The organism is Algicola sagamiensis DSM 14643, from assembly GCF_000374485.1.
Classification (GTDB): Bacteria; Pseudomonadota; Gammaproteobacteria; order Enterobacterales; family Alteromonadaceae; genus Algicola; species Algicola sagamiensis.
The window spans coordinates 1-115343 of record NZ_KB894501.1; the positions used below are offsets into that span (position 1 = coordinate 1).

The 115343-nt window shown below is 43.3% G+C and carries 104 protein-coding genes, 1 tRNA gene, 1 rRNA gene, 1 other RNA gene and 1 riboswitch (1 of these 108 running past the window's edge); of the genes, 86 read left to right on the forward strand and 21 right to left on the reverse strand.

Going from position 1 to position 115343, the window contains the following annotated elements; all coding sequences use genetic code 11:
- Positions 1–27: 27 nt before the first annotated feature.
- Positions 28–143, forward strand: a 5S ribosomal RNA gene (gene rrf, locus C505_RS0114755).
- A 210-nt stretch (positions 144–353) separates the two neighbouring features.
- Here rrf and C505_RS24970 read toward each other — a convergent pair.
- Positions 354–476, reverse strand: a complete 123-nt coding sequence (locus C505_RS24970; protein ID WP_407636617.1) for a Mor transcription activator family protein — start codon at positions 474–476, stop codon at positions 354–356.
- 269 nt (positions 477–745) lie between these two features.
- Between C505_RS24970 and C505_RS24400 the strand changes: the two genes are divergently transcribed.
- Positions 746–898 (forward strand): hypothetical protein, encoded by a 153-nt coding sequence (locus tag C505_RS24400; protein ID WP_018693403.1) that lies wholly within the window; start codon positions 746–748, stop codon positions 896–898.
- A 103-nt stretch (positions 899–1001) separates the two neighbouring features.
- Here the strand turns inward: C505_RS24400 and C505_RS0114765 are convergent, their stop codons facing one another.
- The 5 genes from C505_RS0114765 to pepA form a co-directional block, all read right to left on the reverse strand.
- Positions 1002–1805 carry a substrate-binding periplasmic protein gene (locus C505_RS0114765; RefSeq protein WP_018693404.1) on the reverse strand — a complete coding sequence of 268 codons (804 nt, stop codon included), beginning with the start codon at positions 1803–1805 and terminating at the stop codon, positions 1002–1004.
- 23 nt (positions 1806–1828) lie between these two features.
- The gene (locus C505_RS0114770; protein WP_169337050.1) at positions 1829–2557 is read right to left on the reverse strand and encodes a substrate-binding periplasmic protein; all 729 of its coding nucleotides are present in this window, start codon (positions 2555–2557) and stop codon (positions 1829–1831) included.
- A gap of 167 nt (positions 2558–2724) precedes the next feature.
- Positions 2725–5568 (reverse strand): valine--tRNA ligase, encoded by a 2844-nt coding sequence (locus C505_RS0114775; protein WP_018693406.1) that lies wholly within the window; start codon positions 5566–5568, stop codon positions 2725–2727.
- A gap of 24 nt (positions 5569–5592) precedes the next feature.
- Positions 5593–6033 (reverse strand): DNA polymerase III subunit chi, encoded by a 441-nt coding sequence (locus tag C505_RS0114780; RefSeq protein ID WP_018693407.1) that lies wholly within the window; start codon positions 6031–6033, stop codon positions 5593–5595.
- Positions 6030–7535 (reverse strand): leucyl aminopeptidase, encoded by a 1506-nt coding sequence (gene pepA, locus C505_RS0114785; RefSeq protein WP_018693408.1) that lies wholly within the window; start codon positions 7533–7535, stop codon positions 6030–6032. The genes C505_RS0114780 and pepA overlap by 4 nt, the downstream gene beginning before the upstream one ends.
- Before the next feature lie 248 nt (positions 7536–7783).
- On the opposite strand from pepA, the gene lptF reads away from it, so the two are divergent.
- Complete coding sequence (lptF, locus tag C505_RS0114790) at positions 7784–8887, forward strand: LPS export ABC transporter permease LptF (RefSeq protein ID WP_018693409.1); 1104 nt, start codon at positions 7784–7786, stop codon at positions 8885–8887.
- A gap of 5 nt (positions 8888–8892) precedes the next feature.
- Positions 8893–9963 carry an LPS export ABC transporter permease LptG gene (gene lptG, locus C505_RS0114795; protein WP_026317993.1) on the forward strand — a complete coding sequence of 357 codons (1071 nt, stop codon included), beginning with the start codon at positions 8893–8895 and terminating at the stop codon, positions 9961–9963.
- 89 nt (positions 9964–10052) lie between these two features.
- Here the strand turns inward: lptG and C505_RS0114800 are convergent, their stop codons facing one another.
- Complete coding sequence (locus C505_RS0114800; RefSeq protein ID WP_018693411.1) at positions 10053–10535, reverse strand: RDD family protein; 483 nt, start codon at positions 10533–10535, stop codon at positions 10053–10055.
- Between the two features lie 196 nt (positions 10536–10731).
- Between C505_RS0114800 and C505_RS0114805 the strand changes: the two genes are divergently transcribed.
- Together C505_RS0114805 and C505_RS24405 are read left to right on the forward strand one after the other, a co-directional pair.
- Positions 10732–10818: transfer RNA gene (locus C505_RS0114805), tRNA-Leu, on the forward strand.
- Positions 10819–11005: 187 nt separating this feature from the next.
- Positions 11006–11155 (forward strand): hypothetical protein, encoded by a 150-nt coding sequence (locus tag C505_RS24405; RefSeq protein WP_018693412.1) that lies wholly within the window; start codon positions 11006–11008, stop codon positions 11153–11155.
- 60 nt (positions 11156–11215) lie between these two features.
- Here the strand turns inward: C505_RS24405 and C505_RS0114815 are convergent, their stop codons facing one another.
- Positions 11216–11947 (reverse strand): hypothetical protein, encoded by a 732-nt coding sequence (locus C505_RS0114815; RefSeq protein ID WP_018693413.1) that lies wholly within the window; start codon positions 11945–11947, stop codon positions 11216–11218.
- Positions 11948–12217: 270 nt separating this feature from the next.
- On the opposite strand from C505_RS0114815, the gene C505_RS0114820 reads away from it, so the two are divergent.
- Complete coding sequence (locus C505_RS0114820) at positions 12218–12715, forward strand: cupin domain-containing protein (protein ID WP_018693414.1); 498 nt, start codon at positions 12218–12220, stop codon at positions 12713–12715.
- Positions 12716–12845: 130 nt separating this feature from the next.
- Complete coding sequence (locus C505_RS0114825; protein WP_169337051.1) at positions 12846–13616, forward strand: substrate-binding periplasmic protein; 771 nt, start codon at positions 12846–12848, stop codon at positions 13614–13616.
- 3 nt (positions 13617–13619) lie between these two features.
- Here the strand turns inward: C505_RS0114825 and C505_RS0114830 are convergent, their stop codons facing one another.
- The 3 genes from C505_RS0114830 to C505_RS0114845 form a co-directional block, all read right to left on the reverse strand.
- Complete coding sequence (locus tag C505_RS0114830) at positions 13620–14450, reverse strand: putative porin (protein WP_018693416.1); 831 nt, start codon at positions 14448–14450, stop codon at positions 13620–13622.
- Between the two features lie 142 nt (positions 14451–14592).
- Complete coding sequence (locus C505_RS0114835) at positions 14593–16395, reverse strand: TonB-dependent receptor domain-containing protein (protein WP_018693417.1); 1803 nt, start codon at positions 16393–16395, stop codon at positions 14593–14595.
- Positions 16396–16431: 36 nt separating this feature from the next.
- A riboswitch (cobalamin riboswitch) is annotated at positions 16432–16704 on the reverse strand.
- An 88-nt stretch (positions 16705–16792) separates the two neighbouring features.
- A complete protein-coding gene (locus C505_RS0114845) occupies positions 16793–17275 on the reverse strand; it encodes a YajQ family cyclic di-GMP-binding protein (protein WP_018693419.1) in 483 nt (160 codons plus the stop codon).
- 76 nt (positions 17276–17351) lie between these two features.
- Between C505_RS0114845 and C505_RS22530 the strand changes: the two genes are divergently transcribed.
- The 6 genes from C505_RS22530 (at position 17352) to C505_RS22540 (ending at position 24070) form a co-directional block, all read left to right on the forward strand.
- Positions 17352–17720, forward strand: a complete 369-nt coding sequence (locus C505_RS22530) for a VanZ family protein (RefSeq protein WP_018693420.1) — start codon at positions 17352–17354, stop codon at positions 17718–17720.
- Positions 17721–17726: 6 nt separating this feature from the next.
- Positions 17727–18626, forward strand: coding sequence for a ketopantoate reductase family protein (locus C505_RS22535; protein WP_018693421.1), 900 nt, complete (start codon positions 17727–17729; stop codon positions 18624–18626).
- 57 nt (positions 18627–18683) lie between these two features.
- Complete coding sequence (locus tag C505_RS0114860; protein WP_018693422.1) at positions 18684–19487, forward strand: substrate-binding periplasmic protein; 804 nt, start codon at positions 18684–18686, stop codon at positions 19485–19487.
- A 98-nt stretch (positions 19488–19585) separates the two neighbouring features.
- Entirely contained in the window at positions 19586–20230 is a 645-nt protein-coding gene (locus C505_RS0114865; protein ID WP_018693423.1) for a hypothetical protein, read from the forward strand.
- Positions 20231–20241: 11 nt separating this feature from the next.
- Positions 20242–21555: a glutathionylspermidine synthase family protein gene (locus C505_RS0114870; RefSeq protein ID WP_169337052.1), complete on the forward strand. Its 1314-nt coding sequence runs from the start codon at positions 20242–20244 to the stop codon at positions 21553–21555.
- A 136-nt stretch (positions 21556–21691) separates the two neighbouring features.
- A complete protein-coding gene (locus C505_RS22540; RefSeq protein WP_083938355.1) occupies positions 21692–24070 on the forward strand; it encodes a S9 family peptidase in 2379 nt (792 codons plus the stop codon).
- 3 nt (positions 24071–24073) lie between these two features.
- Here the strand turns inward: C505_RS22540 and rrtA are convergent, their stop codons facing one another.
- Entirely contained in the window at positions 24074–24682 is a 609-nt protein-coding gene (gene rrtA / locus C505_RS0114880) for a rhombosortase (RefSeq protein WP_018693426.1), read from the reverse strand.
- 178 nt (positions 24683–24860) lie between these two features.
- Here rrtA and C505_RS22545 point away from each other — a divergent pair, with 178 nt between their 5' ends.
- The 15 genes from C505_RS22545 (at position 24861) to C505_RS0114955 (ending at position 40576) form a co-directional block, all read left to right on the forward strand.
- Positions 24861–25622, forward strand: coding sequence for a thioesterase II family protein (locus tag C505_RS22545; RefSeq protein ID WP_018693427.1), 762 nt, complete (start codon positions 24861–24863; stop codon positions 25620–25622).
- A 411-nt stretch (positions 25623–26033) separates the two neighbouring features.
- Entirely contained in the window at positions 26034–28025 is a 1992-nt protein-coding gene (locus C505_RS0114890; protein WP_018693428.1) for a leukocidin family pore-forming toxin, read from the forward strand.
- Between the two features lie 392 nt (positions 28026–28417).
- The gene (locus C505_RS0114895; protein ID WP_018693429.1) at positions 28418–29311 is read left to right on the forward strand and encodes a LysR family transcriptional regulator; all 894 of its coding nucleotides are present in this window, start codon (positions 28418–28420) and stop codon (positions 29309–29311) included.
- Positions 29312–29629: 318 nt separating this feature from the next.
- Positions 29630–30043, forward strand: coding sequence for a DUF2000 domain-containing protein (locus C505_RS0114900; protein WP_018693430.1), 414 nt, complete (start codon positions 29630–29632; stop codon positions 30041–30043).
- Positions 30044–30093: 50 nt separating this feature from the next.
- On the forward strand, positions 30094–30879 hold the full coding sequence (locus C505_RS0114905; RefSeq protein ID WP_018693431.1) for an iron-containing redox enzyme family protein: 786 nt from the start codon (positions 30094–30096) through the stop codon (positions 30877–30879).
- Positions 30880–30898: 19 nt separating this feature from the next.
- A complete protein-coding gene (locus C505_RS0114910) occupies positions 30899–32140 on the forward strand; it encodes an ATP-grasp domain-containing protein (RefSeq protein ID WP_018693432.1) in 1242 nt (413 codons plus the stop codon).
- Positions 32140–33417, forward strand: a complete 1278-nt coding sequence (locus C505_RS0114915; protein ID WP_018693433.1) for an MFS transporter — start codon at positions 32140–32142, stop codon at positions 33415–33417. Before C505_RS0114910 ends, C505_RS0114915 begins: the two co-directional genes overlap by 1 nt.
- A gap of 2 nt (positions 33418–33419) precedes the next feature.
- Complete coding sequence (locus C505_RS0114920; RefSeq protein WP_026317996.1) at positions 33420–34202, forward strand: 2OG-Fe(II)-dependent halogenase WelO5 family protein; 783 nt, start codon at positions 33420–33422, stop codon at positions 34200–34202.
- Positions 34203–34234: 32 nt separating this feature from the next.
- Positions 34235–35884 (forward strand): ABC transporter substrate-binding protein, encoded by a 1650-nt coding sequence (locus tag C505_RS0114925; RefSeq protein WP_018693435.1) that lies wholly within the window; start codon positions 34235–34237, stop codon positions 35882–35884.
- A gap of 7 nt (positions 35885–35891) precedes the next feature.
- Positions 35892–36911, forward strand: a complete 1020-nt coding sequence (locus C505_RS0114930) for an ABC transporter permease (RefSeq protein ID WP_018693436.1) — start codon at positions 35892–35894, stop codon at positions 36909–36911.
- Positions 36908–37762, forward strand: a complete 855-nt coding sequence (locus tag C505_RS0114935) for an ABC transporter permease (protein ID WP_018693437.1) — start codon at positions 36908–36910, stop codon at positions 37760–37762. The genes C505_RS0114930 and C505_RS0114935 overlap by 4 nt, the downstream gene beginning before the upstream one ends.
- Positions 37763–37764: 2 nt before the next feature.
- The gene (locus tag C505_RS22550) at positions 37765–38730 is read left to right on the forward strand and encodes an ABC transporter ATP-binding protein (RefSeq protein ID WP_018693438.1); all 966 of its coding nucleotides are present in this window, start codon (positions 37765–37767) and stop codon (positions 38728–38730) included.
- Positions 38730–39602, forward strand: coding sequence for an ATP-binding cassette domain-containing protein (locus C505_RS22555; RefSeq protein WP_018693439.1), 873 nt, complete (start codon positions 38730–38732; stop codon positions 39600–39602). The genes C505_RS22550 and C505_RS22555 overlap by 1 nt, the downstream gene beginning before the upstream one ends.
- A gap of 10 nt (positions 39603–39612) precedes the next feature.
- Positions 39613–39885 carry a 2Fe-2S iron-sulfur cluster-binding protein gene (locus C505_RS0114950; protein ID WP_018693440.1) on the forward strand — a complete coding sequence of 91 codons (273 nt, stop codon included), beginning with the start codon at positions 39613–39615 and terminating at the stop codon, positions 39883–39885.
- 91 nt (positions 39886–39976) lie between these two features.
- A complete protein-coding gene (locus C505_RS0114955) occupies positions 39977–40576 on the forward strand; it encodes a LysE family translocator (protein ID WP_018693441.1) in 600 nt (199 codons plus the stop codon).
- A 60-nt stretch (positions 40577–40636) separates the two neighbouring features.
- Here C505_RS0114955 and C505_RS0114960 read toward each other — a convergent pair whose 3' ends face one another.
- Positions 40637–41131, reverse strand: coding sequence for a GNAT family N-acetyltransferase (locus C505_RS0114960; protein ID WP_018693442.1), 495 nt, complete (start codon positions 41129–41131; stop codon positions 40637–40639).
- A gap of 61 nt (positions 41132–41192) precedes the next feature.
- On the opposite strand from C505_RS0114960, the gene C505_RS0114965 reads away from it, so the two are divergent.
- From C505_RS0114965 to acpS, 8 genes are all read left to right on the forward strand, one after another.
- Positions 41193–41528, forward strand: a complete 336-nt coding sequence (locus C505_RS0114965) for a hypothetical protein (protein ID WP_018693443.1) — start codon at positions 41193–41195, stop codon at positions 41526–41528.
- Between the two features lie 203 nt (positions 41529–41731).
- Complete coding sequence (lepA, locus tag C505_RS0114970) at positions 41732–43534, forward strand: translation elongation factor 4 (RefSeq protein WP_018693444.1); 1803 nt, start codon at positions 41732–41734, stop codon at positions 43532–43534.
- A 15-nt stretch (positions 43535–43549) separates the two neighbouring features.
- Positions 43550–44485, forward strand: a complete 936-nt coding sequence (gene lepB / locus C505_RS0114975; protein ID WP_018693445.1) for a signal peptidase I — start codon at positions 43550–43552, stop codon at positions 44483–44485.
- A 10-nt stretch (positions 44486–44495) separates the two neighbouring features.
- The gene (gene rnc, locus C505_RS0114980; protein ID WP_018693446.1) at positions 44496–45167 is read left to right on the forward strand and encodes a ribonuclease III; all 672 of its coding nucleotides are present in this window, start codon (positions 44496–44498) and stop codon (positions 45165–45167) included.
- Positions 45167–46066, forward strand: a complete 900-nt coding sequence (era, locus tag C505_RS0114985; protein ID WP_018693447.1) for a GTPase Era — start codon at positions 45167–45169, stop codon at positions 46064–46066. Before rnc ends, era begins: the two co-directional genes overlap by 1 nt.
- Before the next feature lie 53 nt (positions 46067–46119).
- Positions 46120–46809, forward strand: coding sequence for a DNA repair protein RecO (gene recO / locus C505_RS0114990; RefSeq protein ID WP_018693448.1), 690 nt, complete (start codon positions 46120–46122; stop codon positions 46807–46809).
- 17 nt (positions 46810–46826) lie between these two features.
- A complete protein-coding gene (gene pdxJ / locus C505_RS0114995) occupies positions 46827–47558 on the forward strand; it encodes a pyridoxine 5'-phosphate synthase (RefSeq protein ID WP_018693449.1) in 732 nt (243 codons plus the stop codon).
- The gene (gene acpS / locus C505_RS0115000; RefSeq protein WP_018693450.1) at positions 47558–47935 is read left to right on the forward strand and encodes a holo-ACP synthase; all 378 of its coding nucleotides are present in this window, start codon (positions 47558–47560) and stop codon (positions 47933–47935) included. The genes pdxJ and acpS overlap by 1 nt, the downstream gene beginning before the upstream one ends.
- A 7-nt stretch (positions 47936–47942) precedes the next feature.
- Here acpS and C505_RS0115005 read toward each other — a convergent pair whose 3' ends face one another.
- Positions 47943–48422 (reverse strand): CreA family protein, encoded by a 480-nt coding sequence (locus C505_RS0115005; protein WP_018693451.1) that lies wholly within the window; start codon positions 48420–48422, stop codon positions 47943–47945.
- 144 nt (positions 48423–48566) lie between these two features.
- Between C505_RS0115005 and ndk the strand changes: the two genes are divergently transcribed.
- The 16 genes from ndk to C505_RS0115090 all read left to right on the forward strand — a co-directional run bounded on the left by ndk (position 48567) and on the right by C505_RS0115090 (position 68508).
- Complete coding sequence (gene ndk / locus C505_RS0115010; RefSeq protein ID WP_018693452.1) at positions 48567–48998, forward strand: nucleoside-diphosphate kinase; 432 nt, start codon at positions 48567–48569, stop codon at positions 48996–48998.
- Positions 48999–49100: 102 nt separating this feature from the next.
- Positions 49101–50222, forward strand: coding sequence for a bifunctional tRNA (adenosine(37)-C2)-methyltransferase TrmG/ribosomal RNA large subunit methyltransferase RlmN (locus tag C505_RS0115015; RefSeq protein WP_018693453.1), 1122 nt, complete (start codon positions 49101–49103; stop codon positions 50220–50222).
- A 26-nt stretch (positions 50223–50248) separates the two neighbouring features.
- Positions 50249–52093, forward strand: a complete 1845-nt coding sequence (gene pilW, locus C505_RS0115020) for a type IV pilus biogenesis/stability protein PilW (protein ID WP_083938357.1) — start codon at positions 50249–50251, stop codon at positions 52091–52093.
- A complete protein-coding gene (locus C505_RS0115025; protein ID WP_018693455.1) occupies positions 52086–53066 on the forward strand; it encodes a RodZ domain-containing protein in 981 nt (326 codons plus the stop codon). The genes pilW and C505_RS0115025 overlap by 8 nt, the downstream gene beginning before the upstream one ends.
- Before the next feature lie 8 nt (positions 53067–53074).
- Entirely contained in the window at positions 53075–54190 is a 1116-nt protein-coding gene (ispG, locus tag C505_RS0115030) for a flavodoxin-dependent (E)-4-hydroxy-3-methylbut-2-enyl-diphosphate synthase (RefSeq protein WP_018693456.1), read from the forward strand.
- A 123-nt stretch (positions 54191–54313) separates the two neighbouring features.
- Positions 54314–55582 carry a histidine--tRNA ligase gene (gene hisS / locus C505_RS0115035; RefSeq protein ID WP_018693457.1) on the forward strand — a complete coding sequence of 423 codons (1269 nt, stop codon included), beginning with the start codon at positions 54314–54316 and terminating at the stop codon, positions 55580–55582.
- Positions 55583–55593: 11 nt separating this feature from the next.
- Positions 55594–56226, forward strand: coding sequence for a YfgM family protein (locus tag C505_RS0115040; RefSeq protein ID WP_018693458.1), 633 nt, complete (start codon positions 55594–55596; stop codon positions 56224–56226).
- Between the two features lie 98 nt (positions 56227–56324).
- The gene (bamB, locus tag C505_RS0115045; protein ID WP_018693459.1) at positions 56325–57500 is read left to right on the forward strand and encodes an outer membrane protein assembly factor BamB; all 1176 of its coding nucleotides are present in this window, start codon (positions 56325–56327) and stop codon (positions 57498–57500) included.
- A 97-nt stretch (positions 57501–57597) separates the two neighbouring features.
- On the forward strand, positions 57598–59043 hold the full coding sequence (der, locus tag C505_RS0115050) for a ribosome biogenesis GTPase Der (RefSeq protein WP_018693460.1): 1446 nt from the start codon (positions 57598–57600) through the stop codon (positions 59041–59043).
- A 593-nt stretch (positions 59044–59636) separates the two neighbouring features.
- Complete coding sequence (locus C505_RS0115060) at positions 59637–61871, forward strand: M36 family metallopeptidase (RefSeq protein WP_018693462.1); 2235 nt, start codon at positions 59637–59639, stop codon at positions 61869–61871.
- Between the two features lie 126 nt (positions 61872–61997).
- A complete protein-coding gene (locus C505_RS0115065) occupies positions 61998–63464 on the forward strand; it encodes an NAD-dependent succinate-semialdehyde dehydrogenase (protein WP_018693463.1) in 1467 nt (488 codons plus the stop codon).
- 111 nt (positions 63465–63575) lie between these two features.
- Positions 63576–65213, forward strand: coding sequence for a CTP synthase (locus C505_RS0115070; RefSeq protein ID WP_018693464.1), 1638 nt, complete (start codon positions 63576–63578; stop codon positions 65211–65213).
- A 55-nt stretch (positions 65214–65268) separates the two neighbouring features.
- Complete coding sequence (gene eno, locus C505_RS0115075) at positions 65269–66558, forward strand: phosphopyruvate hydratase (RefSeq protein ID WP_018693465.1); 1290 nt, start codon at positions 65269–65271, stop codon at positions 66556–66558.
- A 121-nt stretch (positions 66559–66679) separates the two neighbouring features.
- The gene (locus C505_RS0115080) at positions 66680–67336 is read left to right on the forward strand and encodes a hypothetical protein (RefSeq protein WP_018693466.1); all 657 of its coding nucleotides are present in this window, start codon (positions 66680–66682) and stop codon (positions 67334–67336) included.
- A gap of 70 nt (positions 67337–67406) precedes the next feature.
- The gene (locus C505_RS0115085) at positions 67407–67841 is read left to right on the forward strand and encodes a hypothetical protein (RefSeq protein WP_018693467.1); all 435 of its coding nucleotides are present in this window, start codon (positions 67407–67409) and stop codon (positions 67839–67841) included.
- A gap of 205 nt (positions 67842–68046) precedes the next feature.
- The gene (locus tag C505_RS0115090) at positions 68047–68508 is read left to right on the forward strand and encodes a hypothetical protein (protein ID WP_018693468.1); all 462 of its coding nucleotides are present in this window, start codon (positions 68047–68049) and stop codon (positions 68506–68508) included.
- Between the two features lie 418 nt (positions 68509–68926).
- On the opposite strand, the gene C505_RS0115095 is transcribed toward C505_RS0115090, so the two are convergent.
- Entirely contained in the window at positions 68927–69670 is a 744-nt protein-coding gene (locus C505_RS0115095) for a YciK family oxidoreductase (protein WP_018693469.1), read from the reverse strand.
- A gap of 354 nt (positions 69671–70024) precedes the next feature.
- Here C505_RS0115095 and C505_RS0115100 point away from each other — a divergent pair, with 354 nt between their 5' ends.
- The 5 genes from C505_RS0115100 to C505_RS0115120 all read left to right on the forward strand — a co-directional run bounded on the left by C505_RS0115100 (position 70025) and on the right by C505_RS0115120 (position 78314).
- Entirely contained in the window at positions 70025–72748 is a 2724-nt protein-coding gene (locus tag C505_RS0115100) for a VolA/Pla-1 family phospholipase (RefSeq protein WP_018693470.1), read from the forward strand.
- Positions 72749–73028: 280 nt separating this feature from the next.
- Positions 73029–74795, forward strand: coding sequence for an NADase-type glycan-binding domain-containing protein (locus tag C505_RS23780; RefSeq protein ID WP_018693471.1), 1767 nt, complete (start codon positions 73029–73031; stop codon positions 74793–74795).
- A gap of 17 nt (positions 74796–74812) precedes the next feature.
- Positions 74813–75916: a polysaccharide deacetylase family protein gene (locus C505_RS0115110; RefSeq protein WP_211215083.1), complete on the forward strand. Its 1104-nt coding sequence runs from the start codon at positions 74813–74815 to the stop codon at positions 75914–75916.
- Between the two features lie 294 nt (positions 75917–76210).
- Positions 76211–77272 carry a bifunctional transcriptional activator/DNA repair enzyme AdaA gene (locus C505_RS0115115; RefSeq protein WP_018693473.1) on the forward strand — a complete coding sequence of 354 codons (1062 nt, stop codon included), beginning with the start codon at positions 76211–76213 and terminating at the stop codon, positions 77270–77272.
- 100 nt (positions 77273–77372) lie between these two features.
- Positions 77373–78314 carry a universal stress protein gene (locus tag C505_RS0115120; RefSeq protein ID WP_018693474.1) on the forward strand — a complete coding sequence of 314 codons (942 nt, stop codon included), beginning with the start codon at positions 77373–77375 and terminating at the stop codon, positions 78312–78314.
- Between the two features lie 46 nt (positions 78315–78360).
- Here the strand turns inward: C505_RS0115120 and C505_RS0115125 are convergent, their stop codons facing one another.
- The 4 genes from C505_RS0115125 to C505_RS0115140 are packed head-to-tail and all read right to left on the reverse strand — an operon-like array spanning position 78361 to position 81715.
- A complete protein-coding gene (locus C505_RS0115125) occupies positions 78361–78930 on the reverse strand; it encodes a BON domain-containing protein (RefSeq protein WP_018693475.1) in 570 nt (189 codons plus the stop codon).
- Positions 78927–79514: an SIS domain-containing protein gene (locus tag C505_RS0115130; protein ID WP_018693476.1), complete on the reverse strand. Its 588-nt coding sequence runs from the start codon at positions 79512–79514 to the stop codon at positions 78927–78929. The genes C505_RS0115125 and C505_RS0115130 overlap by 4 nt, the downstream gene beginning before the upstream one ends.
- 4 nt (positions 79515–79518) lie before the next feature.
- The gene (locus C505_RS0115135; protein ID WP_018693477.1) at positions 79519–79896 is read right to left on the reverse strand and encodes a YraN family protein; all 378 of its coding nucleotides are present in this window, start codon (positions 79894–79896) and stop codon (positions 79519–79521) included.
- On the reverse strand, positions 79853–81715 hold the full coding sequence (locus C505_RS0115140) for a penicillin-binding protein activator (RefSeq protein WP_018693478.1): 1863 nt from the start codon (positions 81713–81715) through the stop codon (positions 79853–79855). Before C505_RS0115140 ends, C505_RS0115135 begins: the two co-directional genes overlap by 44 nt.
- Before the next feature lie 87 nt (positions 81716–81802).
- Here C505_RS0115140 and rsmI point away from each other — a divergent pair, with 87 nt between their 5' ends.
- The 18 genes from rsmI (at position 81803) to lpxC (ending at position 100909) form a co-directional block, all read left to right on the forward strand.
- Positions 81803–82648: a 16S rRNA (cytidine(1402)-2'-O)-methyltransferase gene (rsmI, locus tag C505_RS0115145; RefSeq protein ID WP_018693479.1), complete on the forward strand. Its 846-nt coding sequence runs from the start codon at positions 81803–81805 to the stop codon at positions 82646–82648.
- 33 nt (positions 82649–82681) lie between these two features.
- An RNA gene (gene rnpB, locus C505_RS23810) (RNase P RNA component class A) lies at positions 82682–83033 on the forward strand.
- Positions 83034–83321: 288 nt separating this feature from the next.
- Positions 83322–83780, forward strand: a complete 459-nt coding sequence (gene mraZ / locus C505_RS0115150) for a division/cell wall cluster transcriptional repressor MraZ (protein ID WP_026318000.1) — start codon at positions 83322–83324, stop codon at positions 83778–83780.
- A complete protein-coding gene (gene rsmH, locus C505_RS0115155; RefSeq protein WP_018693481.1) occupies positions 83780–84715 on the forward strand; it encodes a 16S rRNA (cytosine(1402)-N(4))-methyltransferase RsmH in 936 nt (311 codons plus the stop codon). Before mraZ ends, rsmH begins: the two co-directional genes overlap by 1 nt.
- An 80-nt stretch (positions 84716–84795) precedes the next feature.
- Positions 84796–85047, forward strand: coding sequence for a cell division protein FtsL (gene ftsL, locus C505_RS0115160; protein WP_245556372.1), 252 nt, complete (start codon positions 84796–84798; stop codon positions 85045–85047).
- Positions 85038–86774: a penicillin-binding transpeptidase domain-containing protein gene (locus C505_RS0115165; RefSeq protein WP_018693483.1), complete on the forward strand. Its 1737-nt coding sequence runs from the start codon at positions 85038–85040 to the stop codon at positions 86772–86774. The genes ftsL and C505_RS0115165 overlap by 10 nt, the downstream gene beginning before the upstream one ends.
- Positions 86764–88269, forward strand: coding sequence for a UDP-N-acetylmuramoyl-L-alanyl-D-glutamate--2,6-diaminopimelate ligase (locus C505_RS0115170; RefSeq protein WP_018693484.1), 1506 nt, complete (start codon positions 86764–86766; stop codon positions 88267–88269). Before C505_RS0115165 ends, C505_RS0115170 begins: the two co-directional genes overlap by 11 nt.
- The gene (locus tag C505_RS0115175) at positions 88262–89656 is read left to right on the forward strand and encodes a UDP-N-acetylmuramoyl-tripeptide--D-alanyl-D-alanine ligase (protein WP_018693485.1); all 1395 of its coding nucleotides are present in this window, start codon (positions 88262–88264) and stop codon (positions 89654–89656) included. Before C505_RS0115170 ends, C505_RS0115175 begins: the two co-directional genes overlap by 8 nt.
- The gene (gene mraY, locus C505_RS0115180) at positions 89653–90735 is read left to right on the forward strand and encodes a phospho-N-acetylmuramoyl-pentapeptide-transferase (RefSeq protein WP_018693486.1); all 1083 of its coding nucleotides are present in this window, start codon (positions 89653–89655) and stop codon (positions 90733–90735) included. The genes C505_RS0115175 and mraY overlap by 4 nt, the downstream gene beginning before the upstream one ends.
- Positions 90732–92063, forward strand: coding sequence for a UDP-N-acetylmuramoyl-L-alanine--D-glutamate ligase (murD, locus tag C505_RS0115185; protein ID WP_018693487.1), 1332 nt, complete (start codon positions 90732–90734; stop codon positions 92061–92063). The genes mraY and murD overlap by 4 nt, the downstream gene beginning before the upstream one ends.
- On the forward strand, positions 92060–93253 hold the full coding sequence (gene ftsW / locus C505_RS0115190; protein ID WP_018693488.1) for a putative lipid II flippase FtsW: 1194 nt from the start codon (positions 92060–92062) through the stop codon (positions 93251–93253). The genes murD and ftsW overlap by 4 nt, the downstream gene beginning before the upstream one ends.
- Positions 93250–94320, forward strand: a complete 1071-nt coding sequence (gene murG / locus C505_RS0115195) for an undecaprenyldiphospho-muramoylpentapeptide beta-N-acetylglucosaminyltransferase (protein WP_026318003.1) — start codon at positions 93250–93252, stop codon at positions 94318–94320. Before ftsW ends, murG begins: the two co-directional genes overlap by 4 nt.
- Complete coding sequence (gene murC, locus C505_RS0115200) at positions 94317–95774, forward strand: UDP-N-acetylmuramate--L-alanine ligase (protein WP_018693490.1); 1458 nt, start codon at positions 94317–94319, stop codon at positions 95772–95774. Before murG ends, murC begins: the two co-directional genes overlap by 4 nt.
- Complete coding sequence (locus tag C505_RS0115205) at positions 95767–96687, forward strand: D-alanine--D-alanine ligase (protein ID WP_018693491.1); 921 nt, start codon at positions 95767–95769, stop codon at positions 96685–96687. The genes murC and C505_RS0115205 overlap by 8 nt, the downstream gene beginning before the upstream one ends.
- The gene (locus C505_RS0115210) at positions 96687–97457 is read left to right on the forward strand and encodes a cell division protein FtsQ/DivIB (RefSeq protein ID WP_018693492.1); all 771 of its coding nucleotides are present in this window, start codon (positions 96687–96689) and stop codon (positions 97455–97457) included. Before C505_RS0115205 ends, C505_RS0115210 begins: the two co-directional genes overlap by 1 nt.
- Positions 97454–98692, forward strand: coding sequence for a cell division protein FtsA (ftsA, locus tag C505_RS0115215; RefSeq protein ID WP_018693493.1), 1239 nt, complete (start codon positions 97454–97456; stop codon positions 98690–98692). Before C505_RS0115210 ends, ftsA begins: the two co-directional genes overlap by 4 nt.
- A 31-nt stretch (positions 98693–98723) precedes the next feature.
- Positions 98724–99899 carry a cell division protein FtsZ gene (gene ftsZ, locus C505_RS0115220; RefSeq protein ID WP_018693494.1) on the forward strand — a complete coding sequence of 392 codons (1176 nt, stop codon included), beginning with the start codon at positions 98724–98726 and terminating at the stop codon, positions 99897–99899.
- Between the two features lie 92 nt (positions 99900–99991).
- Positions 99992–100909 carry a UDP-3-O-acyl-N-acetylglucosamine deacetylase gene (gene lpxC / locus C505_RS0115225; RefSeq protein WP_018693495.1) on the forward strand — a complete coding sequence of 306 codons (918 nt, stop codon included), beginning with the start codon at positions 99992–99994 and terminating at the stop codon, positions 100907–100909.
- A gap of 67 nt (positions 100910–100976) precedes the next feature.
- Here the strand turns inward: lpxC and C505_RS23785 are convergent, their stop codons facing one another.
- Positions 100977–101426 carry a DUF721 domain-containing protein gene (locus tag C505_RS23785; RefSeq protein WP_211215084.1) on the reverse strand — a complete coding sequence of 150 codons (450 nt, stop codon included), beginning with the start codon at positions 101424–101426 and terminating at the stop codon, positions 100977–100979.
- Positions 101427–101471: 45 nt separating this feature from the next.
- On the opposite strand from C505_RS23785, the gene C505_RS0115235 reads away from it, so the two are divergent.
- The 3 genes from C505_RS0115235 to mutT all read left to right on the forward strand — a co-directional run bounded on the left by C505_RS0115235 (position 101472) and on the right by mutT (position 105835).
- Positions 101472–102488 carry a M23 family metallopeptidase gene (locus C505_RS0115235; RefSeq protein ID WP_018693497.1) on the forward strand — a complete coding sequence of 339 codons (1017 nt, stop codon included), beginning with the start codon at positions 101472–101474 and terminating at the stop codon, positions 102486–102488.
- Between the two features lie 178 nt (positions 102489–102666).
- Entirely contained in the window at positions 102667–105360 is a 2694-nt protein-coding gene (gene secA, locus C505_RS0115240) for a preprotein translocase subunit SecA (RefSeq protein WP_018693498.1), read from the forward strand.
- Between the two features lie 85 nt (positions 105361–105445).
- Positions 105446–105835: an 8-oxo-dGTP diphosphatase MutT gene (gene mutT / locus C505_RS0115245; RefSeq protein WP_018693499.1), complete on the forward strand. Its 390-nt coding sequence runs from the start codon at positions 105446–105448 to the stop codon at positions 105833–105835.
- An 84-nt stretch (positions 105836–105919) separates the two neighbouring features.
- Here mutT and C505_RS0115250 read toward each other — a convergent pair whose 3' ends face one another.
- Positions 105920–106543 carry an OmpA family protein gene (locus C505_RS0115250; protein ID WP_018693500.1) on the reverse strand — a complete coding sequence of 208 codons (624 nt, stop codon included), beginning with the start codon at positions 106541–106543 and terminating at the stop codon, positions 105920–105922.
- Between the two features lie 394 nt (positions 106544–106937).
- Between C505_RS0115250 and C505_RS22570 the strand changes: the two genes are divergently transcribed.
- The 7 genes from C505_RS22570 to C505_RS0115285 form a co-directional block, all read left to right on the forward strand.
- Positions 106938–108305, forward strand: coding sequence for an imelysin family protein (locus C505_RS22570; protein WP_018693501.1), 1368 nt, complete (start codon positions 106938–106940; stop codon positions 108303–108305).
- An 81-nt stretch (positions 108306–108386) separates the two neighbouring features.
- On the forward strand, positions 108387–109985 hold the full coding sequence (locus C505_RS0115260) for a di-heme oxidoreductase family protein (RefSeq protein WP_018693502.1): 1599 nt from the start codon (positions 108387–108389) through the stop codon (positions 109983–109985).
- Positions 109985–111394, forward strand: coding sequence for a di-heme oxidoreductase family protein (locus tag C505_RS0115265; RefSeq protein WP_018693503.1), 1410 nt, complete (start codon positions 109985–109987; stop codon positions 111392–111394). The genes C505_RS0115260 and C505_RS0115265 overlap by 1 nt, the downstream gene beginning before the upstream one ends.
- Before the next feature lie 11 nt (positions 111395–111405).
- Positions 111406–112506, forward strand: coding sequence for an imelysin family protein (locus C505_RS0115270; protein ID WP_018693504.1), 1101 nt, complete (start codon positions 111406–111408; stop codon positions 112504–112506).
- Between the two features lie 3 nt (positions 112507–112509).
- Positions 112510–113619 carry a DUF1513 domain-containing protein gene (locus C505_RS0115275; protein ID WP_018693505.1) on the forward strand — a complete coding sequence of 370 codons (1110 nt, stop codon included), beginning with the start codon at positions 112510–112512 and terminating at the stop codon, positions 113617–113619.
- A gap of 555 nt (positions 113620–114174) precedes the next feature.
- Positions 114175–114576, forward strand: a complete 402-nt coding sequence (zntR, locus tag C505_RS0115280) for a Zn(2+)-responsive transcriptional regulator (RefSeq protein ID WP_051090616.1) — start codon at positions 114175–114177, stop codon at positions 114574–114576.
- A gap of 2 nt (positions 114577–114578) precedes the next feature.
- Positions 114579–115343: the 5' portion of an SO_0444 family Cu/Zn efflux transporter gene (locus C505_RS0115285; protein WP_018693507.1), read on the forward strand. Its footprint extends 285 nt past the window's final position; 765 of the gene's 1050 nt are visible here — the first part of the coding sequence; the start codon lies at positions 114579–114581; its stop codon lies off the right edge, out of view.

Sequence of the window (115343 nt, forward strand, 5' to 3'; positions counted from 1 at the left end):
AGAACGAACGACAAAGCAACGAATTTGCCTGGTGGCAATAGCATTGTGGCACCACCTGAATCCATTCCGAACTCAGCAGTGAAACGCAATAGCGCCGATGGTAGTGTGGGGTTTCCCCATGTGAGAGTAGGACACCGCCAGGCTCCCAATTGAGAACCCAGCCCGAAAGGCTGGGTTTTTTTATTTGTGGTGTATGAATTTTACCAAGAGACTGCGTTGTCAGTTCCTCACATGGTCGTACTATGCTGCGTCACTTCCGCCTGTCTCTCGTAAAATCTCCGCCAAAACTTATCTGTATCTGTCTCTGTATCAGCTTTATTCACTTCTGAGAAAGCTTCATTCAGTACTCGCAGTTATGCTGCTTGTAGAGGTCTCAGGCGGTGTTTGGTGCTAACAACTTTACATCTCCACTGCACGGAGCAGTTGTATTTTTTGGATAGTTCCAGATGATTGTCTTCGTGAAAGTCATGCCAGATTTAGTTGCTTTGAATGATTCAATCAATCATACAATTTGTCACTTTAGATCATTATTTTAGGTCGATTGGTATGAAGCGTGCCGCAAGATCCATGTGAAGTTCTCGGCATATGAATTACCGATCATCTTTTTAACGGTACGAAATCAGAACCAGGATCTGTTGATGTATTCGATGTTGGCGGTAACGACTATTTAAGTAAGCCATTCTTCAAATATGAACTGATCTTTCGAGTACGGATACAGGTTGACTTGACGATCCAGCGTCATCGTATGGCGAAATTTAGACAGTTTGCCAATAATATCAGCACTTATGAATCCCACGAAGATATGGCCAAAGCGGCTTATGAGCTGATTATTCCAGATCCATTCATTCGTGAGGCTGCGGTGCTTTTTGATGGTGATGTACTTGTATTTTTGTTCTAAAGTTTTTAGGTTACGCCCTGATGAGACGAATGATAGGTAACTTAATGAAAGATTTAAATCAGTTTGGGATGAAGTTGATGTTTTTGTGATAACGCCCAGCAAATCATAAAGGTGTGCACTGACGGATATAGTCTTCTTGATATCCTGGTTCTTTCATGATGAGCTCAAACCGCTTATCGAAAGTTTTCTTGAGTTGTTCTCCTTGAGCGTTTTTATGGAAAAGAAGGTATCCCTTAGTGGCATAAAGTGGGGTTGGGTGTTTGCGGAGTCGTTTGCGTGTGAAGGCTTTCAGTTGATTGAGAATATGTTCGGCGGGTTTTTCAGAAAGTACAGTGAGATCAGCCAAGCCCAAAATCAAAAGCTGGAGATTTTGGTCATGATGAGAAACAAACGTATGGTTTACTTTGTGCTTTTGGAGCGCATCTAAAAAGTCTTTTCGATAGGTATATCCCTCATTGAGAACTAAATTTCGTCCTGCAATATCATCGAAACTTTGCCATTCAAATAAAACGTATTTTGGATAGAAAAAATAGAGCGATTCCATGGTAAGGTGAGCAGCAGAATAAAGCATTTCTTCTCGGCGAATTGGACTGTCGAACCAGTATGCTGTAATTGGATACGCTCCTGTTTTTGCTTTTTGGTAGGCTTTTGCCCAGGTCATAAAGTGAAAAGTGACATCTTTGTTCTCCCGTTCGAAAACTTCGCGGATCAATTTTGCGACACAGCCTTGATTGTCTAATGATTTTCCGATGTATGGTGGCCATTCTCCGGCCGTGATTTGAATTTTAGCGATTTCATTTTCTTCGCTAGATATTACTTGTCCTGAACAGAGTATCAGTGTAATTCTAATGAAAAAGCTGCAAATGTGTCGAATAGTGATCGAACGGTTATTGATTGAGTATCGCATATTCGATAATCACGGCCATCGAACTACAGTGGGCTACATTCTTGAGTGTATTTTTCTCGGTATTTTTTGTCTGACATGACTTCGATATATCCACGATTAAATGCAGAACGGATCTTTTCTTTCACTTTTGTTGATTGAGATATCAGTAAGAACCCTTTTGAGACGATCGGTGGTTTTGGATGTTGGACAATTTGGTTTCTTTCTTCAGATGTAAGTTGCTCTAAATATACTCGGGATGTTTTTTCTCCCATAATTGTTAAGTTTGCACGGTTCGTAATGAGCATTTGAAAATTTTGCTCATTTTTTGTCACGACAATTTGTTCGACACCGTAAGTGACCAATGCTTCATTAAATGCATCTGAGTATGTATAACCCTGATTGATGACGATGGTACGTCCGCGCATGTCTGCATATTCATTCCAATCAAAAGGCACTTTTTTAGGATAATAGAAAAAGTTACGCTCTATCGTGACATATTGATCGGGAAACATAAAGTCTGCACGTCTTTCATCGCTGTCAAACCAGTAGGAACTTGCTTGAAAATTACCTTTTTTTGCTTCAATGTATGCACGCTTCCAAGGCATAAAAATGAACTTTACTTGGAGCCCTTGAGTCGCGTAGATATCACTGATGAGTTGATTGACACAACCTTGGCCGGGGAATTCTTTTGCGGTATAAGGCGGGTACTCGCCTGTTGAAATATAGATTTTTCCAGCAGCATGCACGGGAAGACTAAACAGCCAGCAACTCATGACTATCAGGAGTACAAAATAACATTTTTTTCCGAGTTTAACCTTTGACCGCTGAAGGATAACCATAATGCTTTCGTTATTGTCGAAAGATAACTTTCAGCCTAGCACACGGGGACCATTTGGGGGAGAAGAGAAGCGCAGAGAAGAGGGGTCTCTACGCTTGAGGATTATAATGCAGCAATCGTTTCGATTTGCTCTTTGAGCTTATTGACGGTGTCGTTTAGCTCAGATTGTTTGGCTTTTTCCTTTGCAATTACTTGTTCAGGCGCTTTGCCAACAAAATTTTCGTTACTCAGTTTACCTGTGACGCGCTCAAGATCTTTACTGACTTTTTCTAATTGCTTATTTAAGCGAGCAAGCTCAGCATCTTTATCGATGAGACCCGCCATTGGGATCAATATTTCCATTTTACCGACAAGTGCAGTTGCAGATGCTGGTGCTTCTTCTTGCTCCGTCAGAACTTGGATTGCTTCCAGCTTTGCCAGAGATTGTAAGAAGCTTTGGTTCTCCGTTAAGCGGCGCTTGTCATCTTGGGATGGGTTGCGAAGAAGGACAGAGAGTGACTTATTCGGGGAAATGTCCATTTCACCACGGATATTGCGAATACCAAGAATAAACTGCTTCAACCATTCGGTATCTTGGCTGGCCACTTGATCTTCATGGGCACTATCTACCTCTGGGAAAGATTGCGTCATGATGGTTTCACCTTCAACACCTGCAAGCGGTGCAGCACGTTGCCAGATCTCTTCAGTGATAAATGGCATAATTGGGTGCATCAGACGTAATAATGTTTCTAGAACGTTGACCAAAGTTTGGCGAGTTGCACGCTGTTGCGCTTCAGTGCCTTGAGATAATGCAGGCTTGGTTAGTTCTAGATACCAATCACAGAACTGGTTCCAAGTGAATTCATACAATACATTGGCTGCCATATCCAAGCGATAGGTGTCCATTGCCTGTCTGAACTCACGAACAGTTTCGTTGAGTTGAGACTTTATCCAACGATCGGCAATGGAATAGTCCATTTCGCCGCCATCTTGCCCACAATCATGAGACTCTGTATTCATCAATACATAACGGCTGGCATTCCAAAGCTTGTTGCAGAAATTGCGGTAACCTTCTAGGCGTTTCATATCCCAGTTGATATCACGGCCTGTTGATGCAAGTGCAGCGAGCGTAAAGCGAAGCGCGTCAGTACCATTCGCTTCAATACCATCCTCGAACTGCTTGCGCGTACGGTTGGCGATCTTCTCTGCTTGTTGTGGTTGCATCATATTTGATGTGCGTTTTTCAACAAGATCATCTGCAGAAATCCCATTGATCATATCGAGTGGATCAAGGACGTTGCCTTTTGATTTCGACATCTTTTGACCTTCTTCATCCCGGATCAAACCAGTGACATAGACGGTTTTGAATGGCACTTGCGGTTTACCATTTTCATCTTTGATGAAGTGCATGGTCATCATGATCATCCGGGCAACCCAGAAGAAAATGATATCGAACCCTGTTACAAGTACATCTGTTGGGTGGAATGTTTTTAGATCTTCTGTATTTTCTGGCCAGCCTAAGGTTGAGAATGTCCATAGTGCAGATGAGAACCAAGTATCCAAGACATCTTCATCTTGAGATAATTGAACGTCGCCCAAATGATGTTTTTGGCGAACTTCTTCTTCAGTAAGGCCAACGTAGACATTCCCGTCTTCGTCATACCATGCCGGAATGCGGTGACCCCACCAAAGCTGACGAGAGATACACCAGTCCTGAATATCACGCATCCAAGAGTAATACATGTTTTCGTATTGCTTCGGAACGAATTCGATATCGCCGTCTTCAACCGCTTTTGTGGCGACTTCTGCCATCGGCGCAACACGAACGTACCATTGGTCTGTCAGCATGGGTTCAATCACAACACCAGAACGGTCTCCCATCGGAACTTTGAGTGCGTGTGGATCGATTTTTTCGAGGTGACCTGCTTCTTCAAATAAGCGAATGATTTCTTTACGGGCAGCAAAACGCTCTAAACCTTGTAGTGCTGCTGGCAAGGAACCATCAATATCATGGTTTAATGAGCTGTCTGTATTATATACTTCAGCTTGCGCAAGAACGAAACCTGTTGGAGACAGGATATTGATCATTGGTAACAAGTGACGTTTTCCAAGCTCGTAGTCATTGAAGTCATGTGCAGGGGTGATTTTCACAACACCCGTTCCGAATTCCATGTCGACATAATCGTCTGCAACGATTGGGATACGACGATCGACTAATGGGAGGATCACTTCTTTACCAATCAGGGCTTGGTAGCGCTCATCTTTTGGATTGACTGCAACGGCAGTGTCACCCAGCATCGTCTCTGGACGTGTTGTTGCGACGACAACATGATCTTTACCTTCAGATGTGGTTTGGCCATCAGCAAGTGGATAACGGAAGTACCAAAGGTTGCCTTGCTTATCTTTGTTTTCTACTTCAAGGTCGGAAATTGCTGTTTGGAGTTTTGGGTCCCAGTTGACTAGGCGTTTACCACGGTAAATCAGGCCTTCTTCGTGAAGGCGAACGAAAACTTCTTGCACTGCGTTTGATAAGCCTTCATCCATCGTAAAGCGCTCGCGCTCCCAATCAACAGAGTTACCAAGGCAACGCATTTGGGAAGTGATGGTGCCGCCAGACTCTGCTTTCCAATCCCAAATTTTATCGATAAACGCTTCGCGACCAAGTTCATGACGGGAAATATCTTGTGCAGCGAGACGTCGCTCAACGACCATCTGTGTTGCGATCCCCGCGTGATCAGTACCAACCTGCCACAACGTATTGTAGTTGTCCATCCGCTTGTAGCGCGTCAATGCATCCATGATGGTTTGCTGAAATGCATGTCCCATATGCAGGCTGCCTGTGACATTCGGGGGGGGGATCATAATACAGTACGGCGTCCCTTTTCCGGATGGTTTAAATAAGCCTTTTTCCTCCCAGGCTTGGTACATGGCCTGCTCAATTGCAGATGGATTAAAGGTCTTTTCCATTGTCACAGTTAACCTCAAAAGATTTTATTCGGTGTCTATAGTTTGCATCGTATATCCCAAACCACGGTAGTGCTTAAATCGCTCACGGGCGAGTTGTTTTAACGCTTCTTGTGTTGGGACAAAGTCAATAATTTGTTTGTAATTCGAAGCAAAAGCAGGTGCGTTTTCTGCAAGATTCACAAGAATCTCTCTTTTGCTCTTTGTTTGCGTCCAGGCGATTTCGACTGGTGCGCCATAGCGCGGCCCTTCATTTTCCAAATTGTGTGGAATAAAACTATCGGATTCGAAAGTCCATAGGATTTCGTCGACCAGGCAGGCATCTTCCTGAGACGACGTCCAGACTTGAATGCGCTTTCCTTGTCGATACAAGGCAGCAATTTGTTGGCAGGCGAAAGTAAAATGAGCCGGATTCATGGAATCCGGCTCATCTTGTTTGTTCACTATGTAAAATAATGCTTGCTTCAAGATTCGTCTGCTAAGTCTGTCTTATTTAACAGATATTGTGTCAGCATTGGAACTGGGCGGCCTGTTGAGCCTTTGTTTTTCCCACTGCGCCAAGCTGTGCCTGCAATATCCAAATGGGCCCAATTATACTTCTTAGTGAACCGAGAAAGGAAGCATGCAGCGGTAATTGTTCCAGCTTCTCTGCCGCCTAAGTTCGAAAAATCAGCAAATGGACTGTCCAACTGGTCTTGATATTCTTCCCAAAGTGGCATGCGCCATGCACGATCGCCACTTTGTTCAGAAGCATTGAGCAGTTCATGTGCGAGTGGATTATGAGAACTCAGAAGACCTGTTGCATGACGGCCTAAAGCAATGACACATGCGCCAGTCAATGTGGCGAGATCAATCACAACATCTGGATTGAAGCGCTCGACATAAGATAACGCATCACAAAGCACGAGTCGGCCTTCTGCATCTGTATTTAATACTTCAACCGTTTGGCCTGACATCGTTGTGAGAATATCGCCTGGCCGATAAGCTCTGCTACCTGGCATGTTTTCGCATCCAGCAAGCACACCAACGATATTCATCGGCAGTTGGAGTTCAGCGATGCTTTTCATCAATCCAAGGACACCCGCTGCGCCACCCATATCGTATTTCATTTCATCCATGCCATCGGCTGGTTTGATTGAAATACCGCCACTGTCAAACGTCAAACCTTTACCAACAAAGACAATAGGAGCGTCACCAGACTTGCCGCCTTGGTAGTTGATGACAGACATGATGGACTCATTTTCAGAGCCACGGCCAACGGCAAGATAGGAGTTCATGCCAAGCTCTTTCATTTTGGCTTCGTCAACAATATCTACGGATACATTCTTATGGTCGTTTGCCAGCTTCTTTGCTTCTTCAGCAAGGTAGGCTGGGTTGCAGATATTTGGTGGCATATTGGCAACATCTTTACACAAAGACATACCAGATGAAATCGCTAAGCCGTGGCGGATCGCGTCTTCACCGACAGATAATTCACGACGTGTTGGAACATTGAATACAATTTTACGCAGTGGACGTCGTGTTTCACCTTTACGGCTTTTCAGCTGATCGAAATTATAAAGACCATCTTGTGTGGTTTCGACCGCATGACGGACTTTCCAATATGTGTCGCGCCCTTTTACATGAAGCTCAGTTAAAAAGCAGACGGCTTCCATGGAGCCTGTTTCATTCAGAGTTTTGATTGTTTTATCGATAATTTGTCGATATTGACGTTCGTTGAGCTCACGCTCTTTACCACAACCAACGAGCAGAACACGTTCGCTAAGGATATTTGGAACATGGTGGAGCAAAAGCATTTGACCAGGCTTGCCTTCTAAATCACCACGACGGAGCAGGCTGCTAATATAGCCTTCGCTGATTTCGTCAAGTTGCTCGGCAACAGGTGATAGACGGCGTGGCTCATAGACTCCAACCACGATGCAAGCGCTGCGTTGTTTTTCTGGGCTTCCGCTTTTAACGCTGAATTCCATTGCGTCTCCTATCGAGTTAAAAAAAGAATTCAAGTAAGAAGGATACGATTTTAGCGTGTTGACATTTCAGCAGTGACATTCCAACAATAGTGTGAATGATCGAAACCTCATCACGCGATTACCGCGATGAATAGGAACTAATTTGACGTTTCCTGCTCCAAGGCGTTTGTATATAATTGTAAAAAATAACAGGTTTGCTGAAAACTTCATAGCACTCCAGTAAAAATAATAGTTTTTAAGGCCCGACTTTGATTATTTTTCGATATTTAACCAAAGAATTTTTAAAAGCGCAGATTGCAGTATTTGTCATTATCATGACTATTTTTGTGAGCCAGCGTTTTGTAAAAGTCATTGCTGATGCATCCGAAGGGGAGATCCCAGGCCAACTTGTTGTCTCAATTATCGGCCTCAAGCTTCCACAGTTAGCAGCAATTATTCTTCCCTTAAGTATATTCCTGGGGACACTTGGGGCATTAGGGCGAATATACGCTGATAGTGAGATGTCAGTGATGAAGGCGTGTGGTGTCAGTGAGTGGTATGTTGTCCGTGTTGGACTGTTTTTATCATTGATTATGGCCTTGTTCAGTGCATCGATTACTTTATTTCTTTCCCCTTGGGCGTATGAGAAAGAGTATCAAGTGCTTGAAAAAGCGGAAGCAGAAGCAGGACTCACGACTTTAATGCCAGGACAGTTTCAAAAAACGGATAATGAGAAAGCGGTTGTATTTGTCCATGACATTGGCAATAGTGGAAAAGAACTGGATGGTGTTTTTCTTGCTCAGCTTCCGGATTTGGAAAAAGGAAAAAAACACTCAGTCATTGTTTATGCGAAAAAAGGGAGGGTTGTTGAAGGCGAATCTGGAGAGCAAACACTCGTTTTACAAGATGGAAAACAATACAGCGGCGAGACAATGAAGCAGGATTTCGAAGTCATCGACTTTGGACGTTACGAAGTCCTGATCCAGGAGCAAGAAGTTGAGCGTCGCCGTAGAAAACTACGAGCCAAATCCACCGAAGCGCTCATACAGGCACAAGATTTAGCCTCTAGAGCAGAGCTACAATGGCGAATTGCTTTACCATTATCGATCCCTCTATTGACTTTAATTGCTATACCACTCAGTTCAGTCAGCCCGAGGCAAGGTCGTTTTGCTAAACTCATGCCTGCATTAATTCTCTATATTGGTTACTTCGTTGCACTTATCTCTGCAAAATCTGCGCTGGAGGATGGGAAAATACCCGAAGAAATTGGATTGTGGTGGACGCATGCAGTGATTGTCATCATTGGTAGTTTATTGATATTCAAAGACCGACCTTTAGGGTTAAAGATCCGTTCGATGTTTGTGAAAAGGTAATGCTCATGTGGAAATTAATTGATGGTTACATCGGACGCAATATTTTAGGAATGACAATACTCACGCTGGGTATTCTCTCTTCGATTAGCTCTCTTTTTCGGTTTATTGAGCAGTTAAAATCAGTTGGTAAAGGCAACTATGATATGGTGCATGCTGCACTGTATACTTTATTTTCCATTCCACGTGATCTGGAAATATTCTTCCCAATGGCAGCATTGATTGGTGGTCTGCTGGCGCTAGGCATGATGGCGAGTCATAGTGAGCTGGTTGTTCTACAGGCATCTGGGTTTTCAAAATTAAATATTTTCTTTTCGATGATGAAAACCGCAATCATCTTGATGCTGATCGTTTTTGCTGTCGGTGAATGGTTAGCGCCTGTCGCAGAAAGTGCTGCCAAGGAATTACGCGCAAAAGCGATTTCCGGGGGAAGTGTTATATCGTCCCAGCAAGGGGTGTGGACGAAAGATAAAAAAGCGTTTATCAGTATTGGAGAAGTGGAAGAGAAGGGCACATTGAATGATGTTCGAATCTATCAATTCGGTGATACATTTGATGAACTGGAACAAGTCACAACGGCTACACGAGCGCGATTCGTGCAAAATTACTGGCGTATGTTTGATGTCACGCATTTAAAGTTCGAAAAGAATTTCGTTGAAAAGCAGTTTGAAGCGGAATATCTATGGAAGTCAGATATCACACCGGACACACTTGGGGTTGTGAGTACCAAGCCTGAAGAGCTTTCTCTCACCGGATTAATGGAATATGTGGATTATCTTGAGAAGAATAACCAGAACGCCGCCCGCTTTGAATTGGCAATGTGGCGAAAAATATTCCAGCCTATTTCGATTGGTGTCATGTTGCTGGTGGCATTGTCATTCATTTTTGGGCCATTACGCAGTATGACGATGGCTGCACGTGTGTTGATGGGGATTGTGACGGGGTTCTTATTTTATATTGCCGATCAGATCTTTGGACCTGTAAGTGTGGTTTATCAACTCCCACCGATGGTTGGGGCTATTATTCCAAGTATGGGATTTGCGATGATGGCGCTGTACTTGTTGAATCGACGAACTTAGGGGCATTTGCCCCCATTTTATTTCGGCTAAAAAAATCACTCTTCGTTGTGCGTCCCTGAGTCGCTGATTTGGAATAACCAAACTTCTCGCTAACGGATATCTTTATAGGCTGAGTCTTCTTTTTTCAGTACAATCATTTCACTGTGGGACAAGTAGTCTTGCACAGACTTCTTCTGCTTGCGATTGACAATGAGGATCACATTCCCTAATCCACCGAAAGCAAAGACCAAACGTGTGATTCCTTGTGCCGCACTGATCAATGTTCCATCTTCATTTTGTACTCTTAAACGCCAGGCGCGCATACCGATGGTTTGACCACCATGCGTCCAAAACCAAATAAAGAAATAACAAACAGCAAGAAACAGTACTGCTTTATGCCAACGTGCTTGTGTCAGGTAAGCACCAACATCAGCATATTCTCCAATAATCGTAGGGTTAATCACATATGCAACGGCCACGATTGCAAAGACAATAAAATGGGTGACCGCAAAGACGGAAATTGCCACGAGTGAGTCATAGATCAATGCAGCAAATCGGCGGCGAAAGCCCGCTCGTGGGTATGGGATGGTCATCAATTGCAGTTTTTCTCAGAGTTGGACAGGGCGGGGATCTTAACAAAACTCACTTAAAATGAGAAATATGGCCAAACATTCATCGGTTAAACGGAAAAATGAAAAAAATGCTTGCTCCTAAGGCCTGTCTCCGTATAATTCATCGCGTACTCCAGTTAGAGTCTTGTGAAGCAATTCACAAAAAATAAAAAATAGTGCCAGCGTGATGAAATTGGTAGACATAGGGGATTCAAAATCCCCCGCCTTAACGGGCGTGGCGGTTCGAGTCCGCCCGCTGGTACCATCTCTCCTAAGGAGATTATCAAACCGACAATTGTCGGTTTTTTTGTATCTGCACCCTCCTTGTTCTTCTATCCTCACTATCTAAATCTTCAAAAGGAGCATCGAAGAAATGGATTTACAACCCGACGACTATTTCATTATCGATAAAGGCAACATGCTGTGATAAAGGCAACTTGCTTAGAGATGAAATGGAGATTATAGAAATCGGTGTTGTGGTGGTTGAGCGCAAAACGCTTCAGACTGTTGACGAATTTTGTACTTTTATCCAAGCCGTGTTTTCAAACGCGCAGAATGCCAAAAAGCGACAGAGGATGGCTGGTGCTTTGAAACAGATCTAGTCGTAGAACCCTGATTTTTTGTTTTTGCGAAAAGTCCCTTTTTCGCACTGAATAATTACATTAGTTGCAGCTATAAGTTGCAATAACTTCAGAGACTTTCTGGTCAACACCTGCAAAGTCGTTGTAGTTCACTTTTACTGTCACACAGTTTTTCGCTGGAGAGTCAATGATTTGATACTTGAGCGTGTAGATGTAGTGCAGGCCATCGTTGAATGAAATTGCACTTGAAATATCAATTACATACCCATCGCTGCCAACGATCTGTTGTACTTCTTCATTATCGAGTACAGATTGGATCGCATTGATCGAATCAGATGGAACAACTCGGTCATTTGTCAGTAGTTGTAATGAATCAATGATCGTATAGCCATTTGCAGCGCTGAGCAATCCATCGACTTCGACGATGATAGAATCAACAGTCGCATTGACTGGTGCAGTGAGGCGAGCCGTTGGGTTTTCTGGATATTTACAAACCGATTTAAAGTCATCGCCACATACATTCTTTAAGTAATTTAGGTATTGCTTCGAACCAAGTAGTCTCCCTTTTTCGCCGTTGTTATTTTCATAAACACGGATTTCTGTAGGTCGCTTCTGCCACCAGTCTGTTACGACGCCAACTGATGTAACTAATTTTGCAGAGTCTAAAGTCATTGTATGGCTGAAGTGTGTACTTGCATCTGGTTGTAGGCGCTGGTTAATCGAATCTTCCATGAGAACGCTGTCAGCAGCGAATGTGCTTGTTGCAATAAACAGTGAGGATAAAGCGAATGCAGTGTTTTTGATCAAATTCATGAAAAATACCTCTTTATATTTGTTATTGAATGATTTCAATGCGTTAATCTCATTAAGATCGGGAGCATAGTAAACGCAGCTTTATGTAAATGTAATAGGTACAAATGCTTATTTATTGCAGTTAATTTCAGTATTTAGACTGGAAAATTCTCATCATTTTTCTTTATATTGCGCTGGCGCAAACGCAATGAAAATTCAACTTTTTTTCTGATTTATCTCTATGTAAAACTCGCTATCTTTCTTCGTTTTTTCAACATATTCGAGGATAGAATGAATAAAGAACAACTAATTCAGCATTTATCATTAGTACGCCATGATGAAGGTGGTTATTACTCGGAAACTTTCCGGGCAGAGGATAAGATACAGACACAGCGAGAAGGGCTCAGTGGTATGCGAAGCCTTGCAACCTGTATTTATTACATGCTCACGCAGGACAATCCAATTGGCTATTTTCATCAGAATACTTCGCCAATCATCCACTTTTTCCATTCCGGATCACCACTCACTTATCGGCTGATTCATCAAGACGGCTCAGTTGAAGAGTACATTTTGGGTCCTGATTTAGATAAAGGCCATCAGTTGCAGCTTTTTGTGCCTGGTGGATGTTGGAAGTCGACAGAACTACAGGCAGGTGGAGATTATGGTTTGCTCAGTGAAATTGTTACGCCGGGATTCGAGTTTATTGATGCAGAAATTGCGAATCAAACTCAGTTACTGAAAGAATTTCCACAGCACGAATCCTGGATCCGTCAGTTCACTTATCAATAAGGGGTTCTAGCTCGACAAGGAACCCTCTATCTCCTTAACTTAGATAAGTTGAAACGATACGGTTCTATTTGTCTTGCGTGTTTTAGTAAATATCAAGTCTTTCTATTACTTCATATTGATGGCTTTGGCGATGAATATAGGGGCTGTGCATGCGAAAAATAGACTTGACCGTGTGACCCTAGGGCTAGGTGAGTATCCTCCGTATCATTCTTCCGATTTGCCACATTACGGTGCTGCAACCCGAATTATGACGATGATTTTCGAGCGGGCTGGTATCCAAGTTCGCTATGTGTTTTTTCCTTGGCAGCGTGCCTACGTGGAAACCAGAAAAGGGACCATTGATGGGACAGGGTTATGGGAGCGTGACTCCGAGACAATTGATAAATTTCTCATTAGTAAGGCTGTATTTGAATATCGCACCTATTTCTTCCATAAAAAATCGCTAAAGTTCGATTGGAAAACCATTGATGATCTGCGTGGTTATCAAATCGGTGGCCTGATCGGATATTACTATGGTGATGCTTTTCAAAAAGCTGAAGAGAACGGTACTTTATCTTTACATCGTGTTCCCCATGAGAGCCAAAATATGAAGAAGTTATTGCTTGGTCGGGTACAACTTATTCCCATTTCAATTGAGTCAGCGAAAGCTTTTTTGAGTGCTACAGGCAAACTCCGAGAATGGCAGAATTTAGCTTATCACCCAAAGCCATTGTATCGTGCAACATCACACTTACTCTTATCTCTGGTTGTGAAGGAGAACCAAGAACGAATGCGGCGGTTTGACCAAGCACTCGTAGAGATGAAGTCGGAAGGACTGATTGAAAAGTTATTACACAATATTGAACTGAGAGAAAAATCAACGGCTGAAGAATCAGCCGCTGATGCATTGACAATAAAGTAGGGCTTAGAAGCGGACTTGAGCGCCTAGACCAAACGTATTTTCATTGTCGCCGTCTTCAATGTGACCTGTTGAGAAGTCTGCTGTTAATGCAAACTGGGAGTTGAAGTAGTATGTTGATGCTAACTGATATTCCTCAGAATCAGTTGAGAACTCATCTTCGCCAGCAAACTCAACACCTAAAGCGACGGAAAAGTCACGGTTTAGGAAGTATTCAGCGTTGACATCAAAAGAATGGGTATCATCAATTGAGCCACCTGTGTTTAGGTTCGCATATTCAGTATTGAACGCGATCCACTGACTATCTGATACAGGAAGTACAGCTTTTAGACCAAAGATCCAGCTTGTGTCGTGCTCTTGTTTTTCGTAGTTTGCTTCAACTAAAGTGATGTAGGCAGCCCAGTTATCATTGATATAGTGACCTGCTGTGAATGAGAAATGTTCCACATCAGTTTCTGCTGATTGTCCAGCTACTTTTTTCTCATAATTGTGATTTGCATATCCTGCTGCCAAGTAGAAAGGCGCATCAAAATGATATGTGAACTCAGTTGCGTAGGTATCACGGTTGAGTTCTTCTTGAACAGCATCTTGTCTGCTGATGTTCGCCAGGATTTCAACACTGGAAGAACGAGACAGAAACGCAGCTTCTTTACGAGGTCCTTTTGATGTATCAAGGCCTTTAAAGAAGTAAGTTGCATCAAGCTTTACTGAATCCGTGTTATCAATAGACTTATCGTGCTCAGCTTTGCTGATGTGTCCGTTGATTTCTACGTGTTGTGCTGCTTGTGCGCCAAAAGAAAGGATGGTTGGGATAAGAATCGCTAGTGTTTTTTTCATTACAAGTTTTCCATTTATACAACTTAAACTGGGATAAGAAACCCAAAAGGAAATTTTAATGAAAAACGCTGAGGTAAAAAAGGAAAAATAGACAAAAGCCTGCACTTTGGTGGATATGCAGGCAGTTTGTTCGAAATATCATCTAAAAAGTATATTTTAAAGAAACAATCACTTCTCGGCCAAGGGACCGGTAACCTTTATTGGATTGGTATTCTTTATCGAATAGGTTATTCGCTGTGAGTTTCAACGTCAGCTGCTCTGATGCATAAAACGCATAGCTGGTAGACCAGGTTTGATAAGAAGGCAGCATGGTGTCGTTATTTCCCGTTGGGCGTTTGTCTGAATAATGGAACGTAATAGATAACTGGTGCTGTTGCCAATCTCGATAGGTGATCCAGTTCAGGGTTCTTCTCGCCCGGTTTGCTAAGGGTTTATTGGTTGTTTTATTTTCGGTATCGAGCCAAGTGTAGTTAAATTCATTATGCCATAAGTCCCACTTTCCTTTTAAGCGCCACTCCAATCCGTCAATTTGTGCTTTGTAGATATTTTGAGGTGTCCATACACTACTATTTTCATCCTGAGTCCAAGAGATTAAATTGTCGATCTCTTGTCTGAAAACTGTGATATCCGTGGTTAATACTTGGTGCTCAAAACGAAAACTGCCTTCAATCTGTTGGCTTTCTTCTGATTTGAGTGACGGATTTCCTGTCGTAGGGGAGTACAAGTCATTAAATGAGGGCTGCTTAAAAGCGGTTTGATAGCCAAGACGAATATGACGTTGGTTAGGGAGCGCTTGAGAAATATTAAGGCCGTAAGTGGTTTGTTTACCTGTGCTATCCATGTGGTCATAGCGAATTGCTGCATCTATTGTTGTCTTTTTTATTGTTTCATAACGTCCACCCGCAAAGACGGCCTTATTATCACGTTTATTTCTCAGAAATGAAGTAGAGCTTCGACTCACATTATCTTTAAGCCACTGAAGACCTGCATAGGCTTGCCAGAATGAAACTGGATGATAGGTAAATTGATAGGTCGCTTCTTGATGCTTTGTTTCTAAAGAGAGATCATCAGTATTGGGGCCAATATATTTTTCCTTATCTCTGTTTTGGGCCATTGATAAATATTGAGAAAAATTGTTTTGTGACTGCTCCCACTTAAATTGGCTTTGTCCTCGACGATAAAAAGCAACATCAGCCCCACCTTGAAATGGAGAATCATATTCGTAACTGCCTTCATCAAAAAATTGATGGTAACTGACTTTATTATGAGAGGTCACATCATGAGTAAGCTGGAAAGCTAAGTGTTTTGACTCCATTCCATCTTTATCTGGATCGCCATCAACGAATACAGAAAATCCATCTGTCTTCTCCATTCCAGCCTGAAAAGCAAGTTGTGTTGCTTCAATGGTTTTTCCTGCTGCAATATCATAGTTCTGATAATTGTTGCTGCCACGCTTGATGGTGAGTTGTGTTTCCTCTGGGAAACGCGTAAAAATCTTAATGACCGAGCCAATTGCATCAGCACCATATTGTGCCGCATGCGCCCCTTTATAGACTTCAATGCGCTCAATTTGGGAGGGGCGAATTAAAGAGAGGTTTGTTTGGCCTAAACTGGCTGAACCGACGCGAACACCATCAATAAGGACGATGGTATGATTTGAATTGGTGCCACGGGCAAAAACGCTGGTGAGTTGACCGCGTCCACCCTGTCGACTGCTTGAGAACCCAGCAACCTGCTCCAATAAACTCGGCAAATCAACAGGCGCAATTCGCTCTATTTTTTCCCGTTCAATGACTTCGACACTGATATGCTTGTGTGCAGGCAGGCCCTGATACGGTGTTCCTGTAACCGTAATTCTTTCGATAGTTTCTTGCGCTTCTGCATATGCAAATTGAGTACTACAGCAGGCTATGATCACCGCAACTGCAATTTTTGTTTTCAACATGTTGAACCTTTAAGATTAAGACGCCCACCGCGTCTACTATTTTCCCTGTTTCGGGCCGGTCTCCGGACTGAGCGTATTGATGTTGGAGATCACCAAGGTCATCCTTCCCATTTCTTATCCATGAGAATGAACAATAAACAGTGGAAATACAATAGAGAACTCCCTATGCGAACTTGTTATCACGCATCACCGTTGCGGGGGCAGCGCTGGACTTTCTTGTCGATTGTGTTGTTGATTTTCATCATTGATAAGAGCACCAGCTTCCCGTTTCATTCTTGCATCAAGAACACCCGAAACGCTGATGCGCAGTGTGGAAGGTTTTGAGCGAACTGTCAATTAGGGGGCTATCGCTCTCCTTTGACAGCCTCTGCTGTGATGTGTGAAATCGTAATAGATTTTAGTCTCTGAAGTTCGTAAACTGGAATGGTTGGTCAATATCGCATTCGCGAACCAATTGCATGACAGATTGGAGATCATCACGTTTTTTCCCAGTGATACGAACTTGATCGCCTTGGATAGAGGCTTGCACTTTAATCTTACTGTCTTTGATCATTTTGACGATTTTTTTCGCGGTCGGAGTGTCGATACCTTGCTTCATTCCGACGTCTTGCAGATAGGTTTTTCCAGAGTGAACCATATCCTTGATATCAAAGCTTCTTGGATCCAAATCGCGTTTAATCGCTTTGTTACTCAGAATATCAATCATCTGTTGCAGTTGGATCTCAGCTTCAGCTTTTAGCTTAATTAAATCATCGGTTAACTCAAAAGTAGCATCCACACCACGAAAGTCGTAACGTGTTGAAAGCTCACGGTTTGCATTTTCTACAGCATTCTTAATTTCATGCGCGTCGAGTTCAGAAACAATGTCAAAAGATGGCATAATTTTTCCTTAGTTGACGTAGCCGTTTGGGAACGTTAATCTTTAGCGGCTATCTCGTTATTTATGGGTAAATTGAGTGACTCAGAAATTTTACCGCTACGGACTGCTGATTGTCATGACGCTTGTGACGATCCTTTTTCTCATCAAGATCGGCGGCCCAATACCAAAAACACCTGCACATACTGATAAAGTGGTGCATTGTGTCATTTTCTTTGGATTAACATGGCTTGTATTCCGAGCGATTTCAAAACCCAAATGGATATTGATCACTTCACTTGCTGTTTATGGGGCGGTCATTGAAGTAATTCAAGGACTATTTCCTTATCGTTCGGCGAGTTTGCTGGATTTTGTTGCAGATCTTGCAGGGATCGGTCTGTTTCTTATCCTTGCAGCAATTGTTACGCAGTTTCGTCGATTTCGAAATACTTCCTCAGAAGAATCTTAAATCCAGATGTGGTTTCTAACAGGGCAAGGTGCAGTCACCCAGTTGTGGCATCATCGACTCAAACAACACGATGTTCCGGTTCATCTACTTTATCATCGACAGAATAAAGAAGAACGGAAGACTTTTCGCTTCCATACGAATCAAGGTCAAGCATGGACCTATCAGACGAATGTTCTTCCGCTTTGCCAAGCACCTGAAGGGATCCAGTCGCTCTTGTTGTGTGCCAAGGCATTTCATGTTCAGGCTATTTTTGAGCAGTTAAAACCTTCTTTATCTGACTATGCAGACATTATCCTTTGTCATAATGGCTTGGGGACGATTGAGCCGATAGTGACTCAACTGAAGCCGAATCAACGTCTATGGTTTTTAAGTACTACGCATGGCGCACTTCGCCTTTCTCAACAAGAGACACAGCATACTGGCGTTGGCTCCAGTGTACTTGGTTTATGTCATGGTAACCAACAACGTTCTTCTCATGATATTCAAGATCTAGTGCAGGCTGGATGTATTGAACTTGTTGATGATATTGAACAACGGCTTTGGCTCAAACTTGCCGTCAATAGTGTGATCAACCCCCTGACAGCGATTCATCATTGTCGTAATGGGGCATTATCTGCACAAAAGTGGCAAATGCAAATCGAACACTTATGTGAAGAGTTTTGTGCTGTTGCCAATTCCGCCGGGATTAATTTAACTATTGAGGCCGTTCTCATGGTTGTGAGCAGGACCATTGAACAAACGGCTGAGAATTATTCTTCTATGCATCAGGATGTTTACTTCAAACGACAAACAGAGATAGAGTTTATTACTGGATATCTGCTAGAAATTGCTAAATTAAAAGATATCTTGATACCTACGCACACTCAGGTTTATCAAGAATTCTTAGCGCAATTCTGCCAGCCCTGAAAAAGCCTTTTCACTTTTCCATCTATACTGGATAAAAACCACAAAGAAACGAAACTGATGGGGCGAACTGCTTTTCAAGCCATTCTGATATGCCTGTTGGGCTGGTTATTGGTAACTCAGCCACTTTGGGGCAAACAGAAAGTCACGATATTTGGTGATGATGGTTATGTCCCTTATTCATATTTGGAGGATAATGTTGCAAAGGGAATTTATGTGCATATTCTCCGAGAAGCTTTCCAACGGATGACTGATTATCAGGTCAAAATTGAAATGCTCCCTTGGAAGCGAGGGTTAAAGGAAATTGAACTAGGACATGGGTTTGCAATCTTTCCACCTTATTTCTGGCCGAAAAAACGCCCTTACATTGAGCCGTATTCTGAGCCTATTTTCCAAGAAAAAGTAGTTGCAATATGCCAGCCTAAGGTGCTGCAACGTCCTCGGGCGATCTGGCCTGATGACTTCATTGGTTTAACAATTGGTACAAATTTAGGTTATTTGACGCCAGGGCCTCGCTTTTTTGAAGCGGTAAAGCAATCGAAGATCAAATTAGTGGAATCCAAAGATACCAATATTGGTATGAAAATGCTGCTGCTCAATCGAACGGACTGCTACGTCAATTCATTTATGTCCATTCGTTGGGTTGTCGGCCATCTAAAAAGAGAAGGCTATCCTGAAGATCGATTGAGTGCATTGAAGATTGGGATTGTGATTTCTCAAAAGTGGGCCTATCTAGGGTTTCGTGCAGGTGAAAACCCCAAATACCCATTCAAAAGCGACTTTATTCTGAAGTTCAATCAAGCGATCCGATCCATGAAAAGAGAAGGTCGCATTGAAGAAATTGTGAATGAATTTTTTGAATAAAAGCTTTTCGGGCTTGGGGGTTCACCAGAAGATTGATATATTGGCGAAAATTTTTTTAGACCTGAAAAAGGTCATGTATTTTTATAAGGAAAATAACCGTGAAGTACAGCAAACCTTCAACACTTGCTGCGTCGGTTGCCGTGCTCCTCTCCACGACCGGGTGTGAACAGCGCGAGCCAGCAGTCGAAGTTTCTCAAAAAGATCTCAGCCAAGCGATTGAGCAAGAAGCAAATCAAGAGCTTCTGCAACAAATGACGAAAGAAAAGCAGGAGCTCAAAGCTTTCTTACAGGAAATGCAAGCGAAAGACCCAAGTATCGTCGACGCTTATTACAGCTTTGATGATAATGGGGAAAAGGTTCTGAATGTCATTCGGGAAAAAGAACCCGAGGGAACCCAGACCGAAGGAAGTGAGTCAACACCAGTTGCCGAAAGCCAAGGATTATCTGGTGCAGAAGTCATGTTGTATGCACTCGCTGGTGGATTAACCGCAGCAGCCTTGGCGAAAGCGTTTTCAAATAAGAGCCCGCAAGCATTTCGCTCTGGTGCATCCAGTCATTACTCTACAACAATGAAAGATGCACAAAAGCGGAAAAACTTTGCGCGTTCTGGCTATCTCAGCAAAATGAAGTCAAAGAAGATCTCCTCGATTAAAAGTAATCCATCGAAATTATCGAGTGTGAAAAAAGGTGTGTTTAACCGAAAATCCAGCACACGTTCAAGCAGCTATAGCAGTGGTTCTTAATGATGGAGGTCGTGAACTATCCAATTGAATTTTCGTTAGAAGATATCATTGCTCAGGAATTACCGATGACATTGGCTCTAAATGAGTCTGAAGGAAAGACGAATCAAGATTTATTGGATTTATTTCGCTTTCCGCAAAGTCAGCAATCAGAGATGCCATTTTATGTACTGAGGACCGACAATGCAGCATCTATCGCGGAAATCTGTGAACAAACTTATGATGCAATGTGCTGGGCAATTGAATGGCTTGCTGAAAATCGAGAGGCTGTACCGAATTACTATGGTGCTGATTTTTGCAAGAAATATCCTGCGTTCATCGACTATGCATTTTGGACTTATGCCAATAACCATGAAGCATTGTATGGTCGTTTCGACCTTGCGCTTGATCCACATACTGAGCAAGTGACTGGCATTTACGAATTTAATGGTGATACACCGGTGATGTTGTTTGAGTCTACTGGGCTGCAACATGCATTTACCCAACAAGTGAATGCGCAAACGGGTCATGCTTATGATGAATGGAATGCATATTTCCCTGAAGCAGTTGAGGCTTTAGACAAAGTTTGTCGATTGAGCCGAACAGGTCAACAGTCGATAGGCGTTGCGCTGCATGCCGATTTTGTAGAAGATATGGCAACTTCAGAAACTATGTTTCACCTGTTTGATAGTCACGATAAGCTTTACCCAATGATCGACCATATCAATGCATTGGATTTCGATGAATTGTGGGAAACATCCCCTTTTTTATTGAATGAACAAGAGGTTTCACATTTATTTGTTCTTCAGCCCTGGGAAGAAATGGTTGAGTCGGCTTATGACGATATTATTTCTCGTTGGCAACATTGGGGAGAAAAAGTCAGATTTTTTGAGCCTGCTTGGCGCTGGTTGATGTCGAACAAAGGGATCTGGGCATTGATCAGTGATTTGCTCGACACTGAGTCGGAATTTCGCGAACAATATGGGCATCTCCCATTTTTGAAAAGTTCGCTCTCGTCAGAAACATTCCAGCAGTCGGGAATGGATTATGTATCAAAACCGCTGATGGGTCGATTATCCAATAACATCACGATCATTCAGCAAGGTGAAACAACCTATGCTTCAGATGGAATGTACAAGGATGAACCACTCCTATTTCAGGAATATTGCGCGCCAGGGCAGGTTGAGGGGCGACATAACTTTATTGCTGGGATGTGGATGGCACCGATTGGGCAAGAGCGCGCACCTTTGGTGATGCAAGCCGCATCATTATGTATTCGTGAATTTGATCAACCTGTTTTGAATATTAGTAATGAGCGTTTTATTCCTCATTTGTTACGTCATGAGTAAAGTACTGAGTCAGTTTGCTCTCAATTGGGGTAAGTGATTTCAACTGACTCATGTTCAGTGAATGGATTAAGCGTGTTATTTGGTTGTTGATGGCGGGTAACTTGGATTTAAATTCATAATTTAGTAGTGTCGGTGCATGAAATATGAACCGTACAGTCAAATTATGTTGAAAGAAATTTTCTTCGCGACGGTATGTGGACTTAGCCTCAGTACCATAGCGACGGCACAACAGCTGCCATTAACGCTGGAAAAAATCATGGCCGACCCCTCCTGGCTCGGTCATGCGCCTACATATCCACAGTGGGGGCTTGATTCTCAACGCATTATTTACTTCCAAAAAAACGAAAAACAATTGGATGACCTCTATCAAGTCGTCAATGGTAAATCGTCATTGGTGCCATTGAAAGATTACGCATACATTCAGCAAGAGTCTCGTCGTTCGAATCAAAAGAAGACGGCGTGGGTTTGGTCACATGATGGTGATATTTATTTTCAAAATCAACACGGTATCAAGCAGATCACCCGGACGAATTACGAGGAATCATCTCCTCAGATCCTGATAGACGGTAGAGTTGCTTATCGCAGTGGCTTAGATTGGTTTGCTTATGATCCGAAAAGTGGGCTAACAGAGCAACTCGCAATGATTACTTTTGACGAGTCGAATAAGCACAAAGCAACGGATAGCTATCTCGCAAAAGAGCAACACCGTTTGATCCAATATGTGCAAAAGCAGCAAGCACGACAGGAGGCCGCAAAAGCGAATCGAGAAAAGCGATACCAAGCAATACACTACGCGACGAATGAGTTTCACTTAGGGTATGACAATACGATTGTGGATGCCGCTTTGTCTCCAGATGGAAAGTGGCTATTAGCTGCGATTGCAAAAGAAGCGTACGAAACAGACAGGGATGATTACATGCCGACATTCGTAACCGAGTCAGGTCGAATGGAGCAAGTTCCAATCCGTACAAGAGTCGCTGAATTCAAACCATATGATCATCAACTTGTCCTTCTTGATCTCATCAATGGTAAGCAGCATACACTTTCCTATAAGGGATTAACCAATTACGACAAGGATGTGCTTCAGTCGATTCGAGAAGAAAACAAGATTGAGCAAGAAAAGGAAAATAAGCGTTATATTCAGGTGAAAATGCTCTCTGCGCCAGCGCCAATTCAATGGCACTCGACAGGAAAACAAGTGGCTGTCATGCTTGGTGCTGTCGATCACAAAGATCGGTGGATTGTGACGGTTGATTTGCAAAATAAACAACTTGTTGAACAGCATCATCAACACGATCCTGCCTGGATCAATACATATCACTTTAATGAATTTGGGTGGCACGCTAAAAAAGAAGTGCTTTATTATCTTTCCGAAGAATCAGGCTATGGGCACCTGTATACCAAAGGAATACAAAGTCGCGCGAAGCAATGGACCGAAGGAGAGTATGAGGTTTCTCGAGTAACGATGACGCAACATGGCGATGCTTTTTTCCTCGCGAATAAAGAACATCCAGGCCACCATGATGTTTATCGCATGAATTTTGACTCTGGTGAGTTAAAGCGAGTGACTCACTTAGGAGGAAGAAATACCTACCATTTGAGTCCAGATGAACAATCTTTACTCATTGAACACTCCAGTATGACGCGCCCTCCAGAGCTGTATCGCCAATCAATAAAAACAGGCAAGGTAGAACAACTGACAAAGACAACTTCTCAAGCATACTTGGCTTATCCTTGGCAAACACCGCAAGTGATTGAGATACCGTCTTCCTATCAAGACAAGCCTGTATATGCACGATTTTATCGCCCCAAAAACGCAGAGAATGTGAAAAAGCGGAAAGCTGTGATATTTGTTCATGGTGCAGGTTATTTACAAAATGCCCACTTTGGTTGGTCAGGCTATTTTAGAGAGTACATGTTCCATCAAATGCTCGCAGAACAAGGTTATGTTGTACTTGATGTGGATTATCGTGCTTCCGCAGGTTATGGCCGAGACTGGCGCACGGCAATTTATCGTCAAATGGGCAAGCCTGAAGTCGAAGACTTAAAAGATAGTGTCCAGTGGCTGATTGAGCATGCGAATGTAGACCCAAAACGGGTGGGAGTGTACGGCGGCTCTTATGGTGGTTTTTTAACCTTTATGGCGCTATTCACTGAGCCTGAGTTGTTCCAAGCAGGTGCTGCACTTCGACCGGTCACCGATTGGGCGCATTATAATTGGGGCTACACGTCGCCAATATTGAATACCCCACAAGTTGATCCAATGGCATACCGTCGTAGTTCACCGATTTATCATGCAGAAGGGCTTAATAAACCATTATTGATTTGTGCGCCGATGGTGGATGATAACGTGTTGTTTCAAGACTCAGTCAGGCTGGTTCAACGTCTGATTGAATTGAAAAAAGAAAACTTTGAGACGGCGATTTACCCCGTTGAACCTCATGGATTTAGACAGCCAACAAGCTGGTTGGATGAATACCGTCGTATTTACAAGCTCTTTGAAAAGAATCTTTGATCTTTACGATGTTTCTTCTGTTTTGGCCTTGGTTTTTAGGACTTGAGGCCAAAGCATGATTGATGCGATAAAACCACCGATAGTACCGTATAGGTGTGCTTCGACGGCAACACGTGCATCGATTAAATGTTCAAGCTGCCCACTTGCTCCATAGGTATTTTCCAAGCCAACTTTCACAAAAACACCAATGGCCAATAACCATCCTGTTCGATAGCCAACCGTAATGTCTTTGACTGCGCCATAAAAAATGATCCCATGCAGCGCACCAGACAGGCCAACATAGCCCGTCATCTGTGGCTCAAATAGCCAAAGCCCAAGGCCACAAAATAATGCGCAAAACAAGGCGAGTGCCCAATAGCGGATAAAGGTGTAATGCTCAGCATGTAATGCCCAAACAAGGAGGATTGCACTGGCATTTAAAAGAAAATGGTTTTGGTTTGTATGGACGAAGTTACCAACGAGCATTCGCCAATATTCCCCTTGATCAATCAGTTCTCGTGTATAACCAATCATTGGACGAAGGGTTTCGTGGAACAAGAAAATGACCCCAATCACGATAAAAAGTGAAAGAGAAGGTAAAATGTAGCGCGGTTGTAAGGGTAAATTCAGCATTTTTCTATCGTACAATCCTCATGAACATAGAAATTGTATATGAATTCATGCTCAGAGACGACAGTAACTTAGTACGGAAAGAAAATTCCAGTCAAGATTTATCAAGTCGTCTTTACGTAATATTGTGGTGGATTTTCCAATAATGGTACACTTCGATTTTTTCGTGAAGAAGTTGATCATGCAACATCATAAACAGTGTTTTATACGTCAAAGGGTAAAACCGTATGCATCACTGCGCCTCATCTGTTTTGCTTATGCTGGTGGCGGAGCGAATGTTTTCCATCAATGGGGTGAGTCTCTACCTGAATATGTTGAAGTCATTTGTATTCAATTGCCTGGTCGTGGCGCAAGGATGTTGGAGCCGAACATCGATGATATGCCGACACTTGTGGAACATCTCTTGTCGGAAATCGATGTGCTTTTAGATATTCCTTATATTATTTTTGGACATAGTCTGGGAAGTAGAATTGCAATTGAATACGTCAAACAACTGCAAGCGCTAAGGAAGCGCTTGCCACTGCACTTTATTGCTTCAGGAAGCCGAGCTGCGCACTTGCCTTCTGATAACAACCCCATTTTTGATTTACCGGATGATGAATTTATTCAAGAGATTGAGCAATTAAATGGCACACCGAAGGAGGTACTTGAAAATCAAGAGCTGATGTCGCTTTATATGCCAGTTCTTCGCGCTGATTTTAAATTAGCGGATACTTATCTGTATCATTCAGAGCAAGAAATCGGTTGTCCAGTCACGGTTTTTGGTGGTGAGTTGGATGATATTTCTCAAGTTCAATTAGAAGCTTGGGGTACGCTTTTTTCAGGGCCTTGTGCGTTAAAAATGTTCGCTGGCGATCACTTTTTTATTCATTCGGATAGAAAACACGTTTTACTAGAAGTCCAAAAAATTATTGAGCGTGAGAATCAAGCTGCGTTGGTTTGAGGGAAAGCAGGAGCGATGCTCCTGCCTGCATAAATGCCTGATTTTCACATGTTTGGCGTATGTTTATTCACTATTGTAAGCAGTCAATGTAGTGAGCAGTGCAGTCATGATGAAGGCTGGTTTATTGGGAAATTGAACTCATATCCTTCGTTAATGTGAATGTTAATACTTAAGAGTTGAAATAAACTCAAATACAAAAATATAGAATTATAACGTAAGAGAAATGAACGGATAATGAACATTTTGAGCAAAATAGATTCATTTTTTAAATCATGAAATTTTATTGCTTTTATTGAATTTAATTACAAAAAATAGGAAAAAATTCTTATTCCATAGTACGAATCTCCACCATATGATGGAAATGCAATCAGAAGTAAGCTGAAAATTCATCAATAAAAAGAGGTTTGCATTATGAAAATAAGAAAGATTGCATCGTCCTTTCAGATAATAACAGGGTTCACGTTACTGGGTCTCAGTCAAGCGCATGCATCAACTGAATCACCCGCAAACTACAGTCCTCAAATTTACACCACGTCACAAGATCACAAAATTGGATATTTATCCAATCCAGGACAATTAACGCAAAAGCTGCTTCAGCAGGAAGGTTGGTCGAGTCAATTGGTCATGGATGGCGTGACTTTGTCAGAAGTTGCGCTACTTGTGATTCATCCAGAATCAGATACAGATAATGGAGCGCATCAATTGCTCCGTGAAGCGATCAGAAAAAAGAAAAACCTGATGTTGCAACTCTCGAGTTTAGGCTCTGAAGCGCAACGATCAGCCTTTACTGCGCAATATTTAGGGATTGGCCTGTCTGACCCGATTGTACTTGTTCACTTTCAACAAGGCGAAATGAGTTATCAATCCATTTCTATAGATGGAGATCCACAATTACAGGAAAATCAGCAACGTCTCATCGATGAGGTCACAACGATTGTTCAAAGCTGGGAACAAGAACCCAAACGCCGTACAAAACGATCGACCCGGATGTCGAGATTGGCATCAGCCGCTGCTTCTGGAGAAGATTACAAACCTGAAGCAACAATCCCGATTGAGTTTCGCCGTATCAATGTGAAATGTCGTGTTGGTAAAGAGTTTGATGGGAATGGGTGGTCAAATACGGGAAATTGGAATGGCCATATTGAGGATGCTTGCAATGGAGAAGGCAGTGTTTCGCTGTTTTACACACTCGACTTTATTCGCTCAGTACCCTACAACGGTGGTGGGGATAATAATGCGGATGATGCCAAATATCTTCGAGTGACGCTAAACCCAGAAAAAGGTTCAGGATCCGGTTGGCACTTGGTCGATAAGCCACGACACGAACACACATGGTTTGAAAGCTGGACCAATCGATTGACTTGGTTTGGCCCCATTGCAATGGACTATGGGGTAGAAGTGTATTCCAGCGATCCAGAAGTACGCTTATATACATCCATGCCGAATAACAAACCGAAAGAAAGTGATATTCGTGATGTGACGGGATTCTCGGTCGGTGTATCTGGCGGCTTGAAAGCTGAAGTTGGTGATAAGGGACCGACTGTGGGTGGCGATATCAAGGCGGATTACAGTTACAACAGCTCTCGTTGGGTTTCCTATAAAATCTACGAATATACACTTGAAAATCAATCGAAAGCTGGGCATTCAGACAAAGCTCGGTGGTTGTGGGACCGGAAGTGGGATGAGTATTCAAAACATTGGAGAACAAATGATACCTGTGCGCTTTGGTGTAGCGATTGGTTTTTCAAAGACTCAGAGTTTACCGCAGCTGCCTACGCAAATTATAAGCCTGGTTTTAGCGCAACATTCCGAGTGAACTCAGATAAGCAAGGCAAGAGCCTGTTTACCATTAGCAACAAAGTCACGATTGCTGCACTTGGTGGGCGTGTTCAATATATGGGATTTTTACAGGGCTATACGCCTTGGTCATATAGTGGCACAGAATATACCTTCAATAAGCACTTTGAAGTGAACTGGGATGCCGCCGTATTCGAGCCAGAGCGCAATGTTTCGATTGAAGCGTTCCGTTATAGCAGTGCTGAGGGTGTCTGTTTAGATGTTGCGTATGGTGCAATTGAGGATGGTGCGGCTGTTGTAGGTTACGCCTGCAACTATGATAACAACCAATTATGGGGGTTGGATAACTACCAGCGTTATAAATCCCGTGTTGCACCAAATCGTTGCTTGACCGCGAATGATGACGGCTCATTAACTGTCAATGTTTGTACTGCGGCTGCGAATCAAAAATGGCGTTGGGAGAATGACCAGCTTGTCAATGAACTCGGCGGCAATCTGAGCATTGTCGATGGTGATGTGAAAATGAGTAAGGAAAATACGCATTACAATGCATGGCGCAATTACGTACGCAATATTGAGCCAGATAAAATCCTGTCCGTTTACTAGGTTTTGTAGCGCCTTCTGAAATCTAAAAAAGCGTTCTTAATTGAGCGCTTTTACTTATTTTTCATCTCATATTCGTTTTTATTACCTCTTTTGGGTTATTTTTTTTCTTTCTTGAATTGATAGTATCTATTTCTATTGAGAGAGAATTCCTATAGATGGAGTTTAAAGTACGAAGAATCTAATTCTATTTGCTTATTTGAAGTGTGCTTTAAAATGGATATGGATTTGTCAGTGATTTGATGAGGTTTTCAATCTTTGTTTCAAAGGAATGTCTAGCGGATGATTAATCTCAAATGAATCGCGACGGGGAGTATTATTAGCCAAAGCAGCGAAGATTGAAAGATTAATATACCTAGATTGGGCTCAAATGAATTTGATGTGGCAGAGGTGGTATGTTAGGAGATGTGAGGCATTTGCTCGTTTTTGCGAAAGTTGTCGATAAAGGCTCTTTCCGAGATGCAGCAGAAGATTTAAATTTGTCCGTGGCGTCAGTGAGTCTGTATATTTCTAAATTAGAAAAAAGTTTGGGCTTCGCTTTATTGTACCGAGACACGCGGAAGTTTTCTTTAACTTCAGATGGAGAAAAAATATTTACAACCGCAAAAGAAATTTTGTCACTCTATGAAAATGAAATATTGGATGTCTCTAAACATCAACAATGCCGAACAACATGTATCAAGGTTTCCATTCCAGCGATATTGATCAACAGCCCCTTCATGGTGCGTCTTACTGAGTATATGAAGTCGTTTCCGCACTGTACATTGACGCTCCTTTGTAGTGATAACATCAATGATATTGTATCTGAAGGGATTGATGTCGCTTTTCGGGTTGGAGATTTGGAAGATAGCAGTTTAAAAGCAAGACCCGTCTATGCGTTTCAAAGAGTACTGGTTGCAAGTCCTGCGTTATTGGCGCAATACCCTCAAGTAAAAACGCCTTGTGATTTGGAAAGTATTCCATGGATAGGACTCACGATGAGAAGTAACGTCAGAAAATTTGCTCATGCAAAAGTTGGGATAGAAACAATCCGTTACGAACCCAGAATTCAAGTGGACAATGTAGAAGCGGCTTATCAATTTGCGAAAGAAGGAATGGGGCTTGCAACTCCACCACTTTTTCTTGCAAAAGCAGATCTTGAAAATGGTTCCATCACGAGCGTATTGGAAGATTGGGAAATTGATGCGTTAAAGGTGTATGCTGTTTGGCCATCAAACGTTAATCCATGTAGTGCCGTTTATTCCCTTATTCATTTTATGGATATGCAATCGAAAACACACCTCATGTAATTTTTTGAGGCCTAATGCTTGACTTGATTTGAGTCGTGCTTCAATCCCATCAAATTGAATAATATAGAGTGGTTGATACCATTTTTATCAACCATTCATGCTTTAGAACTTTCAACTTTTATACGTATTTCCTGATTGATTCAAGCATTAGATAAATTTATTTGAAACAAGTTCTTTTGTTTTAAATTTATAAATTTAAACAGTTTATTTTAATATTTTTTTCTTGATTAGGAACGTATTTACCCATTATTTTGCTCATCAGTTATTCATCATAATGTACGTGTTTTATGAATCATTATTCATTCTCATGGAGGCAAAATGAGTGAGAAAAAGTGCGTCCTGATTTTGGATAGTCAATTACCCCCAGGTATTTTGGCGAATGCTGCTTCGGTATTGTCTGTGAGTCTTGGACGGTTTGCGCCTGAGATGGTCGGTGAAGATATGGTTGACCAACTTGGAGATACAAGAAAAGGGATAACAACTATTGCGATACCAATCCTGAAGGGGGATGGGCTATTACTTCGACAACTCCGTGAGGCGTTGAAGCCATACGAGGATAGTCTCATCGTTGTTGATGTCACTGGGGCAACCAGAACCACACGTTCCTATGCGGAATATCAACAAGCAATGCGTGAGACGCCAATAGAGCAAACGGAGTATTTGGGAATTGCGCTCTATGGAGACAAAAAGCTCGTGAACAAGTTCTCAGGAAATCTAGGGTTGCTTAGATAAACCTGGAAAAACACCATTCAATCAATCATCTATATAAAGTGGATTTAGGTATGGAAACACAAGAATTAAACCTTAATACAGTCATTGAAAATGAACCTCGTTATCTTATTCCAGAAGATACCTACGATTATGACCATCCGGAAGTGATCCATTATACGGATTACTTTATGCAAGAAGCGGCGAAGTTGAATGTTTTCGTCAATATCAATGCAACAATTCAAGCGCATCGTTCACTGATAGCAGCACAAACGATGGCAACAGCATGGTATGACTTCGCGAAATATGTGCCTTCGTTTATTACGAAAGCTGTTGCTATGACGGACGATCCTGAACGTCAACATCACCTGATTCAAATTGCTTATGACGAGCTGGGTGGACAGGATAAGAACTTCATTCACTCAAATCTATTCCTGGAAGCGATTGAAAAAACTTCAGTTCCGCTCATTCATATTTCCAGTTCTTCATCAATTAAGGATGTCTTGAATTGGTTGGACAAAACATTAACGGAAACAAAGACACAATCAGGCATTGTAGGGCTGTTGTTAAGTTTTGAAATTATTGCAGAAGAGAACATAGAAACGTTATTCAATGGTCTGTGTTACACCGATAAATGTGACGAAATTTTATCAAAAACACCATTTTTCAAAATTCACCGTGCTGACGAAACTGAGCATATTCGTCACTCGGTCGCAAACTTCCTCCGTTTCTGCCAGACCGAAAAAGACCGTCAGGATTTTAAGGCATCTTTTGATATGGGGGTGGAGTATTGGCAACGTTTTTGGGATCAGATTGCTCGCTTAATCAATCTGGAAGTAGATGCACAAAAGTCTGCTTGATGATTGAGGAGAGTAAGCGATGAAAACAGTCGTATTTATTGAAACAAATTTCAGTGGGCTAGATGCGATTGCCTATTGTAAGGCAAAAGGCTACCGCGCAGTGCTGGTTACCGATAGCTTTGACCGTTTTCGGAATTGGTTTCCTGAAGCAAGTTTGAGCAAGTTGGATAAAGTTGATCAAGTTGTATCCGTTCAATGTTCAAGTGATGTCGATGAAGTCGTCGAGGCTCTACAGAAGCAAGTGGAGCAGATTGATGCTGTTCTGACATTTGCTGAAATTCGTACGTTGACGGCGGCAGTGATTTGCCAAAGGCTGGGACTGAAAGGTGCAGAGCCTGAATCAATCGAAATTGCACAAGATAAATATTTATTCCGTAAAGTGCTGCTGGAAAAAGACGCTGACCGAGTACAGTGTCAGCAACTTTCCAGAAAGGATATCGGGTGTGGCGTTGCTACACCTGATCTGTTTCCTTGCTTTGTGAAGCCTGTTTTTGGTCATTCAAGTATTGGTGCAAGGCTTTGCCACAGTATTGAAGATATGAACGCTGTATTTGACCAGTTAGAAGCGACAGAAGAAGAGTGGATCTCAGAAATGGTTGTTGCTGAAGATTATCTTTGTGGGGAATTATACAGCGTAGAAATGTTGACAACGAATGCTGGTGTACACCAAGTCGTCGGTATTTCCGACCGTTCAACGGTGAATGGCAGTATCGAGATTGGTGCTTCATTTCCACTCAAGGATGAGATCAATGAGGTGATTATTTCAAAGGCTTGCGCTGCACTGGATGCAATCGGTTATGACTTTGGAGCCAGCCATGTGGAAATCATTCTAACCGATAATGGCCCTCACTTAGTTGAGATCAATACTCGTGTGGGTGGCAGTGGCCACTCGGTGATGATGGATTTATCAACATCTCGTTCGATAGTTGGAGATTGTGTTGAATTGGCGTTGGGGCAGTTAGAAGCGAAGACACCACTTTACGAACACCAACAAGGTGCTGCTTGGCATTGTTATATCAGTCAAGAACCAGGCCTCATTCAATCCTTACCCTCGATGGAAGCGATCAAAGCTTGCACGGGTGTCAAAGATGTATGGTTCCACCATGATGCCGGTGATCACATTGATGGTATTGAGTCCAACTTTAACTGGATTGTTCAGGTCATGTGTGTTGGTGAAGAACAGCAACAAGCCAAACAAAATGCAATGTCAGCAATTCAGTTTATTGAATCGCATGCCGCATTTATACCAGGAGCTGAATGATGGCAGTACTGAATCAGGGACGCCTCAATCTGTTACTGGCTTCCAGTTCATTGACGATTTCATCCGCAGGTTCGATTTTATTGCATATCGTTTTTGCTTTGAAAATCTATGAGCAGACCCAGTCCGGTCTGCTTACTTCATTTTTTATCTCTTTACAGTGGTTGCCGATGTTATTGGTGATCATATACAGAAGTGACTGGGAACACGGGCTAAATCCTAGAACGCGGTGGTACCTCTTGGATGGGCTTTGTGCATTATTGACTTTACCCATTCTACTTTTTATTCCAAGTACCGACTATTTTGCAATCGTGGGATTGCTTTTTGTTCGCGGTATTTTCGACCAAATCAATCGAATTAATAAAACCGTTGCTGTCAAAGCTCTTTTTCCGAAAGAGAAAGCGATACATTACGCTTCTTTCCTTCAAACAGGCTATCACGTCGGGATTGGGCTTGCGGCCGTTATCGGGATATTCCTTATTGATAACTTGGATCTTATGACTGTTGTGTGGATTGATGCGGCCACTTTTGTTGTGTCAGCCGGATTGCTACTTTGCACGACATCGATAAATGCGGTGGACTTTCCGAGACAAGTCGCGCGTTCACCGTTTAAAAAGCGGATCCAGGAATACATGGAAGCGCTTCGAAGTGAGCCAAGACTCTTCTTCTGCGCTATTTTGCCGCCCGCAACCGCAACTTTTTTTCAAGGAACATACAGTGTGCTTCAACCATTATTTCCAATTCAAGGATTAGGTCTTGGTACGGCAGAGGTCTCAATATCTTATATCCTTGCGAGTATTGCGATTGTGGCAGGTTCATCTGGATTTTCAATATTTTGTAAACGTTACCAATTGTTCGAACGTTCTTTCCAACAGACGATTTTCCTTGTGGTTTCTTTATCTTTCATTGCCGCGTTGAGTTATGTCTTATCCGTCTGGACACAAAGCCCGGTTGTGAGTGCGATTTTCTTCACCATCATGGTCTTGCTTTTTGAATTTGTCTGGATGAATGGTTATGCCGGTATTGTTGCTTTTGCACCGAACGGGAAACTCGGCTCTGTATTTGGTATTTCATTTTCGATTGGATGCTTGATGGCAAGCTTTATTGGCATGCTTGTCGGATTGCTATTGGACATGACGGAAAACAACTTTTTACTCGCTGTCGGCACTTTTATGTCGATTTATCTTTTGATTATTTTCATCGGATGGAGTCAGTATCGAAAATTAATGGCTCCTGCTGAAACCGCTGTTTTGAGTACGCTTCAAGAAAAGGAGAATTAATGATGAGTCACTGGATCACAAACGAACTTTGCGCTTTGACAAAAGAGAACTTGGATTTACTGATTGATTTTAAAATACCAGGGATCATCGTCAAAAACTTTTTGCCAAAGGCGTTTTGTCAAGAAGTCGATAGACGTTTATGCGAAACAAGTTTTGGGAATTATGACCATCTAAAGGAAATCCCTGTTCATCATCTTGGTGTCTGTCATAACCAGTGGTGTCGTGATGAAAAGTCAGTTTATTTTGGCATGATTGATGAAGCACAAAAGCAAATTGACGACATCTATCAAGCGCTGAATATTGATCCTGTGCAGGAAGTAATCTCGGCTTTATCGAACGAAGGTGGATATCCGGCAGAAGTTTTTGAAGAAGAAGGTTTTGGAAAATATTTCGCTGGGGCATTTCGAAGCTTTAAAGGACATGGACGACTTCATGTTGATCATGCGCCGACGCATATTGAAAAACCGTGGGCGGTGACTGAAATATCAAAACAACTAACCTGGAATATTTATTACAGCGTCCATAATGGCGGCGGTGAACTTGTCATTTATGACACAATTCATACCCCAGAAAATGAGCCAATGAAAGTGAGTAATGATTACTACTTTCCTTACGAAGTGCTGGAAAATGAAGTTTGTGTACGAGTCCAGCCAGAAATCGGTGATCTGATCCTCTTCAACACGCAAAATTTCCACGAGATCTTAGGTCAGCCCGAGGCAACACGCATCTCACAAACATCTTTTATTGGACTAAGGAATGATGGAAGTCTAGGCCTTTGGTCATAATCAATTCATTGATATTAAAGGATTTTATAGAGATGTATTTAAAAACGATGTATTTAAAAACCAACTATTCGAAAAACATGTATTCAAAAATTTTTTTAGGTGCTGCGCTGTTTGGTTCTGTGATTTCGTCTTCAGCACAAGCGGTCTCTAACTTAGTGTATTGTTCAGAAGGAAGCCCAGAATCATTTAATCCGCAGAGAACACTGTCAGGTACAGCGAGGAATGCAACTGCGACGACGATTTATGATCGCCTCCTTGATTTTAAAAAAGGCACAACAGAAATTATCCCATCACTTGCGACACGGTGGGAAATTTCTGAAGACCAAAAAATATATACTTTTTATCTCCGTAAAGGCGTTCAGTTTCATCAGACTCAGTTTTTTAAGCCTTCTCGGGAAATGACTGCGGATGATGTTGTGTTTTCTTTCAATCGACAACTTATGGAGACACATCCGTACCACCAAGTTGGTGGTGGTTCTTACCAATATTTTCAGGGAATGGGCATGCATCGCCTCATTCAATCTGTTGAAAAAGTTGACCGTTATACGGTCCGCATTCGGCTTGCTTATCCTGAGGCGCCATTTCTGGCAAATTTAGCCATGCCATTTATGTCCATACTCTCAAAAGAGTACGGGGATCAGTTGATGCGTATGCGCCAGCCTGATCAAATTGATCAACAACCCATTGGCACTGGGCCTTTTGCCTTCAAGCGCTATGTCAAAGATAGTCTGATCCGATTTACGCAGCATTCGGAACATTGGCGCGGCAAGGCGAAAGTCGACCAGTTAATTTTCTCTATTACGCCGGAGGCAAGTGTTCGGTACCAAAAGTTGAAAAAAGGGGAGTGTCATATTGCTGTGTATCCAGCACCAGCAGACTTAGATAGTATTCGCAAGAATGAGTCGATGCAGCTCATTGAACGAGATGGGATGAACATTGGTTATTTGGCGATGAATAATGAAAAAAAGCCCTTTAACCAACCTTTAGTACGAAAAGCAATCGCACATGCCCTCAACAAAGCATCATATATCCAAGCGATTTATATGGGGAATGCGAAACCAGCCATTAACCCTTTCCCTGAATCAATTTGGTCTTATAACAAACAAGTTCATCAATATCCCTACAATCCTGAATTGTCGAAAAAGCTCTTGGCAGAAGCTGGGTATCCCAATGGATTTGAAACAGAGATATGGACTTTACCAGTAACACGCCCTTTTAACCCTAATGGGAAAAAAATGGGTGAGTTGATGCAACATGATCTGGCTCAAGTTGGGATCAAAGTTTCCCTCAAAACATTTGATTGGGGAACCTATCTGGACAAAGTCAAACGTGGTGAGCATGACATCGTCCAGTTAGGGTGGACAGGTGATAATGGAGATCCAGATAATTTTCTTTATACCTTATTTAGCTGTGATTCTGTGACGAGAGGCTCAAATAACTCTCGATACTGCCAAAAGGAGTTCGATCAGTTGATCCGACAGGCGAGAGTTGAGTCGAAAATGAGTGTTCGCGTGCAGCTATATCGGAAGGCGCAAATGATTTTCAGTCAAGATGTACCTGTTGTCCCCATTGCACATTCAACGGTATATCGTGCTGTGAGTCATCAGGTTGAAGGATACGAAATGGACCCGTTTGATATGGATAACTTTTTTGACCTTTCCATAAGGAAAAATCAGGGGTAGGGACAAGATGAAATTCATCGTTGCAAAAGGACTCAGCGTCGTATTAACCCTATTCGGAGTGAGCTTACTGGCATTTTTTTTAATTCGGTTAGCACCGGGTGATCCGGTTTTGTTAATGATGGGAGAGCGTGGTGCAGACCCAAAACTTTATGCTGCCCTTCAGGCAAAATTGGGTCTTGATGGTTCCTTGATAAAGCAATATTTCAGCTTTCTTGCCCATGCGTTACAGGGTGATTTAGGGCATTCAATTGTCTCAAATCAACCTGTGACTTCCGAATTACTCGCTCGTTGGCCAGCAACATTTGAATTAGGGATATTTTCAGTTTGTATTGCGATATGCATAGGGATCCCTTTGGGGATCCTGGCTGCAATCAATCAAAACAGTTTGTTAGATCGATGTTTGATGGCCATTGCCCTTGGTGGTTATTCGATGCCAGTATTTTGGTGGGGCCTAGTCATGATCCTGTTTTTTTCTATCGGACTGGATCTCACGCCGGTCTCTGGCAGGCTTGGGGTTATCTATGATATTGAGCCTGTCACAGGGTTTATGCTGATTGATACTTTACTCCCGCAATCGTATCAAGATTACGGCTCTCAGGCATTTTTGGATGCGTTGCATCATTTAGTCTTGCCTGCATTTGTGATGGCAACCGTGCCACTCGCCGTTTTTGCTCGGATGACACGTTCGAGTATGTTGGAAGTTTTATCTGAAGACTATATCCGGACAGCTCGGGCAAAAGGGCTTTCGGAGTTTCGCATTATCATCGTTCATGCATTAAGGAATGCATTGGTTCCTGTCATCTCGATCGGGGGGGTCATGTTCGTCAGTATCGCTGTCTCAGGGGCTATCCTGACAGAAACCATCTTCGGACTGCCTGGCGTCGGGAGTTATATTGTCAATAGTGTTTATGCACGTGACTATCCCGTTATCCAGGGAAGCATCCTGATGATCGGTATTTTTGTTCTGTGTACGAACTTATTCATTGATCAACTTAATCAGTGGGTTTCTCAAAGGAAAAGCGAATGAAACAGGGAATTTCTATCCTTCAATTTGGACGGAATAATGTGCTCGTATCCATCGCGATAAGCTTTATTTTCGTGCTGATGCTTTTGGCCTATGCAGGTCCATTCATGATGTCACTTGCGCCTTATGAAACAAGTAAATCATTACTCAATTCACCTACTTTTTTCTCGAAGCATTCTAGTTTTCACTTGGGTACAGATGACTTAGGGAGAGATATTCAGTCACGATTAATTTATGGGGCGAGGAGTTCGCTTTCTATAGGTTTGGCTGTTGTGTTGATTGCTTTATCCATTGGTACCACTTTAGGGTTAATCGCAGGTGTGTATGGAGGATGGGTCGATCGTGTGATTGTCCGTTGCAATGATATTCTCATGTCTTTACCGAGTACTTTGTTAGCCATTGTTGTGGTTGCCGTGATGGGAGGTGGCTTAACGAATGCCATGTTTGCCGTCACGATCGTCATGATCCCCAGATTTATTCGAGTGATCCGAGCTGTGGCAAAGCAAGAGGTAAAAAAGCAATATGTGCAAGCTGCATATACGTTTGGCTATTCAAAGTTCAGGATCATGTGGTGTGAAGTATTACCAAATTGCTGGGCGCCCATGATTGTTCAGGCAACGCTTGGGCTGAGTGATGCGATCTTGGATATTGCTGCATTGGGTTTTTTGGGGCTTGGTGCAAAACCGCCAACGGCAGAATGGGGGGCGATGTTATCGGATGCAAGACAATTTATTGAGACTGCACCCTATCTCGCGATTATGCCAGGACTCTGTATTTTCTTAACCGTTCTTTCATTCAACCTTCTAGGAGATTACTTGCGGGATCTGCTCGACCCCAAGATGAAAAGGAAATAACCATGTTGTTGTCAGTAAAAGATCTTTCAATCAGTTTTTTGGGTGACAATGGCCCAGTTGCAGCGATCAATCAGTTAAGCTTTTATCTTGAACAAGGAGAGTGTCTTGGGATTGTCGGAGAGTCAGGTTGTGGTAAGAGCATGACCAATCTTGCATTAATGGGGTTGCTACCAAGAAATACGACTTATCGTGCAAAGGAGATGTTATTTGATGGCGTTGATTTAAAACACTTAAAGTCGAAAGAATGGCGTGCATTACGGGGAAACCGGATCGCAATGATCTTTCAAGATCCAATCCATTCTCTCAATCCATTAATGACAGTCCAATCACAGCTCTTGGAAGCAATATTACGCGCTGATCCGACATTGAGCCGTAAAGCAGCATACAAAGTTGGCATTGAGCTTCTGGAGCAAGTTGGGCTTTCTTCTCCCGAATTGAGAATGAAATATTATCCACATGAGTTATCGGGTGGCATGGCGCAAAGAGTCATGATTGCGATGATGCTCGCATTTAAGCCTTCTTTATTGATTGCGGATGAGCCAACGACTGCACTGGATGTGACGACGCAAGCTCAGATTCTCTCACTTCTTGATGAACTTCGCCGAGAATACAATATGAGTATGCTTCTCGTCTCACATGATATTGAACTCATACGGGGCCATACCGATCGGATCGCGGTGATGTATTCTGGAGAAATTGTGGAATCAGGGATAACAAAGCCCGTATTAAGTGCTCCCAAACACCCGTATACGCAAGGCTTGCTTGCAGCATTGCCCAATCATGTCGCTCACCAAAGAAAACAACCATTAACGACAATTCCTGGAACCGTTTTGCCAATGAGTGAAAAAACCCAAGCCTGTCGTTTTTCACCGAGGTGTCCAAATGCGATGCCAGAGTGTCAGAATGCACCAGTATTGCAACAAAGGCCAGAAACGGGAAATCTCCACACATTGAGGTGTTATTTATAATGAAAACTGAAAATGAAGTCGTCCTCTTAAAATTGGCTCAAGTCTGTAAAATGTTTCCTGTTCAAGTGGGCGTATTCAAACAAAAAGCAGTTCATGCTGTGCAGTCAGTTTCTCTCAATGTCCAAAAAGGGAAAACGCTGGCCATTATTGGAGAGTCAGGAAGCGGTAAAAGTACGCTTGCGAAAATGATCATGCAGCTTGAGCAACCGACATCGGGAGGCATCTATTTGAGGGATGAAGCAGGCTGTATGAAAAACATTCAAACATATACAAAGCAATCCTATGCTCGCCGGATCCAGATGGTTTTCCAAGATCCATACTCATCCTTAAACCCCCGTCAGCAAGTTTGGCAGCTCATGACAGCACCATTGCTTTCTCAACAATCAATGTCGAAGAAGGAAAGGTTGTATGCGACGGATGCCCTACTTGAGCAAGTTGGACTTGGGGAAGAGCACCGTTATGCATTTCCACATATGTTGAGTGGTGGACAAAGACAACGGGTCGGTATTGCCAGAGCATTGGCTTTAAAGCCCGAACTCATTGTGCTTGATGAAGCTTTATCTGCATTAGATGTTTCTATTCAGGCCCAAATGATGAATTTACTCATGTCGTTGCAATCGCAGTTGGATTTAACGTATCTGTTTATCAGCCATGATTTAAACGTTGTTCGTTATTTCGCGGATGAAGTGGGTGTCATGAAAACAGGAAGGCTGGTGGAGTTTGGTGACGCATTGACCACGATTGACCACCCACAGCATGCCTACACAAAACAACTTGTTCAATCAACACCAGGGTTAATTGGACAACATAAAAATACAAATGAGTGGGGCATGGCTCCCCAATTTCAGCATCAATCACGCTTGATGGCATAAGGAGATTATTTTGGAAAAGCGTCATGCTGCACAGATAAAAGTGGAATTTAGAAATCAAGAGTATTTTGGTGAATTGGATACGGCGTTATCTATCTTGGAAAATATTGAACGAATGAAGATACCGATTCGGAATTCTTGCCGCCGCGGTCTATGTGGGGCATGTCGAATCAAGTTACATCAAGGTCAGCTGGATCCGGATAGAACGGTTGAAGAGGAGGAGCATGTCTACGCTTGTGCTTCCTATCTCTTAGAGGATGATGTGCATGTGTTTGTTTATGGATAAACATGTTAAGTTAAGATGTTTTGTTTTTGCAATGGGTACTTAACTTAACATCGTTGATGTACAGTTGATTCTAATCATAATGAGGAAATTTATGTCCATTTTATTTGCTATGTTTTCTTTTTCTCTTGCGATGTCAATTTCGCCCGGACCAGTAAATATGGTGATTGTATCATCAGGTGCGAACTATGGACTCCGTCGCACGTTTCCATTTGTTTCCGGGGCAACGATTGGTTTTACGCTTTTACTTCTATTTATTGGCTTAGGTTTTTTGCAGTTTGTTCAAACATACCCAATGTTTTTGAAGTATTTAGCGATTGCAGGGAGTCTTTTTATTATTTACATGGGGTATAAGCTTATCTCGGCAAAACCAGAGCTGGATATCCCCGAACAGAATGTTCCGAAGTTCCATGAAGGATTTTTATTGCAGTGGTTGAATCCAAAAGCTTGGATTGCGTGTGTTTCTGGCGCCTCACTATTTTCAACAACAGAAGGACACCAGTCTTTTCTGATCTTTAGTACGATTTACTTTATTGTCTGTTATCTATGTCTCGGTGCTTGGGCTGTCTTGGGGGATCGTGTGACTTTTTTGCGTGAACATCCAAGACGCTTGCGTGTATTTAATATCTGTATGGGTGCACTCTTGATCCTAACCGCTATTTACTTGGTTTATTTGCAACTGTTCTTATCTTAAATTCGAAGCCTGGTATATCCAGGCTACGTTTGATGATTTTCTTTTTTCATCAACATAGATTCACAAATAAAACGCGTCATGGTAACGGACTTCTCCAGATGGATAATCATCAAGAAATGATAATGCCATAAAATATTCAGGCGGGACGCCAGGGAAAGTGAGCTGGGCGGCGTGTTGAAAACCAAACCGCTGATAGTAGGTTGGCTCTCCGACTAACACAGTACCCGATGCACCGAGTTCTTTTAGTGTATTTAAACCGTGTTGAATCAGTGCAGAACCAACCCCTTGGCGTTGAAATTCAGGTAACACTGAGATAGGCCCTAGCCCATACCACTGCATTTGCTTTCCATCAATATGGACCTCAGAAAAGCAGATATGACCAACAAGCGTATCATGAATGAGTGCAACAAAGGATAGATACATTGCGTTGTCTTTTCTGAGCTGGGAAACGATGAGATGTTCGTTATTTGCACCATGCGGGTGATCGATAAACGCGGCTTGGACCACCTGCGTGATCTGATCATTATCATGGGGTTGTTCTGATCGAATTTGCATTGCGATTGGATATCATAAAAAATCAAAACCCTAAGATATCAAATCAGAAGAAAGAAAGTAGATGGAAGAAGGTTTGATTTTATGCGATAAATCGGGTATGGAGGTTGATTTACTTGTTAGAGAAGGCTTTGACTTTCCTTGGGAGTTTGGCAGATTGCGCCCACTTGAAGTGTATGCTGAGTATCAACCTTTATTTCATGAAGTTGAGATATTGATGAAAAAAGCAGAAGCCGCTGGTGAAAGAGACGACGAGGCTGAAGAAGAACGCTTGCTTGAACTTCGACGCGAAAAAATTGAGCAGTTGAACGACATACCATTTCAAATATTGGGTTATCAAGCGCAAATTGTCGAATACCACTGGCTCATTGTGTCTGGAACGACTTATGAACTGAATTGAGGTGGATACAAACAAGAATTTAGGTTCGTTTATCGACTTCGCTTCACAAAGGAACGCATCATTGACACCGGGTTTTTGTATGAATTTGGCTAAGATATAGTATAATCGCGAGCTTTAGTGTTTTAACGTCAGACGGGCGGGCTTTTTATTCTGTGCACATGTGCGTATAGCGTCCGGGAAATTTCTTTAAGTGGTACGTGTTAATGTCCTCAAAATTCAATAATATACGTAATTTTTCGATCATTGCTCATATTGATCACGGTAAATCAACGCTTTCCGATCGACTGATCCAGCATTGTGAAGGTTTAACAGATCGAGAAATGCAGGCCCAGGTTTTGGATTCCATGGATCTCGAACGTGAACGTGGTATCACCATTAAAGCCCAAAGTGTGACGCTGAACTACAAAGCGCAGGACGGCGAAACTTACCAACTTAATTTCATTGATACGCCTGGCCACGTGGATTTCTCGTATGAGGTCTCACGCTCATTGGCCGCTTGTGAAGGCGCACTTCTTGTTGTTGATGCAGGCCAAGGGGTTGAAGCACAAACCGTGGCGAACTGTTACACCGCCATTGAAATGGACTTAGAAGTCTTACCGATCCTCAATAAAATTGATCTACCTCAGGCTGATCCGGACCGTGTTTCTCAAGAGATTGAAGATATCGTTGGTATCGAAGCAACAGACGCGGTGACCTGCTCTGCAAAAACAGGTCTCGGTATTGAGAATGTGCTAGAGACGATTGTTGAGCACATCCCAGCACCAGAAGGTGATAGAGAAGCGCCACTACAAGCCTTGATTATTGATTCTTGGTTTGACCCATACCAAGGTGTTGTATCTTTGGTTCGTGTCAAACATGGTGAATTAAAAGCGGGTGACAAAATCAAAGTGATTTCGACAGGTCAGGAGCATATCGCTGATAAAGTCGGGATCTTCACACCAAAGCAAACAGAAACAGGTCAACTCGGCACTGGCGAAGTAGGTTATGTGATTGCAGGCATCAAAGACATCCATGGTGCGCCAGTCGGGGATACTTTAACCCTTGCGAAAAAGTCTGCTGATGCACCATTACCGGGTTTCCAGAAGGTGAAACCACAGGTTTATGCTGGTCTTTTCCCAATCAGCTCTGACGATTACGAAGCATTTCGTGATGCGCTTGGCAAATTAAGCCTGAACGATGCATCCCTTTTCTATGAGCCAGAAAACTCTTCTGCGCTTGGTTTTGGCTTCCGTTGTGGTTTCCTCGGGATGTTGCATATGGAAATCATTCAGGAACGTTTAGAACGTGAATATGATTTAGATCTGATCACAACGGCACCAACGGTGGTGTATCAGGTCTTAACGACTGACGGTGAAGAGCTGATGGTCGATAACCCATCTGATTTACCGCCAGTGAATAACATTGAAGAAATTCGTGAGCCAATCGTTGAAGCCCATATTCTCGTGCCTCAAGAATACTTGGGTAATGTGATCACGCTTTGTGTTGAGAAGCGTGGAATTCAAAAAGATATGGCTTATCATGGCAATCAGGTTGCGTTGACTTATGATATTCCGATGGCAGAAGTTGTGATGGACTTCTTTGACCGCTTGAAATCAACCAGCCGTGGCTTTGCTTCACTGGATTATAACTTCAAACGTTTTGAAGCTGCGGACATGGTCCGTGTTGATATCATGATCAACGGTGACCGTGTCGATGCGCTGGCTGTGATCACACACCGTGAGCACTCTCAAGCAAGAGGCCGTCTACTGGCTGAAAAACTCCGTGAGTTGATTCCAAGACAGATGTTCGACATTGCAATTCAGGCTGCAATCGGAAATCACATTATTGCGCGAACAACCGTTAAACAATTACGTAAAAACGTGATTGCAAAATGTTATGGTGGTGACGTGAGCCGGAAGAAAAAGCTGCTTCAAAAGCAGAAAGAAGGTAAGCGTCGAATGAAACAGTTGGGCAACGTGGAAGTACCTCAAGATGCTTTCCTTGCCATTTTGAAAGTTGGAAAATAAAGGAAACTACTGAATATGGCTAGCTACTTTGCTATCTTTCTCGTTGTTTTATCATTGGGGAGTGGCCTGATTTGGCTTTTGGACGCAACCGTTTTCGCACCAAAGCGTCGTGAGCGGCTTGTTGCTGCCGAAGCAGAAGCAGGCGGGGAACTTGGCGAAGATGCATCCGATGCCATTTTACGTCAGTCTGCAATTGCAGAAACGGCGCAGAGTATCTTTCCGATCGTGCTTCTGATCACTTTATTTCGTTCATTTTTGTATGAGCCGTTTCAAATTCCGTCGAGTTCCATGTTACCGACTTTACTGGTCGGAGACTTTATTCTGGTCAATAAATATTCCTACGGGGTCAAAGACCCAGTTTGGCGTAAACAGTTGATCGATGTTGGTGAGCCTGCACGGGGAGATATTGCTGTTTTCAAATATCCAGAAAACGAAAAGCAGGACTTTATTAAGCGAGTGATTGGCCTACCGGGTGATACGATCATTTATCGAAATAAAAAACTATTCATTCAGCCAAGCTGTGACAAAAACCCTGAAAAGTGCGAAAGACCGCAACAAATTGAGCCAGAAATCGTCAACTCGGACGAATTTGAAGTGCGTGGCATTCCACTCGTGCGCTTGAAAGAAGATCTGCTCGGTGAGAAAACCCACGATATTCTCTTAGCACCAGTCTATATGATGGATGAAGCAAAAGAGTTTTATCGTCAACATAGTAGTGGTGAAGTGGGCAAGTGGGTTGTACCGAAAGATTCGTATTTTGTCTTGGGTGATAACCGGGATAATAGCCGTGATTCTCGTTTCTGGGGCTTTGTACATAAAGATTTATTAGTCGGTGAAGCGGTCTTTATCTGGATGAGTTTTGAATTCCCAGAAAATGGGGATGACAGTTGGCTACCGGGCTTTATTCCGCGTGGTGTTCGTTTTGAGCGTCTTGGCCCATTAAACGACTAAAGGAGCCGTCATGATCCGACCTGCAGTAGATCTGTATTCTAAGATTGGTCATACATTTGAAGCACCTGAGCTTCTTGAGCTTGCGCTGACACACCGCAGTTACCGCGGTCAACATAATGAACGTTTGGAGTTTCTCGGGGACTCCATTTTAAGTTTTGTGATCTCTTGTGCGTTGTACGAGCAATTTCCAAAAGCCAGTGAAGGGGAAATGTCGCGTATGCGTTCTTCCTTGGTCCGTGGCAAAACCTTGGCTGAACTCGGCCAGGACTTTGAAATCGGGGACTTTGTTCGCTTGGGACCTGGTGAATTAAAAAGTGGTGGCTTCCGCAGGGAGTCAACACTTGCAGATACCATCGAAGCAATTATCGGTGCGATTTTCTTAGATGCTGGCATCGATACTTGTCGTGCGGTAATCCTCGATTGGTTCGAGTCTCGCTTACAAGTGATCGAACCTGGCCATCAAAAAGATCCAAAAACACGTTTGCAGGAATATTTGCAAGGCAGAAAACTATCGTTGCCGAGTTATACTGTGACTGAGATCACCGGAAAAGCGCATGAACAGAAATTTACAGTGTCATGCGAGATTGAAGGTTTAGAGACGATTGTCGCAACAGGCACCAGTCGTCGTCGTGCCGAGCAGCAAGCTGCTGAGCAGGCACTGGAACAATTGAAAGAGAAGTAATGCAAGAAAATACCTATTGTGGCCTCGTTGCAATCGTTGGTCGTCCAAATGTGGGAAAATCCACACTCTTAAATCAAATTCTGGGTCAGAAAGTGAGCATCACTTCGCGTAAGCCTCAGACAACGCGTCACCGGATCATGGGTATCCATACGGAAGACGAGTATCAAACGGTTTATGTGGACACACCTGGTCTGCATATTGAAGAAAAACGGGCGATTAACCGATTGATGAACCGTGCAGCATCCAGTTCCATTCGTGATGTAGAGCTTTGTGTCTTTATGGTCGAAGGAACGCGCTGGACAGACGACGACGCCATGGTATTGCGTAAGCTCAGTAATGATTTTCCGCCTGTTGTTCTTGCCGTGAACAAGATTGACAATGTGAAGGAAAAGTCGGAGCTATTACCCCATTTACAGTGGCTATCTGAGCAGCATAACTTTAAAGCCATTATTCCTATCTGTGCAGAGACAGGCGAAAATGTTGATGAGATCGTGAAAGTCGCGAAGTCATCGTTACCAGAAAGTCCTTTCTACTTCCCAGAAGACCATTTTACGGATCGCTCATCTCGCTTTATGGCATCAGAGATCATCCGTGAGAAATTGATGCGCTTTTTAGGTGAAGAGCTACCGTATGCGGTGACGGTTGAAATTGAGCAATTTAAAACAACAGAAAAAGGCCATTATCACATTAATGCCTTGATCTTAGTTGAGCGCGAAGGTCAGAAGCGTATGATCATCGGGAAGCAAGGATCAAAGCTCAAAACGATCGGCCGTGAAGCGCGACTGGATATGGAAGATATGTTCCAAAATAAAGTCTTCCTGCAAATTTGGGTGAAAGTCAAAAGCGGTTGGGCAGATGATGAACGTGCGCTGCGCAGCTTGGGTTACGGCGAGGATTAACTTAACGGGTGTGATGATATCGCTTCACACCCATTTATCACTGGAGCGAGCACTTGCTCAGTAAAGCCTACATCCTGCATACACGACCATTTCGTGAAAACTCAATCATTGCTGATTGTTTGGTGGATCAGGAGATTGGTCGTGTCAGCTTGTTTATTCGTAAAGGTAAAAAAAGCCAGCATCAAGCGCTTTGCCAACCCTTTCAGCCCTTAATATTGGAAGTCACTGGCCACGGTGACATGAAATACGCAAACCGACTAGAAGCCCATAGCGAGCGCTTTTCTCTGCAAGGAAAACATCTTTTTTGTGCGTTATACATGAATGAGCTGATTTGTCGGATTTGGCCGAAAGACTTCGCATCAGAGCGTTTATTTCCACTGTATGAATCAGCACTTCAACACTTAAAGCAGGTCGATAAATCAGCGATAGAGCCTGTACTCCGTCAGTTTGAAATTGCTTTACTTGATGAGCTTGGCTTAGGCATTGACTTTCAATCTGCAAATCATGGTGATTATGAAGTGAAATCGCACAACTGGTATCGATTTGTCCCAGGAGAAGGTTTCTTCTTAAGTTACCATCGACTCCGTTGTTTTCCCGGGGATGCACTTTTGCAAATTGCCCAGTTGAACTTCTCCGAGACACACGTTAGATTAGCCGCAAAACAGATTATGCGTTTAGCTTTTCAGCCTTTTATTGGTGATGAGCCACTGAAGAGCAGAACGTTTTTTCAAACAAGAACATAGATGAAGAAGAACATCACATGAAGGACATCTTACTCGGGGTGAACATCGACCATGTCGCGACACTCCGCCAAGCCAGGGGAACCCACTACCCAGATCCGGTTCATGCAGCTTCAATTGCAGAGCGAGCAGGCGCTGATGGGATCACCATTCACTTAAGAGAAGACCGCCGACATATCGTCGACAGAGATGTATTCTTACTCAAAGATACACTTTCTACCCGGATGAATCTTGAGATGGCCGTGACCAATGAAATGCTGGACATTGCGGCTCAAGTCAAACCTGAATTTTGTTGTTTGGTTCCGGAGAAGCGGGAAGAGCTGACAACAGAAGGTGGCTTAGACGTACTCTCCCAAGAGCAAAGAATTACGGAAGCAAACCTGCGATTAGCAGCGCATGGGACGAAGGTATCTTTGTTTATTGATGCGGATCGTGATCAAATTGAAGCGGCAGCAAGAACAAAAGCACCCTATATCGAGATCCACACAGGATGTTATGCCGATGCACAAACACAAAAGGATGCCCAAAATGAGCTATCCCGTATTCGTGAAGGTGCTGAGCATGCAGCATCACTTGGGATCACAGTCAATGCAGGTCATGGTTTGCATTACCATAATGTAAAGCCAATCGCGGCAATTTCTCAAATGTACGAGTTAAACATTGGCCACGCGATTATTGCACGTGCTGTGTTTGATGGGTTGGATTTAGCTGTACGCGATATGAAGCGTCTGATGTTGGAAGCGCGTGGATAATGGCAATTGTTGGTTTTGGAACGGATATTTTAGATATCTCTCGTGTGGTACGTTCGAAAACTTCTTTAGAGCGTCTCGCGAAACGCATTCTTCATCGAGATGAATATGAGGTTTTTCAAGGGCACCATGATCCAGCTCGCTATGTTGCGAAACGCTTTGCAGTGAAGGAAGCCGGCGCAAAGGCGCTTGGCACAGGTATTGCGAAAGGGGTGACATTTCAACAGATTATTTCTGGGAATTTACCATCTGGTCAACCAACAGTACGATTTGAGGGAAAGGCGAAAAAGCTGGCGGACGCGCTTGAAGTGAATCAAGTGTTTGTTTCTATCAGTGATGAGAAGCAATTCGTCGTTGCCAGCGTGATTTTAGAGCGTTAGCGCTGCATTAACCTTTTGGTTTTTGAACGACACCATAAGCCTTGCTGCCATACAATGGAACTGTAGACAGTGAGTGCTTATGGCTGCCTGCAGTCTCATGAGTCGAATAGGATAGGTAAACGAGCGTCTGATTTTCAACATCAAAGATCCGTCTGACCTTCAGGCTTTTGAATAAAATACTCTTCGATTTGGTAAAAATCTTCTCGCCTGCATCATCCAGATCGAGTGTTTTGACCTGTTCGGGGGTGATCTCACCGATTTGACGACAGGCGATACTCATATTGGAAGGATCCGCGAAGTCCAGGTTGGCTTCAACATGAGCGACATGGCAAATCACGCCAGGCAATTTCGGGTCATGGAATGCTTTGATCAGAATATCTTTGGTCGTAAACAAGCCAAGACTGACTTTACCTGCATTATCATCACAAGCACTCAACAAGCTCAACCCAGCCAGGATCGGAAGGGTTCTTTTTATAAATTTGTTCATGATTCATCCATCTGACATCAAATATAAATAAGCTTCATGATAACACTCAGTTTCTGAAATATTAAAACTGACCATATGAATTTACGGTGGAATATCGTATAATCCGCCGCCTAATAATTTTTGGTTTATACAGTGGAGCGAATCATGGCTTTAGAACGTACTTTTTCAATTGTTAAGCCGGATGCAGTTGCTAAAAACGTCATCGGCGCTATCTACAACCGTTTTGAGTCAGCAGGTCTTCGTATCGTTGCTGCAAAAATGGTTCACTTGTCTCAAGAGCAAGCGGAAGGTTTCTACGCAGAGCACAAAGAGCGCCCTTTCTTTGGCGCTTTAGTTGAATTCATGACATCTGGTCCTGTGATGGTTCAGGTACTTGAAGGCGAAAACGCAATCGCGAAAAACCGTGAGATCATGGGTGCAACTAACCCAGTAGAAGCACTTGCGGGTACACTTCGTGCGGATTACGCTGAGTCTATCGACGAAAACGCAGTTCACGGTTCTGATGCACCTGAGTCAGCTGCACGTGAAATCGCATACTTCTTTAGCGAAGAAGAGCTTTGCGCACGTACACGTTAATCGCGTATACGATGAAGTAAAGGGAGGGGCTTCAATGCCCCTTTCTTGTAAAATGTATTCTTAGATTTATCCTTTTGATGTTTGTGTGAATTGAGAGCTGGTATGAGTGCTGTAGAAAAAATCAATCTGCTAGATATGACGAGAAGTCAGATGCGAGACTTTTTTGCTGAGATGGGTGAGAAACCTTTTCGCGCCGATCAAGTCATGAAGTGGATGTATCATTTCGGTATCAGTGATATTGAACAGATGAGTAATCTGAACAAAAAGCTCCGCCAGAAATTGATTGCGCGAACAGAAATTAAAGCCCCTGAAATTTCTCAACGTCAGGAATCTGCTGACGGTACGATCAAATATGCCATGATCTTAGAGGGTGGACAGGAAGTCGAAGCGGTCTGGATCCCGGACGGGGATCGAAAAACCTTGTGTGTTTCTTCTCAGGTTGGTTGTGCGCTTGAATGTACATTTTGTTCCACAGCCCAACAAGGTTTTAACCGTAATTTAAAAGTTTCAGAAATCATTGGACAGGTCTGGCGCGTTGCGACAGATGTTGGCTTAGATGGATCCAGCTTGAATCGCCCGGTAACGAATGTTGTGATGATGGGAATGGGTGAACCCTTGTTGAACCTGAACAACGTCATCCCAGCACTAGAGTTGATGATGGATGATTGGGGGTTTGGCTTATCTAAACGCCGTGTCACAGTGAGTACGTCTGGTGTAGTACCTGCACTGGATATTCTACGAGAGAAGATAGATGTTGCGCTTGCGATATCGCTTCATGCGCCAACAAATGAACTCCGTGATGAAATTGTTCCAATTAATAAAAAATATCCAATTGCTGAGTTCTTGGCTGCATCCCGTCGCTATGTTGAAAATTCAAAAGCGAATGAAAAAGTAACCGTTGAATATGTCATGCTTGATCATGTCAACGACTCAATGGATCAGGCGCATCAGCTAGCGAAAGTCCTCAAAGAAACACCTTCAAAAATTAATTTGATCCCGTTCAATCCGTTCCCTGGTGCAGACTACGGACGCTCAAGTAACTCAAGAGTCGACAGATTTAGTAAAGTCCTTCAGGAATATGGTTATACTGTAACTGTCAGAAAAACGCGAGGTGATGATATTGATGCTGCATGTGGTCAGTTAGTTGGCGATGTTGTTGACAGAACCAAGCGTTTGATGAAAAAACAGGTGAAAGGGCAGTCTATTTCAGTCAAAATGGTATAAATCTATGTTTTTTCGGCGGTGGAGCCATGAAATTAAAAATTATAACGCTCTCTTTGCTGATGGTTTTTGGAACGGCCTCGTGCGTGACTCGAACCTATATGGAAGGGAGTGATAAGAATGTTGTTAGAAACGTTGACCCAGAAGAAGCAGCCAAGACTCGTATTGCGCTTGGGCTGAATTACCTCAAAAAAGGCAGTACCACTCAAGCAAAGTATAATCTGGACAAAGCGGTTCAGTTTGCGCCGAATTTACCCGAAGCTTATTACAGCCTCGCTTTTTACTATGAGAATGTAGGCGAAGATAAGCTTGCTGAGCAAAATTATGAAAAGGCCATCCATCTTGCGCCTGATGATGGTGATGTCCAAAACAATTATGGTGCTTTCTTATGCCGTATTGGAAAAATGGATGAAGCCAAAAAATACTTCAAAAAGGCGATTCAAATCCCCAACTATATCCGTGTCGCAGAGACCTATGAAAACATGGCGATCTGCGCAGTTAAAGTCAATAACTTCGATGATGCGGAAGACTACCTCAAATTATCTCTAGAGCATAATGATGCCCGCGTAAACAGCATGATCAATTTGGGGGCACTTTATTATGCAAAAGGAAAGTACAACGATATTCTGAATATCATTGAGAAAATTGAAAATCTCGCCGCGATTAATGCCCGAAGCGTGCTACTTGCTTATTTAACTCAGGTCAAACTAGGCAATATGGCAAAGGCTGACGTTTATGCAGGTACTTTGATCACTGTTTATCCCCTGTCTACAGAGTCGAAACTCTTTCAGGCCAAGCGGTTAGACAGAAGTGAGTTTGAGTTACTCCGCTCTGACTACAGCTCACATTTGATGAGTCAGTTTGCTGTGAATGGCCGTGGAAATAAAGGTGGACCACAGATCAAGGTGACTCGGAAGCCAGAAAACAACCTGGGTAAGAAGTCTGTGAAGCTTTCTCCACAAAATGAGGGGAGTCAAGCGACAGTCAAACCACCTCGCGTGTTACCAAAGCCGCCAAAGCACCAAAAAGTAGAACCGGAGTTTAAGAGCGAAAGTAATGCAACGATTGATGCACAAGTTCAAGTGGCGAGTCTAGCGAAGGACGATGCGCTAATGCCGATGCCTGAGCGAGATATTAAACGTGAATTGGAAGCTGCAACAGCTGATGAGGCCGTTTTAGTCCCTGAGAGTGATTCTCAATTGGCAACTGCTGCGGTTGTTGAGCCAACAAGTTTATCTGCTGTAGCAACCCCCAAAAAAACAGTGAAAGTGCAAAAGGAGGAACTTTCTGCACAAAATATCGCTCCAACCAACGATATGGTGCCAGAGGCTCAATCAGCTATGTCCGAGCAATCAGCTATGTCCGAGCAATCAGCTATGTCTGAGCAAGGAGCTATGCCTGAGGCAGATGGAGAAGATACTCTGGAAGTTGAAGAGAGCATGATTGTCTCTCAAATAGCGCTGAAGCATGCAAAAAAGCATATTGTTGCTGCGGGTGAGACCCTGTTTTCCATTTCATTCAAATACAACATCAAGATTGCTTCATTAAAGGCATGGAATCGGTTGAAAAAGGATTCAATAGAGGAAGGGCAAACACTCTACCTTGAGGACATCAGACAGCATTCAAATGTGAAGCCTGTTCTTGCTGCGAAGTCTTTACAAGCACAGGGTGATGGAGGGCTATCTCTCAGCGAATCAGCAAGTGAACGCCGATATCATGTATTACAGAGTGGAGAAAACCTGTATCGTATCTCCAGAAAGTACAATATCAAACTGCAGCGCCTGATTGATTGGAATAATATTCAGGACCTTCAAAACCTTAATGTGGGCGACAAAATTTATCTGATCGCACCGGAAGATGTAGCGAATGACTGAAGAGCAAATTGAGAATGTAGATGCAGTATCCCCGGGCCGACTTTTAAAAGAAGCCCGGGAGAAAGTCGGGCTGTCTCAGTCAGATGTTGCACAACGATTGAATTTAAGAAAAGACATTATTGAGGCGATTGATCAGGACGAGTATGATCGTGTGGCCAGCCATACTTTTGCGAAAGGCTATCTAAAAGCCTATGCCAAAAGTGTTCATGCAGATTTTGATGCAGTCATGGCTGCCTTCGAGTCATACAATGTTGGGACAGCGGCTGATATGCAGTCGTTTTCCCGATTGACCCACCGCAAGGCAAGAGATAGTCGCTGGATGGGGGTGACTTACGGCGTCATTGGATTTATTTTCCTTTCATCAATTATTTATTGGTATCAGCAAAGTAAAGCGGTGAAGACTGTACCAGTTCAACCGGAGATCGCTCAAGAGCAGCCTGTGAGCACGCCAGCCATCACAACTGATCAATTTCAGGGAAGCCGACCATCTGATGAAAGTGAGCAACTTCAAACGGCCGAGCAGGCGATTGAAGATAAGGCAAACCAAACAACGAATTCTAACGAAGATCAGGTAGAGCAAGGGACAGCTCAAGCCGTAAATATGGATACAGCCAAGCAACCACAAGCAGAAGAAAAGAACATTGAAAAACAAGTCCCGGTCTGGTCTGACTCAGATGTCGCTACTTTGGCGCAAAAAGAGTCAACACCTGAGAGCGATGGTTTTCAGAAAATGACGTTAGAAGTGAAATTTACGAAGGAGTGCTGGTACAGTATCAAGGATGCTTTGGGTAAAGTGATCTCAACCGGAATCAAACAACCGAATGATGTCATCAATTTATCCGGTTTGGCTCCATTTAATTTCCACCTCGGTGTTCGTGATGCAGTTGAGATCAAGTTGAATAGCCAGCCTGTTGATCTCTCATTCGTCAATAATCGAGGCAACCCCAAGTTTGAGTTACCACACACTGAGTAATTGTAAGTATGTTGAAAGAGTCTCCCATCAAACGCCGCGTTTCTCGCAAAATCTATGTTGGTGATGTTCCCGTCGGGGGTGACGCGCCTATTTCTGTCCAATCCATGACGAATACACGGACCACAGATGTCGATGCAACAGTTGCACAGATAGAAGCCATTCAAGCAGCCGGGGCCGATATTGTTCGTGTTTCAGTACCGACAATGGATGCTGCTGAGGCATTCAAGTTGATCAAACAACGCGTTTCCATTCCACTTGTGGCAGATATCCACTTTGATTATCGCATTGCTTTGAAAGTTGCTGAGTATGGCGTGGACTGTTTGCGGATCAACCCAGGTAACATTGGCAAAGAAGAGCGGATCCGTTCCGTTGTTGATGCAGCAAAAGACAAAGGGATCCCAATCCGAATCGGTGTAAATGGCGGCTCACTGGAGCGTGATTTACAAGAAAAATATGGCGAGCCAGTTCCTGCTGCTCTTGTCGAATCCGCCATGCGTCATGTTGATATTCTCGACAGACTGAACTTCCAAGATTTTAAGGTCAGCGTCAAAGCATCCGATGTATTTTTAGCGGTCGGTGCATATCGTCTTTTAGCACAACAAATTGAACAACCACTCCATTTAGGGATCACGGAAGCCGGTGGAGCGAGAGCTGGTTCTGTGAAGTCAGCAGTCGGTCTTGGTATGCTGCTGGCTGAAGGCATTGGTGACACATTACGAATTTCTCTTGCGGCTGATCCGGTAGAAGAAGTCAAAGTTGGTTTTGATATTCTGAAGTCGCTCGGGATACGAGCCCGTGGGATCAATTTTATCGCTTGCCCAAGCTGTAGCCGCCAGGAGTTTGATGTTGTCTCTACAATGAATCAACTAGAAGAGCGATTGGAAGATATTGTTACGCCAATGACGGTCTCTGTCATTGGATGCGTCGTCAATGGACCAGGTGAAGCGTTAATCTCGGATATGGGGGTTGCAGGTGCAAACCGCAAGAGTGGCTTTTATATCAACGGGCAGCGTCAGAAAGAACGCCTAGATAATGAGAACCTTGTTGAGCAGCTTGAAACGCACATTCGCTCTTATGTTGCAGAAAGCGAAGCACAGCGTATTGATGTGAAAGTTGTCGAATAAACAAAAGTTGTTGAACAAACAATCGAGAAAAATACTCGGGCATGTCAGGTGCCTCTTGGTGTTTTTGGTGAAAGCACCTATAATGCCAGCTATTTTGAAAATTTGAGGTGAAGTGGTTTAGTCGTGGCTAAGAAAATACAAGCGATTCGTGGTATGAACGACTGCTTGCCGACAGAAACTCCTGTATGGCAAACAGTCGAAGAAACTTTGCGCCGTGTGGTTGCATCTTATGGTTACCGAGAAATTCGTTATCCGGTTGTGGAGTCGACGGAGCTATTTAAGCGCTCTATCGGTGAAGTAACGGATATCGTCGAAAAAGAAATGTATACCTTTGATGACCGCAATGGTGACAGTCTGACGCTAAGACCGGAAGGCACAGCATGTTGTGTCCGTGCAGGGAACGAGCATGGTCTCTTGTATAATCAAGAGCAACGTCTTTGGTACATGGGGCCAATGTTTCGCCATGAGCGCCCGCAGAAAGGACGCTATCGCCAGTTTCACCAATTTGGTTGTGAAGTTTTTGGCCTCAGCGCACCAGACAGTGATGCCGAAGTTATTTTACTAACAGCGCGTCTTTGGAAACAACTTGGTATTGCTGAACATGTTCGCTTAGAATTGAACTCCCTTGGTAGTAATGAAGCAAGAGCCGCTTATCGAGACGCCTTAGTCAGCTTCCTTGAGCAATTCAAAGATCAGCTTGATGAAGACAGCCTTCGCCGACTTTATACAAACCCACTTCGCATATTAGATACAAAAAATCAGGATATTCAGAAGATTTTGGTCGATGCACCAAAGCTTTCAGAACACCTTGATGACGAATCGACAGAACATTTTAAAACATTGTGTGAACGATTGGACGCTGCGGGCATCCAATACACGGTGAATGAGCGTTTGGTGCGTGGCCTAGATTATTATAACCGAACGGTTTTTGAGTGGATCACGGATTCTCTTGGTGCACAAGGCACGGTTTGTGCCGGTGGTCGCTATGATGGGCTAGTTGAACAGCTTGGTGGAAAGGCGACACCTGCTGTTGGTTTTGCGCTTGGTTTGGAACGATTGGTATTGATGGTTTCATCCTTAGAGACATTAAAGAAGATTCCAGCAGCTGTTGATGTATTTGTTGCAGCAGTTGGTCAAAATGTCGAAAATGCCGCAATGCAACTTGCTGAGCAAGTTCGTGATGAATTCCCTTCGCGCCGCGTGATGTTGAACTGTGGGGGGGGTAGCTTCAAGAAACAACTTAAACGTGCAGATAATAGTGGTGCTGAGATTGCATTGATCCTAGGCGAAGATGAAGTCTCAGCGAAAGAAGTCACGGTGAAGTTTCTACGAGAAGACAAACCACAGCAGCGTATTTCACAAACAGATTTAGCATCGGTACTCGGTGCATAGAGGATAAAAAGATGGATCCACAGTTAACTGAAGAACAACAATACGAACAACTGAAATCTATAGTCAAAGAATATGGTGTACCTGTACTACTTGGTGCGGTGATCGGTTTGGGTGGTTTGATCGGATGGCGTACTTTTAGTAGCCATCAATTAGAAACGCAAGGAAAAGCATCTGAGCAATATGCGCAATTAATTGATGAACTCGTTAAAGAAACACCGGATGTTCAGGGTAAAGCGGATCAATTGATTCAAAGTCATCCCGATTCAACTTACGCAGTGTTGGCTGAGTTTCATGCTGCCAAAGCATTAGTAGATAAGAAAGAGTATGCAAAAGCAAAAGAGAAGCTAATCAAAGCATTTGAGACGGCTGACTCTCCAGAAATCAAGTCGATCGCGAATGTCCGTTTGGTAAAAATTCTGATTGCGCTTGAGAAATATGATGAAGCACTCAAGCAATTAAAGCAGCCGCATCCAAAGTCATTCAATGCACAATTTGAAGAGTTGAAAGGCGATATTTTTGTCGCAAAAGGTGAGCTGACAAAGGCTAGAGATGCCTACCAAAAAGCGCTTGATGAGGATGGTGCGAAATCAAGTCCTGCGCTTCAACTGAAATTTGATGACCTGGCAGTGATTGCAAAACAGTAGTTGCTTCAAAAGAATAACGTAAAAGAAGTCAGCACATCATTGTGCTGATATGGTGACGCGCAAATAGTGCGTGACAGGAAAGATAAGGGGTGTGTCCGATGAGAATCGGTTTCAAACAGATAGTTGCCGTCATGACATTCGGTGTTGCACTCATGGGATGTTCTTCATCGGACGAACCTAAAATTGCAGAGTTACAGCCGATTCAGGAAAAGTTCACACCGCAAGTGTCATGGGAATCTTCAGTTGATGATGGCATTGGTGAATTCTTTTCTCGTCTTTCACCGGTGATTAAAGATGATGTGATTTATGCCGCAAGCCGAGAAGGTATCGTCCATGCATATTCATTGAAAGATGGTGATGAGTTATGGGACTTAGATGTTCGTGAAGACACATCCTTCTTCGAAGACGTCAAATCAGCGCGTTTATCTGGTGGATTAACTTACGCTTTTGATAAGCTTGTCGTTGGGACGGAAAATGGTGAAGTCATTGCGATTGATCCAAAAGAAAAGAAAGTCCTTTGGAAAGCTGAAGTGCCAGGAGAAGTGAATACACCTGTGGCAGCTGGCGGCGGATTATTCTATGTGAATACAAATTCTGGTAAACTGCTTGCCCTTCACCCTGATGCGGGTGAAAAACGTTGGGAAATCGACTTCCCTGCGCCGCCACTTTCTGTTCGTGGTGCAAGCAAACCACTTTTTTCAAATGGTGGTGTGTTGCTTGGGACAGCAAGTGGGAAAGTGACCGTTGTGATTGCAGATAAAGGTTTGCAAGCCTGGGAGCAATCGATTGGTAAGCGTGATGGTGCTACCGATCTTGAGCGATTAGCAGACGTCGATGCGTCGCCTCTGATCCTTGGTAATAACTTATACATTGTTGGTTACAACGGTGATTTAGTGAGTTTAGAAGTGAACTCAGGCCGTGTTATTTGGAAGCGAGACTATAAATCATATTTAAATCTTGCTGGTGCTGAGAATACGCTTTTTCTGACGAACACGAAAGGGCATATTGTTGCTGTTGATCGCCGTACAGGAACAGAGCTTTGGACACAAAAGCAATTATTTAATCGAAGCCTGACAGCACCTGTTATTCTGAATAATTACATCATTGTCGGTGACTTTGAAGGTTATTGGCACTGGCTAGATAAAGCATCTGGCGAGATTTTTGCAAGAAAAGAAATTGATAGTAGTGGGGCATATATAGAGCCAATTATCGATAATGGTATGCTTTATATTCAGTCACGCGATGGCACATTGAGTGCTGTGAAAACGCAATAACGCGTTATCTGCCGTAGGTTATATTTTAGGGCTTCGTTTTCACGAAGCCTTTTCTGTTTATAACAGTAAAGAGTTTTTTTAAAGAGGATCAGGAAACATGTTGCCTGTTGTTGCACTGGTTGGCCGCCCAAATGTAGGCAAGTCCACCTTATTTAACCGCTTAACCCGAACACGCGATGCGCTTGTCGCTGATTTTCCTGGATTGACTCGTGATCGGAAGTACGGTCAGGCGACAGTAGATGACATGGAGTTTATCGTCGTTGATACAGGCGGGATAGATGGCACAGAAGAAGGGATTGAACTGGAAATGGCATCGCAATCGCTTCAAGCAATTGATGAAGCGGATGTTGTGTTCTTTATGGTGGATGCTCGTGCTGGATTAACGGTCGCTGATGAAGCCATTGCCCATCATTTACGTAAGCAGGAAAAGAAAGTTTTTCTTGTTGCAAATAAAACAGATGGGATTGATGCAGATTCGGCAGTTGCGGAGTTCTATGCACTTTCTCTTGGTGACATTTATCAAATTGCGGCGAGTCATGGCCGTGGTGTGAGTGCGCTCCTTCATTTAGCGCTCAAGCCGCACCTTGAAGAGGTTCAGGAAGATGATTCTGAAGAAGCGCTTCTTGATGAAGACTTGGAAGCATTCGATGAAGAAGACGAAACGCCAATCATTGATGGCCCAATCAAACTGGCGATCATTGGTAAACCAAACGTCGGTAAATCAACATTAACAAACCGGATCCTCGGTGAAGAGCGTGTTGTTGTTTACGATATGCCAGGCACAACGCGTGATTCTGTTTATATCCCAATGGAACGTGAAGATCAGGAGTATATCCTGATCGATACAGCTGGGGTGCGAAAACGCGGGAAGGTAACTGAGGCTGTTGAAAAGTTCTCAGTGATTAAAACGCTCAAGGCGATTGAAGATGCAAATGTCGTTTTATTGGTAATTGATGCCCGTGATGGGATCAGTGATCAAGATCTGAGCTTGCTCGGCTTTACACTGAATGCCGGACGTTCACTTGTGATTGCGGTCAACAAGTGGGATGGCTTGGATATGGATATTAAAGATCGCGTGAAGTCTGAACTTGATCGCCGTCTTGGTTTTATCGACTTTGCACGTATCCACTTTATTTCTGCGCTTCATGGCTCTGGTGTTGGGCACTTATTCGAGTCTGTGGAAGAAGCATTCCAATCCGCCACAACACGTGTATCCACGTCCAAGCTTACGAAGATTATGGATATGGCACAGATGGATCACCAGCCTCCATTGGTCCGTGGTCGTCGAGTGAAGCTGAAGTATGCCCATGCTGGTGGTTATAACCCACCAAGGATCGTCATCCATGGGAATCAGGTGTACGACTTACCAGACTCTTATAAGCGCTATTTGATGAACTATTTCAGGAAGTCTCTTGAAGTCATGGGCACACCAATCAAGATTGAGTTCCGTGAAGGGGATAACCCGTATGCAGGGAAGAAGAATCAACTGACAGGAACCCAGATAAAGAAGCGTCGCCGCATGATGAAGTTCCATAAAAAATAAACAACAAGTGGGCATGTGAGGAATCGCATGCCCATCATCACGCTTTTATTTTTCAATACCACATTACTTTAAAACCTCTTCAATTCAACACCAGTTCATTTCAATTCTTCTTTATATATTGCTCTTTCTATATGTCCCTTATCTGTGAGAAAACTTACTTATGCAATGCAGGAAGAGTAGCTCCAGACCTATTGCCATAGTATTTCATCAGCGTCCCTTTTTTGAATAATTGAAAATAAGGCCTTCTTTATTTTTTTATGATAAAGGCTGAATTTTCTTCAGTTATAAAAAATGCCCAGTATGTACCTAATAAGTATGATTGCAAGTAACACGTTGAAAAATAATGATAATTGTAATTTGAATGAAATTTTAGATGAATTCAAAAAAGAATACGAAAATGTTATGGTTAAAAAATATACAATTATTTTTGTTTCATATTTAATTGATATATATAGAAAAAAATAATACATCGGCTTTTTATGTTAAAACTTTAGCATTATTTATGTTGCAAAAGTTATTCTTTTCGGTAAAATGTGCTCAGTTTTTGAACAGTTGTTCGTTGTTTTAGTTTTCCCAAGTTGTAGAAGGTTGTTATGAAGAAGTTCTCTAAAGTCTCTCTTTCAGTTTGTACATTCCTTACATCTTACGCGGGTGTCGCTCATGCTTCGGATGCATTCACCACTTCTCTAATTACAGATACATCTTCACTGGAAATCCCAGCGATGCGTGGTGGTAGTGATGAGGTTCTTGCTCAGCAGGCAGCTACAGCAGTCGGAAAGAATCTTTTAAACAACTGCAACAACTGTGTTTTGGCACTCACTGATATCAAAGAGAGTTTAACAGCCAAGCATTTTACGTTTTCTCAGATGATCGATGAGGTACCTGTTAGCCGTGCGACCATTACGGTATCCATCGATTCAAAAAGTGGTGAGATCGTTCGCATCTACCACAATATTATCGACGCTCAGCCTGCGGCTGCAATGCAACGTGGTATTGAAGGTCTTTCTGTAACAAGTGCAGCAGAAATCGCATTTAATGTTGTTGCTTCTTCAGAATTACTTTCTATTAAGCCGCTTGTTCAAGAAGTTTATTACCCATTTGACGGCGAATTAGTCCTGAGTTATCAAGTAGACCTGACATTCGAAAGCAACACGAAGCGCGTTGTTATTGGAAAGCTATCAGGTGAGGTTTTGGATATTCAGGAAACTGAGCATACGAATCACCTAGGTGAAGATGAGCATGCTCATGATGAAGTCGATTTTACGAATCGTCGTCAAGTTGTGACTTTTGAAGAAGCAATGCAGGCGTTGGCTGAGCGACCGGTAGTACAGGAAAGAACAGCCAACCGTGGTGTTCAAGTTGATGGTAAAGCATTTGTCTTTGACCCAGACCCAAGAACAACACTTGAAGATACAACAATCAGTTTTAAGACTAATAAAGCGGTGCTCAATAGCACACTTGCTTCAGCATACAAAACAGTCACATTGCAAGACATTACAAAGGATGGAAACACTTATCGTTTAGCAGGTCCTTGGGTTGAAATCGTCGATGTCATGCAGCCTTCGAGCAAGTTTACAGCAAAAGGTATGACAACTTCATCAGATGGTAACTGGTTCCATACACGTGATGAGCAAGGTTTCCAGGATGCGAATGTTTACTACCATATTGACCAGAGTCAACGTTATTTGCAGTCACTCGGCTATGTTGGCGGAAATGGTATTCAGAATCGTCCTATCAAAGTTGATACAGACAGCTACGATAATCGTAACGCATTCTACACGCCAAGAACGAATATGATCACTTTTGGCCACCAAGGTACATTATCAAAAGCGACAGAAGACGCGACAATTATCTTGCACGAGTATGGTCATGCGATTATGTATGATATCAACCCGAACTGGAGTCAGTTTGAAGGTGATATGGGTGCAATTGGAGAAGGATTTGGTGACTACTGGGGCGCAACTTATAAGTATGCGACTGAAAATGGCAAATCTTTCCATCCGGAGCGTATGGGCGCATGGTTCTGGTGGGACAAAGGTCAATTTGGTGGACGTCAGCTTGATAGAACAGGCGCTGAGTATCAATACAAGTCAGGCCGTAATTATGAAGCACATGGTACAGGTCAAATCGGTGACCAAATGTGGGCAACACCATTGTTCCAGGCACATGTCGAACTTCGTGAGAGAGGTATTGCACGTGACCAGATTGATAAAATTGTCATTGAATCACAGTTTGGTCTAGGTGGTCATGTAACGATGCCGATTATGGCACAATCAATCTATACAACAGCAAAACGTTTATACCCAGCTGGACCACATGCGGAAGTATTCTATAAGCACTTCCAAAATCAAGGCATTGTATTTAGCAAGAATGCATCTGAAACAGCGAAAAATGGTATCACAGTTGGTCTAGGCGAGCGTTACAACGCGAAAGAAGGTGAAGTGACTGAAATCACAGCTGCGGTTTCTGATAAAGGCGCAACCTTTGCTTGGAGACAGCTAGATGCGAGTGAGTTCCACCTATTAATTCATGACAAGAATTCAGAGACTTTATCTTTCACAGCAGATAATGTTCCAGAGCAGGGTGTTGAAGTTCAGTTTGAATTGGTCGTAACAAGTTCAAATAACAAGCAAACTCGTAAAGTTATCACTGTCTTTATTCACGATGAGAATACATCTACTTCTGAAAGTGTTTTTGCATCATCTTCAGCATCACCAGCAACATCATCAGGTGATAGCGGTGGTAGCATGTTCTTTATCTTAAGTCTTCTCGCAGTCATTGAGACGCGTCGACTACAAGTAGAGCGTGCAAATGTCAAAGCAGCATAATTGAGAAACTTTTCATCACAGCAAAAAACGCAGCCAAAGGCTGCGTTTTTTATGTGTTGACACCAGCCCAATTAGATTAATCCTTGATATACTCTAAAAAAAGGTTTAACACAACGGAACTTCAGCATGGGCGCGATTGTTTCAGATGTCACCAAATCATTAATTAAGCAAGCCAACTATATAGGTGGTGAGTGGATTTTATCTCATCAATGGATCAGCGTTTTTGATCCAACATCAGGCGATAAAGTTGGAGAAATACCTTCATTAGAACAACCACAAATTGACCGCGCAATTGAAGAAGCACACGAAGCATTTCAATCTTGGAGAAAATTATGTGCTTATGAGCGAGCAGAACATCTGGAGCGCTGGTTGAGACTCATTGAGGCACAAGAACATAGCCTTGCAGAACTTATCGTTTTGGAACAAGGAAAACCGCTAAAAGAAGCCAAAGGGGAAGTACAGTACGCCCAAGATTATATCCGTTGGTTTATTGAGGAAGGAAAGCGAACATATGGCCGCACGATTCCGACAGCTTCTGCAAGCCATAGATTAATGACGATTCAACAGCCTGTTGGGGTATGCGCCCTGATCACACCTTGGAATTTTCCACTAGCGATGCTGGCACGTAAAATAGCACCAGCCTTGATGGCTGGGTGTACTATCGTTGCGAAGCCTTCCGAAGAAACACCTTTCTCTGCATTAGCGCTTGCCTATTTTGCAGAAAAAGCAGGTTTACCAGATGGTGTACTGAATATGGTGACGGGAAACCCGGAGTCAATTGGAGAAGCATTTTGTGCGAATCCGCTGGTTAGAAAAGTTAGCTTTACAGGTTCGACACGTGTTGGCCAATGGTTAATGAAGCATTCTGCACAAACGTTAAAAAGATTATCCTTAGAACTTGGCGGGAATGCCCCATTTATCGTCTTTGGCGATGCTGATATTGAGAAAGCCGTTGATGGACTAATGAAGAGTAAATTCCGTAATGCAGGCCAGACATGTGTGAGCGCCAATCGCATTTATCTTCACCACAGTGTAAAAAGTCGTTTCCTCGATCAACTTCGACAGAAAATGAAGGAGATCCGTCTTGGCTCAGGCTTAGATGATCATTGTGATCAAGGCCCTTTGATTAATGAAGCGGCAATCAAAAAAGTGGAAGCAATGATCCAAGATGCAGTTGATAAAGGTGCATCCGTGATGGAAGGAGGCAAAGTCGATGAGAAAGGCGCTCTCTTCTTTCAGCCAACCCTCGTCGATGGTACAAATGAAACAATGCGGATATTTCAGGAAGAAGTGTTTGGTCCGGTCATTGCGGTTCAAGAATTTACCGATGAAACAGATGTGGTACGTTGGGCAAATCAAGTTGATGCAGGCCTTGCTGCTTATATCTATACCAATAATATTGATCGGATTTATCGTGTTGCAGAGCAACTGGAGTGCGGTATGTTGGGGATCAATGAAGGCTCAGTATCGACAGTCATGGCGCCTTTTGGTGGTGTGAAGTTTTCTGGACTTGGTCGTGAAGGGGGAACCGAAGGGATTGAAGAATATATGGAATCGAAAATGATGAACTTCAAGATTGATACAACACCATAATTTTTTTCCTTCAGACGAAAAAGGACTTTGAGTCTGGAGGGCAACTTGATGTATAATAATTTCCCGTCTTGTTAAAAATTCCCATTGTAACATTGTCAGCTTAGGAGTCTCATGGCTACTCGTTATATTTTTGTGACTGGCGGGGTGGTATCCTCTCTCGGTAAAGGTATTGCTGCGGCCTCACTAGCAGCGATTTTAGAAGCACGTGGATTAAAAGTCACGATGCTGAAACTCGACCCATACATCAATGTCGATCCGGGCACGATGAGTCCTACCCAGCACGGTGAAGTCTATGTCACAGACGATGGCGCTGAGACCGATCTGGACCTTGGACACTACGAGCGCTTCATTCGTACCAAAATGACTCGAAAGAACAATTTCACGCAAGGTCGTATTTACGCAGATGTTCTTCGTAAAGAACGCCGTGGTGATTTTCTTGGTGCAACCATCCAGGTTATTCCACATATTACGAACGAAATTAAACGTCGCGTGATCGAAGGGGCAGAAGGCTCTGATATTGCGATTGTTGAAGTCGGTGGAACTGTTGGTGATATTGAGTCTCAACCGTTTTTAGAAGCATTACGTCAACTTGGCACTGAGCTAGGCCGTGAGCATGCGATGTATATGCACCTCACGCTTGTACCATTTCTTGGTGCTGCGGGCGAAGTCAAAACCAAACCAACGCAGCATTCAGTTAAAGAACTTCGTTCAATTGGTATTCAGCCAGATATTTTGATTTGTCGCTCTGATCGCGCTATTCCGCCCCATGAACGTTCAAAGATATCTTTGTTCACAAATGTTGAAGAAAAAGCGGTTATTTCGCTCAAAGATGTCAGTAGCATTTATCAAATTCCTGCATTGCTAAAATCGCAAGGATTGGATCAGTTGATCGTTCGCCGATTTCATATTGATTGTCCTGAAGCGGATCTTTCTGAGTGGGAACAGGTTTTATACGAAGAATCCAACCCTAATGGCGAAGTATCGATAGCGATGGTTGGTAAATATGTTGAGCTGCCAGATGCGTATAAATCTGTCAACGAAGCGCTGAAACACGCAGGCCTTAAAAACCGACTTTCTGTAAACATTAAATATGTTGATTCGCAAGATATCGAAAGCAAAGGTACAGAAGTGTTAGAAGGTGTCGATGCTATCCTTGTTCCTGGTGGATTCGGTGAGCGTGGTGTGGATGGTAAAATCAAAGCTGCTCAGTATGCACGTGAAAACGATATTCCCTATTTAGGGATTTGCTTGGGCATGCAGGTCGCATTGATTGAATACGCACGAAATGTCGCTGGACTAGAAAATGCGAACTCCACAGAATTTGATGCAGCAACCCCACACCCAGTCGTAGGTTTGATCACAGAATGGCTGGATGATGATGGTCAGGTCGAGAAACGTGATCTGAATTCAGACTTAGGTGGAACAATGCGCCTCGGTAGCCAGAAGTGCCACCTAGTGAAAAACTCTCAAGTCCGTGAAGTTTATGGGGATGGTGTGATTGTTGAACGTCACCGCCACCGCTTCGAAGTGAACAACAACTATGTGAAGCAGTTGGAAAAAGCGGGTCTGAAGTTCTCAGGTTTGTCTCATGACAAAAAGCTGGTCGAAATCATCGAAAACCCAAAACACCCTTGGTTTATCGCTGCGCAATTCCACCCAGAATTTACTTCAACACCGCGTGATGGACATCCTTTATTTGAAGGTTTTGTCGCAGCTGCGGGTGAATACCAAAAGAAACAAATTAATTAAGTCACTTAAAGCCGTGTGATCACACGGCTTTTTCTTTTCAGCTAGAGGATTTAGCATGTCTGAAATCGTAAAAATCATCGGTCGTGAAGTCATGGACTCACGTGGAAATCCAACTGTTGAAGCTGACGTTCACCTCGCCAGTGGTGCGTGGGGCAGAGCATGCGCACCTTCTGGAGCATCAACGGGGTCTCGTGAAGCGCTGGAACTCCGTGATGGTGATAAATCTCGTTACTTAGGTAAAGGTGTGTTGACTGCTGTTGAGAATATAAATACGGCAATCGCGGATGCGCTCATTGGTGAAAACGCACACGCACAACGTGACATCGATAATAAGATGTTGGCGCTCGATGGAACAGACAACAAATCCAAATTGGGTGCAAACGCGATCCTTGCTGTCTCTCTTGCAACAGCGAAAGCTGCGGCTATGGATAAAGGCCAACCTTTATATGCACATATTGCTGAGTTGAATGGCACCGCAGGGCAGTTCTCTATGCCCGTTCCGATGATGAATATCTTAAACGGTGGTGAACATGCAGATAACAACGTTGATATTCAAGAATTCATGGTGCAACCTGTTGGAGCAAAAAACTTCCGTGAAGCCCTGCGTATGGGTGCTGAAATTTTCCATGCATTAAAGAAAGTCCTTTCTGAGCGTGGCTTGAATACCGCTGTTGGTGATGAAGGTGGTTTTGCACCAAATCTATCTTCGAACGAAGAAGCTTTAACGGTCATTGCTGAGGCGGTTGAACGTGCAGGCTATGTGATGAATGAAGATATCACGCTTGCGTTGGATTGTGCTGCATCAGAGTTTTACCGTGATGAGCAATATCACTTAAGCGGTGAGGATAAATCATTTAATTCTGAAGGGTTTTCTGGATACTTGGCTGAGCTAGCCAATCGTTACCCAATCGTATCGATTGAAGACGGATTGGATGAAAGTGACTGGTCTGGCTGGAAATACTTGACTGAACAAATTGGTGAAAAAGTGCAGCTTGTCGGTGATGATTTGTTTGTCACCAATACAAAGATCCTAAAAGAAGGGATCGAAAAAGGCGTTGCGAACTCCATCCTCATTAAATTCAACCAGATTGGCTCTTTGAGTGAAACACTTGATGCGATCAATATGGCGAAGGAAGCAGGGTATAAAGTTGTGATCTCTCATCGTTCAGGTGAAACAGAAGATGCAACGATTGCTGATTTGGCTGTTGCAACCGCAGCTGGGCAAATCAAAACTGGTTCTCTTTGCCGTTCTGACCGAGTCGCAAAATACAATCAATTGCTTCGAATTGAAGAAGAACTGGGCGAAAGCGCGCCATATAAAGGCCGCTCAGAAATCAAAGGGTAGTAATCGCTTCAATAATAAAGGTCGCATGTTGCGGCCTTTTTTTATAAGCTGATGTTGGGTGTGTTTATCTTTCATGAATCATCGCTCATCACAGCGAAAAAGGCACGAGGAGTGAAATTTGGTGATCCCAAATGAACGACCAGTAACACACAGAGAGGATTTTTCGGCGAATACCCAATCGGATCTATGGCAAGATAACGAACAGCATCGTGCCTTTGCTGAGTTATGCAATGCTTTTTACGAACGGGAATTGCTGAAAATGTCGAATGAGTACGGCACTGCGACGAATATTCTTTTGAAGAGAATCGGCAGTTTACCCTATTACATCCAAAAAGCGGCTTCTCATATTGTTCATCTCGATTCACCTTTAACCCTCGATCATCAAAATGGGACATGGATTTATCGGCAAAGTGCGAAGTGTCCCATTCAAGACAAGCAACAGCAACAAGTCATAAAGTGGTACCAACAGCATGCTGCGCTTGCTTTGGTTGTTCCTGTGTACTCGAAACTGAAAGGGTTGGAAATGATCATGTTGGATTCTATTGACGAGATCCAGGAGAATCGACTTCACACGAATATGCATGGATGGTTTGAAGTTGCCAAAGATTATCGTCAAGATGACAGCCAACTGCTGGTTCCAAATAAAAAAGTCATGGCTGCAAGCTGCTGTGGGCATCAATGGCGGTTTGATAAGCGTTATACCCCAAGGCCACTCACTTTAAGAGAAATGCTATTAGCAACCCGTATCAATTGGAAGAATTTTAAACGTTGTTTGTAAATGAACTGAAATCATGTTCCAAACGCTTCGACTGTCTTATATAATGCTTGGGTACTGATGGAGTTGTTCAATGTCGAAGTCATCGAAAGTAAAATTAACAGGGTTAGCCTGTATTCCTATCATTGTGTTATCTTATCTCTCTTTCTCTTCTGTAGATGAGTCTCTGCCAGAAGTTTTTGAGCGATTTTTAGCTCGTATTTATGAGCATCCTTCCAGTATTATTCCCCTCTTTTTCTGGTTATCTATCCCATGTATTCCAGTGATTTCATCTGCATTCGCGAGTTACAGATCAAATAAGCCATTGATCATCACAACTGTTTTTATGGCGCTGGCTTTATTCGCTTCCTATTTGTTTAACCTGCCCGAGTCTTTGAATGCTTATGGTATGACTGGGTTTGGTATGATTGTTCTTTTTTGTGTTTGGGCTGGCGAAGGGTGGTTGATTCGAAAACGCAAGAGACAAGCGTTTGAAGCGTCAATCAAAGCAAAATATCCCACGAAATAAAGTGCAGTTTGCAGTGCGATAACACAAAAGTTTGATGATTGGTTTTTGTTAATGAAAATTAGTTATTTATAACGATAACACAATCATTTTTATCATTTTTTTGAATTTTTTCCCGTAGAATCGGTCTACTAGGGTGGTACTTCTTCAAAAGAGGTCAGTCCTAGAGGCCCCCACGATAACAACGATAAAAAATGAGACTGTCATCATGGACACTTTAAATCACTATTTTCGGATTTACCAATCCTACCTTGAGACCAGGAAAGAATCGAAAGAAGAATCTCGGAGAGATGCGGCTTTTGCCAGAGTTCGCGTGTTGATCCAAACCGAGCGCTCTGATGAAAATGATGCTGATGTCATCATTCAGTCATTGCTCGAAATGATTTTTCCAACCCCTCATTTACTGAAGAAGCTCTCCGGTGACTGTCCAGCAGATGAAACGCTGATCCGGTATAAAGGATATGCGTATCAGCCGAATATTATGATCACACTGGCGAGTATTGGTGGGATGGACAAACAGGTACTTGGGACAATTCAGACAGAGTTGCAACAAGAAGCAGGACGACTGCCACAAACAGAAAAGCAGCAGATCCAGGAAAACACAATGAATCGTTTGTTGATTCAGGAGTGTTTGGATGTGATAGAGCGAGCAGGGGAACCAAGTCGCTAAGTGCGACTTGGCTGATATTGGTTATTTAGGAATATCGATGACAACAGGTTGACCAACCATTGTCGCATCTAGCTCAGATTTGGCGATATGCTTTTGATAGATGACCTAACATTTTTGTTTGGAGGTATCAAAATGTATCGTGATGCTACTCATATTATTGTTGAGGTAGCCTTCGGGTTTGAGTGCACCTGTTAATGCTACTGAATAATCATCAACATCCACGCGTATAATGACATCCACATGAGAAAACCCCTTTACATAAAAAGTGTCACGAGGATGGTAGTCATGAAAGAAGGACAACTCTAGAGGCCAAAGATTGCACTAGTTCTGAATGTAAAATGAACAATGAGCAATGAGCAATGAGCAAGAGAGAAATTTCATAAAGGAAGAGACGGCATTTTAGCCGTCTCAACAATGCTTATTTTGATTGCGCGTCCAAAGACTGGCCATTGACACTGACACTTTGATCAGCCATCAAATATAAATAGGTTGGCATGATCTCATCCGGGGTTTTGAGCTGAGACTGATCTTCACTTGGATAAGCTCTTGCGCGCATCGTCGTTGCTGTAGCTCCCGGGTTGATGCAATTGACACGTATGTTTGTATTCTCATATTCGTCCGCGACGACTTGCATCATGCCTTCTGTTGCAAACTTTGAAATCGAATAGGTTCCCCAGAAACATCGACCTTTGCGTCCGACAGAAGAGCTGGTAAAAACAATACTGGCTTGAGGCGACTTTTTAAGAACTGGCATCAAAGCTTGAGTCATTTGAAATTGCGCTGTCACGTTCACTTTCATGACCAAATCCCAGGTTTCATCAAGAATATGCTCAAATGGGGTGAGGGCACCGAGGACACTGGCATTTTGTAACAGACCATCTAAGCGGCCAAACTCGCTTTCAATGGTTGCCGCCATATCTCGATAATTCTTTTGTGTTGCCCCTTTGAGATCCAGTGGAATAATGGCAGGCTGTGGATAACCCGCTTCTATAATTTCATCATAAACAGCTTCAAGCTTTTTGACTGTTTTACCGAGTAAGATGACGGTTGCACCATATTTTGCGTAATGGATAGCAGCGGCTTTTCCGATACCATCACCAGCACCAGTGACCAAAATCACTTTGCCAGTCAATTCGTTCTCTGAAGGGATAAAGGTATTCATGGATTCTCCTCGTGCAGACCCTCATCAATAAGGGTGGATCTTATCCAGATCACGCAAAAAGACCAGCAAAAAACGGTAAATTGAGAAATTTTCTGGCGTCTTCGAAAGCAATCGGGTAATTTATTGCAAAATCACAGGTCCGTTTTCAGCATATTGGCGAAATATTGACTCATTTCACCAACACGATGAAAACAACAGGGTAAATCAACTTTTAATTCGTATGTGTGTCTTCGGCTGTGATTGTCAGAGAAAGTTCCATACTGGTCTTCCAATCACCAGTCACTTTTTCTAGTCAGCAGTAAAATAAATAAAGCCGAAACCACACAATAACCAGAAGTCATTTGGGGAGAAAACATGAAAAAATTGGTACTGAGCCTCGCAATCGCAGGAGCGCTCAATCTCACAGGTTGTGGTAGCGATAAACTAGACGACCACGACGATAAAAAAGGAACGAAAGTCGCAGTCTCACGTGTCGTGTTTAACCCAGCTGGTGGTGAGTTGTCTACGCCTTCGGATATTCTTTTTGCGGGAACTACTGATGGCACTTTGAATATGCCAAAAGAAACAGCAGCTACTAAAGAAGGTGAGAAACCTGACTACTCAGATCCAGAAACAGCTCTGGGAGCACTTGATGGGTGGTCCATTCAAGCACCATTTACACTCAAAATTGATTTACCTAAAAAAGCAGTGCATCCTTCACTTGAAAGTGACGTATCTATAGATGCCTCCACTATAAAAGGTAAAGTACTTATTTTCCCAGCCATAGCTGCAGGTCCAAATTTAGGTAGTAGCCCATTTGAAGATGAGACTTGTGCTGCAGCCACGCAATTTACAGGACAACTTTGTAAAATAGTTGAAAGTAAAGCGCTAAAAGAAGGAGAGGATTTTGTTGTACAGGTCTCTGGTAGCAATATCATTGTCGTACCACTAAAACCATTGGCCCCTGGAGCTCAATATGTTGTTGCTTATCTAAGAGGGATAAAAGATTCAAGAGGAACTGATATCGAGCCATCTATTTCTTATAGCGTTCTTCGACAGGATATTTCAAAGTTTCCTATTTCGGAAGACCCAAAGAATAGTGCTCTAGCCTTACAAGGCGTGCTGAATAATCTTGAAGCTAGGTTACTAGAAGCAAATGTTAAGCAGGAAGATATTATTTACTCTAGCGTTTTTACGACACAGGCTGCAACAACGTCTTTGTCTAGCTTAAAAGGTCTTTATGCAAAAACAATTGGTGCAGTATTGCAAGAAAACCCACAGATACCAATTGTTCCTGGAGTCCCTAGTGTTGGAGATATTACCCTTTCGGATAAATCACCAAATGAACTCATTAAGGAATCAATAGCTTCGTTCCCAGAAACTCCATCAGGTGCAAATTTAGATTTGTTATTGGCTCGTGTGATAAGAGATGTAGCGGACCTAGACTTAATTGAAGTGCATAAGGCGAAAATGAAAGTGGACTACTTTTTGTCAGATACAGCACCATTGTCACAACCTTGGATTGCTAGGTGTGTATCTGGAGCCACTTTATCTGGGTTACCTGAAGGTGCTGAATTTGTTGTTCCTGATAACTCGCAAGATGAATTTTGTAAGCAAGTAGGCTTAAGAGATGTCTTATTAAAAACTGCCGATGGAAATACGGATATTGATCCACTTAGGCATATCACGAAATATAACCCTATTCCAAAGTCTCAACTTGCATCAGATAGTGTATTAGATAATTTAAATGTACAAATTACAGTACCTAGAGATAACTTTAGTCGACCAGCGACTGGTTGGCCTGTTGTGATCTTGCAACATGGTATTGGTTATATGAAAGAGTTCATGCTTCCTCTTGCTGCTGAGTTAGCAAAACAGGGGTTTGCAACAGTCGCGATTGATCATCCATTACATGGTTCAAGAAAAGTATCCTTTACAAATGATCAGGGAAACTCAATTACTGCGAATGCGAACGTTAGCCCAACTGATTATATGAACTTAGCAAACCTATTAGTTGCAAGAGATAACTTAAGGCAGAGTGTTCTTGATATGATCTCGCTTAGGATTGGAGTGAGCAACTCAGCGAATATTGGAAATGTTGTTCTTGATAGAAGTAAGGTCCACTTTATGGGGCAATCTTTAGGGGCTATTACAGGAGCTAATTTTGTTGGCTTAGCAAACACTTCTGTTGGAGGTGATATTGTCGATAGTTATTTCGATATTCAAACAACGGCCTTATCTACTCCTGCTGGTGGCATATCTAGTTTCCTAGTTGAGTCGAATCGTTTTGGGCCAATTGTGAAAAGTCTTGTGTCTATGTCTTATGCGCAGGGCATTGCGGCATCACCAACAGACACTCCGCTATCTCAATTTTTCATTGCCTATAAAGAAGTTCTAAAAGCGGAAAGTAAATGTCAAGATGGGACACCAAAAGAGGTAGCCTCTTGTATCGTTATGAACTCTTTTGCATTAATGGAAAGTGATGAAGCTGCTAAACTAACATTAATTAAGAAGTTAGGAGTATCAGACGAGCAAGCTGCTCAGATGTTAGCTGGGATCAATATAGAGTTGAATACAGTGATTTCTTCTTTTAACTTTGCAGCACAAACAGTAATTGACCCCGCAGATCCAAACAGTTACGTGAATATCATTAAGTCAGCGAAGACACCAACACTCATTTTTGAGATGGTAGGTGGGAAAACAGTCAATGATGATACAACCGGAAATGATGTTGTAAATCCTGCGGACCGAGTAATTCCAAACTCGGTGGTACCTGGTGATATACTTTTAAGCCCAATCGCTGGTTCAACACCATTTGCCTCTTTTATTGAAGCAACGGCAATTACTGAGTCAATTCCGGCAGGGGATGCAGAGCTTAATGGTATTATTCGATATACAGCCGGACACCATGCCTCACTAATCACTTATTCACCTACTGAAGTATCTGAGGCTCCAAATCAGGTAACAAATATAGCAGTAAATAAAGTAATCCAAGAGCATGCAGTTGAGTTTACTAAATCAGGTGGTAAAGCTGTCACGGTAAGTGCTGAAGCTCAGCCATTTGTCAAAGCCGCAGCAGCAAAAGCTGAAGAAGAGTAATCTTTATTTAGATTCGATTCTGACTAAAAATGGAAAGGGCCTCTATGCAGAGGCCCTTTTTGTTTTATTTTTCAGCAGATAAACATCGGATAACTGCTCACAACTTGTTTACAACATTGAGACCGTGTAGAATCGGCCGTCTTATTGAAGTACCTTGTTTTTGTTGACTTTTTCGACAGTGTTGTTGCAGTGGTTGTGGCTGATAGAGCAAGGTATGATAAGAGGGGTATTCTGGGTCATCTTCCTCTTCTCCAATTATCCGACGAATCAGGTCTATTACATGAAATTACAACGTGTTTTTTTGGCTGCATTGTCTGTTATTTTATGGTTTTCTCAATCGTTAAAGGCGTCAGAAAACTCATCGGTAACGGTGCTCATGCAACCAAATTTGAAAAACTATCCCTATATTCAACTCAATCTGAATGTGCGTGACAAAAACTTACGCCCAATGACTCGCTTGAGTGCGAAAGACTTTTTAATCACGGAAGACTTAAAGCCTGCATCGGTGAAAGATTTTAAGGTGATCCGACCGAAATCATCCACAATCGATGTCGTATTTATTGTGGATGACTCTGGTAATATGTCATCGCAAATAGGCAGTTTGAAGGCTGAGTTGAGCAACTTTACAAAGACTCTAAAGACCAGTGGCTATGATTTTCGGCTAGGCTTGATTTCTTTTAAAGATACAATTTATAAGCCGTTTCGTATTACTAAGCATGTAAATGAGTTTCAATCCTGGGTGGGGCGCTTAGAAGCACGTGGTGGCAATGATGAGCCTGAAAATGCGCTGGATGCACTTCAATCTGCAGCTAATCAGGAGTTGCGTTATGATGCACAAAAGGTCTTTGTGTTAATGACAAACTCCAGTTTTCATGCCAATGATCATATCACAAAAAATACGCGCTATAAGATCATTCAATCACTCAAGGAAAAGGATATTCAACTGAATATCATTAGTCCAAATCTTGATGACTATCAAGTGATGGCTCGAGAGTTGGGGGGAACTTTCTATGATATCAAAAGTGAACCATTCTCAAATATCTTGGCACAAATTGCTGGTGGCAGTACTGCGCAATATCGCATTGTTTATCGAAGCACTCGACCTGCACGTGATCAGACTTTGCGCTCTGTAGTCATTCGTACTCACCAACGCCAAGGCTTATCGGGTGCAATACAATATCAAGCACCGAATTGGATAGAAACATCCAGTAGAAAAGAAGGGATCAAAGGGAATAACAGCGTGTTCTCACCGATGCAGGTTGTAGATGGCAGCCCAGCAACAGCCTGGGTTGAAGGGACAAGCGGTAAAGGAAAAGGAGAGTGGCTGACAATGCATTTTGAGAACATTCAGCAGATTAATGCTTTTACAGTCAAAGCGTCGATTTCTTCCAAGCAACCTTTACCGACGCGCTTAAGTGTGTCAATTAATGGTGGGAAAAAAGAATTTTATTCGCTGAAAACGAAGAAAAAAACCTACCATTTTGAACTTGGGCGTGAGATGGCGGTCGAACACATCCAGTTTACGATTGAGTCAGCGGAAGAAAATGCCGGGATTGGAGAAATAGAACTCTATTCAGGTGGGAAGAAAACACTCATTGAGCCGCTTAAACGTCGTCATGGGCTTCGCTTTACAGAGCGGGCAGCTAGAGAGTTGAATCTGAAAGGGGAAAAACTTTACCGCAGAAGAAAGTATGTCGATGCGGCGTTCCATTTTGAGCAATCGATCCAAAAAGATCCGATTTACGCTCAGGCATATAGCAATTTAGGTCTGACATATCGCCAAACCAAAGACTTGCCAAAAGCAATTTGGGCAAACCGCATGGCGATCACGCTGGCAAAAGGGACGCATCAGTCAACAATGTCTGCTAAGGCCTACTACAATATGGCGAAGATTTTCGAGGGCGCCCGACAATATGAAGCTGCTTTGCAAAGTTATTATTGGGCGCAGTCCTTTGCACCCAATACGGCTTATGAAAGTGGAATTAAGCGAATGAAAGTCTTTTTATTCGGAGATGGACAACTCTCATTCGCACAGTTAGATGAATAATCAAAAATAGGAATATGATGCGAATTTTTTTGACCTTGGGAATACTATTTTCTTTAAGTGCTTATGCCGCTGGACCAAAAAAGGTTGCGACGTTAGATCGTTCAACTTGGCCAAAGGCAATCCAAACACCACAGGCATTTGATGAAGCGTCCCGCTTCGAAAACCTGATGTTTGCACTGGCACTCAACCAAGTACCCACCAAGGTCAAAGATATTCGAGATTTTACAAAACTACGTCGTATTCACGAAGATAATGTTGCGTTATGGAAGGCAAAAACACAGCATCGCATTATGTCGAATTACGATATGGCAGCGCATAGTTGTGTACGAAATTCTCAAGGGTGCTATCAGGCATCCAATTGGGAAGATTTTGTCAAAGCTGCCCAGACCTGGAAACTCAGCCTCCCAAATTCGAGCTATCGAACATGGGCGATGGAAGCGGAAGCATTCTATCGAACTTATGCTTTTGAACAGGCAAGGCTAGCCGCACTTTCCCCAAAGATCACTAGTGAGATCGAAACGTTTAGCGCAGCTGAGATCACAGGCCATGAGATGGCAGATAAAACTTTTCTACTCACTTTTGATGATGGCCCCTACGAAAAATACACAAAGCCATTGGTCAAAGACTTAAATCAAATGCGTATACAGGCTTTGTTTTTTGTAATGGGTGAAAAAATAAAAGGACAGTCAGAGAGTCATCTTAGAGGGGTATACCAAAACCAGTGCGTCGGCTCCCATAGTTTCGAGCATAAATCTCTGCCGAAGGAAAAAGAGTGGGATAAACATTTACAAGAGACCAAAGCTGAAATCTTAAATGCCCAACTCTCGAATACAAAAGAATTCTGGTTCCGCCCGCCTTATGGACAACGCACACAGGAGCAACTGGATTGGTTGGAGTCGCAAAAGGATCGGGTAATGTTATGGAACATCGACAGCCAAGATTGGCAAAAGAAACTCACCGATAAAGAAGTGCAAGATCGTGTCGTCACACTCATGCTCCTCTGGCGAAAAGGGATTATTCTCTTCCACGATATCCACCCCAAAGCAGGAAAAATTGTCCCAGCACTGGAAAACTTCCGCTTACAAGCCCAGTTTAATTGGGCGTCTTGCCGAGATTTTTAAGACCCATACATTTTTTATAATTTAAAAGTATGTTTTTGCATATGAAGATGACCGATGAAATATTTAATCCATGCAGAAGAGAGTGGGTACATCGATGTGTTTGATGAGGTGCACTTCAATCAAAGGATAAAAATAAGTTAACGGACTTTGTACTTGAGTTATATGATGACCTTGGACATCGGATGATGAGTACTTTTTCTCCGCCCTACAAAATTACCCGTCCAGTTTTCGGTTGTCGTCCGCATACATTTTTCAGTAATCTGTTGGGAAGAAGAGCGAACAGGTTGATGTATCATGCTGGTGGATGATCAGAAAAAAGTAAGTGATTACTATCGTGCTTTAGTCGAGCGAGATCCGAGTTATGTCGGGGTGTTTTATGTGGGGGTGAAAACCACATCGATTTTTTGTATTGCCACCTGTCGTGCGCGTAAGCCAAAGCGTGAAAATGTCGTGTTTTATTCCACCTTAAAAGATGCATTGCATGCGGGGTTTCGGCCTTGTAAAGTGTGTCGACCAACAGAAAATGCGAATGAAATGCCTGAGGCTGTTCGTCAAGCGATTGACTTGGTCAAACAGCAATCTCCCAAGGAGAAAGTCAAAGATGCACAGTTACGTGAGGCAGGAATTGCACCAGAGATGGTGCGTCGTTGGTTTAACAAACATTATGGAATGACCTTTCAAGCCTATCAGCGGATGTTACGCGTCAATTTAGCGATGCAGGAGCTCAAGTCTGGGAAGACTGCGTTGGATACGGCTTTGGATGTAGGTTATGAATCTCTCAGTGGATTTGGATATATGTATAAGAAATATTTAGGCCAATCGCCTAAACACAATGAACATACCAATGTGATTTTGATTCACCGATTTACGACGCCTCTTGGTCCAATGTTCACCTGTGCCACAGAAGAAGGAATTTGTTTGTTAGAATTTGTGGAGCGCCGGATGCTGGAGAAAGAATTTGAAGATCTGCAAAAGCGCCTCAAGGCAAACATTATTGCTGGAGAGAATCAATTTACCAAGCAGGTTGAGCAAGAAGTTGAGGAATACTTTGCTGGGACTCGGCAATATTTTGATGTGCCCTTGGTGACACCTGGCACAGATTTTCAATGCTCAGTCTGGCATATCTTAAAGACGATACCCTATGGTGAAACACGTTCATACCAAGCCCAAGCAGATAAATTAGGGAATCCCAAAGCTGTGAGAGCTGTCGCGAGTGCGAATGGAATGAATCGAATTGCGATCATCATTCCTTGCCATCGTGTGATTGGTAAAAATGGTCATCTCACTGGATACGCAGGTGGATTAGAAAGGAAACGCTGGCTGCTGGAGCATGAACAGTCAATCGCTTCAAAATGATCCTAAACAAGACTAATAAAATAGTATTATTCGATCGAATTTGAAGAACTATACTTTGATGCATGAATGTTGATGCCATACCTGAGGTAAGGGGGCGTTTGTGCTTGAGTCAATCGAACGAATTCTGGTGGATATGGATCCAACCACTGATGAACAGCCTGCATTGATGCAGGCGATCAATATCGCCAAAAAGTATGGCGCTTCAATCGAAATCTTTCTTGCTGAAAGAAATGACTCGATTTTATCTCACTGGCCACTGACTGAAGGCCAAGAAGAAGAGGTGATCTCACATTTTTTAAAAGCAAGACGACGTTGGTTGGAGTCGTATGTTGCAGAAGTGGCCGCAATGGGGATCCCGATTTCCATTGATGCAGTTTGGGAAGCGCCGGTCTATCAGGCTGTTATTCATAAATTACAACGATCCAATTTTGATCTTGTGGTCAAATCCACCCATGTTCATCCAACGCTCAGCAAGATGTTTTTTATGCCGAATGATTGGCAGCTGATGAAAGCATGCCCGGCACCCTTATTACTCACTCGGCAACCTGTCCAACCATACGAAACAATTATGGCCTGCGTCGATCCAATGAATACGAATGAGTCACATCATGGCTTGGATGAACGCATATTACAAACAAGCGTGATGTTTGCAGAAAATTTTCGTGGTACATGTCATGCAGCTCATTGCTGGCATACCGTGCCAGAGGATTTATGGCAAGGGCTTTGGGTGGGTGAACCTCAAATGGGTATTGCAGGATTGAAGTATGATACCTACTTCAAAGGAGTTGAAAAGCGGCACCAAGAGCAATTCGATAAACTGTTAAAACATCAACCCATTGATATGGATAAGCGCCATTTATTACATGGCGATCCCAACCCATTACTCACAGATATTGCTGCTACTAAAAATGTTGATTTGATGGTGATAGGGAGTCAGTACAAAACAGGGTTCATGGGGACAACGATGGAAGTGCTACTCGATAAACTTAGCTGCGATGTTTTAGTGCTCAAGCCAGAAGGTTTTCAAACTCCTGTTCATTAAATATGATTTTTAAAAGGTCTGCTGGTGATGCAGACCTCACCTCGAATTAAAGGTATTCAAATACAGTGACAACTTGCTGAACACCAGTGATGTTGCGAGAAATATTGATTGCAATTTTAGCATCCTGTTTTGAAATCAATCCCATCAAATAGACGGTTCCATTTTCTGTGACCACTTTGATACTGTTCGCATCAATTTTTTCTTCTTTAATCAGTGATGTTTTCACTTTGGTGGTGAGCCAAGTGTCATTACTTCTTGTTGTAATGGATGTTGGCGTTCCAATTGTCATTTGGTTATGAAACTGCTTGATACCGCGGATTGATTGCACTGCTTTGACGGTCTGCTGCATTAAATGCTCTGTACTGACTTGCCCAATCATTAAAACAACACCGTTGACGCTCACGACCGAAATGTGTGTATTGTCTCTTATTCCGGCAATTTCATTCAAGCGTGTTGCTGCTTTGACTTCGATGCCGTTATCATCAATTTGTGCGCCGATAGAGCGGTTATCGTTCGCAGCTGTAACTGCGCCTGCTGTGCCAGCAACGAGGACCGCTGCACAGCCTTGTAACAAGCTAAAACTTAGGCACATGAATACGATATGGATTTTCTTCATACAACCTCCTGACCAGGAAATAATGTTTCGTCAATCAGCTCACTAATACAATGCAAGATCAGGAGCTGGCTTTCTAATATACGGGCATAGCGCTTTGCTGGCACACGGACTTCGACGTCCTCTGGTCCAAGCAACCCTGCGAGTTCGCCGCCATCTCCGGCGCTGAGTGCGATAATCAACATGTCATTGGTCAGTGCGGTCTCGACAGCTTTAATCAGTTCTTTTTCTTGGCCATCTCCAGAAATTACGAGAAGAATATCCCCTCGGTTGCCAAGTGCTTTGACCTGATTTGCCAGCCCTGTATCCACATCTTCACCATAATTAGGCATGGCTGGCAGGTGTTTTTTGAGTGCAATCGCAGGCAAGCTTGGACGCTCTGTTTCAAAATGATTGAGTAGTGTACTGGCAAAATGTTCTGCTAAGTGCTGTGTACTGTGTGTTCCGCAAGCCAGGATTTTATGGCCGGAAATCAGCGCTTGAGAGATCGCAAAAGTTGAAGATTCAATTTCTGTAATGAGTGCTTCAGCAGAGGCAATATTCGTTTGAATACTCTCTGTAAAAGTCTCTCTGATTTTTTCTTCCATCAAATTAACCTGGTCGTTCTAGAACATTATTTAATAAGGTAAAATGCAAGGTGTTATTGATGATTTCAACACCTACAAAATCGATTCGGGCGGGGCTGTCCAGTCGTGCATTGCTTTGCAGGTAGAAAAGCGCACTACGGTAAATGCGTTTTCTTTGTTGATGACTTAAACTCCATAGCGCACCGCCATAATCATGGCGACCCCGAAATTTCACTTCCACGAATACGATGGTTGACTGATCCAATAAAATCAGATCAATTTCTCCATATCGACAGCGAAAATTTTGGTGCAACAGCCGCCAGCCGTGAGTCTTCACTAACCAGCGGGCGACTTGTTGCTCAATCTGCTTCCCTTTTTCTAAGGTGGTCTGGGATGGCGACAATCCTCCCTTTTTCGTATTTTGCCCAAACCAATTTACGCGTGATAAGATTCCCTTCTTCACGTTTTAGTTCCCCTGTCATTCCTTTAATTGCGAAGTGGTCCAGTATGAGCATCGCTCTTAAGTGTTTGAGAATTGATGCAGCATCATATCCCATCGCAAAGAGTTCACTGGACTGCTTACTGTCCTTAATGCTGTCATCCTTCTGAATTTTTTTTAGTTGTATATATTTTTGCTGGTTGAGTAACCAAGGCATTTGTGAAAACTGAACACCAGACAAGTCCTTTTCTTCGCTTGTTTTATCCTGTTTGTAACTATGTGACCTTGAGCTGGCGTACAATGGAATACGAGGGCTGAATACACTTGTATTCACTTCAACAAAAGGTTTAAAAAGTCGTGTTTGAGTCGGATCACCAATCAGGTATATCGCATCAATATCTCGTCGATTTCTTTTCTCTGTCTTGATTTTCGCACCAGCAAGCCATTTCATCGTCTTGATCCGTTGCTGGCTGCTATCCGTATGCAGTAAGTGCTCGACTTTCTTTTTCATATCCCGTTTGTCTTTGTAGTAATAGACCTCAACGGATCGTGTCGGATCCTTTTTGCGCCAATCAGTCATAAAAGTTGAAGCGAGGGTTTGACTAAATTTTGTTTCAGGCAAAAAGAGGGCCGGATGCTGGATATTCTCCGCTTCAAAAAATGTGATGGCTTGTTTGAGTTCATCTTCCATCGATAGCGAAAAGAACAAGTGATTTGCGCTTATCTGGGCAGGCTCAATGTTGGCGCGATTCAGGAAAATAATAGGTCGGTCTTTTGGTAAAACTGGCTCCAATCGCTGAATATTTCGTTTGATTAAAGGGCCGATGATTGCGTCTGGTGCCAGCGTTTCCAGCTGAGCTTGTACTTGCGTTGCTTCTTGGTTGGAGTCGATAAAAGCAATATCCAGATTTTGCGGTTGGCGTCCTCGATGTTTTGTTAAATAGGCAAGGATCCCATTCCGTGTACTTTTCGCCAACTGAGCATATTTACCGGAAAAAGGAAGAAGAAGTACGACTTTTTCTGTTTGCCCAAGCGGAATACTGGATAACTGCGTTTTTAGTTCATGTTGAAATGAAGCAGAAAAAGGCAGTTCTTCAATACGTCCCAACACCTGAGCATTACTGTAGTGCTGGGTTTCTTTGACGATTGCATTGAGTTCAAGCCATGGTTGAAGCGTGATGAGATGGAGCTGAGACAGCTTTTTTAATTCCTGAATACGCAATACTTGAACAATTTGCCAAATCGCTCTTTCGACATCCTGAGTCTGAATTTCATAGGATGAAGGCTTCAAATCTGTATACAAATCCAATAAAGGATCGAGGTAAGTTTTATTCAAGGTCTTGGGATGTGTCATGACAAACACGTAATCTTCCAGCCATAATGCGGTTCTGAGCTTTTTAGGCACTGGAATTGGACGGATGTCATCGGTGTAGCCCAAGTGAATGGACGCCTTGGCATTTAATATTTGAGCCAATATTTGATAACGGCCTTCTAATAACTGTTGTTCCAATAAGTGACGTGTGATCAAATAGGTTTTGGCGTAATGATCGAGGCGGTTTTGCTTCACAGCTTCATTCAGCCAACGCAAGCGTGGAGAACCCGTATATATGCCCGTTTCTTCATCTTGACGCTCATCCGGCTGAACTTCCGGTTGCGTAGTTGGTTGACTTGGCGTCGATGCGACAGGCTGAGTCGTCACTGGTGCTTGTTTTGGCGGTGCCTGGCAACCAGCGAGGATAAGCAGTGTCGCAATGTATGCAAGTTTTTGTTTGATATTCTTCACTAGACTCAATTAAAATCCGATACCCGAAATACTCAGCGTCATACTGTAACGCACCTGATAGCAAAATCACAATTCAAAAGAGACTTTATGAGCACACCCGGTAAACTCTATATCGTTTCCACACCAATCGGAAACCTTGGTGACATCACACAAAGAGCCCTTGAGACCTTGCGTGAAGTTGACCTGATCATGGCTGAAGATACGCGCCACACCAAGCAACTCTTAAATCATTTTTCAATCACGAATCGATTGAAATCACTCCATGATCATAATGAGAAAGAGCAGGCTCAGTCCATTGTGACTTTGCTAAATGAAGGCAATAATATAGCACTAGTTTCGGACGCTGGCACGCCTTTGATTTCAGATCCGGGCTATGGATTGGTCAATGTTTGCCGCGAAGAAGGAATGGATGTCCATCCGGTCCCTGGTGCTTGTGCCGCAATTGCTGCGCTGAGTTGTTCGGGTTTACCAACGGACCAGTTTCGATTCGATGGCTTTATTCCCGCCAAATCAGCAGCCCGAAAAGCCTACTTTGAAAGCCTAACCACAATTGAATACACCGTTGTTGCGTACGAAAGCACGCATCGATTATTGGACAGTCTCAAAGATTTCTCGGAAGTTTTTGGTGACGAGCGGACGATTGTTCTTTCAAAAGAGATCACCAAACGGTTTGAAACTTTTTTTACGGGGAACGCTAAAGAGATTCTTGCATGGATTGATGAAGAACCAGAACGCAAGAAAGGTGAAATTGTGCTGATGTTTAAAGGTGAAAAACAGGCGACAGATGCGATATCATCACAGGTTCTTCAATTAGCTTCTCAGCTCTGTGAGCATATGCCAGCGAAAAAAGCAGCTGCAATTTGTGCAGACCATTTCCCAGTCAAAAAGAACCTTGTTTATAAAGCTTTGCTCGAGATAAAGCAATCTGATTGAAACTGATGGGACGAATGTGTAGAATACCCGCCGCGAGTTGGCTGGATAATCGCTGTTCTTCATTCGAAGAAGGGAGGAAAGTCCGGGCTCCAAAGGGTAGGATGCCAGGTAACACCTGGGCGGCGTGAGCCGACGACAAGTGCAGCAGAGAGTAGACCGCCGATGGCCTTCGGGTACAGGTAAGGGTGAAAGGGTGCGGTAAGAGCGCACCGCGCAGCTGGTAACAGTATGTGGCATGGTAAACTCCATCCGGAGCAAGACCAAATAGGGATCCTGTAGCGTGACCCGCGTTGGATCCGGGTAGGTTGCTTGAAACTTGAAGCAATTCAAGTTCTAGATGAATGATTGTCCTCGACAAAACCCGGCTTACAGGCCAACTCGTTCCTTTTTAAAATCCACCGAAATATTTATTTTTCCACAAAATTACCCACAATTCCCCACTCAATCAATAACTTTGGCTAAAACCCTTGATTCTAGCGGCTTACAGGCCCGTTAAACTACTTTCTTAGCTTGACAATTTCACTGTATAATCTCTAAACTTTAACATTGTGGAGAAATGTGGGATTTTGTGGGTTTTCCATGTAACGAGGAAATCGGGTGACTTGTCTCAATCAATGCTTGTCACGAATACACCGGAAAAGATCCCAAAAATGATAGAAGGTGAATGGCGAGCATGTTCCGTGGAGCCAGTGCGATCAACCTCGACGCGAAAGGGCGTCTTGCGATCCCCAGTCGGTATCGACAGATGCTAGCTGTGGATACATGTGGTTCGTTGATCTGCACCATTGACCTTCACCAGCCATGTTTACTTCTTTATCCATTAAATGAATGGGAACTAATCGAACGCAAATTACGTCAATTGTCGAGTATGAATCCGCATGAGCGTCGGATCCAGCGTCTGTTGCTCGGTTATGCATCTGAGGGGGAGCTGGATAAAGCGGGACGATTTTTGATTCCAGCGCCATTGCGTCAACACGCGGGCGTGGATAAGCACATCATGTTGGTCGGTCAACTCAACCGATTTGAAATCTGGTCTGAAGCCAAGTGGCAGGATCAGATCAATCTGGATATTGAGATTGAGCAGCAAGGTAACTTTGAATTGACTGAAAAATTAAAGGATTTTTCGCTGTAATGTCTGAGAACTTTAAACACACAACAGTGCTGCTCGAAGAAGCGGTAGAAGGCCTCGCAATCAAGCCGGATGGCATCTATATCGATGGCACGTTTGGTCGTGGTGGACATAGTCGTCTGATTTTATCCAAGCTCGGTGAAGAGGGACGATTGATTGCGATTGATCGTGACCCAGATGCAATTGAAACAGCGAAGCAGTTTGCGGATGATCCACGTTTTTCAATTGTTCATTCCGAATTTTCTAAAGTTCAAGATATCGTTGAAGACCAAGCATTAACTGGCAAAATAGATGGCATTCTTCTTGACCTGGGGGTTTCTTCCCCGCAATTAGATAATGCCGATCGTGGTTTTAGCTTTATTCGTGATGGCAAACTGGATATGCGAATGAATCCAGAAGTTGGCATGTGCGCATCTGAGTGGTTGGCAGACGCAAAAGAAGAAGATATTGCTTTTGTCTTAAAAACATTTGGTGAGGAGCGTTTCGCGAAGCGGATTGCACGCTCAATCGTAGATACTCGTGCTGAAAAGAGTATTGATTCCACATTGCAACTTGCCAATTTAATAGAAGAAGCAGTGCCGTTTAAAGAAGAACACAAACACCCGGCAACAAGAAGTTTTCAAGCCATCCGAATTTACATCAATGCAGAGCTAGAAGAAATCAAACAAGCATTGGAGTGTGTGACGGATATTTTAAGCCCAGGAGGGCGGTTATCCGTGATTAGTTTTCACTCCCTTGAAGATCGAATTGTGAAGCGTTTCATAAAGCAAAAAAGCAGAGGCGACGCTGTGCCAAGAGGTTTACCACTGACCGAAGAACAAATAAAGAAAACAATTTCGTTTAAAGCTATCGGTAAAGCGATTAAACCCGGCAAAGATGAGCTGATGCACAATAGTCGTGCGCGAAGCTCGGTGTTGAGGGTAGCAGAGAGGTTGTAGTTTTGTTTGGGCAAGAGAATACCAAGCGACAGCCCCTTCTACCCTTAGAGCTCATCAAAGGATTGATTAGAAAAAAATGGTTGTTGTTCCTTTTTTCGTTCAATGTCGTCAGTGCAGTGATGGTGATATCTATCTCTCATCAAAACCGTCAAGAAACGATTAAACAGGAAAAGATCATGGAGCAACGTGATGCTTTGGATGTTGAGTGGCGTCACTTGCTTTTAGAGGAACGAGCTTTGTCAGAGCATTATCGTGTCGAACGATTGGCAAACGAAAAACTGAAAATGAAACGTCCAACAACAGATGATGAAATATTTGTAAAATGGCCATGAGTAAAGTCAAAAAGTCAGCGGAAAATGTCGTTTTATGGCGAGTCATGCTCATGATTGCAGTCATGGTGCTGGTTTTCTGTACGCTTTTGGCTAGAGCTGCGTATTTGCAAATTATTCAGCCAGATGAACTTCGAGAGCAAGGTGAATTACGCTCACTACGTTCCGAAAGCCATCAAGTTCAACGCGGTATGATCACGGATCGAAACAACTTCGAACTGGCAGTGAGTGTGCCAGCTTTTGCTGTTTGGGTTGACCCAAAAGTCGTCCATGACACAAAAAGCTGGGAACAAACTGAGAAATGGCAGGCATTGTTTGCAGTCCTTGATTTGGATTTCAAACAAGAAATAGCAAAAATTAAAAAATCCCCCAAAAAACGCTTTTTCTATTTGAAGCGACAAAGTTCTTCGGCTGTAGCGGATTATGTTCGCCAGTTGAATTTACCAGGTGTTTATTTACGTGAAGAGTCAAAGCGGTTTTATCCTTCAGGTGAGATTGCTGCACATTTAGTCGGTTTTACGAATATCGATGGCCAGGGGATTGAAGGTGCTGAAAAACTTTTCAATCAAGTGTTAACTGGGACGCCTGGTGAAAGAACCTACCAAAAAGACGCGAAAGGTCGTCAAGTCGAGCTTTTATCCGTCAAGTCGGCTGTTCCTCCAAAAAATATTCAATTATCCATAGACCAGCGTCTCCAATCGATTACATATCGTGCTCTCAAAGCTGCGGTTAAATCGTATGCAGCCTCTTCTGGTTCAGCAGTTGTGGTGGATGTCCATACCGGGGAAATTCTTGCGATGGCAAACACGCCTTCATTCAATCCAAATAACCGTGCGAACGTCAATCAACACCGATTTCGCAACCGCGCAATCACTGACGTATTCGAGCCAGGTTCTACGATGAAGCCAGTTGCGGTTTTATCTGCTTTAGAGTTCGGCACGGTGAAGCAAGATAGTATTGTTGACACAACTCCATTTAAAATCGGAGGGAAGCGCTTTGCAGATCCAAGATTTTTAGGGGATATCAGCCTAGAAACCATTATTCAACGCTCCAGTAATGTTGGGGTTGCAAAGCTTGCTCTGGGGCTTCCGAAAGATTACTTTGTTGTTGCATTTCATGAGCTTGGACTTGGTGAAGTCACAGGATCTGGTTTGCTCGGCGAAAGCTCAGGCATGTTCAGCTTAAGTCGACGTTGGTCCGATCTAGAAATTGGTACGTTGTCATATGGCTATGGTGTTGCGGTCACGACACTTCAGTTGGCGAAAATGTACGCCACACTTGGTGCGAAAGGGGTGAGTCGACCTTTATCCATCTTAAAATTACCAGAACCTCCTGAAGGAAAGCGGGTTTTTTCTGAGAAGAACACAGACTTTGTGGTTCATCTCATGGAATCTGTCGTGAAAAGAGGCGGAACTGCGCCACAAGCGAGTGTGCCTGGATACCGTGTCGCAGGAAAATCGGGTACCGCATACAAAGCAATAAAAGGCGGTTATGGTGACGAGTTATCCGGCTTTTTTGCAGGTGTTGCACCAGTCAATGATCCACAAATCGCAATTGCAGTCATGATCAATGAGCCGCAATCAGATGTATTCCATGGTGGCGAAGTCGCAGGCCCAGTATTTGCGAAAATTATGGGAAGCACTTTGCAGTTATACAATATTGCACCTGACGAGAATCAAATTGAAACCTTGTCCCGCAAAGACTTAAAAGAGGACAAGCATGGACTCTAATTCAAATATCATGTTGCAGCAATGGTTGAATGAACAAACCACAGCAGATACGCAGTTACCAGAGATTGCGCATTTGCGTTTAGATAGTCGTGCAATTCAGCCTGGTGATGCATTCATCGCAATCAAAGGTACTGCTCTGAATGGCCATGATTTTATCAATCAGGCAGCCGCTGAAGGGGCATCTATCGTGTTTTGCGAATATCAACCTGAGGATGTTGATGTTGAGATCCCGTTGATTGTGTTACCAGCACTCAAGTTGCTTCTCCCTGAACTATGCAATGTGTTCTATCAAACACAGCAGTGTGATCTTCGTGTAATCGGTGTAACAGGTACAAACGGTAAGACATCTGTGACCCAATTGATCACTCAATGTTTGAATCGTGCGCTACGTCAATGCCAATTCATCGGGACGAATGGTTACGGTGACGAAAACCAAGTCATACCGTTAAAAAATACAACACCATCTGTGGTTGAGCTTCATCAGTTATTGGCAGAATTTCGGGCGAAAGGGTGTCAAGTGACAGCGATGGAAGTTTCTTCTCATGGCATTACACAAAATCGTATCGGCGGGCTGTCATTCAAAACCGCGATATTCACAAATTTATCTCGTGAACATTTGGACTTTCATGGTGATATGGCGAGCTATGCAGCTGCCAAGCAAGAGCTCTTTCAACGCGAACAATTAGAGAATGCGGTCATTTATACCGATGACCCAGTGGGGAAGCGCTGGGTCGAAGATGGTGGTGTTCGTGCGGACAACATTATCGCTGTTGGTGCAGTTGAGACAACAGCGGATCAATTCGAAAACTTTGTCAGCTATCGTGCGCCGCGCTTTCATTCACGTGGTGTTTCATTTGAGCTGTTGACATCATGGGGAAACACTAGGCTCCAGTCGCCACTGCTTGGTGAATTTAATATCGTCAATTTGTGTCTCGTTGCTGCTGCATTGCTTGTAGAAGGCGTTTGCATTGATGATTTGCCAGCATTGTTCAACCAAACGAAGACGGTTGTAGGTCGAATGGAGTCCATTATGATTTCCGGTTCTCCATTAGTGATTGTTGATTATGCTCATACACCAGATGCTCTGGAAAAGGCCCTCGCTGCGGCAAGAAAGCATTGTCGAAATCAGCTCATCTGTGTTTTCGGCTGTGGCGGCGATCGCGATAAAGGAAAGCGTCCACTCATGGGTGAAGTGGCTGAGCGTTTTTCCGATGCTGTGATCGTCACATCAGACAACCCTCGTTCAGAATCAATCGAACAAATTTCAAAGGATATTTTGGCTGGTTTTTCAAAGTTACAGCCCATTGTGGTTGATGATCGGGAAGCTGCAATTGAGAAAGCAGTCGAACTAGCAACTGAAGATGATGTGATTCTGATTGCTGGGAAGGGACATGAAGATTACCAAATCATTGGTGAACAAGTTTTAGAGTTTGATGATAGAAAAGTCGTACGCTGCAAATTAGCTCGAGTATTAGAGGAAACGGCGAGTGATTAAAACAACATTAGATTGGATAGCCAATGCTGTTCACGGAAAATTGATGGGACCCAGTCTCAAGGTATCGAGTGTTAGTACGGATACCCGCACCATTGTTGATGGTGATTTATTTATTGCGTTAAAAGGTCCTAATTTTGATGCCCATGATTTTATTGAAACAGCAATAGACGCCGGAGCGACGGCGCTAATTGTTGAGCGCTATGTCAGACGGAAGGTGCCTCAAATCTTAGTCAAGGATACAAGGATCGCACTTGGAGAGCTGGCGGCAGCGGTAAAACAAAAAGTCGCACCAAAGACTGTGGCAATTACTGGTAGTACTGGAAAAACCAGTGTAAAGGAAATGGTTTCGTCAATTTTGTCACAAAAAGGAAATGTTCTTGCTACAAAAGGGAACTTTAACAATGATATCGGCGTCCCACTCACGTTACTTCGATTGGAGTCACAACACAAATTCGCGGTTGTAGAGCTTGGTGCAAATCATATTGGTGAGATTGGCTATACCTCCAATTTGGTTAAACCAGATGTTGCGGTGATCAATAATGTTTCTGGCGCACATTTGGAAGGTTTTGGAGATATTTATGGTGTTGTGCGGGCCAAAGGTGAAATCTTTAAAGGTCTTGCCAGTGATGGGGTTGCAGTGATTAATCAGTCCTGTGAATACTTTCCTGAATGGGAAAAGCGCTTACAGGGCCAAAAAGAAATCTCCTATGGCTACTCCGGAACAGAAAATGTTTGGGCCCAGGATGTTCAGCTTCACGGGGATGGATTGCCGGAATTTACCCTTTGGGTGAAAAATAACGATGGTTCATCGCACAATGTTCGTCTCACCTTACCATTACCTGGTCAGCACAATGTGAGTAATGCGCTAGCTGCTTCAGCAATTTGTCTTGCTTTCGGCTTAATGCTTGAGGAAATCGCAGAGGGGCTGCAACAACTCAATCCAGTGAAAGGGCGAGTGAATGTATTACCAGTTAAACCAGGACTGACACTGATTGACGATACCTACAATGCGAATGTTGCATCACTCCGCGCAGGGATCGACTTATTATCTTCATTTGAAGGAAAACGGATCTTGGTTTTTGGGGATATGGGTGAATTAGGTGAACAAGCTCGTTCTTGTCATGAACAAGTCGGACAATATGCGCAAGAGTCAGGGATTGATAATCTATTAACACTAGGTGTTCTGAGTCAGAGTGCCAGTGAAGTTTTTCAGGAGAATGGGGAACATTTCTCTTCTCGTGATCGATTAATTGAAACTTTGGATCATTTGATCCAGCAAACAGATGAACCAGTCACCGTATTGGTGAAAGGGTCGCGAAGTGCCAAAATGGAGCTTGTCGTAAATCGTATGATTGAACTCTCAAAACAGCCTGGGGTTGTCGAATGATCGCCTGGCTTGCTGAATTATTAGTCCAATTTGAATCAGGGTTTAACCTGTTTCAGTATTTGTCTGTTCGAACTATTTTTAGCGTTCTGACAGCGCTTTTCTTATCGCTATTCTTAGGTCCGCGATTGATCCGTTATTTGCAACGTATGCAAATTGGGCAAACCGTTCGCGATGATGGTCCAGAGTCCCACTTGTCTAAATCAGGCACACCAACCATGGGAGGTTTGTTGATTTTGGGCACTGTGGTGACCAGTATTCTCTTGTGGGCCGATCTCACAAACCGTTATGTCTGGGTTGTTTTATTTGTTGTTGTCTCGTTCGGGATCATTGGCTGGGTGGATGATTATCGAAAAGTTGTCCGCAAAGACCCGAAAGGCTTGATTGCACGTTGGAAGTACTTCTGGCAGTCATTGATTGCTATCAGCACAGCATTCTTCCTTTATATGACTGCAAATATTGATGCAGAAACCGCATTAGTTGTGCCATTTTTCAAAGACATCATGCCTCAGCTTGGCATGCTGTATATTATTTTGAGTTACTTTGTCATTGTAGGAACAAGTAATGCGGTCAATTTGACAGATGGTTTAGATGGCTTGGCCATTGTTCCAACCATCATGGTTGCAGGTGCATTTGCGATTTTTGCCTATGTGACGGGGAACGTGAAGTATGCTGAATACCTACATATTCCCTATATTCCGTGGACTGATGAACTTGTTGTTGTCTGTGGCGCAATAATTGGCGCAGGGCTTGGTTTCCTTTGGTTTAATACCTATCCGGCTCAAGTCTTTATGGGCGATGTTGGTTCTTTATCGCTTGGCGCAACGCTTGGGGTCATCGCAATTCTTGTTCGTCAGGAATTTGTGTTGATCATTATGGGCGGTGTCTTTGTCATTGAAACGGTCTCGGTCATTCTGCAAGTTGGCTCCTATAAATTACGGGGCCAAAGGATATTCCGCATGGCGCCTATTCATCATCATTATGAGTTAAAGGGCTGGCCAGAACCTCGTGTGATTGTTCGCTTCTGGATCATTTCTCTGATTCTTGTTCTATTTGGCTTAATGACGTTGAAAATCCGATGAAGAACCTCGCGCAATTTCAACAGAAACGGATCACAATACTCGGTGCTGGGCTGAGTGGGTTGAGTTGTGCACGTTTTTTCACAAAACATGGGATCACCTGCCGCGTTTTTGATAGTCGAGTGCAAGCCCCAAATCAGGATGAACTCAAAGCACTTTTACCTGAGACGGAATTATTTTTCGGTGACATTGATGTTGCGCAATTCATTCAAACAGATATTTTGGTTGTCAGTCCTGGGGTGAGCCTTTTACAACCAGAAATTCAATCATGTATGCATGCAGGTATTGAAGTACTCGGCGATGTGGAGATATTTGCACGCCTAAATGAGAAGCCTGTTATCGCGATCACTGGGTCGAATGGGAAGTCTACAGTAACTCAGCTTGTAACCGATTGTGCCAATGCTGCGGGAAAGAAAGCGGTTGCAGCGGGCAACATCGGTATTCCTGTTTTGGATGTGGTGGAGCAAGATGTTGATTTGTTCGTTTTGGAGCTTTCCAGCTTTCAATTGGAAACGACAAGTTCCTTAGTGTGTGTTTCTACCAGTGTATTGAATGTGAGTGATGATCATATGGAGCGATATGATGATCTTGCACATTATGCACAAGTGAAACGCCGGATCTACAAAAATGCGCAAACTGCCGTGTATTTCTGTGAAGATCAATTCACAAAACCTGATACTGATACGATTCAAAAACGTCTAAGCTTTGGTGGAGGACGTGAAGCACAGTATCAACTTGCTGGTCGTGAAATCAAGGTTGCTGGCGAATCAGTACTAAATACCGAAGAAATTCGATTGCAAGGAAAGCACAATTATGAAAATGTCATGGCATGTATGGCGCTTTTATCGCCATTGTTCCCCAACCCATCTCAATACATGAATGCTTTGGTCAATTTTGCTGGTTTACCACATCGTTGCCAGCTGATTCGTCAAATTCGGCATACGCGTTGGATCAATGATTCGAAAGCGACCAATGTCGGTGCAACCCTTGCGGCTATTCAGGGCTTGAAGCAAGGGGAAAGTCCTAAGTTAATCTTGATTGCTGGTGGGGATGCAAAAGGGGCTGACTTAATTGCGCTTCAGCCAGTATTGCAGTCACGCGTGAATGAACTGATCACCCTTGGCAAAGATGGACATGCGATTGCGACACTTAAGTCAAATAGCCACCCTGTTCAGGACTTAAAGTCAGCTGTTTCTTTAGCAAGAGAACTGTCGATGCGAGAAGAAACGGACTGTATTGTGCTATTGTCCCCAGCATGCTCGAGTTTGGATATGTTCACCAACTTCGAAGCGCGTGGCGAAGCCTTTTGCCAATATGTGGAGGCGTTATGATTGCAGGTGCAATGACAAAACACCTCGACCAATGGCGGCTGATCTTCCGCGTTTCTGATCCCAATGATGTATTGGACCAGGGGCTTGTTTGGTTGATCCTTCTCTTATTGGGATTGAGTTTTGTGATGGTGTACTCTGCTTCAATTGCGGTGGGTGAGCGCTTATTTGAAGATCCGCATTATTTCCTGATACGCCATGGGGCGTATATTATGCTCGGCACGATTACCGCTTTTATCTTTTTACTCATTCCAATTCGCTGGTGGAAGTCATCCAATGGCGTTTTATTGTTACTGGCGATAGGACTTCTCGTTGCTGTATTACTTGTTGGCCGAACCATTAACGGCAGTACACGCTGGATCTCTTTGGGCGTGATCAATGTTCAATCCGCAGAACCTGCTAAACTCTTCTTTTTTAGTTATTTAGCGGGTTACCTTGTACGCCGACAGGATGAAGTTCGTGATCACCTAAAAGGCTTTATGAAACCGCTGATTGTTTTATTCACATTATCGCTTTTACTATTGATGCAGCCTGACTTGGGCACGGTGATCGTGATGTTCGTCGCGACAGTTGGCTTGTTATTTATTGCTGGTGCCAAACTCTGGCAGTTTTTTGCACTCATGCTGACGGGGATCGCTGCATTTGTCACGCTGATTGTGAGTAGTGAGTATCGTTTTGCACGGGTAACCGCATTTATGGATCCTTGGCAAGACCCATTTGGCGTGGGATACCAATTAACGAATTCACTCATGGCATATGGTCGTGGTGGCTTTTTTGGGCTAGGCCTGGGAAATGGGATCCAAAAGCTTGAATATTTACCAGAAGCGCATACTGATTTTATTGCTGCCGTTGTGGGTGAAGAATTAGGGTTTATTGGTATAGCAGTTGTTTTACTGCTGGAGTTTCTCGTCGTTTATAAAGCAATTCGGATCGCGATGAATGCTGGGAACAAGGGCATGGATTATGCGAGTTATTTTGCATATGCCATTTCAATTTGGCTGGCTTTCCAGACATTGGTGAATGTCGGTGGAAGTACAGGCATTCTTCCAACAAAAGGTCTGACACTACCGCTCATGAGTTATGGTGGAAGTAGCCTCATTATTATGATGGCGACGATGGCAATCCTGCTTCGGATTGACTATGAAACACGACTTCATGGTCGACAAGCCATGCGACGAGGTAAAAACGGATGAAAAAAACCGTATTAATTATGGCTGGCGGCACGGGTGGGCATATTATGCCTGGTCTTGCGATTGCCCAAGAATTACAAAACCGTGGGTGGGATGTTCACTGGCTAGGAACTGCTGACAGAATGGAGTCTCACATTGTACCAAAGCACGAGATACCGATTTCGTTTATTCATGTACAAGGGCTACGCGGAAGTGGTGTCAAACGATTATTGATGGCGCCATGGATGTTATTGAGAGCGATTTGTGGCGCACGTAGAGTGATCCAGGAAACTCAGCCTACATTAGTGATCGGGTTTGGTGGATATGCCAGCGGTCCAGGTGGGATTGCAGCATGGCTGTCTCGTATTCCATTGGTGATCCATGAGCAAAATGCCATCGCAGGGACAACGAATAAACTATTGTCACGATTTAGCCGACTTGCGCTGATGGGCTTTCCCGGCGCATTTCAGGAAACGGGCTCCCATGTTGTGACTGGGAATCCAGTTCGTCAGGAAATCATTCGTGTGCCACAACAAGAAGTTTCTCATGAGATTAACATTCTTGTTGTTGGAGGAAGTCTGGGGGCTGAAGTTTTTAATACAGAGCTGCCCAAGATTTTTGCAACGTTGAACGAACCACAACGAGTGAATGTCCATCATCAGTGTGGAAAAGACAGAGCAGCAACGGTATATGATCGATACCAAGAGGCAGGGTTTACCCAAGTGACATGCCAGGATTTTATTGATGACATGGCAACGGCATATGCAGAGGCTGATTTGGTTATCTGCCGCTCTGGTGCATTAACGGTCGCCGAGATTGCAGCAGCAGGAAAAGCGGCTGTATTCGTGCCTTATCCGCATGCGACGGATGATCACCAAACGATGAATGCAAAATATTTATCCGATTCTGATGCGGGTTATCTCATACAACAGAAGGAATTGGCAGCAAAACTACCCGACTTATTAAATTCATTGCTCCTTACGCCAAATACGATTGAAAAAGTGGCGAAAAGAGCCAAAGAACAGGCAAAAACCGAAGCGACAAAAACAGTTTGTGACGCCTGTGAGCAATTACTAGGAACTTATCAATGATCCAAGATGTAAAGTCATTTGCAACGCCTGAAACACGCCGTGTTAACCTGATCCACTTTATTGGGATTGGTGGTGCAGGGATGAATGGAATTGCAGAAGTATTACTGAATGAAGGATACGAAGTCAGTGGTTCGGATTTAAGAGAAAGTGCCAGCACCACTCGGTTAAGTAAACTGGGTGCAAAGATCATGATTGGTCATTCGCAAGATAATCTTGGTCAAGCTGATGTTGTGGTGATTTCGACAGCAATTCATCCACAAAATCCAGAATATGTTGCTGCAAAAGAAAAACGAATTCCGGTCGTCAGAAGAGCGGAAATGCTCGCGGAGTTGATGCGCTTTCGCCACGGTATTGCGATTGCCGGCACACATGGTAAAACAACGACAACAAGCTTGATCGCTTCTATTTTCGCAGCTGCTGAGCGAGATCCTACTTTTGTGATTGGAGGTTTGTTAAATAGTGCTGGAAGTAATGCACGTCTTGGTCATAGCCGTTACCTGATTGCAGAAGCAGACGAGAGTGATGCGTCTTTCCTTCATCTCCAACCGATGGTTTCTGTGGTGACCAATATCGAAGCTGATCACATGGATACTTATTCGGGTGATTTCGAAAAAATGAAATCAACCTACATCGAGTTTTTACATAACTTGCCATTCTATGGCGTGGCGGTTGTCTGCGTTGATGATCCAGTTGTGAAAGAGCTGATCCCCTCAATTGGTCGTCAAATTGTCACGTATGGTACGGATGCGTGTGCGGATTATCGTTTGGTTCACTTCCGCCAAGTGGGCACACAGAGCTTTTTCAGTGTGATCACACCAACACAAGAAACAATTGATATCGCGTTAAACATGCCTGGGATCCACAATGCCCTGAACGCAACGGCAGCCATTGCTACGGCGATGGACGAAGGCATTGAAAAAGATGCAATTATCCAGGCACTCTCAGAATTTGCAGGGATTGGGCGTCGCTTTCAACAGCATGGTCCATATCCATATAAAGTTGGTGAAGTGTTGGTTGTGGATGATTATGGCCACCACCCAAGTGAAGTGGCAGCCACGATTAAGGCCGCAAGAGCAAGCTGGCCTGATAAAAAACTTGTGATGGCGTATCAACCCCATCGGTATACACGAACCCGAGATCTTTATGAGGATTTCGTACAAGTCCTTTCTGAGGTCGATGTACTGTTGCTCCTTGAAGTTTACGCAGCAGGAGAAGAGGCAATCGCTGGGGCAGATAGTCGTTCATTATGTCGTACAATCCGTCAACGCGGCAAGTTGGATCCAATTTTTGTTGCTTCACCAGAAGAGCTGGCACCAACACTCGAAAACATTCTTGATGCAAACGATGTTTTGCTTTTACAAGGTGCAGGAAATATTGGTGCGGTTGCGACAGAACTCACTCAGGTTGAGCTTGATCTTGCAGCCTTACAAAAGGAGAAGCAATCCAATGGATAAGTCGAATCGAGTCGCGGTTCTGTTTGGTGGGTCTTCTGCGGAGCGAGATATCTCTTTGATGTCTGGTCAGGCTGTACTCAACGGACTTCTTCGAAGTGGAGTTGATGCCTTTGCTTTCGATCCAGCAGAGCGAGATATTATCTCTTTGAAAGATGAAAAGCCTGATCTCGCTTTCATTGTCCTTCATGGTGTGGGGGGTGAAGATGGAACGATTCAAGGTGCATTGGAGTTCTTAGGCATCCCGTATACAGGAAGTGGTGTACTTGGCTCTGCGCTTTGTATGGATAAAGTTAGAACCAAAATGTTGTTCCAGTCAGCTGGATTACCGACAGCACCATTTCGCGTGATCCATTCATCAAATAAAGCGGACATATGCGCTGAGACAATCTTGACAGAACTGGGTGGAAAGGTGTTCTTCAAACCAGCACATGAAGGTTCATCCATCGGCATGACTTCTGCTGACAACCAAGAATCATTTATGGCCGCACTCGAGACTGCACTTGAATATGATGATACTGTTTTGGTTGAGTCTTTTATTGCTGGAAAAGAGTTTACGGTTGCGATGCTAGATGGTGAAGCGCTTCCTGTGATCCAGATCCGCGTGCCAGAGCGTTTTTATGATTATCAGGCCAAATACTTTTCTAAATCGACAGAGTACTTATGTCCAGCACCCATTGATGCTCAGTTGACGGAACAAATTCAATCGATTGCCAAGACAGCTTTTCAGACGTTGAATGGGCAAGGTTGGGGACGTGTAGATATCATGATGAACGACGAAGAAGAGTTGTTCTTACTGGAAGTCAATACTGTCCCGGGAATGACCGAAAAATCATTAGTCCCAATGGCTGCAAAAGCATCAGGCCTCGATTTTGACAATCTATTAAGCCGAATTATGCAGGCTGGAGGATTGTAATGACCTTCAAGCAGCGAGTCTCACAATTGAATATAAATTGGACATCCTTTATCGGTGTGCTGTTTTTTTTCATTGTTTTAGCTGCATTATTCAACATTTATGGTAGAGTAACGGGCTGGCTCCGTTCTGAGCAGGATGCGCCGATAAAGCAATTACAAATACAGGGACAACATCTGCATGTCAAAGAAAATGATGTGCGCCGTCAGCTCAATCAAATGGCTTTGGGTAGTTTTTTTACGGCAGATGTCGAAAAAGTCAGGACTTCGGTTCAATCACTCCCTTGGGTATATTCTGCGACTATTCGGAAGCAGTGGCCTGATACATTGAAAATTCATATCGTAGAACAGCAGGCAAAGGCGCAATGGAATGAAACGCAACTATTGAATCAATACGGAGAAGTATTTACTGCATCATTACTTGCAGGGGAAACGTTACCCCAATTACAAGGTCCAAAAGACAGTGAGAAGAAGGCATTGAAGCTATTAGAAGACTTTCAAGCGCTACTCTCATTGAATGATTATCAGATCCAGCAGCTTGAATTGAGCCAAAGATACGCGATTTCACTTCAATTGGACTCAGGGATACAGCTAAAACTTGGTCGCATTTCTGCGATTGAACGATTACAACGATTTATTGATCTTTATCCGTTGATTCAAAAACAGCAGAAGAAAAAAGAGATTCAATTCATCGACTTAAGATATGACACAGGTTTTGCCGTGCGTTGGCGGGAAAATACAAAAGAAAATCAAAGAAAAAGTAAATTAGGATGACCAAAGTAGCAGAAAGAAATCTAATCGTAGGGTTGGATATCGGTACTTCAAAAGTTGTGACGGTTGTCGGTGAAATCACACCGGATGAAAAGCTCAGTATCGTTGGTGTTGGCAATCAACCAGCACGGGGTATGGATAAAGGCGGTGTAAACGATTTAAATTTGGTTATCCAGTCTGTCCAACGTTCAATTGACGAAGCTGAACTGATGGCAGATTGCAGAATTTCCTCTGTATTTTTAGGGATTTCTGGTAAGCACATTAGTTGTCAAAATGAAAATGGCATGGTGCCGATTAACGAAAAAGAGGTCACGCAGGAAGATATTGATAATGTGATCCATGCCGCGAAATCAGTACCGATTGCGGCAGAGAAGCGCATGTTGCATGTATTGCCGCAAGAGTTCTCCGTGGATATGCAAGAGGGGATCAAAAGTCCGATCGGCATGTCTGGGGTAAGAATGGAAGCAAAGGTTCATATTATTACATGCGCGAATGATATGGCGAAAAACATCGTTAAGTGCGTTGAGCGCTGTGGTTTGATGGCTGATCACTTGACTTTTTCAGCATTAGCCTCAAGTTATTCTGTGCTTTCTGATGATGAGAAAGAGCTCGGCGCATGTGTTGTAGATATTGGTGCAGGCACAATTGATTTAGCGATTTATGCCAATGGTGCAATTCGGCATACTGCGGTGATCCCAGCAGCTGGCAATCAAGTGACGAACGATATTGCGAAAATCTTCCGAACGCCGATCAGTCATGCGGAACAAATCAAAGTAAAATACGCATGCGCGATGAAGAGCATGGTCAGTGCTGAAGAAAATATTGAAGTTCCTAGTGTGGGAGGGAGGCCATCACGAAGTATGTCTCGACAAACACTCGCTGAGGTCATTGAGCCAAGGTATCAAGAGTTATTTGAACTTGTCAGGGATGAAATTCGTAAAAGTGGTCTTGAGGACCAAATCGCAGCAGGCATCGTCCTTACAGGTGGCACGAGTAAGATGGAAGGTGTCATCGAATTTGCAGAAGAATTATTTCAGATGCCGGTTCGGCTTGGTTCGCCAATCGGTGTGTGTGGATTAACTGAATATGTTGAAGATCCTGGGTTTGCAACAGCAACTGGGCTTCTTATGTATGGCAAGGAAATGAAACAACAACAACTGGATGTTGAAAAGGTTTCGGCAGAGAAAGTGGGTAATTTAATTAAAAGGGTTTCTAGTTGGTTTAAAGGCGAGTTTTAAACAAGAAGCTGGATAATCGGAGAGTAAGTAAATGTTCGAACTAATGGAAAATCACAGTGAAGAAGCTGTTATAAAAGTCATTGGTGTTGGTGGCGGTGGGGGTAATGCCGTCGAACACATGGTGCAAACCAACATTGAAGGTGTTGACTTTATTGCGGCAAATACAGATGCACAAGCGTTACGGAACTCATCCGCGGGGATCACACTCCAATTGGGTGTCAATGTAACAAAAGGTCTAGGTGCTGGTGCAAACCCTGATGTTGGTCGTCAATCGGCAGAAGAAGACATCGAAACAATTAAGCAGACGCTACAAGGGTCAGATATGATCTTTATCGCAGGTGGCATGGGTGGTGGTACCGGCACAGGTGCAGCCCCAGTCGTCGCCCGCGTTGCGAAAGAGCTTGGCATTTTGACTGTAGCGGTTGTCACAAAGCCATTCCCTTTTGAAGGGAAGAAGCGGATGCAATTTGCGGATGCAGGGATTGAAGAATTGTCACAACATGTTGATTCTTTAATCACGATTCCAAATGACAAGCTCTTAAAGGTTCTTGGAAAAGGCACGAGTCTTTTGGACGCGTTTAAAGCAGCAAACAATGTATTACTTGGTGCAGTTCAAGGGATTGCGGAGCTGATCACACGACCTGGCTTAATTAACGTCGACTTTGCGGATGTGAGAACGGTCATGTCTGAGATGGGAACGGCGATGATGGGGACAGGTATTGCGAGTGGTGCAGACCGTGCTCAGGAAGCCGCTGAGGCAGCGATTTCAAGCCCATTGCTTGAAGATATCGACTTAGCTGGTGCGCGCGGTATTCTTGTCAATATCACAGCAGGCATGGATATCAGCATCGAAGAATTCGAAACGGTTGGTAACGCAGTGAAAGCTTTTGCATCTGAGAATGCAACGGTTGTTGTTGGTGCTGTGATTGATATGGATATGAGTGATGAGCTGCGTGTTACTGTTGTTGCAACTGGTATCGGTAATGAACGTCCAGATATCACACTCGTGAGTAATTCATCTTCAATGATGAATACGACAGAGAGCTTTCAAAGCTCAATGAGTGCGCCTCAGCAAGCTGCAGCTCCTGTCTTGGATGAAGCGCCGCGCCCAAAGCCAGAGCCTGTGACGCAACAAGCAGCGCCACAGAGTAACTCAGAATTAGATTATTTGGATATTCCTGCTTTCCTAAGAAAACAGGCAGATTAATCTAAAGAGGGTATGTTTACATTGTCTTTACGCTTGCGTGCTGTTAGAATATGCAGGTTTATGTATTGGTATTCCATTGCTAAAGAGTAGATATGGTCAAACAAAGAACGATTAAACAAGTGATTCAGATGACGGGTGTCGGCCTTCACAAAGGTGATAAGGTTGAGCTTACTCTCCGTCCAGCTCCAGCGAACACAGGGATTATTTTCCGCCGTGTCGACCTTGATCCAGTTGTTGAATTCAAGGTTTCACCTGAGCTAGTGGGCGACACAACAATGTGCACATGTTTAGTCAATGAAGACCAAGTTAAGCTATCTACGACGGAACATTTAATGTCCGCATTAGCAGGGTTAGGTGTCGATAACATTGTGATTGATGTTGATTCACCTGAAATACCTGTCATGGATGGCAGTAGCATGCCCTTTGTTTATATCCTCTGCAAAACAGGATTTGAAGAGTTGAGCGTCGCGAAGCGCTTCATCAAGGTGAAAAAACCAATCCGCGTTGAAGATGGTGATAAATGGGCTGAGCTTTTACCAAGCGATCAATTCAAAATCGACTTTACGATTGATTTTGACCATCCAGTTATTTCTTCTTCAGAACAACGTTTTGTGATGGAACATGACGCACAGACTTATGTTGAGCATGTCTCGCGTGCACGTACTTTTGGTTTCATGCGTGAAGTCGAGTTCCTCCGTGCAAATAACCTTGCGCTCGGTGCCAGTATGGAAAACGCGGTCGTTCTAGACGAATTCAAAGTACTTAATGAAACTGGCCTTCGTTATGATGATGAATTTGTAAAGCATAAAGTGCTTGATGCGATTGGTGACCTTTATATGTCAGGTTTACCATTGCTTGCGGAGTTTAAGGCATTTAAATCCGGTCATGCTCTGAATAACGTGGTATTGCGAGCATTGATGGCAGATACATCTGCTTGGGAAATTGTGACGTTTGAAGAAGAAACAAGCGCAGCCCCTGATTTTGCAATTCCTGATCTATCCTTTGCTTAGGGTTTGTTTATCTTCCAAAAAAGCAGTTGCTGAAAATGATGATATGTTGAAGTAAGTGTTGAACACCTTACTTCAACGATCGCGCAGCCAACCGCTCTAACTTCTCTCTTAATTCCTTCGGTGCATGTTCAGCGATTTCAAGAATTGAAGCAGCGGATTGTTGTGACAGTTTTCGTTGTCCTTTATTGGTGGATTGCTTTGGTTTGGCTGAAAAAACAGCATTTGGCGTTGTTCTGATCTCAATTTTTTGCAGAGAGAGTAGCAATTTCTGATTTAAATCTCGTAGAATACTTTCAGTTTCGTATTTGAGGCGTGATGACCAAACAGGAGAGTAGGTTTCAAGAATAAGAACTTCCTGCGTGATATTCCCAACATGCAGAATTTGTTCTTTTACGTCAAAACGGGACTGAAGATATTGATTAATTTTTTGAATGAGGCGATATCGGTCACTGAAGTCATTCAGTACCGGTGATGACTCACTCAGTAATGTTTGAAGATCATTAGGTGAACGCTTCATCATCATTGGTAATTTGGCAACTTTTTGCTTTGGAAAAAATCTAAAATGAAAAAGTCTTCTCGGCAGAGAAAATTAAAGCGTCAAAAGAAAAATACGCAATTCTCTAAGTCGACCCATCACTCTCCCAAGGTGCTTTTGGATCATCAACCCAAACTGGACCATCACACCAAGTCGGATCATAACACACAACCCAAAGGTGGGTTAAATGCAAATATGGCTTTGCCAATGTGGCAGTGGCTTATCCTTGGTTTTTTTCTGATGATGATTTCAGCTGTGCTGACACAGCAGTGGGTTACTAAGTCTTCAAAAAATCAACATCATTTATATCAACTGGCGCAACAAAATCAGCAAAGTACTTCTTTCAAAAAAGTTCAGCAGAATGCACAGCAGCAGCTCTTTGCGCTGAAGGTGAAGTCTGGTGAACTACAAGCAAAAGTCGAGCAGTTAGATATGATGTCAAAACAACTGGCTTCGATTGCTGGGATCCCGGAGCAGGAGTTTGAAAATGTCTCTTCGGAGTTTTTTGCGGGTGACTTTATTGACTCGACAGATGACTTAGCGCTATTGCTTACTGATATCAATGAACTTACCGCAACAGTCTCCCAGAAAGAATTCCAACTGAAACTCCTTGAATCTGCGGTAACACGTCACCATATAGAAAAGGATTCCGTTGTATCTGGACTGCCAATCGCACAAGGTTGGTTATCTTCATATTACGGTATGCGCTTGGATCCATTTACCAAGCAGCCTACAATGCACCGAGGTATGGATTTTGCTGGAAAGCTGGGCAGTGATGTCATTGCGACGGGATCAGGGGTGATCACTTGGGCCGATCAGCGGTTTGGTTATGGCAGGATGATCGAAATTGATCATGGAAACGGCATCGTGACCCGTTACGGTCATAATCAAAAACTACTGGTTAAATCAGGGGATTTAGTTGCGAAAGGGCAGGTGATTGCTAAAATGGGCAGCTCTGGCCGTTCGACTGGCCCTCATGTACATTATGAAGTACTCCGTCGTGGCTCACAGGTAAATCCTTTGAGTTATGTTCGGCGAAAATAAAGGACGTGTGGTATTTCAGCACTTTCATTGAAGTGATATCGAAAAATACTTGTTTATTTAGTGAAAGCAGGTATTTTCGAATACATAAAAGTGAAGCCGTGCGCGAAGAGCAATAACAATAGACTGATTTGCCACGATGACAAACATTGATTTAAAACACTCAGGCAGTAAATGAGCCATGATAGCTAAGTTATTAACGAAAGTATTCGGCAGCCGTAATGAACGTACCATAAGAAAATTACGCACGATAGTCGAAGAGATAAATGCACTTGAATCAACAATCGAAAGCTTGTCGGATGAGCAATTAAAGGCAAAAACGCAAGCATTCAAAGAAAAGCTTGAGAATGGTGCGACAATAGATGAAATACTGCCTGAAGCCTTTGCCGTAGTCCGTGAAGCGAGTAAGCGTGTCTTTGGGATGCGTCATTTTGATGTACAAATGATAGGTGGTATGGTCCTTCATCAAGGTCGTATTTCTGAGATGCGTACAGGTGAAGGTAAAACGCTGACCGCGACTTTACCAGCATACCTGAATGCACTGACAGGCGAAGGAGTTCACATTATTACTGTGAACGATTACCTAGCATCGCGGGATGCAGAAACGAACCGTGCTCTCTTTGAGTTTTTGGGGCTGACTGTTGGCTGCAACCTTTCAGGAATGGATCCAGCAGGGAAACAGCAAGCTTATGCTGCTGATATAACGTATGGTACCAATAACGAGTTTGGTTTTGATTATCTGCGTGACAATATGGCATTTGCCCAGGAAGATCGCGTCCAGCGTGGCTTGTCTTTTGCGATTATCGATGAAGTTGACTCCATTCTTATTGATGAAGCAAGAACACCACTCATTATTTCAGGTCAAGCGGAAGACAGCTCAGCACTTTATACTCAGGTGAATACTGTCGTCCCAAGCCTCACTCTTCAGGATAAAGAAGATGAAGAGGGAGAAATGGGCGATGGTGATTTTACCATTGATGAAAAAGCGAAGCAGGTTTATCTGACTGAGCGCGGGCAAATCCGTGTTGAGGAGCTGTTCATTGAATTAGGTCTGCTTACTGAAGATGACTCTCTCTATTCTGCGAATAACATCAGCTTACTTCATCATGTTTATGCCGCACTTCGAGCACATCACTTATTCCAAAAAGATGTTGACTATATTGTCAAAGAAAATGAGATCATCATTGTTGATGAGCATACAGGCCGGACAATGGAAGGACGTCGTTGGTCGGAGGGTCTTCACCAAGCTGTAGAAGCGAAAGAAGGCGTACCGATTCAAAACGAAAACCAAACATTGGCATCCATTACTTTCCAGAACTATTTCCGTCAATATGACAAATTAGCTGGGATGACAGGAACTGCGGATACAGAAGCATTCGAATTCCAAGAGATTTACGGCCTAGACACGGTGGTTATCCCAACCAACCGCCCAATGATCCGTGATGATCGCGTAGATGTGATTTACCTCACAGCGGAAGAAAAATACGAAGCGATTCTTGAAGATATTAAAGATTGTGTTTCACGTAAGCAGCCAGTCCTTGTTGGTACAATTTCTATTGAGTCATCAGAACTATTGTCGAACTTTCTAAAGAAAGACAAAATCAAACATAAAGTTCTGAATGCAAAATTCCACGCACAAGAAGCGGAGATCATTGCTGATGCAGGTAAGCCAGCAGCAGTAACGATTGCAACCAATATGGCAGGTCGTGGAACAGATATCGTTTTAGGTGGTAGCCTGGCTGCGGATCTGGATAAACTGAAAGAGCCTTCTCAGCAACAAATTGACCATGCCAAATCAGAGTGGCAGAAGCGTCATGATGTGGTACTTGAAGCAGGCGGCTTGCATATTATCGGTACTGAGCGTCACGAATCACGTCGTATTGATAACCAGTTACGAGGTCGTTCTGGTCGTCAAGGGGATCCTGGTGCATCCCGTTTCTATCTTTCTATGGAAGATCCATTGATGCGAATTTTTGCATCAGAGCGAACTGCCAATATGATGAGAAAGCTAGGAATGCAACGTGGTGAAGCGATTGAACACCCTTGGTTGAATAAGAGTATCGAAAATGCACAACGCAAAGTTGAAGCGCGTAACTTTGATATTCGAAAGCAGCTTCTTGAGTATGATGATGTTGCAAACCATCAGCGGATGATTATCTATAAGCTGAGAGATTCTCTCTTACTTTCTACAGATATTGCGTCGCAAATCGATGAGTATCGTGAAGATGTGGTGCAAACAACAGTTTCTGATCATATGCCGATGGGCTCCATGGAAGAACAATGGGATATTCCAGGTTTAGAAGAAAGATTGAAGAGTGATTTTGCAATTCAGTTGCCTGTTCAGAAGTGGCTCGATGAAGATGACAAACTACATGAAGAAACACTCAGAGAGCGTATCTTGGAGTCAATTGTCAAAGCTTATCGTGATAAAGAAGAAGCCGTTGGTGCTGAAGTCATCCGTCATTTTGAAAAAGCAGTGATGCTGCAAAGTCTTGATACGCACTGGAAAGAGCATTTGGCTGCGATGGATCACTTACGTCAAGGGATCCACTTACGTGGCTACGCGCAAAAGAATCCAAAGCAGGAATACAAGCGTGAGTCTCTTGTCCTATTCGAAGGCATGTTCGATTACTTGTACGCTGAAGTCATTGGTATTTTAAGTCGTGTTGAAGTTCGAGCGCAGGAAGAAGTAGATGCAGTTGAGCGCCAAAATCGTGAGCGTGCAGAGCAGCTTCAACAGCAACAAAACTTAAGCCACTCAGATTCACCGGAAGGTGGTCCAGTGTTCCGTGATGGGCAAAAGGTCGGACGTAATGACCCATGTCCATGTGGCTCTGGTAAAAAATATAAGCAATGCCATGGCAAGCTAGCCTAAGCAGGTGTGTAAAATAAACAAATGAAAAGAGCCGCCTTTTGGCGGTTTTTTTATGGCTAAGCAATGAATCAATGCAGGAGAGAGCATGAAAGAAGTTCATGTTGCAGTTGGTATTATTCGACGAGGAACACAGATTTTTTTAACAAAGCGCCCAGATGATAAGCATCAAGGTGGAAAGTGGGAGTTTCCAGGTGGAAAAGTAGAGAGCGGGGAGACAGTCCAAGAAGCACTATCTCGAGAGCTAATGGAAGAAGTTGGGATCTTCGAGATAAAAAGCGAGCCGCTCATGGACATCAAGCACGACTATGGGGATAAGCAGGTTTGGCTCGATATTCATACGATTGATGTGTTCTCAGGCGAACCCGCTGGATGTGAAGGACAAGCATCTGCTTGGGTTGAGCTAGCACAATTGCCACAGATGGATTTTCCTGAAGCAAATCAACCCATTATTGATAAATTACTTTGCTATCAATAGAAAATCTGAAGTGTTGAATGGCGGAGTAGATGAAAGGGAGCGACGGAGAAGCCCCGTCGCTACTTAAATAATGGCTGGAAATCGTTAGCCTTCGTTTGGAATGATCCGGATCTCAACACGGCGGTTGATACGGCGGTTTTCTTTAGAGCTATTTGGAACCTTAGGGCGTGTTTCACCAAAACCATAGGTACTGATCCGAGCAGGAATAATGGCTTGACTGGTCAGGTAACCTTTGACGGTCTGAGCGCGAGCTTGGGATAGTTGAAGATTATAGGATGCCGCACCTGTGTCATCAGTGTGCCCTTCAACAACGATATACGTTCTATCATAGTGCTTCATGACACGAGCAACATCATCCAAGACCGGGTAAAAACGCGGTGAAATGCTTGCTCTATTAATGTCGAATGTGACTTCAGAAGGAATATCGAGGCGAAGTTCATCCCCTTCACGGTGGACACCAACACCTGTCTCTTTTAGCTCATCTCGAAGTTGATCTTCCTGTTTATCCATATAATCGCCGACAGCAGCACCAGCAATCGCACCAACCGCAGCACCAATGACTGCGCGTTTATTTTTATGATTTCCCGTTGCTTTACCAAGTAAAGCACCAGAAATCGCACCAATGGTTGCGCCTTTTTGGGTATTGTTCATTTGGCAACCAGACAAAGCGATTGCAGCGACTAAGCAAAGAGATAATTTTTTTTGCATAACTTTCCTCTACGAAATATTGTACTTTCAACTGCTCAAATCAATATGAGATTGCAGATGTTAAAGTCATTCAGCCTGCGGTATAAGACCGTGGGACAAGCCGTTTGTTTCATCAATGACTCAGCAAGTTTTGTTTTCTATTTAAATTACTATAGCGACACTCCCTGAACTCAAGATGAATGCGACCCCCAGGTCGATCAAATATTCAAAAATATACAGAGAATGATATGAAATGTTAAATGATTTTTAATCAATTTCGACTCATTTGATTGGTTGATGTAGATCAAATTAATGGGTTGAAATGATACTTTTGTGCTAGTACAATCCTTGCTCAAATAAAAATGATTCTCAATTCAATTCTAATTTATAGAATTCAAATTTATAGGTAGTACGCATGCGCTTTTCCTTAAATCGCTCTTCACTTGCTATTGCAGCAGCACTTGGCCTCTCGACTCTTGTTGCTTGTGGTGGCAGTGATAGCAAAAACAACGATAATGGCAGCAAAAAGAACAATGATGACAAAACACTTGTCGCATTAAAGACGGAAGTCCTAGAAACGAATGCAAATATTGCTTACAAGGTGTATTCAGACTCCTTTGATTCAGTAAAGACACTTCAGGAAAAGCTCAAAGCATTTGTCAGCAATCCAACAGCTGAAACCCTAGGTGCAGCGAAAAAGGCATGGATTGCTGCACGTGAACCCTATGGTCAATCTGAAGTCTATCGCTTCCGCTCAGGCCCAATTGATGCTTTAAAAGATGATGGAAAAATGGGTGATGAAGGTGAAGGCCCTGAAGGACGCATGAATGCATGGCCACTTGGCGAAGCTGCGATCGATTATACCGTCAATGTATCCAAAGATATTCGTAATGATGAAGATAAGACTGTTGCAGTTGAGCAACCAAACATCAAAGTAACTAGCTTTATCCAAGATTTAACGATTGAAGTGACTGCTGCAAATATCCGTCATACGAAAAATGATGAAGGTGATGCAACAGGCAAACCAAATCGTGCAGCGGATGACCGCTATGTATTGCAAGGTTATCATGCGATTGAATTTTTACTGTGGGGGCAGGATGTCAAAGATCCAGCTGTCAACAGTATTGGTGGCGAGCGCCCTGTGACTGATTATAAGAAAACGGATGAATGTACCTCTGGAACGACTTCTGTTGATAAAAAAATCTGTGAACGCCGAGGTAAATATTTATTAGCCGTGACAGAACTCTTGTTGAAAGACCTGAAAATGGTTAGAGACGCTTGGGATCCGGAAAACAAAGAAAGCTATTTCCACAAATTTGTTGCAACAGGTGATGTAGGTCTGAAAAAGATCTTCTTGGGGATGGGTGAGCTGACAAGTGGAGAGTTGAAAGGCGAGCGCATTGAGGAAGCACTGAAGAACAAAAACCAAGAGCACGAGCATTCTTGCTTTAGCGATAATACACATCGCGATATTTTCACGAATGCGCAAGGGATCCAAAACGTTTACCTTGGTAAGTACAGCACAGTGAAAGGCACAAATCTGATTGACTATGCAAAGAAAGCAGGTGCAACAAAAGAAGCGGAAAGGCTACAAGCTGCAATGGCTCAAACGATGAAGGACGCTCAAGCAATCAGCGACTTAGCGACCCATAAAGATACGAAGAAGCCATTTGATCTATTGATCACAGAAAAAGACAACCCACAGGTCATGGCACTTGTTGCTTCTTTAGAAAAACAGAAAAAAGCGATTGAAGCGCTGACAGCGAAATTGGGCTTGCAATAATCGGCTCCATTTTCGTTATTTGATGTAATAAAGGCCCTTGCTAAGGGCCTTTTCCTATTGTGACACACGTAGTAGCAAATCATGAGACTCTCAAAAAAACAACAGTTGATCGTATGGTCTTCCATTTTCCTTATCAACGCATGTGGTGGCAGTGACTCACCAAAACAAGAGAATAATAAAACGGATACACTCAACGAAAAGCCAGCACCGACAGAATATTTATCGGGTGGTCAGAACAGTACGCCGTTTACCAATAAAAATGCATTCCAGCAACTCACTGGAGATCTAAAGCACTCTCTCAATCCAGATGCTTCAGCAGCAGCATTGGCTTTTAAAGTTGGCAATGACCGATTTCGTAATCCTCAACCTCATTTAGGCCCACTGAAGAATGCAGACACTTGCCGTGGTTGCCACATTCGTGATGGGCGTGGGAGCGTGCCAGGTCGCGTAGATGCGCCAATGGAAACGATGTTTTTACGCGTATCGAATCACCTTGGTGAGCCAGAAAAAACATACGGTGGCCAGCTCCAAACTTTTGCTCAAGCTGGCGGTGAGAAGCGTTTACCTAAGTACAGAGGATCATTGGATTCATCAGAAGTTTATGGGGAAGCGTTCGCATTTATAGAGTTTGAAGAAATGAAAGGAAAATACGATGATGGAACGGAATACTCTCTGAGAAAGCCGACTTATTTTATTAAAGATCCTGCATATGGTGATTTTGAAGAGAATGTACGCTTCTCCCCACGTGTTACGCCATCTATCTTTGGCTCAGGTCTTTTAGAAGCAATTCCAGATGAACAGATTCTGGCGAATGCAGATCCAGAAGATAAAAATAAAGATGGCATTTCTGGTCGCCCCGCATATGCTGCGCACTGGAAAACAAAAGAGAAGCAACTTGCACGTTTTGGTTACAAACTTGGTAATGCGACGGTTTTGCAACAAAGTGCAGGAGCATTTCGTGGTGATATGGGACAGACAAGCTCGATATTTCCTGATGAACCTTGTACTCAAAATCAACAAGCCTGTATAGAAGCCGCGGCGAAAGAGCCAGGTGTTGATATCACAAATGAAACACTCCGCGTCATTGAGCACTACACGCGGATGCTTGCCGTTCCAAATCGCCGTGGTTATGATGCAGACACAACCACTTGGGATCCGCAAGTTCTAGCAGGCAGAAAATTATTTATTGAATCAGACTGTGCGAGCTGTCATCAACCATCATTTCAAACTGGCCAGGCGAAAGTCAGTGACCTTGGTGATGGCGAAATCAACCTTTCGAAAGCAAGAGAATACTTATCTAATCAAATAATATTCCCGTTTTCGGATCTCTTACTTCACGATATGGGTGGAAGTTGTGAAGTGGTTCGAGAAGATCTTGAGACGAAGTTGACATGTGATTCAGGAGAGCAATGTGCATGGAAATTGGCATGTGATGGGCTTGCAGATGGCCGTCCGTTTGGTGATGCATCTGGCAGCGAATGGCGGACAGCACCTCTTTGGGGACTTGGCTTAGTCCAAACTGTTAATAAAGGCGCAACCTTTTTACATGATGGCCGAGCCAGAACAATTGAAGAAGCTATTTTGTGGCATGGTGGTGAAGGAAGCAAATCACGTGACAAGTTTAAGGCATTGAACAAATCACAGCGAGAACAAATGCTTGTGTTCCTGAGGTCTCTGTAATGTGTCGCTGCCCGTTGATTCTTCTATTTGCTGCAAGCTGGTTATCTGCGTGTAGTCCAGTCCCCAAATTTGATGTTTCCGAACTTCAACCCGGTGGCGAAACGACTGCATCAGTAGAATCTTCTGGAAATTATATTGTCCCAGCAGCGAACTTATCCAAAAGGATGCAAAAGGAGTTTTGGCTTGGGCGGGCAGCTTTTAAACAACCTTGGGTGATTGCACCTAGTTCGACCACGGCTCGAGATGGTGTTGGGCCATTGTTTAATGCACGCTCTTGCATGTCTTGTCACCGTGGTGGTGGGCGTGGATATGCGCCAGAAGATGCAATCATGACACCATCCGTATTATTCCGTGTTGCTAAAAAAGATGGTCAGGAAGTGCAAAAAGAGTCGGTCTATGGTGGTCAACTCCAGCCGATGGCAATCCCTGCTCAAAGTGCTGATAGAAAGCTTCAAGCAGAAGCAAAAGTAGCTGTTCACTTTGAGCCGATCCATGGACAGTTTGATGATGGAGAAAAATACACACTGAAGCGACCAATCTTTACTTTTTCAAATTGGTCTCATGGAAACATTGAACCAGGATATGGTTTATCTCCTCGCTATGCGCCGGTAGTCTATGGAATGGGGTTACTCGAAGCAATTCCAGAAGAGGCACTCGTCGCTCTGGAAGATCCAGAAGATCAAAACCAGGATGGAATTTCTGGGCGCTTGAATCGTGTCGTTGAAATTGAAACTGGCGAAATCAGGATTGGCCGTTTTGGGTTAAAAGCGAAGCATCCTACTTTGGCGCAACAAGTAGGTGGGGCATTTCAAGGTGATCTTGGTTTAACCAATCGTTTTTTTCAAGAAGAACCATGCTCAAAACAGCAGCTGTTTTGTCAGGAAGTGGCGCAGTCTACTGATGGTACCAATCTAAGCCACCAATATGAGGTTCAGGAACAGAGCTTCGATGCAACCGTGTATTTTAATCAACTTATGGCAGTCCCTGAAGCACGTGACTTGATGTCGCCGCAAACCATTCAGGGGCGAACATTGTTTTATAAAATAGGTTGTCAGCATTGTCACCAACCCAGTTATACCACGGCTCAAACTTATCCAATCCCTGAGCTTGCGAACCAGAAAATATGGCCATTTACAGATTTAGCGCTCCACGATATGGGCCCTGATCTGGCGGATGGAACAACAGAATTTTTAGCGAATGGACAAGAATGGCGAACACCACCGCTTTGGGGAATAGGTACACAGCAAAAACAGTTTCCTTCCGCAGGCTTTTTACATGATGGTCGAGCGAAAACAATCATGGAAGCAATTCTGTGGCATGGTGGTGAAGCTGAGCAGCAAAGAAATCAAGTGCGTGCTTTATCAAAAAAAGAACGTGTCGCACTTATCCATTATTTAGAATCTATTTAAGAAGTATGATGATGAAAAAAACATGTGTAACCTTGTCAATCGTATCCATTCTCACTGCATGTGGTGGGGGAAGTAATGACAATAACAATAGTGGTAAACCAAATGGCGCTGCACTCGATCCAAAACAACAAGTCGTTTTGCAAAAAACAGCTAAGGGTCACATTGTACCTGGGTATCAGGCTTTGAATAATGCGGTACAACAGTTATCGTCTAACATTGATGGCTTTTGTGAAAAAGAAAAGCCGACACAGACAGATTTACAGCAAACTCAAAGTGCATGGAAAAAGGCAAATCAAAGTTGGCAGGCTGTTCAGCATATTCAACTAGGCCCTGTTAAAAAGGTAGGAAATGAAATTAGCTATTGGGGAGATCCTGGTTTTACGACACGTTCATCCAAAACAATTGCAAAGGGTCTTAATGATCTCATTAAAAACATTGAATCAGGCGAAGCTTTAGCGCTTGAAAAAGTTCACAGTTATTTACAAGGGTTGCCTGCACTAGAGCACCTTCTTTTTAGCCAGTCGACAGCAATGGTTTCATCCAGTGATCAAAAAGCAAGATGTACTTTAGCCAAAGGCTATGGAGAGCGCTTGCAAGCACATTCAACTTATTTAGTGGCAAAATGGCTGCCTGAGAACAAGGACTATTACTCAGAATATGTTTATGAGAAGGAAGGTGACTTCTACTCAACTCAAGTCGCATTGAACACAACAGTGAATGACTTGATTGTGACGATTGAGCTCATGAAGGATCGGAAGCTTAAAAGGATCATGAATGACTCTGAACTTGTTGAAAACTTAGGAAGTGCTACGTCAATTCAATCAGTTAAAACAAATATTTCAGCTTTAATTGATTTTTATCGTAGTGGCTTAAAAGCTTTCGTTGCAACAGAAAAGAACCACCCTGAGATTGCGAATAAATTTGATAAGAAGCTGGTTGAAATTCAAAATGAAGTTGCAAAACTCAGCGATGCACAAGTGATTGATAGTTCTTCAAAAGCAACGATTCAGTCATCGATTGCATTATTACAGGAATTAAGGTTATTACTTGAAACGGAACTTGCGCCAGCTGCCGAGCTTACCATGACATTTAATAGTACTGATGGGGATTAAGTGATGGTGAGTCGTCGTCATTTTCTAAAAACATCAGTTGCATTGGGAGCTGTCGCAGCAGCTTCCTCTGGCGTTTGGTTTGTATCTCAGAAAGAAAAAGTCACCTACGTCAGTGGTTTTGATACCAAGGACGGTCGTCACTTTGTCGCTGGCTTTAATGCTGTGGGGGAATTATTATGTCAAATGGCCTTACCGCTTCGTGGTCATGGCTCTTGCCCACATCCAAGTAAACCAAATCATGCTTTAATTTTTGCTAGACGTCCTGGCAATCTTGCTTTTGAACTTGATTTTACACAAGGGACTATTTCAAAAGAGATCCAGGCAGCAGATGGAAGGCATTTTTTTGGTCATGGTTGCTTTAGCCATGATGGAACAAAGCTTTTTACAACAGAAAATGACTTCGACAACCAGCGTGGTATCATCGTTGTGCGAGACGCTCATAGTTACGAAATTCTAGATGAGTTTGCAAGTGGAGGGATTGGCCCTCATGAGTGTAAAATGCTCCCAGACTCAAGTATGATGGTTGTCGCGAATGGTGGGATTTTGACACACCCATCAAAACCGAGGGAGAAGTTGAACCTCGCAACTATGCGGCCAAACCTCGCATACATTGATATCCAATCCGGTAAGATCCTTGAATTGATAGAGCCAGAACATCACCACTTAAGTATTCGTCATTTGGATGTGTCAGTCTTGGGGGATGTGATTGTTGGGATGCAGTACCAAGGCGATCGTCAAGACGATGTTCCTCTGGTTTTTCAACACCGCTTTGGGCAAAAAGCATTTCACTATATGAGGCCACCTCGTGAGGTGGAAATTGCAATGAAGCAATATACGGCGAGCTTATGTTTTTCAAAGGATGGGAATCAAGCAGCCGTGACATGTCCGCGCGGTAACATCATTACGTTTTGGGATATGCAAATGCAAGCTTTTACTCATCATCAACCTTTAATGGATAGCGCTGGTGTAGGGCAAAATAGAGGCGGTTTTTTATTTACATCAGGGATGGGGGAAATAGCCCAAGTCAATTTAGAAGAAAACAGAACTCGGCGTACAGGTACACCTCAAGTTCGTTGGGATAACCATTTGAGTGTGATGGATCAAAGTAGCTAAACAAAAACAGTTGGGTTTACATTCATTTTTGATAGTGTTGATGCGCGCCCCAATTGGGGCGTTTTTTTTAATGACTATCCCTGATTCGCCAATACCCAAGTGGCTTTGGTTACTTCGGCTATACAAGGAAATTTTTATGGATCCAAAGCACGCTGATTCAAATTGACATAAGCAATCATAAACCTCCCAACTAGAGCAAATACCACAAGATGAACTGCAATAGATTGTTGGCGGTGTAGAGCGCTCATTTAGGAATGCTGAAGAGTATTATACTTTACCTGTGGGTGTTTAGTTGGAATGTTCAGGGTGTTGGCATTGTAGGCCACATTAAACGTTGACCTTTATATCACGAGATTTTCTTCTCGCGATATTCAACCTTTGTAAGATTTACTTATCTCAAGCTGCAAAATCCACTTCTTTACTTCATTCTAAGTATAAAACTCCTGAAAATGATCCAATTTCGACTTGACCTTAGAGTATAGTCCAAGGTTTATGCTATAGGCGTTGGCGCTTTTTGAAGGTACTTTTGAATAACGTTTCTTAACGAGGTAGATGATGCGAATTGGTGAATTGGCCGAAAATTGTTCTGTTACAACAGATACAATTCGATTTTATGAAAAAAAAGGTCTGATAAAATCCTTACGAAACCCTGATAATGGTTATAGAACGTACTCATCATCTGATATCAAGAAAATGATGTTCATTAAACATTGCAAACAAGCTGGATTTTCGCTTGAAGATATTCGAGACCTGCTTTTAATCTGGGAAAACAAAATGGATGCGTCATGCGAAGATGTGAAAACGCTCGCAGAAGAACGGTTACATAAAGTAGAGGTCATGCTGAGTAGTTTGCAAACGGTTCATGGTATTCTACATACACTTGTTCAATCCTGCTGTGGTGGAAAGGAGTCTGCTGAACACTGCTCAATTTTGTCTGCGATAGAAAAAGGGGAATAAACATGGTTTCTGCATTTGTAGAATTATTTTTGGACGCTGCACCCTGGCTTATTCTTGGATTATTTTTTGCAGGGATGATCAAAGCCTTTGTCCCGATGAATCAACTGGAAAGGCATTTTGGTGGCCATTCGAAATGGAATATTGTCAAAGCTGCATTGATCGGTGCGCCATTGCCCTTGTGCTCGTGCGGTGTCATCCCAGCAGCAATGGGTATACGTCGATCAGGTGCATCAAAATCCACAACCGCTTCATTTTTAATTGCAACGCCTGAAACTGGAGTCGACAGTGTCTCTGTTTCATACGCCTTACTTGGGCCATTCATGGCAACAATTCGACCGTTTGTCGCGATTTTTAGTGCAATTGTCGCGGGTTTGATGGTTCATGCGATGGATGATAAGAAAGAGAGCCCTACGATAACAGAGCAAAAAAATAAGTCAAAGTGCTGTGGCGGGAAAAAGGAAGAAACGAAACAAACCATCCCTCAGAAGTTCAGTGATGGACTGCGATATGCTGCGTTCAATATCGTCGATGACATATGGCTGTGGCTGAGTATTGGGATCGCTTTTGCAGCAGCGGCAAAAGTATACTTACCACCAGAATTTATTATGGAATATGGGCAAGGTTTATTTGCGATGACAGCGCTTATGCTGGTCAGTATCCCGATGTACATCTGCGCGACAGCTTCTACACCCATTGCTGCGGGATTACTGGTCTCAGGCGTTTCTCCGGGTGCGGTACTTGTATTTCTGTTGGTCGGCCCTGCGACG

Bases quoted from the DNA above. Each gene is read 5' to 3' on its own strand.
- mutT (WP_018693499.1), top strand. From the start codon at position 105,446: ATGAAAGAAGTTCATGTTGCAGTTGGTATTATTCGACGAGGAACACAG.
- mraY (WP_018693486.1), top strand. From the start codon at position 89,653: ATGATCGCCTGGCTTGCTGAATTATTAGTCCAATTTGAATCAGGGTTT.
- lepB (WP_018693445.1), top strand. From the start codon at position 43,550: ATGGCTAGCTACTTTGCTATCTTTCTCGTTGTTTTATCATTGGGGAGT.
- C505_RS0114775 (WP_018693406.1), bottom strand. From the start codon at position 5,568: ATGGAAAAGACCTTTAATCCATCTGCAATTGAGCAGGCCATGTACCAA.
- C505_RS0115025 (WP_018693455.1), top strand. From the start codon at position 52,086: ATGACTGAAGAGCAAATTGAGAATGTAGATGCAGTATCCCCGGGCCGA.
- C505_RS22555 (WP_018693439.1), top strand. From the start codon at position 38,730: ATGAAAACTGAAAATGAAGTCGTCCTCTTAAAATTGGCTCAAGTCTGT.
- C505_RS0115275 (WP_018693505.1), top strand. From the start codon at position 112,510: ATGGTGAGTCGTCGTCATTTTCTAAAAACATCAGTTGCATTGGGAGCT.
- C505_RS22545 (WP_018693427.1), top strand. From the start codon at position 24,861: ATGCAACATCATAAACAGTGTTTTATACGTCAAAGGGTAAAACCGTAT.
- secA (WP_018693498.1), top strand. From the start codon at position 102,667: ATGATAGCTAAGTTATTAACGAAAGTATTCGGCAGCCGTAATGAACGT.
- C505_RS0115250 (WP_018693500.1), bottom strand. From the start codon at position 106,543: ATGCAAAAAAAATTATCTCTTTGCTTAGTCGCTGCAATCGCTTTGTCT.
- rsmH (WP_018693481.1), top strand. From the start codon at position 83,780: ATGTCTGAGAACTTTAAACACACAACAGTGCTGCTCGAAGAAGCGGTA.
- C505_RS22540 (WP_083938355.1), top strand. From the start codon at position 21,692: ATGAAATATGAACCGTACAGTCAAATTATGTTGAAAGAAATTTTCTTC.
- C505_RS22570 (WP_018693501.1), top strand. From the start codon at position 106,938: ATGCGCTTTTCCTTAAATCGCTCTTCACTTGCTATTGCAGCAGCACTT.
- C505_RS0114925 (WP_018693435.1), top strand. From the start codon at position 34,235: ATGTATTTAAAAACGATGTATTTAAAAACCAACTATTCGAAAAACATG.
- C505_RS0115005 (WP_018693451.1), bottom strand. From the start codon at position 48,422: ATGAACAAATTTATAAAAAGAACCCTTCCGATCCTGGCTGGGTTGAGC.
- C505_RS0115070 (WP_018693464.1), top strand. From the start codon at position 63,576: ATGGCTACTCGTTATATTTTTGTGACTGGCGGGGTGGTATCCTCTCTC.
- rrtA (WP_018693426.1), bottom strand. From the start codon at position 24,682: ATGCTGAATTTACCCTTACAACCGCGCTACATTTTACCTTCTCTTTCA.
- C505_RS0115115 (WP_018693473.1), top strand. From the start codon at position 76,211: ATGCTGGTGGATGATCAGAAAAAAGTAAGTGATTACTATCGTGCTTTA.
- C505_RS0114765 (WP_018693404.1), bottom strand. From the start codon at position 1,805: ATGCGATACTCAATCAATAACCGTTCGATCACTATTCGACACATTTGC.
- C505_RS0115125 (WP_018693475.1), bottom strand. From the start codon at position 78,930: ATGAAGAAAATCCATATCGTATTCATGTGCCTAAGTTTTAGCTTGTTA.
- eno (WP_018693465.1), top strand. From the start codon at position 65,269: ATGTCTGAAATCGTAAAAATCATCGGTCGTGAAGTCATGGACTCACGT.
- C505_RS0114910 (WP_018693432.1), top strand. From the start codon at position 30,899: ATGAAAACAGTCGTATTTATTGAAACAAATTTCAGTGGGCTAGATGCG.
- C505_RS22535 (WP_018693421.1), top strand. From the start codon at position 17,727: ATGTGGTTTCTAACAGGGCAAGGTGCAGTCACCCAGTTGTGGCATCAT.
- C505_RS0115085 (WP_018693467.1), top strand. From the start codon at position 67,407: ATGTCGAAGTCATCGAAAGTAAAATTAACAGGGTTAGCCTGTATTCCT.
- acpS (WP_018693450.1), top strand. From the start codon at position 47,558: ATGGCAATTGTTGGTTTTGGAACGGATATTTTAGATATCTCTCGTGTG.
- C505_RS0114965 (WP_018693443.1), top strand. From the start codon at position 41,193: ATGGAAGAAGGTTTGATTTTATGCGATAAATCGGGTATGGAGGTTGAT.
- C505_RS0115270 (WP_018693504.1), top strand. From the start codon at position 111,406: ATGAAAAAAACATGTGTAACCTTGTCAATCGTATCCATTCTCACTGCA.
- C505_RS0114815 (WP_018693413.1), bottom strand. From the start codon at position 11,947: ATGAATTTGATCAAAAACACTGCATTCGCTTTATCCTCACTGTTTATT.
- C505_RS0114960 (WP_018693442.1), bottom strand. From the start codon at position 41,131: ATGCAAATTCGATCAGAACAACCCCATGATAATGATCAGATCACGCAG.
- C505_RS0114830 (WP_018693416.1), bottom strand. From the start codon at position 14,450: ATGAAAAAAACACTAGCGATTCTTATCCCAACCATCCTTTCTTTTGGC.
- C505_RS24400 (WP_018693403.1), top strand. From the start codon at position 746: ATGGCGAAATTTAGACAGTTTGCCAATAATATCAGCACTTATGAATCC.
- C505_RS0114770 (WP_169337050.1), bottom strand. From the start codon at position 2,557: ATGAGTTGCTGGCTGTTTAGTCTTCCCGTGCATGCTGCTGGAAAAATC.
- lpxC (WP_018693495.1), top strand. From the start codon at position 99,992: ATGGTCAAACAAAGAACGATTAAACAAGTGATTCAGATGACGGGTGTC.
- C505_RS0115235 (WP_018693497.1), top strand. From the start codon at position 101,472: ATGAAAAAGTCTTCTCGGCAGAGAAAATTAAAGCGTCAAAAGAAAAAT.
- C505_RS0114900 (WP_018693430.1), top strand. From the start codon at position 29,630: ATGAGTGAGAAAAAGTGCGTCCTGATTTTGGATAGTCAATTACCCCCA.
- C505_RS0114915 (WP_018693433.1), top strand. From the start codon at position 32,140: ATGGCAGTACTGAATCAGGGACGCCTCAATCTGTTACTGGCTTCCAGT.
- der (WP_018693460.1), top strand. From the start codon at position 57,598: ATGTTGCCTGTTGTTGCACTGGTTGGCCGCCCAAATGTAGGCAAGTCC.
- C505_RS0114890 (WP_018693428.1), top strand. From the start codon at position 26,034: ATGAAAATAAGAAAGATTGCATCGTCCTTTCAGATAATAACAGGGTTC.
- C505_RS0115205 (WP_018693491.1), top strand. From the start codon at position 95,767: ATGGATAAGTCGAATCGAGTCGCGGTTCTGTTTGGTGGGTCTTCTGCG.
- C505_RS0115015 (WP_018693453.1), top strand. From the start codon at position 49,101: ATGAGTGCTGTAGAAAAAATCAATCTGCTAGATATGACGAGAAGTCAG.
- ftsZ (WP_018693494.1), top strand. From the start codon at position 98,724: ATGTTCGAACTAATGGAAAATCACAGTGAAGAAGCTGTTATAAAAGTC.
- C505_RS0115100 (WP_018693470.1), top strand. From the start codon at position 70,025: ATGAAAAAATTGGTACTGAGCCTCGCAATCGCAGGAGCGCTCAATCTC.
- C505_RS0115110 (WP_211215083.1), top strand. From the start codon at position 74,813: ATGCGAATTTTTTTGACCTTGGGAATACTATTTTCTTTAAGTGCTTAT.
- ispG (WP_018693456.1), top strand. From the start codon at position 53,075: ATGTTGAAAGAGTCTCCCATCAAACGCCGCGTTTCTCGCAAAATCTAT.
- C505_RS0114800 (WP_018693411.1), bottom strand. From the start codon at position 10,535: ATGACCATCCCATACCCACGAGCGGGCTTTCGCCGCCGATTTGCTGCA.
- C505_RS0114860 (WP_018693422.1), top strand. From the start codon at position 18,684: ATGGGGCGAACTGCTTTTCAAGCCATTCTGATATGCCTGTTGGGCTGG.
- C505_RS0114955 (WP_018693441.1), top strand. From the start codon at position 39,977: ATGTCCATTTTATTTGCTATGTTTTCTTTTTCTCTTGCGATGTCAATT.
- C505_RS0114825 (WP_169337051.1), top strand. From the start codon at position 12,846: ATGAATATAGGGGCTGTGCATGCGAAAAATAGACTTGACCGTGTGACC.
- lepA (WP_018693444.1), top strand. From the start codon at position 41,732: ATGTCCTCAAAATTCAATAATATACGTAATTTTTCGATCATTGCTCAT.
- C505_RS0115165 (WP_018693483.1), top strand. From the start codon at position 85,038: ATGGCCATGAGTAAAGTCAAAAAGTCAGCGGAAAATGTCGTTTTATGG.
- pepA (WP_018693408.1), bottom strand. From the start codon at position 7,535: ATGGAATTCAGCGTTAAAAGCGGAAGCCCAGAAAAACAACGCAGCGCT.
- C505_RS0114935 (WP_018693437.1), top strand. From the start codon at position 36,908: ATGAAACAGGGAATTTCTATCCTTCAATTTGGACGGAATAATGTGCTC.
- murD (WP_018693487.1), top strand. From the start codon at position 90,732: ATGAAGAACCTCGCGCAATTTCAACAGAAACGGATCACAATACTCGGT.
- C505_RS0114905 (WP_018693431.1), top strand. From the start codon at position 30,094: ATGGAAACACAAGAATTAAACCTTAATACAGTCATTGAAAATGAACCT.
- C505_RS0115090 (WP_018693468.1), top strand. From the start codon at position 68,047: ATGGACACTTTAAATCACTATTTTCGGATTTACCAATCCTACCTTGAG.
- C505_RS0115210 (WP_018693492.1), top strand. From the start codon at position 96,687: ATGACCTTCAAGCAGCGAGTCTCACAATTGAATATAAATTGGACATCC.
- murC (WP_018693490.1), top strand. From the start codon at position 94,317: ATGATCCAAGATGTAAAGTCATTTGCAACGCCTGAAACACGCCGTGTT.
- mraZ (WP_026318000.1), top strand. From the start codon at position 83,322: ATGTTCCGTGGAGCCAGTGCGATCAACCTCGACGCGAAAGGGCGTCTT.
- pilW (WP_083938357.1), top strand. From the start codon at position 50,249: ATGAAATTAAAAATTATAACGCTCTCTTTGCTGATGGTTTTTGGAACG.
- C505_RS23785 (WP_211215084.1), bottom strand. From the start codon at position 101,426: ATGAAGCGTTCACCTAATGATCTTCAAACATTACTGAGTGAGTCATCA.
- C505_RS0115065 (WP_018693463.1), top strand. From the start codon at position 61,998: ATGGGCGCGATTGTTTCAGATGTCACCAAATCATTAATTAAGCAAGCC.
- C505_RS0115130 (WP_018693476.1), bottom strand. From the start codon at position 79,514: ATGGAAGAAAAAATCAGAGAGACTTTTACAGAGAGTATTCAAACGAAT.
- C505_RS24405 (WP_018693412.1), top strand. From the start codon at position 11,006: ATGGAGATTATAGAAATCGGTGTTGTGGTGGTTGAGCGCAAAACGCTT.
- C505_RS0114930 (WP_018693436.1), top strand. From the start codon at position 35,892: ATGAAATTCATCGTTGCAAAAGGACTCAGCGTCGTATTAACCCTATTC.
- ftsA (WP_018693493.1), top strand. From the start codon at position 97,454: ATGACCAAAGTAGCAGAAAGAAATCTAATCGTAGGGTTGGATATCGGT.
- C505_RS0115095 (WP_018693469.1), bottom strand. From the start codon at position 69,670: ATGAATACCTTTATCCCTTCAGAGAACGAATTGACTGGCAAAGTGATT.
- C505_RS0114820 (WP_018693414.1), top strand. From the start codon at position 12,218: ATGAATAAAGAACAACTAATTCAGCATTTATCATTAGTACGCCATGAT.
- murG (WP_026318003.1), top strand. From the start codon at position 93,250: ATGAAAAAAACCGTATTAATTATGGCTGGCGGCACGGGTGGGCATATT.
- ndk (WP_018693452.1), top strand. From the start codon at position 48,567: ATGGCTTTAGAACGTACTTTTTCAATTGTTAAGCCGGATGCAGTTGCT.
- C505_RS0115040 (WP_018693458.1), top strand. From the start codon at position 55,594: ATGGATCCACAGTTAACTGAAGAACAACAATACGAACAACTGAAATCT.
- C505_RS0114920 (WP_026317996.1), top strand. From the start codon at position 33,420: ATGAGTCACTGGATCACAAACGAACTTTGCGCTTTGACAAAAGAGAAC.
- lptG (WP_026317993.1), top strand. From the start codon at position 8,893: ATGTGGAAATTAATTGATGGTTACATCGGACGCAATATTTTAGGAATG.
- C505_RS0115170 (WP_018693484.1), top strand. From the start codon at position 86,764: ATGGACTCTAATTCAAATATCATGTTGCAGCAATGGTTGAATGAACAA.
- C505_RS0115265 (WP_018693503.1), top strand. From the start codon at position 109,985: ATGTGTCGCTGCCCGTTGATTCTTCTATTTGCTGCAAGCTGGTTATCT.
- ftsW (WP_018693488.1), top strand. From the start codon at position 92,060: ATGATTGCAGGTGCAATGACAAAACACCTCGACCAATGGCGGCTGATC.
- C505_RS0115260 (WP_018693502.1), top strand. From the start codon at position 108,387: ATGAGACTCTCAAAAAAACAACAGTTGATCGTATGGTCTTCCATTTTC.
- zntR (WP_051090616.1), top strand. From the start codon at position 114,175: ATGCGAATTGGTGAATTGGCCGAAAATTGTTCTGTTACAACAGATACA.
- C505_RS0114845 (WP_018693419.1), bottom strand. From the start codon at position 17,275: ATGCCATCTTTTGACATTGTTTCTGAACTCGACGCGCATGAAATTAAG.
- pdxJ (WP_018693449.1), top strand. From the start codon at position 46,827: ATGAAGGACATCTTACTCGGGGTGAACATCGACCATGTCGCGACACTC.
- C505_RS0114835 (WP_018693417.1), bottom strand. From the start codon at position 16,395: ATGTTGAAAACAAAAATTGCAGTTGCGGTGATCATAGCCTGCTGTAGT.
- bamB (WP_018693459.1), top strand. From the start codon at position 56,325: ATGAGAATCGGTTTCAAACAGATAGTTGCCGTCATGACATTCGGTGTT.
- era (WP_018693447.1), top strand. From the start codon at position 45,167: ATGCAAGAAAATACCTATTGTGGCCTCGTTGCAATCGTTGGTCGTCCA.
- rnc (WP_018693446.1), top strand. From the start codon at position 44,496: ATGATCCGACCTGCAGTAGATCTGTATTCTAAGATTGGTCATACATTT.
- C505_RS0115060 (WP_018693462.1), top strand. From the start codon at position 59,637: ATGAAGAAGTTCTCTAAAGTCTCTCTTTCAGTTTGTACATTCCTTACA.
- C505_RS23780 (WP_018693471.1), top strand. From the start codon at position 73,029: ATGAAATTACAACGTGTTTTTTTGGCTGCATTGTCTGTTATTTTATGG.
- rsmI (WP_018693479.1), top strand. From the start codon at position 81,803: ATGAGCACACCCGGTAAACTCTATATCGTTTCCACACCAATCGGAAAC.
- C505_RS22550 (WP_018693438.1), top strand. From the start codon at position 37,765: ATGTTGTTGTCAGTAAAAGATCTTTCAATCAGTTTTTTGGGTGACAAT.
- C505_RS0114895 (WP_018693429.1), top strand. From the start codon at position 28,418: ATGTTAGGAGATGTGAGGCATTTGCTCGTTTTTGCGAAAGTTGTCGAT.